The 112870-nt window shown below is 60.4% G+C and carries 113 protein-coding genes and 3 tRNA genes (2 of these 116 only partly in view); 45 read left to right on the top strand and 71 right to left on the bottom strand.

Going from position 1 to position 112870, the window contains the following annotated elements:
• Window positions 1-988: the 5' portion of an ADP-ribosylglycohydrolase family protein gene (locus V7714_RS06255; RefSeq protein WP_335708956.1), read on the bottom strand. It extends 71 nt beyond the left edge of the window; the window shows 988 of its 1059 coding nt (coding positions 1-988); it begins with the start codon at window positions 986-988; its stop codon lies beyond the left edge, outside the window.
• 154 nt (window positions 989-1142) lie between these two features.
• On the opposite strand from V7714_RS06255, the gene V7714_RS06260 reads away from it, so the two are divergent.
• From V7714_RS06260 to V7714_RS06270, 3 genes are all read left to right on the top strand, one after another.
• Window positions 1143-4424 (top strand): S41 family peptidase, encoded by a 3282-nt coding sequence (locus V7714_RS06260; protein ID WP_335708957.1) that lies wholly within the window; start codon window positions 1143-1145, stop codon window positions 4422-4424.
• 99 nt (window positions 4425-4523) lie between these two features.
• Window positions 4524-5108 carry a DNA-3-methyladenine glycosylase I gene (locus tag V7714_RS06265; protein ID WP_335708958.1) on the top strand — a complete coding sequence of 195 codons (585 nt, stop codon included), beginning with the start codon at window positions 4524-4526 and terminating at the stop codon, window positions 5106-5108.
• Window positions 5105-5782 (top strand): alpha/beta hydrolase, encoded by a 678-nt coding sequence (locus tag V7714_RS06270; RefSeq protein ID WP_335708959.1) that lies wholly within the window; start codon window positions 5105-5107, stop codon window positions 5780-5782. Before V7714_RS06265 ends, V7714_RS06270 begins: the two co-directional genes overlap by 4 nt.
• Here the strand turns inward: V7714_RS06270 and V7714_RS06275 are convergent.
• The 15 genes from V7714_RS06275 to rpoE form a co-directional block, all read right to left on the bottom strand.
• Window positions 5779-6783 carry a 2-dehydropantoate 2-reductase gene (locus tag V7714_RS06275; protein ID WP_335708960.1) on the bottom strand — a complete coding sequence of 335 codons (1005 nt, stop codon included), beginning with the start codon at window positions 6781-6783 and terminating at the stop codon, window positions 5779-5781. The two genes, V7714_RS06270 and V7714_RS06275, sit on opposite strands and share 4 nt — an antisense overlap.
• Window positions 6784-6951: 168 nt before the next feature.
• Window positions 6952-8673 (bottom strand): hypothetical protein, encoded by a 1722-nt coding sequence (locus V7714_RS06280; RefSeq protein WP_335708961.1) that lies wholly within the window; start codon window positions 8671-8673, stop codon window positions 6952-6954.
• Complete coding sequence (locus V7714_RS06285; protein ID WP_335708962.1) at window positions 8673-9035, bottom strand: STAS/SEC14 domain-containing protein; 363 nt, start codon at window positions 9033-9035, stop codon at window positions 8673-8675. The genes V7714_RS06280 and V7714_RS06285 overlap by 1 nt, the downstream gene beginning before the upstream one ends.
• A gap of 103 nt (window positions 9036-9138) precedes the next feature.
• Window positions 9139-9519: a holo-ACP synthase gene (gene acpS, locus V7714_RS06290; RefSeq protein ID WP_290331768.1), complete on the bottom strand. Its 381-nt coding sequence runs from the start codon at window positions 9517-9519 to the stop codon at window positions 9139-9141.
• Window positions 9519-10253 (bottom strand): DNA repair protein RecO, encoded by a 735-nt coding sequence (gene recO, locus V7714_RS06295; RefSeq protein ID WP_335708963.1) that lies wholly within the window; start codon window positions 10251-10253, stop codon window positions 9519-9521. Before recO ends, acpS begins: the two co-directional genes overlap by 1 nt.
• A gap of 21 nt (window positions 10254-10274) precedes the next feature.
• On the bottom strand, window positions 10275-11168 hold the full coding sequence (gene era / locus V7714_RS06300) for a GTPase Era (RefSeq protein WP_290331770.1): 894 nt from the start codon (window positions 11166-11168) through the stop codon (window positions 10275-10277).
• Window positions 11165-11860: a ribonuclease III gene (gene rnc, locus V7714_RS06305; RefSeq protein WP_308447060.1), complete on the bottom strand. Its 696-nt coding sequence runs from the start codon at window positions 11858-11860 to the stop codon at window positions 11165-11167. The genes era and rnc overlap by 4 nt, the downstream gene beginning before the upstream one ends.
• Window positions 11857-12225 (bottom strand): DUF4845 domain-containing protein, encoded by a 369-nt coding sequence (locus V7714_RS06310; protein WP_335708964.1) that lies wholly within the window; start codon window positions 12223-12225, stop codon window positions 11857-11859. Before V7714_RS06310 ends, rnc begins: the two co-directional genes overlap by 4 nt.
• Window positions 12226-12434: 209 nt before the next feature.
• On the bottom strand, window positions 12435-13409 hold the full coding sequence (gene lepB, locus V7714_RS06315) for a signal peptidase I (RefSeq protein WP_335708965.1): 975 nt from the start codon (window positions 13407-13409) through the stop codon (window positions 12435-12437).
• Between the two features lie 124 nt (window positions 13410-13533).
• Window positions 13534-15327, bottom strand: a complete 1794-nt coding sequence (lepA, locus tag V7714_RS06320) for a translation elongation factor 4 (protein ID WP_290331773.1) — start codon at window positions 15325-15327, stop codon at window positions 13534-13536.
• A 131-nt stretch (window positions 15328-15458) separates the two neighbouring features.
• Window positions 15459-15719: a glutaredoxin family protein gene (locus tag V7714_RS06325; protein ID WP_335708966.1), complete on the bottom strand. Its 261-nt coding sequence runs from the start codon at window positions 15717-15719 to the stop codon at window positions 15459-15461.
• The gene (locus V7714_RS06330) at window positions 15712-17208 is read right to left on the bottom strand and encodes a DegQ family serine endoprotease (RefSeq protein ID WP_335708967.1); all 1497 of its coding nucleotides are present in this window, start codon (window positions 17206-17208) and stop codon (window positions 15712-15714) included. The genes V7714_RS06325 and V7714_RS06330 overlap by 8 nt, the downstream gene beginning before the upstream one ends.
• A gap of 195 nt (window positions 17209-17403) precedes the next feature.
• Window positions 17404-18381, bottom strand: a complete 978-nt coding sequence (locus V7714_RS06335) for a MucB/RseB C-terminal domain-containing protein (RefSeq protein WP_335708968.1) — start codon at window positions 18379-18381, stop codon at window positions 17404-17406.
• A gap of 91 nt (window positions 18382-18472) precedes the next feature.
• On the bottom strand, window positions 18473-18994 hold the full coding sequence (locus V7714_RS06340) for a sigma-E factor negative regulatory protein (protein WP_335708969.1): 522 nt from the start codon (window positions 18992-18994) through the stop codon (window positions 18473-18475).
• 28 nt (window positions 18995-19022) lie between these two features.
• Window positions 19023-19628, bottom strand: coding sequence for an RNA polymerase sigma factor RpoE (rpoE, locus tag V7714_RS06345; RefSeq protein ID WP_284197649.1), 606 nt, complete (start codon window positions 19626-19628; stop codon window positions 19023-19025).
• A gap of 355 nt (window positions 19629-19983) precedes the next feature.
• On the opposite strand from rpoE, the gene nadB reads away from it, so the two are divergent.
• Complete coding sequence (gene nadB, locus V7714_RS06350) at window positions 19984-21558, top strand: L-aspartate oxidase (protein ID WP_335708970.1); 1575 nt, start codon at window positions 19984-19986, stop codon at window positions 21556-21558.
• Between the two features lie 122 nt (window positions 21559-21680).
• On the opposite strand, the gene V7714_RS06355 is transcribed toward nadB, so the two are convergent.
• The 3 genes from V7714_RS06355 to V7714_RS06365 form a co-directional block, all read right to left on the bottom strand.
• Window positions 21681-22094, bottom strand: a complete 414-nt coding sequence (locus V7714_RS06355) for a protein YgfX (protein ID WP_335708971.1) — start codon at window positions 22092-22094, stop codon at window positions 21681-21683.
• 64 nt (window positions 22095-22158) lie between these two features.
• Entirely contained in the window at window positions 22159-22848 is a 690-nt protein-coding gene (locus V7714_RS06360; protein ID WP_335708972.1) for an SIMPL domain-containing protein, read from the bottom strand.
• A gap of 88 nt (window positions 22849-22936) precedes the next feature.
• Entirely contained in the window at window positions 22937-23299 is a 363-nt protein-coding gene (locus V7714_RS06365; RefSeq protein WP_335708973.1) for a hypothetical protein, read from the bottom strand.
• Window positions 23300-23454: 155 nt separating this feature from the next.
• On the opposite strand from V7714_RS06365, the gene V7714_RS06370 reads away from it, so the two are divergent.
• Window positions 23455-23799 (top strand): hypothetical protein, encoded by a 345-nt coding sequence (locus V7714_RS06370; protein WP_284197540.1) that lies wholly within the window; start codon window positions 23455-23457, stop codon window positions 23797-23799.
• 15 nt (window positions 23800-23814) lie between these two features.
• Here the strand turns inward: V7714_RS06370 and V7714_RS06375 are convergent, their stop codons facing one another.
• Both V7714_RS06375 and rnr read right to left on the bottom strand, forming a co-directional pair.
• Window positions 23815-26433, bottom strand: coding sequence for an ATP-binding protein (locus V7714_RS06375; RefSeq protein ID WP_335708974.1), 2619 nt, complete (start codon window positions 26431-26433; stop codon window positions 23815-23817).
• Window positions 26434-26442: 9 nt separating this feature from the next.
• Entirely contained in the window at window positions 26443-29358 is a 2916-nt protein-coding gene (gene rnr, locus V7714_RS06380; RefSeq protein ID WP_335708975.1) for a ribonuclease R, read from the bottom strand.
• A 75-nt stretch (window positions 29359-29433) separates the two neighbouring features.
• Here rnr and V7714_RS06385 point away from each other — a divergent pair.
• Together V7714_RS06385 and V7714_RS06390 are read left to right on the top strand one after the other, a co-directional pair.
• Window positions 29434-29520 (top strand) — tRNA-Leu (locus V7714_RS06385).
• Between the two features lie 243 nt (window positions 29521-29763).
• A tRNA-Leu gene (locus V7714_RS06390) sits at window positions 29764-29850 on the top strand.
• A gap of 144 nt (window positions 29851-29994) precedes the next feature.
• On the opposite strand, the gene V7714_RS06395 is transcribed toward V7714_RS06390, so the two are convergent.
• The 17 genes from V7714_RS06395 to ndk all read right to left on the bottom strand — a co-directional run bounded on the left by V7714_RS06395 (window position 29995) and on the right by ndk (window position 47008).
• The gene (locus V7714_RS06395) at window positions 29995-30753 is read right to left on the bottom strand and encodes a pyridoxine 5'-phosphate synthase (RefSeq protein WP_335708976.1); all 759 of its coding nucleotides are present in this window, start codon (window positions 30751-30753) and stop codon (window positions 29995-29997) included.
• A gap of 126 nt (window positions 30754-30879) precedes the next feature.
• Window positions 30880-32175: an adenylosuccinate synthase gene (locus tag V7714_RS06400; protein WP_335708977.1), complete on the bottom strand. Its 1296-nt coding sequence runs from the start codon at window positions 32173-32175 to the stop codon at window positions 30880-30882.
• 81 nt (window positions 32176-32256) lie between these two features.
• Window positions 32257-33408, bottom strand: a complete 1152-nt coding sequence (locus V7714_RS06405; RefSeq protein WP_335708978.1) for an ATP phosphoribosyltransferase regulatory subunit — start codon at window positions 33406-33408, stop codon at window positions 32257-32259.
• A 262-nt stretch (window positions 33409-33670) separates the two neighbouring features.
• The gene (gene hflC, locus V7714_RS06410; RefSeq protein ID WP_284197546.1) at window positions 33671-34540 is read right to left on the bottom strand and encodes a protease modulator HflC; all 870 of its coding nucleotides are present in this window, start codon (window positions 34538-34540) and stop codon (window positions 33671-33673) included.
• 1 nt (window position 34541) lies between these two features.
• A complete protein-coding gene (hflK, locus tag V7714_RS06415) occupies window positions 34542-35750 on the bottom strand; it encodes an FtsH protease activity modulator HflK (RefSeq protein WP_335708979.1) in 1209 nt (402 codons plus the stop codon).
• A 99-nt stretch (window positions 35751-35849) separates the two neighbouring features.
• Window positions 35850-36974 carry a GTPase HflX gene (gene hflX / locus V7714_RS06420; protein ID WP_335708980.1) on the bottom strand — a complete coding sequence of 375 codons (1125 nt, stop codon included), beginning with the start codon at window positions 36972-36974 and terminating at the stop codon, window positions 35850-35852.
• Between the two features lie 250 nt (window positions 36975-37224).
• Entirely contained in the window at window positions 37225-37479 is a 255-nt protein-coding gene (hfq, locus tag V7714_RS06425; RefSeq protein ID WP_284197549.1) for an RNA chaperone Hfq, read from the bottom strand.
• 119 nt (window positions 37480-37598) lie between these two features.
• Window positions 37599-39011 carry a ribosome biogenesis GTPase Der gene (gene der, locus V7714_RS06430; RefSeq protein WP_335708981.1) on the bottom strand — a complete coding sequence of 471 codons (1413 nt, stop codon included), beginning with the start codon at window positions 39009-39011 and terminating at the stop codon, window positions 37599-37601.
• A 12-nt stretch (window positions 39012-39023) separates the two neighbouring features.
• Entirely contained in the window at window positions 39024-40172 is a 1149-nt protein-coding gene (bamB, locus tag V7714_RS06435) for an outer membrane protein assembly factor BamB (RefSeq protein WP_335708982.1), read from the bottom strand.
• The gene (locus V7714_RS06440; RefSeq protein WP_335708983.1) at window positions 40172-40804 is read right to left on the bottom strand and encodes a YfgM family protein; all 633 of its coding nucleotides are present in this window, start codon (window positions 40802-40804) and stop codon (window positions 40172-40174) included. The genes bamB and V7714_RS06440 overlap by 1 nt, the downstream gene beginning before the upstream one ends.
• Before the next feature lie 21 nt (window positions 40805-40825).
• Complete coding sequence (locus V7714_RS06445) at window positions 40826-41071, bottom strand: hypothetical protein (protein ID WP_335708984.1); 246 nt, start codon at window positions 41069-41071, stop codon at window positions 40826-40828.
• A complete protein-coding gene (hisS, locus tag V7714_RS06450; protein WP_335708985.1) occupies window positions 41071-42327 on the bottom strand; it encodes a histidine--tRNA ligase in 1257 nt (418 codons plus the stop codon). Before hisS ends, V7714_RS06445 begins: the two co-directional genes overlap by 1 nt.
• A 4-nt stretch (window positions 42328-42331) precedes the next feature.
• On the bottom strand, window positions 42332-43633 hold the full coding sequence (ispG, locus tag V7714_RS06455; RefSeq protein WP_335708986.1) for a flavodoxin-dependent (E)-4-hydroxy-3-methylbut-2-enyl-diphosphate synthase: 1302 nt from the start codon (window positions 43631-43633) through the stop codon (window positions 42332-42334).
• A 9-nt stretch (window positions 43634-43642) separates the two neighbouring features.
• Window positions 43643-44626, bottom strand: coding sequence for a RodZ domain-containing protein (locus tag V7714_RS06460; RefSeq protein ID WP_335708987.1), 984 nt, complete (start codon window positions 44624-44626; stop codon window positions 43643-43645).
• Between the two features lie 76 nt (window positions 44627-44702).
• On the bottom strand, window positions 44703-45452 hold the full coding sequence (gene pilW / locus V7714_RS06465) for a type IV pilus biogenesis/stability protein PilW (RefSeq protein WP_335708988.1): 750 nt from the start codon (window positions 45450-45452) through the stop codon (window positions 44703-44705).
• Between the two features lie 3 nt (window positions 45453-45455).
• Complete coding sequence (gene rlmN, locus V7714_RS06470) at window positions 45456-46568, bottom strand: 23S rRNA (adenine(2503)-C(2))-methyltransferase RlmN (RefSeq protein ID WP_335708989.1); 1113 nt, start codon at window positions 46566-46568, stop codon at window positions 45456-45458.
• Window positions 46569-46582: 14 nt separating this feature from the next.
• A complete protein-coding gene (gene ndk, locus V7714_RS06475; RefSeq protein WP_284197557.1) occupies window positions 46583-47008 on the bottom strand; it encodes a nucleoside-diphosphate kinase in 426 nt (141 codons plus the stop codon).
• Window positions 47009-47301: 293 nt separating this feature from the next.
• Here ndk and V7714_RS06480 point away from each other — a divergent pair, with 293 nt between their 5' ends.
• Window positions 47302-48258 (top strand): SPOR domain-containing protein, encoded by a 957-nt coding sequence (locus V7714_RS06480; protein ID WP_335708990.1) that lies wholly within the window; start codon window positions 47302-47304, stop codon window positions 48256-48258.
• Between the two features lie 46 nt (window positions 48259-48304).
• Here the strand turns inward: V7714_RS06480 and tilS are convergent, their stop codons facing one another.
• The 3 genes from tilS to fliW form a co-directional block, all read right to left on the bottom strand.
• Window positions 48305-49678 (bottom strand): tRNA lysidine(34) synthetase TilS, encoded by a 1374-nt coding sequence (gene tilS, locus V7714_RS06485; protein WP_335708991.1) that lies wholly within the window; start codon window positions 49676-49678, stop codon window positions 48305-48307.
• The gene (locus V7714_RS06490) at window positions 49647-50615 is read right to left on the bottom strand and encodes an acetyl-CoA carboxylase carboxyltransferase subunit alpha (protein WP_335708992.1); all 969 of its coding nucleotides are present in this window, start codon (window positions 50613-50615) and stop codon (window positions 49647-49649) included. Before V7714_RS06490 ends, tilS begins: the two co-directional genes overlap by 32 nt.
• A gap of 192 nt (window positions 50616-50807) precedes the next feature.
• Window positions 50808-51236, bottom strand: a complete 429-nt coding sequence (gene fliW / locus V7714_RS06495) for a flagellar assembly protein FliW (protein WP_284197561.1) — start codon at window positions 51234-51236, stop codon at window positions 50808-50810.
• Between the two features lie 168 nt (window positions 51237-51404).
• Here fliW and flgM point away from each other — a divergent pair, with 168 nt between their 5' ends.
• The 4 genes from flgM (at window position 51405) to V7714_RS06515 (ending at window position 53746) form a co-directional block, all read left to right on the top strand.
• Window positions 51405-51710, top strand: coding sequence for a flagellar biosynthesis anti-sigma factor FlgM (flgM, locus tag V7714_RS06500; RefSeq protein ID WP_290331796.1), 306 nt, complete (start codon window positions 51405-51407; stop codon window positions 51708-51710).
• Window positions 51711-51802: 92 nt separating this feature from the next.
• Window positions 51803-52285, top strand: coding sequence for a flagella synthesis protein FlgN (locus tag V7714_RS06505; RefSeq protein ID WP_284197563.1), 483 nt, complete (start codon window positions 51803-51805; stop codon window positions 52283-52285).
• Window positions 52286-52442: 157 nt separating this feature from the next.
• Entirely contained in the window at window positions 52443-52763 is a 321-nt protein-coding gene (gene sugE, locus V7714_RS06510) for a quaternary ammonium compound efflux SMR transporter SugE (RefSeq protein ID WP_335708993.1), read from the top strand.
• A gap of 239 nt (window positions 52764-53002) precedes the next feature.
• The gene (locus V7714_RS06515; RefSeq protein ID WP_335708994.1) at window positions 53003-53746 is read left to right on the top strand and encodes a substrate-binding periplasmic protein; all 744 of its coding nucleotides are present in this window, start codon (window positions 53003-53005) and stop codon (window positions 53744-53746) included.
• A 242-nt stretch (window positions 53747-53988) separates the two neighbouring features.
• Here the strand turns inward: V7714_RS06515 and V7714_RS06520 are convergent, their stop codons facing one another.
• On the bottom strand, window positions 53989-55086 hold the full coding sequence (locus V7714_RS06520; protein WP_335708995.1) for an extracellular solute-binding protein: 1098 nt from the start codon (window positions 55084-55086) through the stop codon (window positions 53989-53991).
• A gap of 277 nt (window positions 55087-55363) precedes the next feature.
• On the opposite strand from V7714_RS06520, the gene V7714_RS06525 reads away from it, so the two are divergent.
• From V7714_RS06525 to V7714_RS06535, 3 genes are all read left to right on the top strand, one after another.
• On the top strand, window positions 55364-56158 hold the full coding sequence (locus tag V7714_RS06525) for a thymidylate synthase (protein ID WP_335708996.1): 795 nt from the start codon (window positions 55364-55366) through the stop codon (window positions 56156-56158).
• Window positions 56159-56244: 86 nt separating this feature from the next.
• On the top strand, window positions 56245-56724 hold the full coding sequence (locus tag V7714_RS06530; RefSeq protein ID WP_335708997.1) for a dihydrofolate reductase: 480 nt from the start codon (window positions 56245-56247) through the stop codon (window positions 56722-56724).
• A gap of 130 nt (window positions 56725-56854) precedes the next feature.
• Window positions 56855-58120, top strand: a complete 1266-nt coding sequence (locus tag V7714_RS06535) for a diguanylate cyclase domain-containing protein (protein ID WP_335708998.1) — start codon at window positions 56855-56857, stop codon at window positions 58118-58120.
• 46 nt (window positions 58121-58166) lie between these two features.
• Here the strand turns inward: V7714_RS06535 and V7714_RS06540 are convergent, their stop codons facing one another.
• Complete coding sequence (locus V7714_RS06540) at window positions 58167-58703, bottom strand: dihydrofolate reductase family protein (RefSeq protein ID WP_335708999.1); 537 nt, start codon at window positions 58701-58703, stop codon at window positions 58167-58169.
• A 187-nt stretch (window positions 58704-58890) separates the two neighbouring features.
• Here V7714_RS06540 and V7714_RS06545 point away from each other — a divergent pair, with 187 nt between their 5' ends.
• The 5 genes from V7714_RS06545 (at window position 58891) to V7714_RS06565 (ending at window position 61676) form a co-directional block, all read left to right on the top strand.
• Complete coding sequence (locus V7714_RS06545; RefSeq protein ID WP_335709000.1) at window positions 58891-59805, top strand: polysaccharide deacetylase family protein; 915 nt, start codon at window positions 58891-58893, stop codon at window positions 59803-59805.
• Between the two features lie 186 nt (window positions 59806-59991).
• A complete protein-coding gene (locus V7714_RS06550) occupies window positions 59992-60423 on the top strand; it encodes a hypothetical protein (RefSeq protein WP_335709001.1) in 432 nt (143 codons plus the stop codon).
• Window positions 60424-60560: 137 nt separating this feature from the next.
• A tRNA-Ile gene (locus V7714_RS06555) sits at window positions 60561-60637 on the top strand.
• Window positions 60638-61038: 401 nt separating this feature from the next.
• Window positions 61039-61281, top strand: coding sequence for an AbrB/MazE/SpoVT family DNA-binding domain-containing protein (locus V7714_RS06560; RefSeq protein ID WP_335709002.1), 243 nt, complete (start codon window positions 61039-61041; stop codon window positions 61279-61281).
• Window positions 61278-61676: a PIN domain-containing protein gene (locus V7714_RS06565; protein WP_335709003.1), complete on the top strand. Its 399-nt coding sequence runs from the start codon at window positions 61278-61280 to the stop codon at window positions 61674-61676. The genes V7714_RS06560 and V7714_RS06565 overlap by 4 nt, the downstream gene beginning before the upstream one ends.
• A 182-nt stretch (window positions 61677-61858) precedes the next feature.
• Here the strand turns inward: V7714_RS06565 and V7714_RS06570 are convergent, their stop codons facing one another.
• Window positions 61859-62425, bottom strand: a complete 567-nt coding sequence (locus V7714_RS06570; protein ID WP_335709004.1) for a GNAT family N-acetyltransferase — start codon at window positions 62423-62425, stop codon at window positions 61859-61861.
• Window positions 62426-62637: 212 nt separating this feature from the next.
• On the opposite strand from V7714_RS06570, the gene V7714_RS06575 reads away from it, so the two are divergent.
• A complete protein-coding gene (locus V7714_RS06575; protein WP_335709005.1) occupies window positions 62638-62982 on the top strand; it encodes a zinc ribbon domain-containing protein YjdM in 345 nt (114 codons plus the stop codon).
• 94 nt (window positions 62983-63076) lie between these two features.
• Here the strand turns inward: V7714_RS06575 and V7714_RS06580 are convergent, their stop codons facing one another.
• Genes V7714_RS06580 through V7714_RS06590 form a run of 3 tightly spaced genes read right to left on the bottom strand, consistent with a single transcriptional unit; the run spans window position 63077 to window position 66732 of the window.
• Window positions 63077-64699: a GMC family oxidoreductase gene (locus tag V7714_RS06580; RefSeq protein WP_335709006.1), complete on the bottom strand. Its 1623-nt coding sequence runs from the start codon at window positions 64697-64699 to the stop codon at window positions 63077-63079.
• Complete coding sequence (locus V7714_RS06585) at window positions 64692-65246, bottom strand: hypothetical protein (protein ID WP_335709007.1); 555 nt, start codon at window positions 65244-65246, stop codon at window positions 64692-64694. The genes V7714_RS06580 and V7714_RS06585 overlap by 8 nt, the downstream gene beginning before the upstream one ends.
• Before the next feature lie 58 nt (window positions 65247-65304).
• Window positions 65305-66732, bottom strand: coding sequence for a coniferyl aldehyde dehydrogenase (locus V7714_RS06590; protein ID WP_335709008.1), 1428 nt, complete (start codon window positions 66730-66732; stop codon window positions 65305-65307).
• Window positions 66733-67149: 417 nt separating this feature from the next.
• Between V7714_RS06590 and V7714_RS06595 the strand changes: the two genes are divergently transcribed.
• The gene (locus V7714_RS06595) at window positions 67150-68379 is read left to right on the top strand and encodes a hypothetical protein (protein ID WP_335709009.1); all 1230 of its coding nucleotides are present in this window, start codon (window positions 67150-67152) and stop codon (window positions 68377-68379) included.
• Here V7714_RS06595 and V7714_RS06600 read toward each other — a convergent pair.
• A complete protein-coding gene (locus V7714_RS06600) occupies window positions 68365-70260 on the bottom strand; it encodes a sensor histidine kinase (protein ID WP_335709010.1) in 1896 nt (631 codons plus the stop codon). The genes V7714_RS06595 and V7714_RS06600 overlap by 15 nt on opposite strands.
• A 55-nt stretch (window positions 70261-70315) precedes the next feature.
• On the opposite strand from V7714_RS06600, the gene V7714_RS06605 reads away from it, so the two are divergent.
• Window positions 70316-70915, top strand: coding sequence for a response regulator transcription factor (locus V7714_RS06605; RefSeq protein ID WP_335709011.1), 600 nt, complete (start codon window positions 70316-70318; stop codon window positions 70913-70915).
• A 76-nt stretch (window positions 70916-70991) separates the two neighbouring features.
• A complete protein-coding gene (locus V7714_RS06610; protein ID WP_335709012.1) occupies window positions 70992-72173 on the top strand; it encodes a vWA domain-containing protein in 1182 nt (393 codons plus the stop codon).
• An 8-nt stretch (window positions 72174-72181) separates the two neighbouring features.
• Here the strand turns inward: V7714_RS06610 and V7714_RS06615 are convergent, their stop codons facing one another.
• On the bottom strand, window positions 72182-72973 hold the full coding sequence (locus V7714_RS06615; protein WP_335709013.1) for an AraC family transcriptional regulator: 792 nt from the start codon (window positions 72971-72973) through the stop codon (window positions 72182-72184).
• A 392-nt stretch (window positions 72974-73365) separates the two neighbouring features.
• Between V7714_RS06615 and hemP the strand changes: the two genes are divergently transcribed.
• From hemP to V7714_RS06675, 12 genes are all read left to right on the top strand, one after another.
• On the top strand, window positions 73366-73533 hold the full coding sequence (gene hemP, locus V7714_RS06620) for a hemin uptake protein HemP (protein ID WP_284197587.1): 168 nt from the start codon (window positions 73366-73368) through the stop codon (window positions 73531-73533).
• A gap of 160 nt (window positions 73534-73693) precedes the next feature.
• Window positions 73694-75910 (top strand): TonB-dependent hemoglobin/transferrin/lactoferrin family receptor, encoded by a 2217-nt coding sequence (locus V7714_RS06625; protein ID WP_335709014.1) that lies wholly within the window; start codon window positions 73694-73696, stop codon window positions 75908-75910.
• 119 nt (window positions 75911-76029) lie between these two features.
• Window positions 76030-77055, top strand: a complete 1026-nt coding sequence (locus V7714_RS06630) for a hemin-degrading factor (RefSeq protein WP_335709015.1) — start codon at window positions 76030-76032, stop codon at window positions 77053-77055.
• On the top strand, window positions 77045-77848 hold the full coding sequence (locus tag V7714_RS06635) for a heme/hemin ABC transporter substrate-binding protein (RefSeq protein WP_335709016.1): 804 nt from the start codon (window positions 77045-77047) through the stop codon (window positions 77846-77848). The genes V7714_RS06630 and V7714_RS06635 overlap by 11 nt, the downstream gene beginning before the upstream one ends.
• A 7-nt stretch (window positions 77849-77855) precedes the next feature.
• On the top strand, window positions 77856-78221 hold the full coding sequence (locus V7714_RS06640) for a hypothetical protein (protein WP_335709017.1): 366 nt from the start codon (window positions 77856-77858) through the stop codon (window positions 78219-78221).
• Between the two features lie 2 nt (window positions 78222-78223).
• On the top strand, window positions 78224-79225 hold the full coding sequence (locus V7714_RS06645; protein WP_335709018.1) for a FecCD family ABC transporter permease: 1002 nt from the start codon (window positions 78224-78226) through the stop codon (window positions 79223-79225).
• Window positions 79222-80037 (top strand): ABC transporter ATP-binding protein, encoded by an 816-nt coding sequence (locus V7714_RS06650; RefSeq protein WP_335709019.1) that lies wholly within the window; start codon window positions 79222-79224, stop codon window positions 80035-80037. The genes V7714_RS06645 and V7714_RS06650 overlap by 4 nt, the downstream gene beginning before the upstream one ends.
• A 212-nt stretch (window positions 80038-80249) precedes the next feature.
• Complete coding sequence (locus V7714_RS06655; protein WP_335709020.1) at window positions 80250-80912, top strand: VC0807 family protein; 663 nt, start codon at window positions 80250-80252, stop codon at window positions 80910-80912.
• A 51-nt stretch (window positions 80913-80963) separates the two neighbouring features.
• Entirely contained in the window at window positions 80964-81266 is a 303-nt protein-coding gene (locus V7714_RS06660) for a YciI family protein (RefSeq protein ID WP_335709021.1), read from the top strand.
• Window positions 81263-81532 (top strand): BolA family protein, encoded by a 270-nt coding sequence (locus V7714_RS06665; RefSeq protein ID WP_284197596.1) that lies wholly within the window; start codon window positions 81263-81265, stop codon window positions 81530-81532. Before V7714_RS06660 ends, V7714_RS06665 begins: the two co-directional genes overlap by 4 nt.
• An 87-nt stretch (window positions 81533-81619) precedes the next feature.
• Window positions 81620-82405, top strand: coding sequence for a peptidylprolyl isomerase (locus V7714_RS06670; RefSeq protein WP_335709022.1), 786 nt, complete (start codon window positions 81620-81622; stop codon window positions 82403-82405).
• 73 nt (window positions 82406-82478) lie between these two features.
• Window positions 82479-82817: a P-II family nitrogen regulator gene (locus tag V7714_RS06675; RefSeq protein ID WP_284197598.1), complete on the top strand. Its 339-nt coding sequence runs from the start codon at window positions 82479-82481 to the stop codon at window positions 82815-82817.
• Window positions 82818-82920: 103 nt separating this feature from the next.
• On the opposite strand, the gene V7714_RS06680 is transcribed toward V7714_RS06675, so the two are convergent.
• From V7714_RS06680 to V7714_RS06775, 20 genes are all read right to left on the bottom strand, one after another.
• Window positions 82921-83517: a hypothetical protein gene (locus tag V7714_RS06680; protein ID WP_335709023.1), complete on the bottom strand. Its 597-nt coding sequence runs from the start codon at window positions 83515-83517 to the stop codon at window positions 82921-82923.
• A 331-nt stretch (window positions 83518-83848) separates the two neighbouring features.
• Window positions 83849-84637 carry a flagellar biosynthetic protein FliR gene (gene fliR, locus V7714_RS06685; RefSeq protein WP_335709024.1) on the bottom strand — a complete coding sequence of 263 codons (789 nt, stop codon included), beginning with the start codon at window positions 84635-84637 and terminating at the stop codon, window positions 83849-83851.
• 90 nt (window positions 84638-84727) lie between these two features.
• On the bottom strand, window positions 84728-84997 hold the full coding sequence (gene fliQ, locus V7714_RS06690) for a flagellar biosynthesis protein FliQ (RefSeq protein ID WP_284197601.1): 270 nt from the start codon (window positions 84995-84997) through the stop codon (window positions 84728-84730).
• Between the two features lie 64 nt (window positions 84998-85061).
• Window positions 85062-85799, bottom strand: a complete 738-nt coding sequence (fliP, locus tag V7714_RS06695) for a flagellar type III secretion system pore protein FliP (RefSeq protein ID WP_335709025.1) — start codon at window positions 85797-85799, stop codon at window positions 85062-85064.
• The gene (gene fliO / locus V7714_RS06700; protein ID WP_335709026.1) at window positions 85796-86254 is read right to left on the bottom strand and encodes a flagellar biosynthetic protein FliO; all 459 of its coding nucleotides are present in this window, start codon (window positions 86252-86254) and stop codon (window positions 85796-85798) included. The genes fliP and fliO overlap by 4 nt, the downstream gene beginning before the upstream one ends.
• A 9-nt stretch (window positions 86255-86263) precedes the next feature.
• Window positions 86264-86707 (bottom strand): flagellar motor switch protein FliN, encoded by a 444-nt coding sequence (fliN, locus tag V7714_RS06705; RefSeq protein ID WP_290331831.1) that lies wholly within the window; start codon window positions 86705-86707, stop codon window positions 86264-86266.
• Window positions 86700-87716, bottom strand: a complete 1017-nt coding sequence (gene fliM, locus V7714_RS06710; protein ID WP_284197605.1) for a flagellar motor switch protein FliM — start codon at window positions 87714-87716, stop codon at window positions 86700-86702. The genes fliN and fliM overlap by 8 nt, the downstream gene beginning before the upstream one ends.
• Window positions 87717-87746: 30 nt before the next feature.
• On the bottom strand, window positions 87747-88322 hold the full coding sequence (locus tag V7714_RS06715; RefSeq protein WP_335709027.1) for a flagellar basal body-associated FliL family protein: 576 nt from the start codon (window positions 88320-88322) through the stop codon (window positions 87747-87749).
• A gap of 187 nt (window positions 88323-88509) precedes the next feature.
• On the bottom strand, window positions 88510-89754 hold the full coding sequence (locus V7714_RS06720) for a flagellar hook-length control protein FliK (protein ID WP_335709028.1): 1245 nt from the start codon (window positions 89752-89754) through the stop codon (window positions 88510-88512).
• A 77-nt stretch (window positions 89755-89831) separates the two neighbouring features.
• Window positions 89832-90284, bottom strand: a complete 453-nt coding sequence (gene fliJ, locus V7714_RS06725; RefSeq protein WP_284197608.1) for a flagellar export protein FliJ — start codon at window positions 90282-90284, stop codon at window positions 89832-89834.
• A 60-nt stretch (window positions 90285-90344) separates the two neighbouring features.
• On the bottom strand, window positions 90345-91781 hold the full coding sequence (fliI, locus tag V7714_RS06730; RefSeq protein WP_335709029.1) for a flagellar protein export ATPase FliI: 1437 nt from the start codon (window positions 91779-91781) through the stop codon (window positions 90345-90347).
• Window positions 91771-92586 (bottom strand): flagellar assembly protein FliH, encoded by an 816-nt coding sequence (locus V7714_RS06735; protein WP_335709030.1) that lies wholly within the window; start codon window positions 92584-92586, stop codon window positions 91771-91773. The genes fliI and V7714_RS06735 overlap by 11 nt, the downstream gene beginning before the upstream one ends.
• Before the next feature lie 157 nt (window positions 92587-92743).
• A complete protein-coding gene (gene fliG / locus V7714_RS06740; protein WP_284197611.1) occupies window positions 92744-93745 on the bottom strand; it encodes a flagellar motor switch protein FliG in 1002 nt (333 codons plus the stop codon).
• 106 nt (window positions 93746-93851) lie between these two features.
• The gene (fliF, locus tag V7714_RS06745; protein ID WP_335709031.1) at window positions 93852-95576 is read right to left on the bottom strand and encodes a flagellar basal-body MS-ring/collar protein FliF; all 1725 of its coding nucleotides are present in this window, start codon (window positions 95574-95576) and stop codon (window positions 93852-93854) included.
• 13 nt (window positions 95577-95589) lie between these two features.
• Window positions 95590-95913 carry a flagellar hook-basal body complex protein FliE gene (gene fliE / locus V7714_RS06750; RefSeq protein ID WP_284197613.1) on the bottom strand — a complete coding sequence of 108 codons (324 nt, stop codon included), beginning with the start codon at window positions 95911-95913 and terminating at the stop codon, window positions 95590-95592.
• A gap of 80 nt (window positions 95914-95993) precedes the next feature.
• A complete protein-coding gene (locus V7714_RS06755) occupies window positions 95994-97361 on the bottom strand; it encodes a sigma-54-dependent transcriptional regulator (protein ID WP_335709032.1) in 1368 nt (455 codons plus the stop codon).
• Window positions 97362-97399: 38 nt separating this feature from the next.
• On the bottom strand, window positions 97400-98116 hold the full coding sequence (locus V7714_RS06760; RefSeq protein WP_335709033.1) for a chemotaxis protein CheB: 717 nt from the start codon (window positions 98114-98116) through the stop codon (window positions 97400-97402).
• A complete protein-coding gene (locus V7714_RS06765) occupies window positions 98113-99801 on the bottom strand; it encodes an ATP-binding SpoIIE family protein phosphatase (RefSeq protein WP_335709034.1) in 1689 nt (562 codons plus the stop codon). The genes V7714_RS06760 and V7714_RS06765 overlap by 4 nt, the downstream gene beginning before the upstream one ends.
• A 19-nt stretch (window positions 99802-99820) precedes the next feature.
• A complete protein-coding gene (locus V7714_RS06770) occupies window positions 99821-100126 on the bottom strand; it encodes an STAS domain-containing protein (RefSeq protein ID WP_284197616.1) in 306 nt (101 codons plus the stop codon).
• 74 nt (window positions 100127-100200) lie between these two features.
• Complete coding sequence (locus tag V7714_RS06775) at window positions 100201-101382, bottom strand: sensor histidine kinase (RefSeq protein ID WP_290331842.1); 1182 nt, start codon at window positions 101380-101382, stop codon at window positions 100201-100203.
• Between the two features lie 267 nt (window positions 101383-101649).
• Between V7714_RS06775 and V7714_RS06780 the strand changes: the two genes are divergently transcribed.
• From V7714_RS06780 to V7714_RS06805, 6 genes are all read left to right on the top strand, one after another.
• Window positions 101650-102609, top strand: a complete 960-nt coding sequence (locus V7714_RS06780; RefSeq protein WP_290331843.1) for a chemotaxis protein — start codon at window positions 101650-101652, stop codon at window positions 102607-102609.
• 32 nt (window positions 102610-102641) lie between these two features.
• Window positions 102642-103577 carry a chemotaxis protein gene (locus tag V7714_RS06785; protein ID WP_284197619.1) on the top strand — a complete coding sequence of 312 codons (936 nt, stop codon included), beginning with the start codon at window positions 102642-102644 and terminating at the stop codon, window positions 103575-103577.
• 57 nt (window positions 103578-103634) lie between these two features.
• Window positions 103635-104024 (top strand): chemotaxis response regulator CheY, encoded by a 390-nt coding sequence (gene cheY / locus V7714_RS06790; protein WP_284197620.1) that lies wholly within the window; start codon window positions 103635-103637, stop codon window positions 104022-104024.
• A gap of 14 nt (window positions 104025-104038) precedes the next feature.
• On the top strand, window positions 104039-104839 hold the full coding sequence (gene cheZ, locus V7714_RS06795; protein ID WP_335709035.1) for a protein phosphatase CheZ: 801 nt from the start codon (window positions 104039-104041) through the stop codon (window positions 104837-104839).
• Window positions 104840-104865: 26 nt separating this feature from the next.
• Complete coding sequence (locus V7714_RS06800) at window positions 104866-106821, top strand: chemotaxis protein CheA (RefSeq protein ID WP_335709036.1); 1956 nt, start codon at window positions 104866-104868, stop codon at window positions 106819-106821.
• 88 nt (window positions 106822-106909) lie between these two features.
• On the top strand, window positions 106910-108127 hold the full coding sequence (locus V7714_RS06805; RefSeq protein WP_284197623.1) for an EAL and HDOD domain-containing protein: 1218 nt from the start codon (window positions 106910-106912) through the stop codon (window positions 108125-108127).
• A gap of 106 nt (window positions 108128-108233) precedes the next feature.
• Here the strand turns inward: V7714_RS06805 and dut are convergent, their stop codons facing one another.
• Together dut and coaBC are read right to left on the bottom strand one after the other, a co-directional pair.
• A complete protein-coding gene (dut, locus tag V7714_RS06810; protein WP_290331846.1) occupies window positions 108234-108686 on the bottom strand; it encodes a dUTP diphosphatase in 453 nt (150 codons plus the stop codon).
• Window positions 108683-109876 carry a bifunctional phosphopantothenoylcysteine decarboxylase/phosphopantothenate--cysteine ligase CoaBC gene (coaBC, locus tag V7714_RS06815; protein ID WP_335709037.1) on the bottom strand — a complete coding sequence of 398 codons (1194 nt, stop codon included), beginning with the start codon at window positions 109874-109876 and terminating at the stop codon, window positions 108683-108685. Before coaBC ends, dut begins: the two co-directional genes overlap by 4 nt.
• Window positions 109877-109962: 86 nt before the next feature.
• Between coaBC and radC the strand changes: the two genes are divergently transcribed.
• The 3 genes from radC to V7714_RS06830 all read left to right on the top strand — a co-directional run.
• Window positions 109963-110637, top strand: coding sequence for a RadC family protein (radC, locus tag V7714_RS06820; RefSeq protein ID WP_284197626.1), 675 nt, complete (start codon window positions 109963-109965; stop codon window positions 110635-110637).
• 100 nt (window positions 110638-110737) lie between these two features.
• Window positions 110738-111751 carry a hypothetical protein gene (locus V7714_RS06825; RefSeq protein WP_335709038.1) on the top strand — a complete coding sequence of 338 codons (1014 nt, stop codon included), beginning with the start codon at window positions 110738-110740 and terminating at the stop codon, window positions 111749-111751.
• Window positions 111752-111937: 186 nt separating this feature from the next.
• Window positions 111938-112870, top strand: the 5' portion of a protein-coding gene (locus tag V7714_RS06830; RefSeq protein WP_335709039.1) for a branched-chain amino acid ABC transporter substrate-binding protein. Its footprint extends 306 nt past the window's final position; only the first 933 of its 1239 coding nucleotides appear in the window; its start codon is at window positions 111938-111940; its stop codon lies beyond the right edge, outside the window.

The raw sequence follows: 112870 nt of genomic DNA on the forward strand, positions 1-112870 counted from the left end.
GTGCCAAGGGCCAACAAGGGTAGAGGCTGCCTTCATGGCCACCGCGCGCCAGCGCAATCGCCAATCGGGACAGGCGCTGCTGGTTCCAGGGCCAATCGCGCAAAGCGGCACAGCGCGCAGGCGGCAGGCCCTGCACGCCCACACCGGCACCGACCAGTCCACCGACCAGCGCAGCGGTGCTGTCTACATCACCGCCACTACGGATAATGTCTTCCAGCGCCGCATCCAGATCCTGCGGGTGCGAGAGCCAGGCATGCAGTGCGGCCGCCACGGTGTGAACCACATATCCGAGTACACCCCGTTGCCAGCCCTGCGCGGCACAGAAAGCCTGGGTGCGCTCACCCTTGGCGACACTTTCGAACATGGCGCGCATCAGCATCCTGAAATCCGCCATGCCTTCGCCATCCTGCTCCAGCACGGGTGCCAGCAGATGCGCCAGTTGCAGCGGGTCGCTACTGCCCTGGCTGGCCTGGGCTGCGGCCAGCGCAATGCAATGCGCCCCCGCTTCAGCACGGATATCGGTATGGGTCAGGCGGGTGCTGCGGGCGAGATGCTCGGCCAGCGTGTGGGGTTGCCGCGCCAGATAGACGCCGAGTATGGCAGCGCGCATGGCCGGCCCATTGCCGGCGGAGTGAACACCGTTACTGCCCGGCGGTATGCCCAGCCAGAGTTTCCACAAAGCGCGTCCGGTTGCCCAGCCGACCCCTGCGGGCAGCGCGGCTATCCAGAGGCGCAGCCGCCATGCCAACACCCGTTCAAACCGGTCTACATCTCCCCGGCTCCTGAGCAAGGCCTGGGCCGTCAGTGCCGCATGCTCGGTATCGTCCGATACCAGTGCCAGCCCAGGAAAAACCCGAAAGCGCAGCGGCCCTGGGCTCAGCCTGGCCAGGCGGCGCGGACTCAAACCCTCATAGGCCAGGCCCAAGGCATCACCTATCGCACCACCCAGCAGGCAGCCGGCCAGGGCTTGTTCACGGCGCTGTTGCATGGCAACACCCTCTGCGAGCGGATTATATTCAGCATAGCTGCCACCATTCATCCCGCCAAACAACAAACCGTCGCAGGTCTTGGTCATGGGGCGTACAGGCCGTGTACCATGCGCCGCGTTGTCACCAGATATCGATAAAAAAGGGAGAGCAGCAATGCAGTTGTCGCGTATCTCGCTGGCGCTAGCCGGCTTGCTGGCCACCGTGCCGGCCCTGGCGGCCAGCAATGGCTATTTCCGGTTTCCTGCCCTGCAGGCCAATACCGTGGTGTTCACCGCCGAGGGTGACCTGTGGGCCAGCAATGTCAGCGGTGGCAATGCCCGCCGCCTGACCAGCCACGCTGCCGAAGAAACCCGGCCAGCCCTCTCCCCCGATGGCAAGTGGGTCGCCTTCTCAGCCAACTACGAGGGCGCCACCGAGGTCTACCTGATGCCGCTGGCCGGTGGCCAGCCCAGGCGTCTGAGTTTCGAGAACACCCGCGCCACCACCTTGGGCTGGACCGCACAGGGCGAAGTGCTCTACACCGCCCAACACAGCAGCGGCCCCTCGTCGCTGCGCGTCGTGACCCTGGTCAACCCCAATACCGGCGACAAGCGGGTACTACCCTTGGCCGATGCCAATGACGCCGTGCTCGATGAAAAGGGCGAGTATGTCTACTTCGTCCGCTTTGGCCTGGTCAGCAGCAATGACAATGCCCGCCACTATCGCGGTGGCGCACTGTCGCAGCTGTGGCGCTTCAACCTGAAAAACGGCAAGGAAGCCGAGCGCATCGGCCCCGCCAATCGCAACCTGCGCCGCCCCATGTGGTGGAACGGCCGGCTGGTGCTGATCAGCGACAGCGATGGCCGCGACAATCTCTGGAGCATGAAGCCCGATGGCACCGAGTTGCAGCAGTTGACTCGCCATGCCGAATTCGACATCCGCAGCGCCAGCCTGGACAGCGGCCGCGTGGTCTACCAGCTGGGTGCCGACTTGCGCCTGCTGGATATCGCCAGCCGCCGCGATGAAGCCCTGGACATCAATCTGGTCTCCGATTTCGACCAGATGCGGCCGCGCTGGCTGGACAAGCCCCTGCGCTATGCCAGCAGCACGATACTGTCACCCGATGGCGAGCGTGTAGCCGTGACCGCCCGTGGCCGCACAACCTTGGCCAGTACGGGCCTGCTGCGCCGCATCGATATACAGCAACCTGCCGGTGCGCGCCTGCGCGAAGCCACCCTCAGCCCCGATGGCCGCTGGGTCTACGCCATTGCCGACAGCACCGGTGAACATGAGATCTGGCGCTTCCTTGCCGACGGCAGCGACGGCGGCAGTGCCTTGACCAGCGATGGCAATACCCAGCGCTTTGGCATCTATCCCTCACCCGATGGCAAATGGCTGCTGCACAACGATAAGCAGGGCCGCCTCTGGCTGCTGGACCTGGCGACCCGAAAAAACGAACTCATCGATGATGCCAGCCGCGATGGTGTCGATGAGCATAGTGACATCAGCTGGGCACCGGATAGCCGCAGCATAGCCCTGGTGCGTGGCACCAATGCGCGGCAAATGAACCAGATAGGCCTGTACAGCCTGGAGAGCCGCCGTATGCACTGGCTCAGCAGCGACAAGTACAACAGCCAGGCCCCTGTTTTCAGCCCCGATGGCCGCTGGCTGTGGTTCCTGTCGGACAGAAATTTCCAGGCCACCAATCGCGGCCCCTGGGGCGACCGCAATACCGGCGCCTATTTTGATCGCCGCACCAAGGTTTACGCCCTGGCCCTGCAAGCCGGCAACCGCTTCCCCTTCCAGCCCAAGGATGAATTGCAGAACGCCAAGCCCGGCGGTGACGACAAGCCTGCCGACAAAGCCGCCAGCAAGCCCGCCGAAGGTAAGGAAACCAAGTCTAGCCAGCCCGCCATACAGTACGAAGGCCTGGCCGATCGCCTGTATGAGGTGCCTGTTGCACCGGCCAACTACCGTGACCTGGCCGTGGACGGCAAGCGGCTCTACCTGCTGGAGGCCGAGGGCAGCCGTAACGATCTGAAGACGCTGGCCATAGACAACACCGGCCCCAAGCCAGAAGTGTTCGCAGCCGACATCCATAGCTTCGCCCTGTCGCAAGATGGCAAGAAGCTCTGGTATCGCAAGGGCAATAACGACAATCCCGAAATGTTCATCGTCGATGCCGGCCCCAAGGCGCCGGGCGATTTGAGCAAATCTGGCGTACGCCTGGGCGATTGGAGCTTGCGCATAGACCCGCGCGAAGAATGGCGCCAGATGTATCACGACGCCTGGCGCATGCATCGCGACTCGCTCTACGACCGCCAGATGCGTGGCGTAGATTGGGTTGCCAGTCGCAAGAAGTTCGCCCCGCTGGTCGAGCGCGTCACGGACCGCAGCGAACTCGATGACGTGCTGGCCCAACTAATCGGCGAAGTAGGCTCGCTGCACTCGCAAGTCGGCGGTGGTGATATGCGTCGTGCCAGCGATGGCGCCAACGCCGCCGGCCTGGGCGCCGTGCTGGAGCGCGTGGCCAATGGCTGGGAGGTCGCCCGTATCTACCGTACCGAGGCCGAACTACCCAGCGAGCGCTCTCCCCTGCAGGCGCCAGGCGTGGATGTACGCGAGGGCGATATCATCGTCGCAGTCAACGGCAGGAACAGCGCCGAGACGCGAGACTTCTCCGACCTGCTGCGCAACCAGGCCGGCCAGCAGGTGCTGCTGGAAGTCCGTCGCGGCAATGCAGCAGTGCGCCGCGTGATCGTCACCCCGGTCGATGCCAGGCAGCAGGCGGCACTGCGCTACAACGACTGGGAACAAACCCGCAAGGAGACGGTGGAGAAGGCCAGCAATGGCAAGCTGGGCTACCTGCACCTGCGCGCCATGGGTGCCGGCGATATGGCCAGCTTTGTGCGCGAATTCTATGCGCAGTACGAGCGTGATGGCCTGATCATCGACGTCCGCCGTAACAATGGCGGCAATATCGATAGCTGGGTCATAGAAAAACTGCTGCGCCGGGTCTGGGCCTTCTGGGCACCGCCGGGCGTTACGCCTTATGGCAATATGCAGCAGGCCTTCCGTGGCCACCTGGTGGTGCTGACCGATGCCCTGACCTACTCCGATGGCGAAACCTTTGCAGCCGGCGTACAGGCTCTCAAGCTGGGACCGCTGATTGGTACGCGTACCAGCGGTGCCGGTGTCTGGCTATCCGATCGCAACACCCTGGCCGATGAGGGCATCGCCCGGGTGGCCGAGAATGCGCAGTTCGGCGTAGACGGTAGCTGGCTGGTTGAAGGCGTGGGGGTACAGCCCGATATCGAGGTCGATAATCCACCGCACGCCACCTTCAAGGGTGAGGACAAGCAGTTGGAGACCGCCATCAACTACCTCAGGCAGAAACTGGCCAGCGAGCCGATCAAGCCGCTGAAAGCCGGCGCCATCCCGCCACTCAAGCCCTGACCACGGTATCTGGCACCTTAACCGCCACCCCGCCCCATTCCCTGGGACGGGGTGGCGTTTTATCATGCGCCTCCTCCCTCACCGATTGCCAAGACCATCATGACCGAACCCTGTCGCTGTGGCTGGGCCAACCCCAAGAATCCCCGCTATCTCGCCTACCACGACGAGGAATGGGGCGTACCCTGCCACGACGAGCGTACGCTGTTCGAGATGCTGAACCTGGAAGGCGCACAGGCGGGGCTATCGTGGGAGACCATACTGAACAAGCGGGACCACTACCGCGCCGCCTTCGATGGCTGGGATGCCAGCAGGATAGCCGTGTACGATGACGCCAAAGTCGCTGAACTGCTGGCGAATCCGGGCATCGTGCGCAACCGCCTCAAAGTGGCTGCCGCCATCAGCAACGCCCGAGCCTGGCTGCAGCTGCAAGCCGCCGGGTCCAGCCTCGATAGCCTGCTGTGGGCCTATGTCGATGGCCAACCCCTGCAAAACAGTTTCGACAGCTACCAACATGCCCCAGCGCATACGCCTTTGTCAGACCAGATATCCAAGGATCTATCCAAGCGCGGTTTCAAGTTTGTCGGCTCCACCATCATCTACGCCTATATGCAGGCCATAGGCATGGTCAACGACCATGCCACCACCTGCTTTCGCCATCACATCGTCAAAGGACTTGCCCGATGAGCCAACTGCTCGACGCCATAGAAATCGAAACCCGACCCCATCCCCAATGGGCCGTCATCTGGATGCACGGCCTGGGTGCAGACGGCAACGATTTTGTCTCCATCGTGCCCGAACTGGGGCTGGACGAGGCTGCTGTGCGGTTTGTGTTTCCCCACGCACCCATGATTCCGGTGACCTGCAACAACGGCTACGTCATGCGGGCCTGGTATGACATCCTGGAACTCGATTCGATCAGCCGCCGGGTAGATGAAGCGGGCATACGCCAGAACCGTAGCGCCATCCAGGCCCTGATCGAGCGCGAGAACCAGCGCGGCATCCCCAGCGAGCGCATCATCCTGGCCGGCTTCTCGCAAGGTGGCGCCATGGCCTATAGCGTCGGCCTTACCCACCCCGACAAACTGGCCGGCATCATTGCGCTTTCCACCTACATCCCCTCCCAATCCTTGCTGGACAGCGAAAGCAGCCCTGCCAATCAGGCCACGCCGGTATTTGCAGCCCATGGCATACAGGACCCTATCGTGCCTTATGCTCTGGGAGAAGCGGCCGCCAAACAGGTCGGTACTGGCGGTCACCCCACCGAATGGCACAGCTATCGCATGCCACACTCAGTCTGCATGGAAGAAATCGTGGCGATTGGGCTGTGGCTGAAAACCAGGATGGCAGCCACCAGCTAGACCAAGGTGCTTGGAGACAGGCGAGGCGAGCCCTCGCCCGCCTGCTCGGCCACATGAATAGCCGCCATCACCCGCTCGCACCGGGGCGCACTGGCACCCTGGCTGGCCGCCAGCGCGACCACGGCACCTTGCAGATACACCACCTCGGTTAACCGGCCCTGTTGCAGGTCTTCCCACATGGAAGAACGCGCCAACGGGTCTATGGTCAGCATGGATGCCGCTACACGGCGGAACAAGGGCGTAGGCAAGCGTAGTAAATGGGGGATAAGCCAGGCCGGAACCCGGCTGACCTTGGCCGGCCGTATCCCCGCCCGTTTCATCGCATGCAGGGCTTCATCCATCATGCCAGCCAGCAGGCACCGCCAGGCGCGCGCCTGTAGCTGCTCCAGCAAGGGCACCCCCGCCAGGGCATTAAGCGCGTTATTCAAGTTAAGCAGGAGCTTGCCCCACTGCACCGCAGCCATATCCGCATAAGCCCGGCATGCCAAGCCCTCGCAAGCCAATAGGTCGGCCAGACCCGGCACTGTGTCCGCAATCGCCAGCTCGCCTTCACTACCCCGGTGAAAACGCCCCTCGCCCTGCTGCAACACATTGAATGGCACCATGCCTGCCAGCACCTGCTGGTCCGGCAAGGCCTGCGCCAGCAGCTCCGCATTGCCTACACCATTCTGCAGGCTGACCACTACAGTCCCAGACCGGGCGTGCCGGGCAATCTCCGCTGCAATCACCGGGCTGGCCGCGCTTTTCACGGTCACCAGCACGATATCCGCCTCGGCCAGGACGGCGGGGTCGCTTGACAGCCGTAAGGCAGCCGCAGCCAGTTGTCGGCTACGCCCCTGGTAGTCTGTCACCCTCAGGCCATGCTCCTGCAACTGTGCGGCCATGCCGGGGCGCAGCAGAAAGGTCACCTTACGGCCTCGCAGCGCCAGGCAGGCACCCACATAGCAGCCCACACTGCCGGCACCTGCAATCACGATATGGGGAGCAACAGGCAAAGACATAGTGCGAGACTCCAAGCTAGTAATACCGCGAACAAAGCACTTTGCCCGGTTTGGTGGGCAGCGCTTGCTCCAGATGGCCGGATTGTGGACCAGCCTGGCAAGCCAGCGCTTGAACGATACCGCCACGCATGAAAAAACCGACCCGCAGGTCGGTTTCAGGCTGGCTACTTAAGCGTCTCGCCGCATCAGTTCTATCATGGCCCAGATCCAGTCCGGACCCTTTTCCAGGGTCTCACCTATGCGCACCACAAATATCTTGTCGCGTGCAGTCACCTGGTACAAGCGGCCGGGCGCGTAATCGGCCGAATGGATCAGCAGGGTATTGGCACGTTTACCCTCGCCCAGATAGGGAATGTAGAGACCGCTCTTGGGCAGGGTCAAGCCCACCGTATCTATTCCCTCCACCGCAGACATGCTGACCGCCCGCTCCGGTTCCAGCGACTTCATGCTGGAGGCTACCGGTGTAGAACTCAATATCTGCACGCCGGCATAGAGCTGCTCACCATTGATACGGTTGAGCCGCCTGATGACGGCTATCATCCAGCTGTCCTGCTCATGGTTACGCAAGGCCAGCAATACCCCCAAGCGCACCCAATCATGCCCTTCCAGCGGCAGCACTGCCCCAAAGCCACCCGCCGACTGGTTCTCCACTATCCACTCATCGTGGTCTATGGTCTTGGCCTTGTTCACATAAGCGTGGTTGCGGGCTTGTGCCATGGCCAGCTTCTGCTTGGTACGATCCGTCACATAGCCATAGAGCTTCATATCCATGACTTCGTCGTTGTCCGGCGCAGTGCGGGCGCTGGAGCGCAGCATGGCGCGCTCGTCGTCAAAGCGGATGGCGGTAAAGATATTGGAAAGGCCCGACGTGACCTGCACCAGCTTGCTGACCTTGGTACGCTCGCTGCGACCCAGTTGCTGGTTACGTTCACGCGACCAGAGTATCTCCAGCTGCCGCAGGAAGTCGAGACAGGCCGGCATGCGCGCATCATCGCCCAGGCCCAGGCGCGCAGGCGTGTCGCCGGCTTCCAGCTGGCTGATGACCTTGGCCATCTCGGCCAGCAATTCGCCCACGCCCCAAAACCGCAGCATCTCGCCTTCTATGGCTTCATGTATCTTGGCCGGGCCACTGGGCTCGCCCAGATTGACGCAGAACTGATGCACACCCTCGCGGTACTTGCGCTCCACCTGCACCTGCCGCGACCATAGCATCAGCCAACGGTCTGCCCAATCGTACTGGCGCAGATTGAAATTGCCGTTGTTGAGCGTCGCCAGCATCTGTATGCGTATGAACTCGTCAGTACAGGATGTCGTCTGGCTCTCCTGCTCGGAATAGAGCCGGAAGGAATGGCTGTCCACCCCACTGAGTTCCGCCAGCCTATACAGTTGGTTGGCTGCTGCCCACAGGGTGGCGGGTGGGCTCTGAAAGCGGAAGTAGTGCCACTTCACCTGTATACCCACATAGTGCAAGGCACGCGCCAGCATCAGGCCGCTGGCTTGCAGAAAGCCGGCCTCCTCTTCAGGGCTGGGCTCTTCCAATCGCACAAAGGGGTGGTAGGCTGCCAGCATCGCACGGGCAAACCCCACAACCTCATTCCACAGCTTTTCCTCTACAGCCTTGCCCGCACGGGGATTCTGGATGTACTGCTGTTTTACCTGGTCAAAGGTGGGCTGAATTTTCTCGTCTATCACGAACAACGATTGCAGGGTATTGAGTGAGATACCCTCGCGCCCCTCGATCCGCCCTATCATTTCCCGCACAGCCAGCAACTGACCAGCGATATCCTGCTGGCGGATCTCCTTCATCCAGTTCGTTGCGGTACGCGGATCTCCCAAGGGATCCGACTCCCGCTTGACCATACCGCTAAGGGATTCAAATAAGCGACGCATCAGCCAGGTACCGGCGTATTTTCCAGCAGCCAGGCCTCGGCCTGCCGCCCGTTTTCAAACACCTGTACTTCGCTCTCTACAAACAGACGCGCAAGCCAGGTGGCCCAGGTAGTCCATTGATCGGTAGTGACGATGGCAATACACCCAAAGTCTGTCGCATGCTCGCGGGTAAAGCGTATTTCCTCCCACACTACATCCAGGGTGTAGCCCAGCATTTCCGTCAGGTCGAGCAGCAGGTTGGGTTTGCCGTGAAACTGCAGCTCATACAGCACGTTTTCTTCAAATTCGCGATAATCCGCCAGGGTGAATTCCCCGGCTACCGTAGCCAGCACGCAGTGAGCTTTGTGTTCAATGGCGATCATCCCGGTTTCCTTGATAGGTGTCCGTACAGTTAGACCGCACTGCCGTGGTGGCAATGCATGCCCCAATGGTAACCCCATTATGACTTTGTTATAGCCATCGGGTTCAGCTAACTTCCAGTACCACGAAGGCCACCACCGACCCGCGCTCGTCGCTGAGGGACAAATGGGCGCGACCTATGCCCCGCTGTTGCAGCAGGCCAGCAATCGCCTCATCGAAACCCAGCCCCGGCCGCCCTGCCGCATCATGGGTAATCCAGATACCAGCCAGGGTAACCGGCGGCCGTATGCCCGTGCCCAAAGCCTTGGCAAAGGCTTCCTTGGCCGCCCAGCGCTTGGCCAGGAAACGGGCCTTGTCCGTCGCCAGCGCCAGCTCCTGCTGTTCCGGCAGCGACAATAGACGATCGGCAAAGCGCTGCCTATGCCTGTCGTAGGCCACGCCTATGCGGGCGATGTCGATAAGGTCGGTGCCTATGCCGTAAATCATCAGAGTTTGTGCAGGTCGCGCAGTATCTTGCGGGTATGTAGCGGCGCCTCACCCAGCAACTCCGCCAGCAGCACCCGCATCAAATGCTTGGCCTGCTGCGCAGCCTGGGGCTCGTTGTAATCGCCACTGGCCATGGCCGCAAGGCTGCGGCCAGACAGCGGCACCCCCAAGCCCGAGGGCAAATTGAAGGCCGGCACGATGCCTCGCCCTGCCATAAAGCGATACTCCCCATCCTTGCTGATGGACTGGCCCGCAGCATCCTTGTCCAGCGCAAAGCCGTAGCCCATTTCAGTCAGCAAGGTCAGCTCAAAGCGGCGTAGTATGGGCTCGACCTCCTGCGGGCATTGCGCCAGGGCACGCACAGCCCGGCCATAGGCATCAAACAAGCCAGGATGGGCATCTTCACGTGGCAGCAGCTTGAGCAGCAATTCATTGAGGTAGAAACCGCAGATCAGCGGCAAGCCCGCCAGCTGCGGCACCCCGCCTTGCCATTCCGCAGCATGCAGGGTTTTCAGGTCGCCCGTGCCAAACCACGATGCCTCCAGCGGCTGAAACGCCAGCAGACTGCCGCGCAAGCCCGAGGTCGGCCTGCGCGCGCCGCGCGCCACCAGCGCAACCCGCCCCTGCTGCCTGCTCAATACCTCAATGATCAGGCTGGTTTCCTTGTAGGGATAGCTGTGCAGCAGCCAGCAAGGGGCTGCCTCCACACGCTGCTTGCTGCGGGCAAAACTCATCGTGCCGCCATCCGAGCAGGCTTACTCGTAACCGAACTGGCGCACCAGGCGGGTATCGTCGGCCCACCCACTCTTCACTTTAACGAAGACTTCCAGATAGACCTTGCAGTCGAACATCTTCTCCATGTCCGTCCGGGCCTGGGTGGAGATTTCCTTGAGTTTCTCACCCCCGGCGCCAATCACGATGGCCTTTTGCGCATCGCGATCCACCAGGATGGCCGCATGGATGCGGCACAGATTGCCCTCTTCCTGGTACTGCTCAATCTCCACCGTGGTGGAGTAAGGCAGTTCATCACCCACCAGGCGGAAGATCTTCTCGCGTATCAGTTCAGATGCCAGGAAGCGCTGACTCCTATCCGTCACCTGGTCTTCTTCATACATGGGCGCGCCTTCAGGCAGCAGCGGCTTGATCGCATCAATCAGGACGTCCACCTTCATGATCTTCTTGGCCGAGATCGGCACAATCGCATGGAAGGCAAACTGGCTGGACATGCGCTGGATAAACGGCAACAACTGCCCTTTGTCCTTGAGCAGGTCGGCCTTGTTGAGCACCAGGATGACGGGGCGATGCTTGGGTAGCAACTTCATCACCTCGATATCACGCGCATCGAACTTGCTGGCCTCGATCACGAACAGCACCACATCCACGTCAGACAAGGTGGTGGTGACGCCACGATTCATGGCGTCGTTCAGGGCGCTTTTGTACTTGGTCTGGAAACCTGGGGTGTCCACAAACACAAACTGGGCATCGGCATCAGTACGTATGCCGGTGATACGGTGGCGGGTAGTCTGCGCCTTGCGCGAGACGATGCTGATCTTCTGACCTATCAGCCGGTTCAGCAGGGTGGACTTGCCAACGTTGGGACGGCCAACGATGGCGATAAAGCCGGTATGGAACGGTGTTGCTTCGGTCATGACTTATGCGCTTTCCTGACATTAGGCAGGGTGGATAGCGCGCGGGTTGCGGCCTCCTGCTCGGCGGCCCGACGGCTGGCGCCTTCGCCGTTGCTGGCGAGATCGAGATCGGCAATACGGCATTCCACAACGAAATGCTGATCATGCGCCTCGCCGCGCTGGCTGACTATACGATATTGCGGCAAGGCCATACGGCGGGCTTGCAACCACTCCTGCAACTTGGTCTTGCTATCCTTGCCATGCGTTTCCGGATCAATCGCCGCAATCTTGGGGCCAATCAAGGCAGTAATCGTCTCTCGTGCAGCTTCGAAGCCTGCATCCAGGCAGACTGCGGCAAAGATGGCTTCCAAGGTATCGGCCAGGATAGACGGACGCTGGTAACCCCCGCTACGCGCCTCGCCGTCACCGAGGCGCAGGTATTCGGACAGCAGCAGATCCTGCGCCAACTCCGCCAAGGTTTCCTTTTTGACCATGCTGGCACGCAGCCGGGATAACTCCCCTTCGCTACGCTCTGGAAATGCATCAAACAGCAGCCTGGCCACGACAGCATTGAGTATGCTGTCGCCAAGAAACTCCAGCCGCTCGTTGTGCGGCACCCCATAGCTGCGATGGGTCAGGGCTTGCTGCAGCAGACGGGCATCGGCAAAACGATGGGTCAGCGCCAGCTCAAGCCGGGTGAAATCAGCACTCACTCGCCGCCACCGCTACCGCCACGCTCTTCGACACTGTAGTCCAACACTAGGCTGGCATTGCCCATCAAGGGAATAACGCGCTGATAGTTGACAGATATGGTCGTACCGCTCTGATCCTGAACAATGTCCAAGTCCTCTGACGTAAGGGATTGAATATTCTCAATCGTAGCCCGCCGCTCGAAGGCTTCACGTATTTCGCCAAGGGGCGCTCCAGCCTTCTCTTTGGCAATACCTTTCAGGGCAGACTTAACGCCAAAGTACTCCGTGTAGGCGGGCACCAACTTCAGACCCAGAATCAAGCCACCCCCCAGGATAATGCCCCATGCCATCAGGTTGATCAGGCTCAAGCCCTTTTGTTTACGCATGCTTTCATTCTCCGATATACGCAAATCGCGCTAGTCTGGCGCCATTCTAGAGCCTGCCATGAACTATTTCACCATTGCTGTGGCATAAAGTTCGCACTCGACAAGATGCAAATCGCTTGCCAGGTTGATCATGGCAAGCGATGTCTTGATCCAGCGGGCGCTGCGCACTGTCATGCCCGGTGGCCAACAGTGCGCGTCAGCTCACGATATTATTGGATACGGGTGCCAATCCGGCTGAACTGGCCGAAATTCATCCAGACCATAAAGGCACGACCTGCCAGATGGTCATCCGGCACAAAGCCCCAGTAACGACCATCATTGCTATCGTCACGATTGTCGCCCAGCATCATGTATTGCCCCTGGGGTACCGTGCAGCTGAAGCCCGTCTCGTCATGCTGGCATTGCTGCTCGCGCATGGGGAAATCATGCAGGTTCATAGGGTTCAGGGTACGCTCACCAGGTGTGTTCAGGGTCTCATACTTGTGCTGGTTCAGACGTTCAGCCATGCGTACGGCCTGCACCTCATCCCGGCCGGCATCCTTGTATTCATAATTCCCCACCGGCACGCTATCCACACGCACACCGTTGATGGTCAACTGCTTGTTGCGGTACTCTACCTTGTCGCCAGGCACACCGATGACACGCTTGATGTAATTGATCTTGGTATCCTCAGGGAAACGGAACACCACGACGTCGCCACGCTCAGGCTTGCCCACCGGAATCACCGGCACGTTCAGGAAGGGCACGCGTATACCATATGCCGACTTGTTGATCAGGATGAAATCCCCCACGATCAAGCCAGGACGCATGGAGCTGGAGGGTATCTGCATAGGCTCGATCACAAAGGTCTTACCTAGGCCTATGGCCGCCAGCACCAGCGCATTGGAGAAACCGAAAGCGGCCCAGTCGGGCAAGGCCTTTTCATTGCCCTTGGCCTTGTAGCCCATCAGCTTGGCAATCAGCGCCATCACCGCTGCCACCAGCATCACGACAAAGAACAGGTCGCTGGGGTTGGCAAACATGGACAGCACGCCCCAACTGCCGACCAGTATGAAGAAATACCCCCACAGCGCACTTTCGGCCATCTGCTCGGCATCAAACACCGGCTGGGCAGCTCGGCGAGACCACCAGATCAGGGCGGGGCCGGCAAGCAAGGCAACAAAGGCAAGATAGGTCCAGTTCATGCGGGCTTTCTTGGCGTGTTAGGGGTTGTATGGGCCTGACAATAGCGCTTGCAAGCACTTGCCACACCCAGATTGAGACAGCGCACCGATCAGGCAGTACCAACTGCCTGATCAGGGCATCGTGTTACTTGTCACTGACCTGCAGAATCGCCAGGAAGGCCTCTTGCGGGATTTCCACATTACCTACCTGCTTCATCCGCTTCTTACCGGCCTTCTGCTTCTCCAGCAGCTTCTTCTTGCGGCTGATATCACCGCCATAGCACTTGGCCAACACATCCTTGCGCATGGCCTTGACGGTTTCGCGGGCAATGATGTGGGCGCCGATAGCCGCCTGTATGGCAATGTCGAACATCTGCCGCGGTATCAGCTCGCGCATCTTGCTGACCAGTTCGCGGCCACGGTAAACGCTGGTAGCGCGGTGCACAATCAGACTTAACGCATCGACCTTCTCACCGTTGACCAGCACATCCAGCTTGACCAGATCGTCTGATCGGAATTCCTTGAAGTCATAGTCCAGCGAGGCGTAACCACGCGACACCGACTTGAGCTTGTCAAAGAAGTCCATCACCACCTCGGCCATGGGCAGCTCATAGGTCAGCATCACCTGACGGCCAAGGTACTGCATATTGCGCTGGGCACCACGCTTCTGATTACACAGCGTCATCACCGCGCCCACATAATCCTGCGGCACCAGAATGGTCGAGGTAATGATGGGCTCGCGTATCTCTTCAATCTTGCCCAGCTCAGGCAAGCGCGATGGATTCTCGATCTCTATCAGCTCGCCATCCTTTAGCAGCACCTGATACACCACGGTCGGGGCCGTGGTAATCAGGTCCATGTCGAACTCGCGCTCCAGCCGCTCCTGCACGATCTCCAGGTGCAACAAGCCCAGGAAGCCACAACGGAAGCCAAAGCCCAGCGCCTGCGACACTTCCGGCTCAAAATGCAGCGAAGCGTCGTTCAGCTTCAGTTTTTCCAGGCTGTCACGCAGCGAATCGTAGTCATGCGATTCCACCGGATAGAGGCCGGCGAACACCTGCGACTTCACTTCCTTGAAACCAGGCAAGGCTTCGGTCGCCGCCGGCTTGACCAAGGTAATGGTATCGCCCACCTTGGCAGACGCCAGCTCCTTGATACCCGCGATAATAAAACCGACCTCACCCGCCTTGAGCGAATCGCGCTGCACTGACTTGGGCGTAAACACACCAACCTGCTCGCACAGATGCTGCGCCTTGGTCGACATGAACAGCAGCTTGTCCTTGGGCTTGATCTCCCCGTCGACCACCCGCACCAGCATCACGACGCCGACGTAGTTGTCAAACCAGGAGTCGATGATCAATGCCTTGACCGGCCCCTCCGGGTTGCCCTTGGGGGCAGGCACCTTGGCAACCACGGCCTCGAGTATGTCTTCGATACCAATGCCATTCTTGGCGCTGGCGCGAACCGCATCCGTCGCCTCGATACCGACGATGTCCTCGATCTCATCGATTACCCGCTCGGGCTCGGCCGCAGGCAGGTCGATCTTGTTCAGCACAGCCACCACCTCGACACCCTGCTCGATAGCGGTGTAGCAGTTGGCCACCGTCTGTGCTTCCACGCCCTGCGAAGCATCAACCACCAGCAAGGCCCCTTCACAGGCGGCCAGCGAACGGCTGACTTCATAGCTGAAGTCAACGTGGCCCGGGGTATCGATCAGGTTCAGGTTGTAGACCTGCCCATCACGCGCCTTGTAGTGCAAGGCGGCAGTCTGGGCCTTGATGGTGATGCCGCGTTCCTTCTCGATATCCATGGAATCGAGCACCTGCTCACTCATCTCCCGCAGCTCCAGGCCGCCGCAGAATTGGATAAAGCGGTCAGCCAGGGTGGATTTACCGTGGTCGATATGGGCGATGATGGAGAAATTGCGAATATGGTTCATAAACTTCTGGGCGACACGACCGGAAAACTGCATGAAAAATGGGCACGTTGCGACGTGCCCACGTTGATTTTTCGCGATTTTACCGGATTCAGCGTAGCTTGGGTGGATAGTGACACACGCGACTGTTGCCGTCAGGCAGCCCGCAGGCGCCCCAGGTAGGCATCCAGCTTGTAGCGATCGAGGTGATAGAAGCAAATCACCTCGTCGCCATTGCCCGCCAGCACCGGCACCATATCGTTGTACTTGGCCTCAGCGGCGTCATCGTCGTCGATATCGAACCAGATCACATCCAACTGCAGATCCGGCGCCAGCAAACGCAACTCCTCGCGCATCTGCTGGCACAGGCTGCAATACTCCCGGCCGTACAGCGTCAGCAGCGCCCGCTCAATCATCGCCCTTGTCGCCCTTTTCCGGCATCTTCAAGGTCACAAACAGCGCAGCCTCACCACGGCGCAAGCGCAGCGGTATGCTGCCACCCGGCTTCACCGCTGTCAGGGCATTGTCCAGCTGGCTCAGCGAGGCCAGCTCGTCGCCGCCTATGCCTACGATATAGTCACCAGGCTGTATGCCAGCACGACCGGCCGAACCACGCACCTCAACCACCTGCATGGCGAACTTCACACCCAACTGCTTGAGCGCGCGGGCATCCACCTCGCGTATGGTCAAGCCGGACTTGCTGACACCTGCCTCGGTCTTGGGTTCAGACTTGCGCTCGCGCTGGGCCGAACGGCCATCCGCCGGCGTTTCCAGCTCAGCCACAGAGATCGTGACGGTCTTGCCCGCCTTATCACGCCAGATTTCCATTGGCACGCTGGTGCCCGGCTTGGTTCCACCCACGATACGCGGCAGGTCAGATGATTCCTCCACCGCCACGCCGTTGAACTTGAGGATAACGTCACCCGCCTTCAGTCCAGCCTTGGCCGCAGGGGAATCCGACTCCACATTGGTGACCAGGGCACCCTGCTTGGCCTTGAGGCCAAAGCTTTCGGCCAGTTCATCGCTCATGCCCTGTATGCCGACACCTATGCGCCCACGGGTAACCTTGCCCTGACGCTTGAGTTGCTCGGATATCTGCACAGCCGTATCGATGGGGATGGCAAAAGACAGCCCCATATAGCCACCCGAGCGGCTGAATATCTGGGAATTGATCCCCACCACCTCACCGCGCACATTGAACAGCGGGCCACCCGAATTACCTGGATTCACCGCCGCATCGGTCTGGATGAAGGGCACGAAGTTCTCATCCGGCAGATTGCGCCCCTTGGCACTGACTATGCCAGCAGTCACGCTGTTATCAAGACCAAAAGGCGAGCCAATGGCAATGACCCATTCACCGACACGCAGCTTTTCGCTGGAGCCCAAATCCACCGTCGGCAAACCCGTGGCTTCAATCTTGAGCAAGGCCACATCGGTACGGGCATCCGAACCCACCACCTTGGCCTTGAATTCTCGCCGGTCTATCAGCTTGACGGTAATTTCATCCGCATCCGCCACCACATGGGCATTGGTCAGCACATAACCATCGGCTTCAATGATAAAACCGGAGCCAAACGACTGGGCGCGCTCCTCCCGTGGCTGTGGAGATTGCCGTGGCACCGGAAAGCCAAAGCGCCTGAAGAATTCCAGGGTTTCGTTATCCATACCCTGGGCCGTGTTGCGATTGGCCCGCACAATCTGGGTAGTGCTGATATTCACCACGGCACGGCCCTCGCGCTCAACCAAGGCGCTGAAATCAGGCAATCCTGCCACCAGTGGGGCCGCCGTTGCTGCCACCGTAGGCGCTACGGCAACCGGCTTGGCGGCGGGTTGAGCAGTGGCTGCTTCAGTGCAGGCAGTAAGACCGCAAGTGAACAACAAGGCGGTCAACAGGCTGTGTTTCATACTGATCTATCCTTTTTCTCGTTGACTGACTAGAAGGTATGGACAAGGTGATTGCTGCCCAGCGGAATTTCAAGACACCCGCTGACACAAGCAAACCTATGACGTGAGCTAGGAGCCCGGCCTTGCCGGCCAAGTTCCCGATTGCTGTCGGCTTGCGACAAGCCCCCTGAAAACCGCGACGAACTGCATCATGGCTCAGCGGACGGAAAAGGACTGGGTAAAAAGCTGCACTGTGCGCAATGGCACTTCACCCAGTGCGGTGACACGCCAGCCGTCGGCTTGGCGCGAATAGAAATTCACGGTCTTGTTGCTGCGCGATAAAGGCAAGGCAACAGGATTGCTGCTGGCTGGCTCGACAAAGACCGATACTGTCGCCATGCCATCGCTATAGAGGAAATGCTGTACAGGGTCGGCCTTGCCCGGCAACTTGCTGAGGGCCTCCTTGACCAGACGGAAACCACTGGGCAAATTCGCCATCACGAACTGCGAAGGCCCTCCCAGCGGGGCGGGCAAGGCCTTGGGCAAAGGCTGGGGCTCCAGCGGCAGTGCCTTGCTGGCCAGCACCGACTTCAGCGCCCGCTTGTCTATGGCCCCACCAATATCCAGCTGGGTAAAAACAAAATGCTCCAGCAAATCGCCACGCTCAGGCCCAAACATGGTGCTCTTGAGCAGCAAGCCCGTATTGGTTTCCAGGCATAGCTGATGTGGATTGCGCAACTTGTCCTTGGGCTCCAGCAGGACGGACTGGCATTCATACCCCGCCACCCGCTCCACACCCAGACGCTTGAAGCTGTAATTATTCAGCACATCCAATATCTGATCCGGTATGACGCCGGGAAAGAACTTGTTCGCCGCACGCCTATCGAGCATGAAGGGACGGACATTGGGGAGATAGCAGGTAATCTGGTCGTTATTGCGGACAAATTCACGCGGGATACCATCCAGCGACTCACGCCGTTCCTGCTCACCGCCTGCATCGTAGGCATGTACCAGACGGAAGGTCTCCATCACATCGGTATGGTGATAGAGATAAACGCCGCTGTAATTGAGTATTCGCGCCGACACCGCCATTCTTTTGAGCAAGCCGGCGGATTCGGAAGAAGTAAGCAATTCTGCAGCTTGTACCGACGAGGCGAGCAGCAACAGGCTGCACAAGCCCATACGCAGTTTCATGGCAGGCTTAGCGTCACGCAAGATATTAAGGGTATCCGTTGGGATTAGGCGGCGCGCCCGGCGCGCCGCTTGTATGGCTTAGCAATGCGGGTCAATGATGACCCACAGCCCGTTCCGCCTCTGCACCCGTCAAGATAACGGGCTTGTGGCTGAAGCCGGGATTGCCCGACATGGCCTGGTGAGCAAACAGATAGGGATTAACCTCCTCCACTACCTGCGGCGCGACCTTGATCGGCTGATTGGCCGCCAGCAACTCATTACCCGCTGGCGTACCCGGCACGGTCAAGCCACGTGCGCTGCTGACATACCACGCGGTTGCACTGACCAGTACCACCGAAGCTGCCATCGACAGTGCAACCCATCGCTTGTGTGGAACAGCCACACGCCGCCGCATGGCATTGGGCGCCAATATCGCAGGCTCCTGCTCCAGTCGCGTCGAAAAATTTGCCATGAAGTCGCCCGACAATACCGAACGCTGATTCATCGCATCACCAATCAGGTGATAATCCCGCCAAGCGTCGGCGCCCTCTTCCTGCGAGATAGAGGCCATCAGCGCATCAAGCTCGTGGTCATCCCACTCGCCGTCTACCATGGCCGAAAGTTTTTCCTGCATTTTCTGCACCCGTCTACCCTGTAGGTTGTTACCAACGCCGGTCTTTGCCGACTGATTCAATCATGGGCCGCAGCTTGGTTGCAATCGCTTCGCGAGCCCGGAAGATGCGAGAACGCACCGTGCCGATAGGGCAATTCATTACAGCTGCAATATCTTCGTAGGACAAGCCCTCCATTTCGCGCAAGGTAATCGCAGTGCGCAATTCCTCAGGCAGGGCTTCTACCGCTTGGTTCACCGTCGCCACGATCTGACGGTTCATCATTTCGGTTTCGGGGGTATTCATATCCGGCAACTGCGATGCCGTATCCAGGGTATCGCCGTCCTCATCCTCATACTCGGTAGAGAGCACAGGGCGACGTCCCAGCGATGCCAGGTAATTCTTGGCCGTATTGATGGCGATGCGGTACAGCCAGGTATAAAAGGCACTTTCACCACGGAACGCGGGCAAAGCACGGTAAGCCTTGATGAAGGCTTCCTGGGTAACATCTTCAATCTCGGCCTGGTCGCGGATCATGCGGCTGAGTAGCCGGCCGATCTTGCGATGGTACTTGTTGACAAGCAGCTCGAAGGCTTTCTTGTCACCGCGCTGAACGCGCAGTACCAGTTCATGGTCGATATCCCGCTCACTCGACATGGTACGTGTTTTCTCCTGGCTGACGGCGGCCGCCTGCGGCTGCACCGTCTCAACTGGGAGAACATGCGAGCTTTCCCGTGCTTTTTCAAGCTTGGGCGTGACCTTGCGTTCAGTGTTGGACGTAATGCCCAGACTGTCCAGCAAGTTTGCGGGCTGTAGTGTAATGGTATCCATCTTGAGTGGGCCTTTCCGCTCTCCTCCCTCGCGGGCACCTAGCAGTGACACAAGGCGTCATAGAAAAGTTCCGACAATTTTCGCCAGAATGGCAAAGACCGCGCAAATGCCATGGTTTTGTCGCCGCCAGCAGGGAGCAACGCTTTGGTATAGTGGCGGTTAACTCCTCTGAAGCCTGACCATGCAAGAATATGATGTACTGATACTGGGCAGTGGCCTGGCCGGCATGACCCTGGCCCTGCAATTGGCCGATACCCACAAGATCGCCATGGTAACCAAGCGCAGCCTGACCGATGGCGCCAGCCAATGGGCTCAAGGTGGTATCGCCGCCGTACTCGATGAGACCGACAGCATAGACGAACATGTGGATGACACACTGGTCGCAGGAGCAGGCCTGTGCGACGAGGCCGCCACCCGTTTCATCCTGGAACATGCCCGCAGTGCCATAGAGTGGCTGATCGAGCTAGGCGTTCCCTTTACACCAGACGCGGCCCACGAAACCGGCTTTCACCTTACCCGTGAGGGCGGGCACTCGCATCGCCGCATCATCCATGCCGCAGATGCCACCGGCGCCGCCGTGATCGCCACCCTGGCCGACAAGGTCAGGCAGCACCCCAACATTACCCTGCTGGAGCAGCATATCGGCCTGGACCTGATTACCGGCAAGAAGCTGGGGCGGGAAGCGGCGGGTTGCCTGGGCGCATATGTATTCGACAAGCAAGCCGACCGTGTCGTTACCTTGCAGGCCAAGCACACCGTGCTGGCCACAGGCGGCGCCGGCAAGGTCTACCTCTATACCACCAACCCGGATACGGCCACTGGCGACGGCATTGCCATGGGCTGGCGGGCAGGCTGCCGGGTGGCCAATATGGAATTCATCCAGTTCCATCCCACCTGCCTATACCACCCCCACGCCATGAGCTTCCTTATTTCCGAGGCGGTACGCGGCGAAGGTGGCTTGCTCAAACTGCCTGATGGCAGCCGCTTCATGCCTGCCCACGATGAACGCCACGAACTGGCGCCGCGCGACATCACCGCCCGGGCCATCGACTTCGAAATGAAGAAATATGGCCTGGATTGCGTCTATCTGGATATCAGCCACCAGCCACCGGAGTTCGTGAAGGAGCACTTCCCCACCATCTACCAGCGCTGCCTGGAGTTGGGCATAGACATCACCAAGCAACCCATACCCGTGGTGCCGGCAGCCCACTATACCTGTGGCGGCCTGGTAACCGATCTGGCTGGGCGCACCGATGTAGCCCACCTGTATGCCATCGGTGAAACCGCCTGCACCGGCCTGCATGGCGCCAATCGCCTGGCCAGCAACTCCCTGCTGGAGGCACTGGTACTGGGGCGTGAAGCTGCCGAGCATATCGCCGCAGCAGAACCCGCCCCACAACTGGCCGTCCCGGCCTGGGATGAAAGCCAGGTCAGCGATGCCGATGAGGAAGTGGTGATCGCGCACAACTGGGACGAGTTGCGGCGCTTTATGTGGGACTACGTGGGCATAGTACGGACTGACAAACGACTGGAACGTGCCGCCCACCGCATCGCCTTGCTCAAGCGCGAGATCGACGAGTTCTACCGCCACTTCAGGGTCAGCAACGACCTGATAGAGCTGCGCAATCTGGTCGACACCGCCGACCTGATAGTCCGTTCCGCCCAAGTGCGGCACGAGAGCCGTGGCCTGCATTACAGCAGAGACTATCCCGCAACCTTGCCGCAGGCCGTCCCCACCATCCTGCCAGGGCGCTGACCGGGCGCGCCGGGTTACCTATTCAACGGCCTCCGGCGCTGCAGCGCAAATGCTATCTCGCTGCGAGCGGGACGTGGATATGCCAAGCACGCAACAACGCCAGAAGGCTATAGTCAGTGGCGCTAAGCCCCCCAACGCAGCCACGCCCGCAAACGGCGTAGTGCGTGGGCATCACTGCTATCAGGCCAAAGCACCACCCGCAGCATTCGGCCATCTGCCTGCCTAAAGGGTAAGACCAGCAAGAAGGCGTGGGCGTGTGCCCCTGGCAGCAGCGTAGCCTCTACCTCGGCCCCATTGCTGCGCAAGCTCCAACTGCCATCGGCCAGCAAGCGCATGCCTACAAGTTGCAACTGCCGCCCACGGCGATACCACCCCGCGCCAGACAACAACACCGTCAAAGTTGCCAGCAACTGCCACGGCCATGCCATGGCAGCCAGCCAGGGCATGGGCAAGGCCAGCAGATGCAACAGCAGCAGCGCCCGTGGCGCCAAGCGCGATGGCTGCAGTACCAGTTGTAGCGGTGGATTGGTTTTCATGCGGTCTATGCGACAAGGGAGCAGCCCATGCTGCTCCCTCGCCTTGTTTGCGGTTGGCGCAGACTTACTGAACTTCCACGCTACCGGACACGCCTACCACCACCTCGCTATCGCCGCCTTCCATGGGCGGCGGTGCCACATCGGCGACGGCCATGGTACGCATGGCGCCGGCCTTGTACATGGGCTGGGGATAGGAGCTGCTGGTATTCAGGTTGAGGTTGACCAGCTTGTAGCTCTTGCCACCCACGCTCTTCTTCACCACTTCGGCGCGGCTGCGGAATGCCTGGATGGCCTCATCCATCAATTCGGTCTCCACCCGCTCACGCGTCACCGGCGCCACCGTAAACTGGATACCACCCAGTTGCATATTGGCCTGCAGCTTGCCCACCAATTCACCTATGGCCTTGAAATCGGTCGACTCCAGCCTGATCTCGGCACGGCCACGCCAGCCATCCAGCCTGTTCTTGCTGCTGTAGATGGGATAGACACTGTTGCCATTGGCGGCGGCTTTTACGCTGGGGTACGCCTTGGCTGTCTTGAGCGCCTCGGCAGCCGAACGATTGAGCTTGTCGGACAGCGCGCCTGCGTTGGCGTCGTTGTACTCCACATACAGGCTCGCACTGGCCAGATCATTGGTCACAGCACGGCGTGCCTCAGCCTGCAGGCTGACTAGGTTGTACTGTGGCACCATCTCAGCGGCAAACACACTGCCGGTCAACAGGGCCAGGGTAACGATACGGGCTAACTTGTTCATGCTTTTCCTCTCTCGGGTAGGGCTGTCCGGTCATGCGTAACCAGACATCACGGCCAGTCTCGCATTGCTGGCCTGAATTCCGCCTGAATCAATGCAGGCCGTGGTCGGCAGTAGGGCTGTTGTGGATATCCTCATCCACGCTGTCCATCAACACGGTGTGTATCTCTACCTCGAACCAGTCCCAGAACACCTTCAGGTTGCGGCTCTTGGGCCACAGCTTGCTGTCCTGCGCCCAAGACGCCAGTTCCATCTCGAACACCTTGTCCGCCATATCATCGATATAGGCGATGCCATCTTCCTGCTCATTGACCTCCGGTATCATCAATACCGTGCAATCACTGCGTATATCGTCGAGGCTGAGCGTAACTTCGTTTTCGGGCAGGCCGTTGAGCCAGTCCAGAAAGGGCTTCTTGGGCTTGATGACAGCGATCGATCGATCAACAAAGTACATGTGGGGTTTCTCCAGGAAAGACACTAAGCGGCCGGCATGATTCCTTCCGTCTGCGCGAAATTCGCCATGTCCAGCCCCAAGCAGCATAGCATGGCTGGAAACCCCACCTCAGCATCGCTTAGAATCAATCGATAGACTCACGACAAGGGCATGGCATGTTTGATCAACGCACCTCGGGTAGACGACTGGTACGCTGGAAAGCCGCCGTCATTCCCCTCAACCAGCCCGACCGCATCATACAAAGCCATGCCACAGAAGTGGCACAGAAAGGGATATCCCTGTTCTGTACCGAGCAGTTGTTCCCCCATATCACCTACCGTGTCATCCTGCAGATACCGGATGCCATGCATATCAGCGTGTCCTACGTTGAAGTGGAAGGCAAACCCATCTACTCCTCGCTGGTGGGCTCCATGGGCGAATTCCGTACCGGCCTCAAGCTGACTGATGTCAGCAACGAGTACCGCACCAAGCTGGATCAGTTGCTGCGCGGCATGGGCTAGTACCCTGGGTAGCGGTCAGGCCGCCACCCATTCCGCCATTCTTACCAGACACGCCTCCCCGGCAGTCAGCAGGCGTACATACGCGGCGGTATCCGCCCCGCCCTGCTTGGCGGCCTGCTCCAACGCCTGCGCCGCCGCCACCCCTTCGCTGGACGCCAACGCACCAAAGCTGCCCTTGAGGGTATGCGCCAGTTTGGCTACAGCCGGCAGGTCACCTGCCTCCCAAGCCACTTGCAAGGCCATTCTGCGGGACGGCCACTCTGCGCTGAACAAGCCCGTCAACTCACGCACCAGGCCGGCATTGCCACCACAGGTCTCCAGCGCCGCCTGGGGGTCGAAAACGGCATCAGGCACCCTGGCTGGCACCGCCTGCTCCGCTGGCAACAGCACCGGCTCACGGCTTTCCGGCCTGATCTGCGCCAGTACCTGGCGCAGCTTGCCCACCGATATCGGCTTGGTCAGAAAATCATCCATGCCGGCTGCCAGGCAACGTTCCCTGTCCTCCGGCATGGCATTGGCCGTCATGGCAACTATGGGTAGATGCCCCTCATCCTCCAACGCCCGGATGGCGCGCGTGGCAGCCAACCCATCCATCTCGGGCATCTGCATATCCATCAGGATCAGATCGAAGGGCTGGCTCATGAACTGGTCCAAGGCCTCGCCACCATGGTGGGCTACCGTCACCTGGTGACCATCCTGCTCCAGCAAGGCACAGGCCAGTTGCTGGTTCATGGCGTTATCCTCGGCCAGCAGGATGCGCAAGGGCGTCGCAGCAGGCAAGGGTGCTGCAACGACCTCCGGTTCCGGCGCATCGCCCAGTCGCAAGGGCAGGCAGAAACTGAACTCGCTACCCTGCCCAGGCACACTTTGCACCTGCAGCTCCCCACCCATGGCCAGTATCAGCCTGCGCGATATGGTCAGCCCCAAGCCGCTACCACCGTAGCGCCGGGTAATGCTGTCATCCGCCTGAGAAAAGGCCTCAAAGATGCTGTCCAGTTTATCGGCCGCAATACCAATGCCGGTATCACTTACCGATATCCGCACCACGGCCGAATCTGCATTTATCTCGAGCGCCTCCAGATGCAGGCTTACCCTGCCCCGCTCAGTAAACTTGATGGCATTGCCCAGCAGGTTCACCAACACCTGGCGCAATCGTCCTTCATCCGCATCCACCCAGCGCGGCACGGTTACCCCCATGCTCATCGCCAGGCTCAAACCCTTCTGTTCGGCGGTAAAACGCAATAGCTCACTGGTGCGCGCGGCCAGGGCGCGCAAATCGAACACCCTCGCCTCAAGGCTGAGCTTGCCCGCCTCAATGCGCGAGAAATCCAGTATGTCGCCCACCAGCGCCACCAGGCCCTCGGACGAGAATCGCACTATCTCCAGGCGCTGCCGCTGGGTTTCGGTCACCTCCCCTGCCAGCAACATGCCTGTCATGCCGACGATGGCATTGAGTGGCGTGCGTATTTCATGGCTCATATTGGCCAGGAACTGGCTTTTGGCCCGGTTGGCCGCCTCAGCCTCCTCCTTGGCTTCCAGCATGCGGCGTTCGATCAGCTTGCGGAAGGACAGGTCATACCAGACCGCCAGCAGCAATTGCCGCTCGCCAACCGTCACCGGCGACACGGTAATTTCCACCAGCAACTCGCTGCCGTCCGAGCGAAGAAACTGCCACTCGTAGCGATGCCAACCCAGCTTGAGCGCCCGCTCGGCATAATCGACCGCCAACTGGCGCGAATCACCGCCATCAGGCTGCCTAGGGGGGTAGAACCGGGCTGGGTCGGTATCGATGAACTGCTTGCGGCTGGCTAGCCGCAGGGCCTGGGATGCCGCCCGGTTGCAGTCCACCACCCGACCACTCTTGGGGTCGTACAGCGCCATGGGATTGGCAGACTGTTCAAACAACACCCGAAACTTCTGCTCTGACTGCATCCGTTCCGATACATCCTGGGCCGTCAGCAGCATGGCCATGCCGCCGTCCACTGGGTCCAGCACACGATGCAGGCTATAGGCATACCAACGCGGCTTGGGCCGGGCGCTGAACTGCCGCTCGCCCTGGTCCACACCGTACGCTACCGCGGCCTGCCAGATGCGCTCTGCCTCCCCCCGGCTGGGCAACAGGCTGAAGAAGCCCCCCTCATCGGTCAGCGCCAATTGAGAGAAGGCGCGCAATGCCGCCGGGTTCTGCATCAGCACCCGCCCCCGCATGTCAAACATCACCACGGCCAGCGAAAAATGCAGCACCGCCTCCACGCCGCGCAAAGCCGCCGGATCAATGACATTCGGCCCACTGCGCTGCGCCTGGAAACACAGCCCCTCACCGCCCTCCGGCAGGATGACGGCCACCGCCGTCAGCGCAACCTGGGTGGGCTGGCCGCGCGGATAGAGCGTCCAGTTGGCCTGCCCCATACCCTTGCTGGCAACGGCCTGCTGCAGGGCGTGCAGACGGGTCTCCGCCGCCGCCGACAGGTCGGACAGATCGCGCGACAGCAGCTCGGCCTGGCTATCCGCCAGCCACAAGCTTTCCGCAGCCGCGTTGGCCCAGCGTATGCGCTGCCGTGCCAGGTCATAGACCCAGACCGGCACCGGCAGCCACTCATATTGCTTCAAGCTGTCCCACGCTAGCGGCTGCATGCAGCGTCCTCAGCTTTTCGGCTTGCTGCGGGTCTTGCTCACAAGCGGTGCGCTGGCCGCCGCTTTGGCCCTGGTGGCAGGCGTGGCCTTGGCGCTAGACTTGGGTTTAGCCGCAACGGCCGCCTTGCCAGGTTTTGCAGCGGCCTTGGCCTCGCCAGCTGGCTTGCCGGCAGACTTGCCAGCGGGCTTTCCAGCGGGCTTGTCCACCACCTTAGCGGTAGGCGCGCCCCCCTCCGAGGCCTTGGCCGCCGGCTTACGCGGGCGTTTAGCCGGCGCTGGCGGCGTTTCCGGCAAAGTTTGGCCGGGCTTGGGCAGGAACAAGGCGGCTACCTGGGCAGGCCGCTTCGGCATGGGGGCAGGTGCCTGAACCGACACCGTCTTGGCCTTGCGCCCCTTTGCCGGCACGGGTGCCGCTGGCGGTGTCTTTTCAACCGCTGTCGGAGCAGGCTTGGCCTGGACAGCCTTTTTTCTGGCCGGCTTAGCCGGGTTCGCGACGATAGGTGGCTGGGCAACCTCCGCCCCCGCCTTGCGTTTCGCCGGCTTTGCTACCGGTTTGACCTCCACCGCCGGCGATGCTGCTGGCTTGCGAGCCCGCTTGGCTGGCTTGGCTTCCTCGGTTTTCACCTCGGCCACCGATGCGGCCGGAGCCGGTCCAGCCTTAAGGCGAGGATGGCGCTTGCCGGCCTCAGCCTGCGCAGGCTGCTGTTCCGGACGTTGCTCGATCAGCACGAAGTCTATCTTGCTGGTCTCCAGGTCTACCCGCGCCACCTTGATGGTGATCCTGTCCGTCAAGCCATAAGTCTTGCCGCTACGCTCCCCGCGCAGGGTATGGCTGGCTTCGTTGTACTGGAAGTAATCCGTACCCAGTTCCGAAATATGCAGCAGACCCTCGACAAACAGGCCGTCCAGGGTCACAAACAAACCAAAGCTGGTGACGGCCGACACCACACCCTCAAATACCTCACCAATGCGATCCAGCATGTAGTAGCACTTGAGCCAGCTCTGCACATCGCGGGTCGCCTCATCAGCGCGCCGTTCGGTCTGCGAGCAGTGCGCCCCTATCTCCTCCCATTTGCCCGGCTTGTAGGCCGTCCCACACAACACAGCCTTGATGGAACGATGCACCAGCAAATCAGGATAGCGCCGTATCGGCGAGGTAAAGTGGGTATAGGCCTCATAAGCCAGGCCAAAATGCCCCGCCCGTTCTGGGCTGTAGACTGCCTGCTGCATGGAGCGCAACAGCATGGTCTGCAACAGGCCCGCATCCGGCCGCTCCTTGACCTGCGCCATCAGGCCGGCATAGTCCTTGGCGTGAGGTTCATCCCCCCCGCCCAGGCTAAGGCCGCGCTCGTTGAGGAAGCGCCGCAGATTCTCCAGCTTGCGCTCAGTCGGCCCCTCGTGGATGCGATACAAGGCGGTATGGTCATGGCTGCCCAGGAAGTCAGCCGCGCAGACATTGGCCGCCAGCATGCATTCCTCGATCAGGCGGTGCGCATCGTTGCGGGTCACCGGCACGATACGATCTATCTTGCCCGCCTCGTTGAATACCATCTGGGTCTCGAGCGTATCGAAATCGATGGCACCGCGCTTGCCCCTGGCCTTGAGCAGGACATGGAACAGGTCATACAAGGTTTGCAGATCAGCCACCAGTCCCTTGCGCTTCTTGGCCGCCGGACCTTTGGGATCCTGCAAAATCTCCCATACCTCGTTGTAGGTATAGCGGGCCTTGGACAGCATCACGGCCGGGTAGAAACGGTACTGCCTGACCTCTCCCTTGGCATCGACCTGCATATCGCAAACCATGCAACAGCGCTCTACCGCAGGGTTAAGCGAGCAGATACCGTTGGACAGCGCTTCCGGCAGCATGGGTATGACACGGCGGGGGAAGTACACCGAATTGCCACGCTCGTAGCCTGTCTGGTCCAGCGCATCCTTGGGTCGTACATAGTGGCTGACGTCAGCGATCGCCACCACCAGCCGCCAACCCTTGCCACTGCGCTCGGCATACACGGCATCATCAAAATCACGCGCCGTCTCGCCATCTATGGTCACCAGCGGCATATCACGCAGATCCTCGCGTTTCAGCCCTTCCGGTGTCTTCCAGTCCTTTTTCCTGACTTCCTGCGGCGTCTTGCCAGCCTGCGCCTCAGCCTCAGCCGAGAAAACATGTGGCAGGTCGTGCTTGCGCAAGGCGATCTCGATCTCCATGCCAGGGTCAGCATAGTTGCCCAGGACTTCGACTATACGGCCTATGGCCTGGCCATACTTGCTGGGTTGCGTCAGCAGCTCTACCGACACCACCTGGCCTGGCTCCGCGTCCAGCCCGCCCTCGGGGCTCACCAGTATTTCCTGGGCAATACGCTTTTCTTCTGGACGGATGAAGCGCACGCCACGCTCGGCAAACAAGCGTCCCACCAAGCGGGTATTGACGTGCTCCAGCACCTCGACAATCTTGCCTTCCCGCCGGCCACGGCGATCCACGCCGATTTCGCGCACCATTACCCGATCGCGATGCAATACCTTATGCATCTCCTTGGGACCGATAAACAGGTCAGGACTGCCATCGTCGGGCACCACAAAACCAAAGCCATCAGCATGGCCATGCACCCGACCCTTGATCAGATCCAGCTTGTCGGCGATGCAGATGGCTCCCTTGCGGTTGATCATCACCTCGCCCTCGCGCACCATCGCATTGATGCGCCGGCTGAAGAAATCTGCCTCATAGGGCTGGATGGAAAACAGCGCCACCAGCTCCTCGGGGAACATAGGCGCCCCTTTTTCGGTCAGAATCTGCAGCAAGTAGGCGCGACTGGGCAATGGGTGCTCGTAGCGCTCAACCTCTTGTTTGTAAAAAGGATCCGCCAGCCTCAGCTTAAGCACGGCACGGGGGAGTTTGGCGGTTTTTTCAGTTTTCTTTGTTTTCATCGTTGACACAGGAAATTGTCTCTCTATAATGCGCATCTCTCTGGACGCGCTGCTGCAAACGCAGCGATGTTCAAAGCCCAGGTGGCGGAATTGGTAGACGCACTAGGTTCAGGTCCTAGCGGTGGCAACACCGTGGAAGTTCGAGTCTTCTCTTGGGCACCAACACTCAATAAAGCCGATGCGCAAGCGTCGGCTTTATTGTTTTCCGCATTTGCCTTGACTTCAAGGTTGATTTTCTGGGCACGCTGCCCAGCAGTCACACATCTCCCCGCAATCCCAGCTACAGCACGACCAGGGCGCGACCTCGGCCCAGCCACTTTTTGCAAAGATGGGGTTGACAGATTTTCTCTTACGGCTACAATGCCGACCTCTCGACGCATTACTGCAAACGCAGCGATGCTCGAAGCCCAGGTGGCGGAATTGGTAGACGCACTAGGTTCAGGTCCTAGCGGTGGCAACACCGTGGAAGTTCGAGTCTTCTCTTGGGCACCAATACTCAACAAAGCCGATGCGCAAGCGTCGGCTTTGTTGTTTTCAGCCCTAGCCTCGCACGCCATACCATCACACCATGGGCCCGCCAACACCGGACGGCCCCCATGCATCGATAGCGACAAGCCGACAGCCCTGGGCAAGCGTTCAGCTCCTGGCAGCCGCGATCACGGCCAGATAATTGCGCACGGTAGGCACCAATCCGTCGTACAAGGCCTCACCAATCAGCGCATGGCCAATGGAAACCTCGTCCACCTGCGGTATGGCGCGCAGGAAAGGCCCTAGATTGACCTGATTGAGGTCGTGCCCCGCATTCACCCCCAGACCCACCGCCTGCGCCCTGCCAGCGGCCTTGGCGCAGTCTTCCAGCGCCTGCTGCCAGTCACCCAGCGCAAAGGCCTCGGCAAACGGGCCTGTGTAGATTTCTATGCGGTCCGCACCCAGCTCTGCCACCCGCTCGATATCATCAGAATCAGCATCCATAAACAGGCTAACCCGGCAGCCCATGGCCTTGAGCTCCCGCACCAGGGGCCTGAGGCGTGCGCCATCGCGCTTCAGGTCAAAGCCATGGTCCGAGGTGATCTGCCCGTCACCATCCGGCACCAGCGTAGCCTGCGCTGGCCTGGTCTCGGCGCACAGGCTCAACAGCCCCGGGTAATCACCTCGGGCATCAGCGAAGGGATTCCCCTCAATATTGAACTCCGCCTGCCTACCTGCCAGCAATCCGCCCAGCGCACGGACATCCGCCGGCCGGATATGCCGCAAGTCCGGTCGGGGATGCACAGTAATGCCACCACACCCTGCCGCCAAGCAGGCCTCTGCTGCCTGCATCACGCTAGGCATGTCGCCACCGCGCGAATTACGCAGTACGGCAATCTTGTTGATGTTCACAGATAAAACAGTCATGCGTCCTACTCGATAATCAGTCGTGGAAAGCGGCCCGGCCCAACCCTGGCGGCCGGGACACCGGCCTTCAGGGTATCAGCACAGGTGCAGAAATGAAAACGCCCGGTAGAACCGGGCGTCTGTCACTTAGTGCGTGAACGGGTGCCGTTGCACGATGGTCTCTTCGCGGTCTGGGCCGGTAGAGATGATATCGATGGGCGCCCCCGTCACTTCCTCAATGCGCTTGAGGTAGTTACGGGCATTCAAGGGCAAGTCCTCATAGCGCTTCACACCGAAGGTGGATTCGCTCCAGCCAGGCAGCTCTTCATAGATAGGCGAGCAGCCCGACAGCTCTTCGGCACCAACCGGCAGAATGTCTACCACCTCGCCATTGATGCGATAGCCAGTACACAGCTTGATCACGTCTATGCCATCCATGACGTCCATCTTGGTAACACACAGGCCCGAGACGCCATTGATCTGGATGGAACGCTTGAGCGCAGCCGCATCAAACCAACCGCAACGGCGCGGGCGACCCGTCACCGAACCGAACTCATTGCCACGCTTGGCCAGGCCCTCACCTACTTCATCAAACAGCTCGGTGGGGAAAGGACCAGAACCGACGCGAGTGGTATAGGCCTTCACGATGCCCAGCACATACTGCAGCATCTGCGGCGCCACACCCGCACCAGGTGCTGCCGCACCGGCCGAGCAGTTGCTGGATGTCACATAGGGGTAGGTGCCGTGGTCGATATCCAGCAAGGTGCCCTGCGCACCCTCGAACAACAGCGGCTTGCCGGCCTTGTTCAGGTCATGCAGGGTGCGCGATACATCGCCCACCATGGGCTTGATACGCTCTGCCAGGCGCAAGGTATCTTCCAGCGTCTTCTGGAAGTCGACCTGCTCCACCTTGAAGTATTCCTTCAACAGGAAGTTGTAATAGGCCAGGTTCTCGCCTAGCTTGGCGGCAAGGCGGTCCGGGAAGAACAGGTCCTGGATACGGATGGCACGGCGCGCCACCTTGTCCTCATAGGCCGGGCCGATACCACGGCCGGTGGTGCCTATCTTCTTGTCGCCCTTGGCCGCTTCGCGCGCCTGATCCAGCGCAATATGGTAAGGCAGGATCAAGGGGCAAGCTTCCGAGATGGTCAGGCGGCTTTCCACATCCACGCCCGCAGCCTTCAGCTCGTCGATTTCCTTGAGCAGTGCCTCGGGCGAGATCACCACGCCATTGCCGATAAAGCAGGCCTTGCTAGCATGCATGATGCCCGAGGGAATCAGGCGCAGCACCGTCTTCTTGCCACCGATAACCAGCGTATGGCCCGCATTATGGCCACCCTGGAAACGCACCACGCCCTCGGCATGGTCCATCAGCCAATCGACGATCTTGCCCTTGCCTTCGTCACCCCACTGGGTGCCTATCACCACGACGTTACGGCTCATGGAATTTCCTTCATTACAGATTGCTTGGTCGCCGCGTTTCCGCGACGGGATAGAAACAGAATAGACTGTGCTGCGCGTAATTCAGAGTGGCTGCACCTGCCACTGGCCATTGCGCTCAATCAGTTCGCGGTCAGCGTGCAACTCCTCGACATCCACGATCTCACCCAGCCGCACCACCACGGTCTCACCGGCAGCGCGCAGGGCTCGAATGGCATCCGCCAGCCGGGCATCAAACACATCGGGCGCCAGGATGGCACTGCGTGCCGGTGTCGCCGGCAGACGCCAGGCCAACTCCTTCAGATCCAGACTGAAACCGGTTGCCGGACGGCGACGGCCAAACTGCTCGCCGACATGGTCATAGCGGCCACCACGGGCAATGGCATTGGGCCACCCCTCGGCGTAAGCCGCAAACACCAGTCCGGTGTGGTAGTAACCCGAGCGCAGCTCCGCCAGGTCAAAATTGGGAACAATGCCGCGCGCCGCCAGCGCGGCCGTCAGGCCACGCAAGGCAGCCAGCGCCGCTATCACCCCAGGCAGGCGTGGCAGGCTTTGCTCAGCCCGCTCCAGCACCGTCGCATCACCATACAAGCCAGGCAGCGCCACCAAACCAGCACTCAGGCTGGCATCCAGCCCGGCCACCAGGCCCATCAAGGTCGGCACATCCTTTTGTTGGATAGCATGGAACACCGCCTCGCGGGCCTCACCCACCAGGCCTGCGGCATCAGCCAAAGCCAGGAACAAACCGATATGGCCGATATCCAGGTGCACATGGTCTATGCCCGCCAGCTTGAGGCACTCACCCATCAGCTCGACGATTTCCACGTCGGCAGCAACGCCGGCATAGCCGTAAATCTCGGCACCCAACTGCAAGGGCTCACGCGCAGCCATGATCCCGTCTGGCTGGGTGTGTACGACCGGCCCGGCATAACATAGCCTAGCCACCCCTTGCCGGTTCAGAAGATGGGCATCAATGCGGGCCACCTGGGGGGTCATATCGGCACGCAGGCCCAGCTGCCTACCACTGAGCTGATCAGTCAGCTTGAAGGTTTTCAGGTCCAGCGCGGCATCCTGGCGGGTCAGCAGCGAATCGACGTATTCGATCAATGGCGCCTGTACCAGTTCGTAGCCAAAGCTGGCGATCAAGTCCAGCGAGCGGCGTCGCAATGTCTCCACGCGGCGCGCCTCGGGCGGCAACAGGTCAGCAATGTTCTCGGGCAGTATCCAGTTATGCATAAGGTCAGGCCGGGGCACCAGGCACCGCAGCAGTAATGATCCAGTCAACAACCAGCCCCGCCCGGCTATCGCACCCAGCTCAAGGCTGGCCGATGGGGCGGCGAAATATCGCACTCAAGCAAGGCTCAAGAACGGCAAGAGGCCCTCGGCGGGATGCTATCGATGCGGCCCTAGCAGGCTGGGCACCATGGCATCCTGGCACGAGGGCCAAGCAAAACAAGGCATTATCCCACAGGCGCGCCGCCAACAGCGCGCCCGTCTGTTACTTTGCGCGTGGATCCTTCATGTACTTGAAGAAAGCCGAGCTGGGGTCCAGCACCATCACGTCCGACTTTGACTTGAAGGTCTGCTTGTAGGCATCCAGGCTCTTGTAGAAAGCGTAGAACTCGGGATTCTGGCCATAAGCGGCACCATAGATGGCAGCCGCACGGCCATCGCCCTCACCCTTCAGTTGCTGCGCCTTGTTGTACGCATCGGCCAGAATGATTTCACGCTGGCGGTCGGCATCGGCACGTATCTTCTCCGCCTCGGCCGAGCCTTCCGAACGTAGCTGGTTGGCCACGGTCTTACGCTCAGAGATCATGCGGTCATACACCGCATTGCTGATATCGTTGGGAAAGTCCACGCGCTTGAGCCGCACGTCCACGATCTTCACGCCTATCTTGCCGGCATCGGCATTGGCAACCACGCCCACCGATTCCATCACCTCTTCGCGCTTGCCCGAAATCACGTCCTGCACCGTGCGCTTGCCAAACTCGGCCCGCAACACGTCATTGATGGTCTTGCGCAGACGGGCCGAGGCGGTACGCTCATTGCCGCCCACTGTCTTGTAATACTGCTCGACATTGACCACTTGCCACTTGACGTAGCTGTCCACCAGCACGTTCTTCTTTTCGATGGTGTTGAAGCGCTCAGGCGTCTCGGCATCCATGGTCAGGACGCGTCGATCAAAATACCGCACCGACTGCAGCAACGGCACCTTGAAGCGTATGCCAGGCTCATTGACCGTACGCACCACCTCACCCAGTTGGAACACCATGGCAGATTGGCGCTGATCCACGGTAAACACGCTCATGCTGAGCACCAGCAGTGCCAGCAACACCACGACTATGGCGGGAATTAAACGATTCATATCAACGACCCTCCCGCTCACCGCGACCTTGGCTATCCTGCCTAGGAGCGCGCACTACGCCAGTCTCCACCGGAACCGTGGCCTGTTCTGTCGCCGCACCGGCAGGACCACTCATCTGCATCAGCTTGTCCAGCGGCAGGTAAAGCAGGTTGCCGTTGCCGGACTTCTGATCCACCAGCACCTTGCTGCTGCTGCTCAATATCTGCTGCATGGTATCGAGATACATGCGATCACGGGTAACCTGGGGCGCCTTGGCATACTCGGCAGCCACCTGCGTGAAGCGAGAGGCATTACCTTCCGACTCCGCAATCACCCGGGCCTTGTAACCCTCGGCTTCCTGCAGCAAACGTGCAGCAAAGCCACGGGCCTTGGGTATCACGTCATTGGCGTAGGCCAGACCCTCGTTGGTCTGCTTGACCTTGTCCTGCCCAGCCTTCACGGCATCGGCAAACGCTGCCTGCACCTCTTCCGGCGGCTGCACATCATTGATGTTGACGCGGCTCACCCGGATACCGGTGCCATAGTCATCCAGCAGGTTCTGTATCATCCGCGTGGCATCGGCAGCCACCTGGCCACGACCTTCGTTCAACACGAAATCGACCTTGTTGCGGCCGACGATCTCCCGAATGGAGGTTTCAGCGGCCTGCTTGACCAGATCGTAACCATCGCCATCACGCGAGGCGTTGTTGAACACGAAGTCACGCGAGTTCTTGACGTCGTACTGCACTTCCAGCTGCATGTCGACGATGTTCTGGTCCTCGGTCAGCATCAGTGCCTCATCCGCCACCCGATTCTTGGTGCTGCCGGAAAAACCGACCTCCACCGAGCGGACCTCAGACAGCTTGACGATCTCATGCTGCTCTACCGGCCAGGGCATACGCCAGTGCAGACCGGGATCCGTGGTTTGCACATAGCGACCAAACCGCAGCACCACCGCTTCTTCCCGGGCATCCACCACGTAAAAGCCGCTGGCTATCCACAGCACGCCAACGATGCCGATGGCGACACCAATACCGCCGGCAACAGCGCGGCCATCCGACGGCGTCGGCTCGGACGGGCGGCCGGGCGTACCACCGAAGAACTGCTTCAGCTTATTGGTGAACTGCCGGATGATCTCATCCAGATCAGGCGGGCCATCCTTGCCTCGGCGGCCCCATTGCGGGTCTTGCGACATATCGTCTCTATTCCGTGGTTGTAATGACTTGTACACACACTTGTTACACAGCAACCCTCAGGCGGCACGTTGTTGCGGCTCGATTTCACTCGCCACCGGCCGAGCCCAGGCCAGCGCTGCTGGTCAAACCATGGCTCAAGCCTGAAGGCTTTCGTCCGGCACCGCAGCAACGACCGGCATGGCTTCGACCAGCGCCTGCCGCAACAAATCCAGACCTGCACCACTTTTTGCACTCATACGGACGGCGCGAATCCTACCATATTCATCCCGCTCGACCGCCGGCTCGCCACCTTTGAGGTCTATCTTGTTCCAGACCACAATCTGGGGAATCTCATCAGCATCGATTTCCTTGAGCACATAGTTCACCGCCTCGATCTGGGCTTCGCGCGTATCGCTGGCGCTATCAACCACATGCAGCAACAAATCGGCCCGCACGGTCTCCTCCAGCGTGGCTCGAAACGCCTCCACCAAGCCATGTGGCAGATCGCGGATAAAGCCCACGGTATCCGATACCACCACGGAGTGCTCCGGGTCGAGGAACAGCTTGCGGCTGGTGGTATCCAGCGTGGCGAACAACTGATCGGCCGCATACGCCTTGGCGTGAGTCAAGGCATTGAACAGCGTGGACTTACCGGCATTGGTATAACCAACCAGCGAGACCGAGAACTGCTTGCTGCGCTCGCGCGCGCGCCGCTGGGTATCACGCTGCCGCTGCAGATCCTTGAGCTTGTCGCGCAACCGCTTCATACGCTCGGTCAGCATGCGCTTGTCCATTTCCAGCTGGGTCTCACCGGGGCCGCCACGGGCGCCGATACCGCCACGCTGGCGTTCCAGGTGAGTCCAGCCCCGGACCAGCCGGGTGGACATATACTGCAGCTGCGCCAGCTCAACCTGCAGCTTGCCCTCGTTGGAGCGTGCACGCTGGCCAAAGATGTCGAGTATCAGCCTTACCCGGTCCGACACCCGGCATTCCAGGGCACGCTCCAGGTTACGTTCCTGCGCGCCACCCAAGGCGTGGTTGAACAGTACCGTGTGTGCCTCTGTGGCCAGCACGGCGGCGGCGATCTCTTCCACCTTGCCACTACCAGCAAACAGCTTGGGGTCGGGTCTTTGGCGCTTGCCCTGAATGATGGCCATAGCCTTGTAGCCATTGCCCTCAGCCAGCAACTTGAATTCTTCGATATTTTCCAGATAGTCTGGCTCACCGAAATCGAGACAGACTAGAACGGCCTTGTCGCCGCCCTGATGGCGTTCAAACACGCTTTATTTCCCTAACTGGGCGCCTTGTCAGGCCACCCTAACGGGGCGCCGGAGCTTGATCGGCACACGATGGTATCTGCTGGTAGGAGGCCGCCCCAAATGATATCCGCCCGCATCATCATGCAGATCGACATCGGGTGGCGCAAACCGCTCCCTGGCAGATAGCCGTGGCTCACAACCTAAGTTCCAGCCGGTATTCCTACAACAAAGGGGGCGCACATGGCGCCCCTTGCTCGACGCACCGCCCCTATCAGGCGTCTGCAGCCGGGGCACCTTCCGGCTTGTCATAGGGGATGCTGACCGGACGGGCAGGCACAACAGTGGAGATGGCATGCTTATAGACCATCTGGGTCACGGTGTTGCGCAGCAAAACCACGTACTGGTCAAACGACTCGATCTGGCCTTGCAGCTTGATACCGTTAACCAGGTATATGGATACAGGTACATGTTCCTTGCGCAGGATGTTCAGAAACGGGTCTTGTAGCATTTGCCCTTTTGCGCTCATTTTGTAGTTCTCCACTCTGTAATTTAAAAAACGACGAATATCCGTCCAGTAGTTCCTGCGCTTACGAAGATAGAATACCAGTAGTCACTTGTAGCAGCTTTTCTGTCAAGCACAAAGAATCAGCCTGCTTTTTTCGCGGGCTTCCTGGCTGTGGTCTTGACCGGCTTCTTCTCACCTCGCATGGCGCCCTTGCGATCCGGCTTGAACTCGCCCGGCTTGGCATCGTAAGGGTTGTCGCCCTTCTTGAACTGTACACGCAGGGGCGTGCCCTGCAATTTGAACATCTTCAGGAAGGAATGTTCCAGGTAACGCCAATAACTGTCCGGCACCCCTTCAAGGGCGGTACCGTGTATCACCACCACCGGCGGATTCATGCCACCCTGGTGGGCATATTTCATCTTGGGACGCACCAGGCCCACGCGGGGCGGCTGTTGCTTCTCCACCGCCAGTTGCAAGGCACGCGTCAAACGCGGCGTCGGCAGCTTGGCCATGGCAGCCTTGTATGCTGCGTTGATGCTGGCAAACAGGTCACCCACACCCTGCCCTTCCAGGGCAGAGATAAAGTGGAAGCGGGCAAAATCCAGAAAACCCAGCTTACGGGCGATATCCCGCTTGACCTGGTCACGCCGGTATTCGTCCAGGCCTTCCCATTTGTTCACGGCCACCACCATGGCCCGACCTGCCTCCAGGGCAAAGCCGGCGATATGGGCATCCTGCTCGGCCACATCCTGGCGGGCATCCAGTACCAGCACAACCACGTTGGCGTCTTCGATCGCCTGCATGGTCTTCACCACCGAGAATTTCTCGATCGCCTCGTTCACCTTGCCGCGCTTGCGCACACCTGCGGTGTCGATAATCGTGTAGGCCTGCTCGTTGCGTTCGAAGTCGATATGTATCGAGTCGCGCGTGGTGCCGGGCTGGTCAAACGCAATCACCCGCTCTTCACCCAGAATCGCGTTCACCAACGTGGATTTACCCACATTGGGACGGCCGATGATGGCGAACTTGGGGTGATCCTGAACCTGCTCCTCAGGCTCCACCTCAAAACCGGTCAGCACATCGTCGAGCAAACCACGCACGCCTTCGCCGTGGTTGGCCGAGATAGGCCAAGGCTCACCCAGGGCCAGCTCGAAGAACTCTGCCGTCACCACACTGGCCGACATACCCTCGGCCTTGTTCACGGCCAGGCGTACCGGCCGGTCCAGCTGGCGCAGGCGATTGGCAATCAACTTGTCTTGCGGGGTGAGGCCTACGCGGGCATCGACGATAAAAATGACGGCGTCGGCCTCATCGATGGCCTGCAGGGTCTGCCTGGCCATCTCATGCAATATGCCGTCATCCGCAACCGGCTCAAAGCCACCGGTATCCACACACAGATAAGGCTTGCCACCGATCTTGCCATGACCGTAATGGCGGTCGCGGGTCAGGCCCGGCATATCGGCGACCAGCGCGTCACGGCTCTTGGTCAGCCGATTGAACAGCGTGGATTTACCGACATTGGGACGGCCGACGAGGGCGATGGTGGGTTTCATTGTTTTCCTTGCTTACTTCACGGCCAGTGCGTGCAGGCCACCGCTCTCGGTCTGCACAATCAACTTGCCGCTGATTACCCGCGGTGCAACCAGCACGCGGCTCTTGTCCGTACTCATACGGGCGACAAAGCTACCATCCGCCTGCGATAGCAGATGGACATAACCCTCGAAATCACCCACGGCCACCTTGCCGTCTATCACGGCAGGGCCGCTGATACGACGGCCATACAGTGCCGCCTGCTTCCACAGGCTGCGGCCACCCGAGCGCTCGAACGCCTGGACGTTGCCGACTTCATCACTGACATAGACCTTGTCCGCATCCATGGCCAGGCCCACATAGCTGGAGATATCGCGGGACCACAACATGGAGCCGTTGCTCACGGCAAAACACGCCACCTTGCCCTGGAAAGCCACGGCACAGACCATGCCCTTGTCCACAACGGGTGCCGAGGTCACATCACTGATGCGCTCCAGCTCAGTAGCGCCCTTGGGCTGTGCAACCTGCGACTCCCACAGCACACGGCCATCGGCCAGCGAAAGCGAAGCCAGGCGGCCCGATGCCATGCCAATGTAGACCGCACCGTCCGCAATCGCGGCGGGCGCGTAGTTGCGCAAGACCAGCGAAGGCTGGCTGCGCACGAACTGCCAGCGCTGCTTGCCATCCTTGGCCTCCAGGCCTGTTACCCGGCCATCCACGGTACGCACCACCACCACGCCTTCGGCTATCACCGGCGGCGACACCATTTCGCTGCTGACCTTGGTCTGCCAGCGCAACTGGCCCGTGGCAGCTTCCCAGCCATAAACCTCGCCCTTCAGCGTGCCCGCCACGACCAGGCCCGAAGCCGCACCCACCCCACCTGCCAGCGGTTGGGCACTGCGAACTTCAAAGCGCTTGGCACCATCAGGCATGGCAAACCCAGCAATACCGTTCACTCCGGCCATGTACACAGCGTCGCCCGTCGCATCAGGCGCAAACCGGTACAGCTTGCCGTCAGAGTACGAAGTACGCCAAGCCGAATTCAGCTCTGCGCTGGCCTTGATATCGCTCAGCGGCGTGGGTTGCGGGCTGTTATCCGTACCGGCACAGGCGGCCAGCAGGGTAACGGCGCCCAGCACAGCAAACTTGCCTGTCAGGCCATGTGGCATGCGGTGCATGTTCATCAGGCCCCCAGTGCCGACAGCTTGGTTTCAACCAGCTCGCGATTGGGTGCTTCTTTTTCCAGCTTGGTCAAAGCGAACTGGTAGGCCGATTTGGCACCCGCTGCATCGCCCTTGAGCGCCAGCGCATCGCCGCGCGCTTCGGCAAACAGGCCAGCAAAACTATCTGCCTTGGCGGTGTCCACCATCTTGGCCGCAGCATCAAACTGTTTTTGATCCATCAGCACGGCAGCAAGGCGCAGGCGTGCCAGATCGATCACAGCGTCTTCCTTGGCATTGGCGGCCACCCACTCCAGCGCGGTCTTGGCTTCGTCCAGCTTATTGGCCTCGAATGCCGCCTTGGCAGCCTGCAGCATGGCACGTGCCGTCAGGGCGTGGCCACTGTGGGCCTTCACCATGGCATCGGCGGCTGCGCGCAGCTTGACAGGGTCTTTGGCCAATTCTGCCGCTTCCACCGCCATATAAGCCTGCGCCGCCGCAGTGCCCTGCGATTTCTGCCAGGCACGGTAGCCCATATTGCCAAAGTAGCCCACCAGGGCCGCTACCACCGCGATGATTACCGCGACGCCCCACTTCGCCCACCAGGCCTTCAGTTCGGCGATCTGTTCCTGTTCCTGCAAATCAAAAGCAGCCATCTGCGAGTTTCCGTTAGCGAGTTACTTGTTATGCCGTGCCGCTTGCAGGGCACGGATACGTTTGAAAATATCCACCATGAACCAGCTCATCAGCGCCAGGCCAATCAGCAGGCAAGCCCAGGCCAGCTCTTTCTGAGCCAGCACCGGGTGTATCTGAGCACCTTCGCCCTGCAAGCCGACGACGCCAAATGCAGCCAGCACCGAGCCGAACACATTCAGTACGAACAGCTTGAACGAGACCTTGAGCTTGGGCGCAGGTTCCATCATCAACCCTTGAGCGCAGCCAGCACATCGGCCTGCGCCACCGTGCGCTGCTCACCGCCGTCGCGCAATGGCTTGATCACCACCGTCGCGTCAGCCGCCTCATTGTCGCCGATGATCAGGGCAAAACGCGCGCCCGAACCATCCGCCTTCTTCATCTGCGACTTAAAGCTACCGCCGCCGGCATGCACCGTCACCGCCAGTCCAGCATTGCGCAGCTGCTCTGCCAGGCGCGGCGCAACCCGCCCCGCTGCCTCGCCGGCATTGACGAGGTACACATCGGGGCCATCCTGGGCGGTCACACCGTACTCCTGCATCAGCAGGAATACCCGTTCCATACCCATGCCAAAACCACAGGCTGGCGTCGGCTTGCCACCTAGCGTCTCCACCAGGCTGTCGTACCGGCCACCGCCCGCGATGGTACCCTGCGCGCCCAATTTGGTGGTTACCCACTCGAACACCGTGCGGTTGTAGTAATCCAGCCCCCGCACCAGGCGCGTGTTGAGGGTATAGGCTACGCCTGCCTCATCCAGCAGCCGGCACAGGCCCTGGTAATGCTGGCGGCTATCGTCGCCCAGCACATCAAACAGCTTGGGGGCGGCGTTGATCATGTCCTGCATGCGCGGGTTCTTGCTATCCAGTATGCGCAGCGGGTTGGCGTGCAGACGACGCTTGGCATCCTCATCCAGCAGGTCGGCATGCGCCTCAAAATAGGCGATCAAGGATTGCCTGTAGGCTGCCCGCTCAGCGGCATCGCCTATGGTATTGATCTGCAACTCCACATCGGCAATACCCAGCTCACGCCAAAGACGGGCCAGCATCACCATCTGCTCGGCATCAACATCGGGGCCGTCATAGCCAAAAGCCTCGGCGCCCACCTGGTGGAACTGCCGCTGGCGCCCCTTCTGCACGTTCTCATGGCGGAACATGGGGCCCATATACCACAGGCGCTGCGGGCCATTGTAGGTCAGACTGTGCTCAACGACGGCGCGTACGCAACCCGCCGTCCCCTCTGGGCGCAACGCCAGCTTGTCGCCGTTAAGCGCATCGGTCCAGGCATACATCTCCTTCTCGACTATATCGGTATGCTCGCCTACGCCGCGCACAAACAAGCCAGTAGGCTCGACTATGGGCAACCGGATATTGCGATAGCCATACTGCGCCAGCACGCGCCGGGCGGTATCTTCCAGCTTCTGCCACAGCGCCGTGTTGTCGGGCAGGATGTCGTAGAAGCCCTTGATGCTTTGAAACTTGTCAGCCATCGGATTACAGCACTTTCACGGGAATAATCTTGGGTGCCGCCGCAGGTGCCACCGCAGGTGCGGCCGCCTGGCTGCGGCGCAGCTTGCCGCCTTCGGCATAGTGTTCGCGGACATAGCCATCGACGATAGCCTGAAAGGCCTCGGCAATACCGTCGCCCTTGAGGGTCACGGTCTTGACGCCATCAACGAACACCGGCGCCACTGGCACCTCGCCCGTACCAGGCAGGCTGATGCCGATATTGGCCAGCTTGGATTCGCCCGGGCCATTGACCACACAGCCCATCACCGCCACGTTGAGGGTTTCCACCCCCGGGAATTCGGCACGCCATACCGGCATTTGCTCGCGCAGGTAGCGCTGTATGTTCTGCGCCAGTTCCTGGAAGAAGGTCGAGGTGGTCCGGCCGCAGCCGGGGCAGGCCGTCACCAGCGGGGTGAACGAGCGTATCCCCATGGTCTGCAGTATTTCCTGCGCCACGACAACTTCCTTGGTCCGCGATTCACCCGGCTCCGGCGTCAGCGAAACCCGTATGGTGTCGCCTATGCCCTCCTGCAACAGCACCGACAACGCCGCAGTGGAAGCGACTATGCCCTTGGAGCCCATGCCGGCCTCGGTCAGGCCCAGGTGCAGCGGATAGTCGCAACGGGCGCCCAGGTCACGGTAGACCTTGATCAGATCCTGTACCGCGCTGACCTTGCAGGAGATGATGATGCGATCCGCCGGCAGCCCCAGCTCCTCAGCCTGCGCAGCACTCTCCAGCGCCGACTGTATCAAGGCTTCGCGCATCAGGGCATCAGCGCTGAGCGGCTGCGCCAGCTTGGCGTTCTCGTCCATCATGCGCGCCATCTTGGCCTGATCCAGGCTGCCCCAGTTCACGCCTATGCGTACCGGCTTGCCATACTCGATGGCGGCTTCAATCATGGCGCCAAATTGCTCATCCCGCTTGCTGCCCTTGCCGACATTGCCGGGATTGATACGGTATTTGGCCAGTGCCCGCGCACACTCGGGATACTGGGCCAGCAATTTATGGCCATTGAAATGGAAATCCCCCACCAGCGGCACATTGCAGCCCATATCATCAAGCCGGCGACGTATCTCGCCTACCTGGGCTGCCGCCTCGGGTGAGTTGACGGTAATGCGCACCACTTCCGAGCCCGCCTGCCATAGCTCGAATACCTGCTGAGCGGTACCCGCCGCATCGGCAGTATCGGTATTGGTCATGGATTGGACGACGACAGGCACATCGCCACCGACCGGCACATGGCCGACCATGACACGGCGGGTGGCGCGACGGGGAAGCAGACTCATGGCTTGGCTTTAGTTGAGTTCCAGATTGGCAACGTCGACCCGGATATACGGCGTCAGGTCGGTAGGCTTGCCTTTGTAGAAGAGCTGGGTCTGATGACCATTACCTATACGGATACGATAAGGCGGCTTGCCAGCAACGCTACGCGATTGTCCAGCAGGCACCAGCTCGTTGACCAGGCGCTTGCCGGTGGCGTCAGTAATCTGCACCCAGCTTTCCTGCCGGGCAACCACACGCACATCACCTGTTGATGGCTCAGGCACAGCCGCAGGCACGGCTACAGGTGCAGGCTGCGGCACTGGCGCAGGCAACGTAGGCGAGGCCGGCGCAGGCGTCGCCCCCACCGCCAGGGCGGGGTTCGCACCCGGCGCAGCCGGTGGATTCCCCGGCAGGTTGGCCGGAGGCGGCACGACCTGCACTTCACCGGCAGGCTGCGCAGCAGGCACGGCCGTATCCACGGGCGCGCTGGCCTGCGGCACAACAACTACGGGCTCCAGTGGCGGCATGTCGACACTGGGGGTATTGACGGTCAGCTGGGGCTCAAAGCGGGTGCTCTTGTCATAGAGCCAGTAAGCCCCTGCAATCAGACCCACTATGCCCAGGCCTGCCACAATGGCCAGGCCAAACGACAGGCCGGCACGACCGCCATCGGGCCGCAGCACTGGCAACACCTCATCGCGCAGGCGTGGCAATGCCGCCTGGCTGGGCTCCTTGGGCAGGTGGTTATCCAGGTAATGCACCAGCGGCTGGGGTTCTATCTCCAGCAAGCGAGCATAGTTGCGGACAAAACCGCGCACAAAGGTATTGCCCGGTAGTGCCTGATAGTCGTCAGACTCCAGCGCCTCGATCTGGCGCCGGGACAGCTTGAGCTTGGCCGACACATCATTGACCGACAAACCGGCCTGTTCGCGGTGCAACGCCAATATGGCGCCAGGCGAGGAAGGTGGGCTTGCGGGGGACTGCAGCAAATCAGATTGGGTAGTATCTTGGCTCATCTCGGGCATCATGCCGGGTGGCTCGCTTCAGGGGTTGCACTGCATGACAAGGGCGTGGTCGTGGGGCAGGAAGGGCTCAATCGTAGCGGCCTGCCGCCAGGCTGCGGGCTTCCTCGCTATTGGGGAAGCGGGTCTTCAGTTCCTTGGCAAAGCCGTTTTCAGCCTCGCCACCAGGGTTGAGCTTGTGCTCGATACGCACGTTCAGCCACAGCGCTTCGGCCACCGGCGTACCCACGCGCGCCTGCCTGGCCAGCAGTGTACGGGCAGCGTCGATGTCGCCATTGCGATAGGCTACCTGTGCCAGTCCCAACAGCGTCTGGGCATTGTCCGGCTGCGCCCGGTCAGACTGGCGCAAGAAGTCTTCGGCATACTTCAGGTCGCCTGCCTTCAGTGCGCACAAGCCGGCCATCTGCATGGATTTCTGCGGATTGGCATACAAGGGGCTGCGGATGGCGTTGCTAAAATAACGCAGCGAATCCGCGTACTTTTCGCGCTTGTTACAGAGGAACCAACCGTAATTGTGATTGATGTCGGGGTTACCCGAAGCCAGGCTCAGGGCACGCTGGAAGCTCTTGTCTGCGGTATCGTATTCACGCAGGTCGGAGTAGACCAGCCCCTCCACATTGTGTGCCAGCGCGTAATCGGCTTTCGCCCTCAGTGCGCTTTTCACTTCTTCCAGCGCCACACCATATTGACCGCGGGCATAGTAGGCAGCAGCCAGTTCGGTCCGCAACCGGGCTACCTCGTCGCGATTTACCTGCTCGTCAGCCTGCACTGCGGGGATGGTCCACGCGAACAGCAAAGCAGCAATCACGGCTTTTTTCATGCCTTACTCCCTGGTCAATTGAATGATGTTGGTGGTCTTGCCCTCTGCGGCCAGCCGCAGAGTGCGCTTGGTCTTGTCTTTTACCTGGCCTGCCAACTGGCCGCAGGCGGCATCGATATCATCGCCGCGCGTCTTGCGCACTGTCACGATGTAGCCCGCCTGTATCAGATGATCCCGGAAGCGGCGTATCGCATCCGGCTTGGAGCGATCGTACCCGGAATTCGGGAAGGGATTGAACGGTATCAGGTTGAACTTGCATGGCACATCCTTGACCAGTGCCACCAGTTGCCTGGCATGCTCCATGGTGTCATTCACACCATCGAGCATGACGTATTCGAAAGTGATGAAGTCCCGCGGCGCCTTTTCCAGATAACGCTGGCAGGCCGCCATCAGTTCCTTCAGCGGATACTTCTTGTTGATGGGCACGATTTCATCGCGCAAGGCGTCATTGGGCGCATGCAGCGACACCGCCAGTGCCACCGGGCAAGCCTCACGCAGCCTATCCATCTGCGGCACCAGGCCTGAGGTAGACAGGGTCACGCGGCGACGGCTGAGACCATAGGCATGGTCATCCAGCATTAAGCGCATGGCCGCGACGACATTGTCGAAATTGGCCAGCGGCTCGCCCATGCCCATCATCACCACATTGGAGACGATGCGATCCCCCTTGGGGTCGCGGCCCAGCGCCTTGTTGGCCCACCAAAGCTGGCCAATGATCTCGGCCGTGCTGAGATTGCGATTGAAGCCCTGCCGGCCGGTGGAGCAGAAAGTACACTCCAGCGCGCAGCCAACCTGGCTGGAAACACACAGGGTTCCGCGGTCATCCTCGGGGATGAACACCGCCTCGACACCGTTACCGGTACCGACGTCCAGCAGCCACTTGCGTGTGCCGTCCTCGCTGGCCTGTTCCAGCATCAGGCTGGGAGGGGTGATCACCGCCTCCGCAGCCAGTTTTTCCCGCGTGATCTTGGCGATGTCCGTCATTGCCGCGAAATCGGACACACCAAAATGGTGTATCCAGCGCATCAACTGCTTGGCGCGAAACGGCTTCTCGCCACGCTCCTCAAGGAAGGTGGCAAAACGCTGAGCATCAAAATCGAGCAGGTTGACGGTCATGGCCAGATCAGGTCTTAGCGACCGTAGACTTCAGAAGCAGCGAAGAAGTAGGCGATTTCAATCGCGGCGTTCTCAGCGCTGTCCGAGCCGTGCACGGCGTTGGCATCGATGGAATCAGCGAAGTCAGCACGGATGGTGCCCTTCTCTGCCTTCTTCGGGTCGGTAGCGCCCATCAGGTCGCGGTTCTTGGCGATAGCGCCTTCGCCTTCCAGGGCCTGGATGATCACCGGGCCGGAAACCATGAAGTCAACCAGATCCTTGAAGAAAGGACGTTCCTTGTGCACGGCGTAGAAGCCTTCGGCTTCAGCGCGCGACAGGTGCTTCATCTTGGCGGCGATAACCTTCAGGCCGGCGCCTTCGAAACGGGTGTAGATCTGACCGATCACGTTCTTGGCAACGGCATCGGGCTTGATGATGGACAGGGTGCGTTCAACAGCCATGTTTTCTAACTCCAGAAAATCACAAAAAGACAAAGTGGGAAGGAAAAAGTTTAAGTCGCAAGCTGGGTTCGCAAGGCGGGCACGCAGCTTGTCGACGTTAAAAATGACCGAATATTCTAACAGCTTTGCTGCAAAGACGGGTTTACAGTTGCTGACTAACCGCAAAACCCCGGCCCAGCCTGCCAAAATCATGGCTGTCGCAGCGATTCCAGCGGCATACCGCGCTGGAATTTGGTACAAATCAAGGCATACCAAGATTGCACAGGGAGTGCCGCATTGCGGCGGATACACAAGTGAGCGCAATACGCCCCAGCCCCAACCGGCAGCCCAGCCCCCCGTCGCAGGACGAAATCGACGAACAAGCCGAGATCCGGCAACGCCTGATGCAGCGCCTGGCCATCGCCATCTGCCTCATCATCGGCGTCGCCATTGCCATCACCCTGCTGAATCGACTGGAAACACCCCCCAACATCGAAGTGGATGGCCCCAGCATCAATCCGCTACAGGCGGAACCCGGCATGCCGCCAGCCAACGCCGAACCCACCCCCACCCCCACACCAGCCCCAGCCCCAGCCGAGGTTGCCCCAGCACCCGTCAGCGAACCGCCTGCCACACCGGCGCCAACAGAGGCTACGCCAGAGATGCCGCCCGCCAATGCCCCCCAGACCCCCTCTCCCAATGCGCCCAACGCCGCCGCACCAATCAGCGCCAGCACACCCGCCGGCAGCTTGGCCAGCAAACCACAGACACCTCCACCCGACGCACAGCCCGATGCAGACATGGTAGCCAGCAGGCCTGCGAGCAAACCCGCCACACAGCCGCAGGCCACACCCGCCGCCATCGCGACCGCCCCTGCCACCACCAGCAGCAAGCCGGCCACAAGCCACAGCAAGCCCAGCGCGCCCACGCCGCCGCCTGTATCCGTCGCCCCCACCGCCAAACCTGCGCCCGTTGTACTGGCTCCTGCACCACGCACCCCTGCCCCACCCACCCCAGAGCAGACCATCGTCGCCCTGGCAGCCGGCGTCATGCCCACTGGCAGCCGTGGCTTTACCGTACAGGCCGGGGTATTCCAGAGCGGCGAGAATGCCGACAAGCTGCTATCTCGGCTTAGCGCAGCAGGCATACCCGCCAGGCTGGAGACCCGCATACAGGTCGGCCCCTTCAAGAACAAGGATGAGGCCGAACTGATGATGCGCCGGCTGCGTGAACTGGGTGTGACGCCCATACTGCAGGCCCCCACCCCCTAAGAGCCTGCTGCCCAATAAAAAACCGCTGCACCAAGCAGCGGTTTTTTTATTTATCGCCAAGCAGATCAGGCCAATCCAGCGGCCGCCAATCCGGCCAGGCACCTTCACCTTCACTCTGGCAATCGGCAGCTACCGCAATACCCGCCACCGCCACCAGCTTGTCACCCTGCCACAACATGGGCCAGCGCCGCCGCAACCAGGGCGGCACACCCGCCTCCTGCAACAGCAGCTTTACTGGCCGATTGGGGCCGCCACGCCGTGGCCGTACCATCTCTCCGCCCTGCCTGGGCCGCACCTCCAGACCCACGCAACTGGCCTCGCTCAGCCCACGCACCGCCCGCGACCAATGCAGCTCACCACACCAATCCGGCAGCAGCACCAGGCCCTCAGCTGGCACGGCGCGAGGAGTCAATACTTCCACCCAACGCGCCACACATATCTCCGCGCGGTAGCGATGCACCTCCAGGCCCGCCAGGCGCAAGCAGGGATTGGCATCCTCCTTGGCCGTCAGCATTTGCTCCAGCACCAGCAACAATTGCCGCTCATCCGGCCGCAAACCGTGGCGCGCCAGAAACCAGCGCAGCAGATTGCGCTGCCGCGGCCCACTCAAGGCCAGCAAGCGCCCCACCGGCAAACGATCGGCCACACCGCCAGCATCCTCTTCTGCCAGCGCATCCAACAGGCTGGCCGCCTCGGCAAAATGCCGCGCCGCCCGCGCCATGGCAGCCGGCGCACTTGGAAAACGTCCAAGCAATACCGGCATCACCTCCCGCCGCAGATAGTTGCGATCGTAATCACTGACCGCATTGCTCTCGTCCTCCACCCAGGCCAAGCCCAAGGTGCGCGCATAGGTCAGGAGCGCACTACGCGGCTCGTCCAGCAGAGGCCGCCAGATACGCCCGGTCACACCCAGGGGCCGCATGGCCGGCATACCCGCCGCCCCATGCACACCCGCCCCTCGCGCCAAACGGTACAGCACCGTCTCTGCCTGATCATCGCGATGGTGCGCCAGCAGCACCATGTCCACACCAAGGCCCGCATAGGCCGCATAACGGGCAGCACGCGCACGCGCCTCCAAGCCGTCACCGACAGCCTGGTTCAGATCAACACGGATATGGGAAAAATCGACTGCCAGCGCAGCACAGCGCTGATCACAATGCCGCAACCAGGCGTCGGCATTGGGGCTGATGCCATGGTGCACATGGAGCGCCTGCAGGGCCAGCGGTGCCGGCAGGCGCGCATCATCACGCAAGCGCGCCAGCAGGTGCAGCAGCACCGCAGAATCTAGTCCGCCCGAATAACCGAGCGCCAGACGCATGCCCTCAGGCCGCTTCGCCGCCGGCAGCGACAGATAACGCTGCAGCAGACGCTCGTAGAGCGCCTCCGCCTCAGCCTGCGGCGACTTCCTTGAATTTGCCATAGCTCATCAGCCGCTCGAAACGGTTCTCCAGCAACTTGTCTACCGGCTTGTCCTGCAGCGATTTCAAGGCATCCTGCAGCGCCTTGCGCAAGGTCAGCATCATGGCCTGCGGGTCGCGATGCGCACCACCCAGCGGCTCTGCCACCACCTTGTCGATCAAGCCCAATGTCTTGAGCCGGTTGGCGGTAATACCCAGCGTCTCGGCCGCCTCACTGGCTTTCTCGGCACTCTTCCACAGAATGGACGCACAGCCTTCGGGCGAGATCACCGAGTAAGTAGCGTATTGCAGCATCTGCACCACATCACCCACGGCAATGGCCAGCGCACCGCCCGAGCCCCCCTCGCCAATCACCGTGACGATCACCGGCACGCGCAGCTTGCTCATTTCGAACAGATTGCGGCCTATGGCCTCGGACTGCCCGCGCTCCTCGGCGCCGATGCCCGGATAGGCACCCGGGGTGTCGACAAAGGTAATCACCGGCAGGCCAAACTTCTCGGCCATGCGCATCAAGCGCAGGGCCTTGCGATACCCCTCAGGCCGGGGCATACCGAAGTTGCGCAGTATCTTTTCCTTGGTGTCGCGGCCCTTCTGCTGGCCAATCACCATCACCGACTGACCATTCAGCCGTGCCAGGCCGCCAACAATGGCGGCATCGTCCGCATAGGCACGATCACCATGCAGCTCTTCAAAATCGGTAAAGATTTCGCGGAGGTAATCCAGCGTATAGGGGCGCTGCGGATGGCGGGACACCTGAGAAATCTGCCAGGGCGAGAGCTTGGCGTAGATATTCTTGGTGAGCTCCTGGCTCTTCTTCTGCAGATGGTCAATCTCAACCGAGATGTCCACCGCAGAATCATCCTGCACAAAGCGCAGCTCTTCGATCTTGCTTTCGAGTTCGGCGATAGGCTGTTCGAAATCGAGGAAAGTGGTTTTCATGCCTGGGGTCTGTTCACGTCGCGCTGGGCGAGCATGCTCCGCTAGGGCCGACTAAGTTCGGCGAAATCGCGCCATTATGGCGAAACGCGGCAACCCCGCAAGATTGACATGCAACGGATTCGAGCAACCATCCGGCAAACACCATCACCCACAACGGTTGCGAACGTCCGCGAAAACACCGAAAAACCCGACCTACTCGTTAGTAAACACGATCTCAGCGCGTACGCCACTCTTCTGCACAGCCAGCCTGGAGGCCACATTGAGCACGATGGGCGACTGCGTATTCGCTTTTATTTCACCCACCTCACCGTCACGGCTCAGCGTCAGGAGCAACACCAACTCATCGGCCGGCGCCGATTTGCCTGCATGTTGTATCAGCGTCCGCTCCTCGTCCGTCAGCGTCAGCTGGTAGTGAAACCCCAGCAGGCTGGCATCCATCACGCTGAACACCACCTCAGCATCATCCAGGCACTGCAGCCACATCACCTTGGGCTCTGGCACGTCCTCATGCAGCAACTTGAAGCGTTTACAGCCCTCAAAGCCAGGTAGGCCCTGTGGAAAGGTGATCAAGGTGTCCTCATCGATTTCGATGGCACCGAAGCGCGGGGTAATTATTTGCATTCGTCGGCTCCCAAGCCTTCAGATTGCTAGGAATCTAGCCGAAATAACACTTAGCCGCCATGTTATGAAAAATTTGTTCATAATCCCGCTAAAGTTTCTCAAAGACCTGCCGATAAGCGCATTAACCACAGACAGGACTTGGCCAAAGTAGCCAACGAGAGGAATACCATGAAGATCGACAACTCGGGCAAGCCGCTAGGCTCCGTGCTATCGCGCTCAGAAGCGCGTACCAGCACCAAGGCCGAGAGTGGAGAAAGCGCCGGCGCCGAGCCTGGCCGCGATAGCGTTGAGATCAACGCCTTCAGCGCACGCCTGGCATCGCTGGAGTCCAACCTTGCCACCCAGCCCGTCATTGACGAGAGCAAGGTGGCCGAGATACGCCAGGCCATTGCCGAGGGCCGTTTCACCGTGCACGCCGATGCCATTGCCGACAAGCTGATGGCCAGCGTCAAGGAACTGCTGGGCAAGAACTGACGCAGGCAGCACAACACGGCATACTAGCTAGCGCCAGCCAACGGGCAACCGGTGGCTGGCGCTAATGCTTTTAACGGCCACGGAAACCGCCCATGTCCACATCGCCCCTGTTGAGTGCCATGCAAGCCGAGTTGAGCGAGCTGCAGCAGTTTGTCGCCTTGCTTGAACGCGAACAGCACGCACTCATACACAACACCCTGGCCGACCTCGAAGATATCGCCAAGCAAAAGGCCGGTCACGCCCAAGCACTGGAAGGCCAGGCCAAGGAACGCAAGCGCCTGTTCCAGGTCAACGGCGTCGAGCTCTCACCCGATCCGCCCCACCCGCTGGTGCGTGCAGCCTACCTGCCAGCCGAGCACCTGCCCCATCTGGCCGAATGCTGGTTGCAGCTGATACAAGCCGCCCGCCACGCCAGTGCGCTCAATCAGACCAATGGCAAGCTGATTGATACCCGCCAGCAGCAGAACCAGCAGTTGATGGCCCTGCTGCAAAGCAGCCAGGATTCCACCCTGTCTTACGATGCCTATGGCCAGCCCCGGCTGTCCCGGCCTGGCGGCTCGCTGGGCAAGGCCTGACGCCACTGCTCATAATATAATTCCATTCGTTTTCATGCACTTGCGATAATATTCGCACTCGCCAACATGGCATCCGCGCTTCATCGCAGCCCCAGGGACGACCCTGGCGGCCTCTAGCCAACTGGGGACGGCCCCTTATCCATACGGAGCCGCCATCATGGCCTGGATACTCCTTATCATCGCCGGCTTGCTGGAAATCGGCTGGGCCATAAGCCTCAAATACACCGAAGGCTTTACCCGTCTTTGGCCCAGCGTGGCCACCCTGGGCGCCATGGTCGCCAGCATTGCCCTGCTGGGACTTGCCGTCCGTACACTCCCCCTGGGTACGGCCTACGCAGTCTGGACTGGCATCGGGGCCGTCGGCACCGTCTTGCTGGGCATCGTACTGTTTGGCGAAGCAGCCACCATCGCTAGACTGGTCTGTGTCGCCATGATCGTGGCCGGCATAGTCGGCCTCAAACTCTTCAGCCCCGCCTAAGAGCCGCTGACAAAACCCAGCGTAGCGGTTCTGGCTAGGCGTGCATGCGCAGGCGCGAGCAGCAGACAGTACGTGGGTACGGCAAGCTCGCACAACAACGCTTGAAGGGTTTTGTTCGTGGCGCTAAGCGGCACCCGAACCTACATCGGCCGGGACCATCACCCGCGCATCCAGCGTTTTATATTCTTGTCTGTGCAGCGGCTATGCTGAAAAGCGCTCCCGGTAAAACGAGACCTTTCATGCCAGACTTCCGCCTAGTCCTGTTCGCCCTGCTGCCGCTCCCGCTATACGCGGCAGAACCGTTGCTGGTAGTGCGTGGCGAGGGCAACTACCCGCCTTATGAGATGGTGGTGGATGGCAAGCTCACCGGAGCCCATATCGAGCTGATCGAAGCCGCCGCACACATAGCGGGTTATCAGCTCACCATACAGAGCGTTGCCTGGGCGCGGGCGCTGGAAATGACCAAGCGCGGGCTGGCCTCCGCTGTCAGCTTTGCTTCCAGAACACCCGAGCGTGAGAGCTGGCTGCTGTTCGACGAGGGTAATGTGCTCTCCACCCTGCGCTTCGGTTTTTTCAGCCTGAAACAGCCGAACAGCCCGACCTGGAACGGCTCGTTCACATCGCTGCATTCATACAAGATCGGTGTAGCCAGGGCCTATGCCTATCCCACCGAGTTCAGCAGCCAGCCTGGCCTGCAGAAGTACGAGCAGGACGGCGGCTACGAGGCGCTGCTGCGGACATTGCACAACAAGCGTGTCGACCTGATCGTAGGCGGTGTGCTGGAAATCAATACCAGCGCCAAGCAGCTAGGTTACGCCGACTCCATCCAGCTGTTGAGCCCTACCTTTGGTGCAACCGCCTCTTACCTGGCCTTCGGCCGGCAAAGCAGTAATTCCCGGCATGCCGAGCGCATGGCCGCGGCCTTCAGCAAACTCAAGCTCGATGGCAGCTACCAGCGCATCCTGACCAAATACGGCTTGTAAGGGTCTGTTTTGGGCTCAAGTCCATGGTGTGGCGTGATGGCTTGAACAGGCGCCAGAAAGGCATGTCGCTGAACGTCAGCACTGCCCAAACCTACAGGCGCTCCCTGGTTCCCCTTACTCTCGCCGCCGCTCGCCATTATTTTCAATGCGCTTCTGTTTGCTGCGACTGAAGCACACAACGGCTAACAACAATACGGCCGGGTTTCCCCGGCCGCTTCAGTGCTACCCAGTTTGCAATGGCCTTACTTGGCAGTCTTGAACTGGTTGAAGGCCTTGGTCAGCGCCATGGTGGTGGGCTGATCCAGCGAGGCCGCAGCCTGCAGGGTCTTCAGCGAAGCATCAGGCAGATAGATCTTGGCATCGCTGGTCAGCTTCTTGTTCACCAACGCCGTGGCCTTGGTGTTGGGGTTGGCGTAGTTCACGGTATTCGAGATACCTGCCACCACCTTGGGATCCAGCATATTGTTGATCCACTTGTAGGCGTTATCCACGTTCTTGCTGTCCTTAGGGATAGCCATCACGTCCACCCACAGCACGGTGCCCTTGGCCGGCACCACGTATTCGATAGGCTGCGGCTTCTTGGCCTCGATGGCGCGATCCTTGGCAATGTAGACATCGCCGTTGAAGCCCATGGCCACGCAAACGTCGCCATTGGCCAGCAGGTCGATGGGCGAGTCATTGAACACGCGCACATCCTTGCGCACCGCCTTCAGGGTAGTCAGCGCCGTCGCCAGGTTGGCCTTGGAGAAATCATTGGCGTTCTTGCCATTGAAGATATTGACCATGCCGAACAGGTACTTGGGCTGGCTCACGAACGAGATACCGCAGCTCTTGAGCTTGCTGGTGTACTTGGGATCGAACACCAGTTGCCACATATCGGCCGGCATAGGTTCGGCACCCAGGGCCTTCTTCACCTTCTCAGCGTTGATGCCGAAGGCGATGGTGCCCCACATATAGGGCACGACAAACTTGTTGCCCGGGTCAACCGACTCCACCTTCTTCAGGAATTCCGGGTTCAGGTTGCCCAGGTTAGGCAGCTTGCTCTTGTCCAGCGGCAGGTAGACACCAGCCTGGATCTGCTTGGCTGCGAAGTCAGCAGAAGGGTAGACCACATCATAGCCCGACTTGCCGGTCAGCAGCTTGGCCTGCAGGGTCTCGTTGCTGTCGTACATGTCGTACTTCACCTTCACGCCGGCCGCCTTCTCGAAGTTGGCAACCGTGTCTTCGGCGATATAGTCGTTCCAGTTGTACACGTTCACCGTGCCGGCAGCCTGGGCGGCAATGGCGGTAGCGGCAAAGGCAGCGCCGATCAGGGTCGGCTTGAGGCGGAATTGGGCCATGAGTTTCAGTACTCCAGGGGAGGAATGGTTCAAAACGATCACGAACAGGATCACGCAACGGCGGCACACCCGCCACCCCAGCAAAGCTTGCCACAGCGGGGTTTATCGGCGCGTATTAGACCATGCACAACCGATGCTAAGCCAATAATTTTCGGTGTTTCCACCCCATGCTGCGGCCCCCGCCACAAGCCGGCCAAGCCGACTGCCGCCCGGCACCCGGGCAGCGCAAACCGACGATGACTTGGTAAGATGTCGGCCTTGTTTTCAGGAAGCCCCCATGCGCACGTATCTCAACCTGCTCCAGCACGTACTCGACCACGGCACCGTCAAGACCGACCGCACCGGTACCGGCACCCAGTCCGTCTTTGGCCACCAGATGCGTTTCGACCTCAGCCAGGGCTTCCCGCTGGTCACCACCAAGAAGGTCCACCTCAAGTCCATCATTCACGAACTGCTGTGGTTCCTGAAGGGCGATGCCAATATCGCCTACCTCAAGGAAAACGGCGTCTCCATCTGGGATGAATGGGCCGATGAACACGGCAACCTGGGCCCGGTGTATGGCGTGCAATGGCGCAGCTGGCCCACGGCAGATGGCGGCCATATCGACCAGATAAGCCAGTTGATACAGCAGATCAAGACCACTCCCGATTCCCGCCGACTGATCGTCTCGGCCTGGAATGTGGGCGAAATCCATAACATGGCTTTACCACCCTGCCATGCCTTCTTCCAGTTCTATGTCGCCGACGGCAAGCTCAGTTGCCAACTGTATCAGCGCTCGGCCGATCTATTCCTGGGCGTACCATTCAATATCGCCTCCTATGCCTTGCTGGTACTCATGGTGGCGCAGGTCTGCGGGCTGGAGCCAGGCGACTTTATCTGGACCGGCGGTGATTGCCATATCTATGCCAACCATATGGAACAGGTAAAGTTGCAGCTGAGCCGCGAACCACTGCCCTTGCCGCGCATGAAGCTCAACCCCGAGGTCACCGACCTGTTCGCCTTCAAGTATGAGGACTTCACCCTGGAGGGTTACGAATCCCATGCTGCCATCAAGGCGCCGGTGGCGGTTTAATCCCCCCGACAAAGCACCAGACCCTGACTGCGGCAACCTGCTGGTTGCCGCTTGGTTTTACTACCATCCGACCAGACGGCCACTCCATGCTCTCGCTTATCGCCGCCCTCGCACAAAACCGCACCGTAGGCATCAACAACACACTGCCCTGGCATCTGCCCGACGACCTCAAGTACTTCAAGGCCACCACCAGCGGCCACCCCATCATCATGGGCCGCAAGACTTACGATTCCATCGGCCGGCCGCTGCCCAATCGCCACAACATCGTGGTAACGCGCGATCCGATCTGGCGTGCTGATGGGGTAACGGTGGTACATAGCATGGAGGACGCCATGAAAGCGGCAGGCGAGGCGAACGAAGTATTCCTGATCGGTGGCGCCACCCTGTATGCCCTAGCCCTGCCCTATGCTGACCGCCTGTACCTGACGGAAATTGAAGCCGAGATCGAGGGCGATGCCTTTTTCCCGGAATGGCCGCGCAACAAGTTCACAGAAATCTCTCGCGAGCCTAAACAAGGGCCGGATTTTGCCTATAGTTTCGTGGTCTACCAGCGCAACGCAACCTGAGCGCCAGCGCCCCGCCAGGGGTACGCCCGCCACGGTCTGCTTGCCTTTACCGGCGCCAGGCTAGTTTCAGGCACACCTCCCAATCGTGGTGTCACTGCAAACACTCCCAGCGCCGGCCATAGCGGAACCGATGACCAGCGACACGCCCTCCCTGCTTGCCGATATGGCCCGCTACTCGCCCCAGCCCATGCTTGCGGTGGAGGCTGACAGCGGCAATATCGTGGAACTCAATCAACTGGCCCGCGACACCCTGGGCCTGGGTAGCGATACGCCTGCCCTGCGTGACCTGTTCGACAATCCCAGCCTGGCCCGTCAGTTCCTGCTGATTGCCCGCAACAACGGCTTTATCCGGCAGTTCGAGGCCCGCATGCGGTTGTCGGGCGGGCAGCGTGTCTGGATGCTATTGGCCGCCAGGCTGATGGAACTGGCTGGCCGCAACGTCCTGATCGTCAGCCTCACCGACATCCACGAACGCCGGCTGGTGGAAGAAGCCCTGCGCGAAAGCGAAACCCGCCATCGGCGGGTGCTGGAGACCGCCAACGAAGGCTACGCACTGTTCGACGCCCGCACCGGCGAGCTGCTGGACGTCAACCCTGCCCTGTGCGAGCTGCTGCTCTACCCACGTGACGAACTACTGCGCATGCAGCCCGAGGACGTGGTGACCGAAGACAGCATGATCACCCTGCAGTCACAACGCGAGCGCTGGAGCGGCTCACCCAACCGCAAGATAGAGCTGGGCATGCGCCGTGCCAGCGGCGAGCGCATCACGGTAGAAGTGAGCCTCGCCGCCATTTCTGACCAGGATGGCCGGGTAACGTCAGTCTTTGCCATGATCAGTGACATCACCGCCCGCAAGCTCAGCGAAGAGCGGGTGCTCTACCTGGCCTTTTACGACACCCTCACCGCCCTGCCCAACCGCTTCCTGTTTACCGAGCATGTGGAACAAGCCCTGCGCCAGCGCGCCCGCAACAAGCGGCAGTTGGCCCTGATGTTTATTGACCTGGACGATTTCAAGCAGGTCAACGACACCCTGGGCCATGATGCCGGCGATGAAATGCTCAAGATCGTGGCCAAACGACTGCTCAGTTGCGTGCGCAATACCGATACCGTCTCACGCCAGGGTGGTGACGAATTCATGGTACTGCTGGCCAATCTGGTGGATGCCCACGACGCCGTCACGGTGGCAGAGAAAATGCTGGCCGCCCTGGCCGAACCCATAGAACTGGAAGGCGGCAACCGCCTGATCAAGGCCAGCATAGGCATAGCCCTCTGCCCGGAGCATGGCGAAACCCTGGCCAAACTGAGGCGCCACGCCGACATTGCCATGTACCAGGCCAAATTCGGCGGCAAGCACCGCTACGCCATTTACGACGCCGAATCCGCGTCGGCAAACTAGCCGAGGTGGGAAACTCGATCCACGAACCAAGGCATTGCCCGCAGCACTAGCCGATATGGGCGGGCGACTTCCGCGCCCTTTCGTAGCTCACCTGCACCAGGCCGGTATCAAAGGTCTGCACCGAGGTCAGCGTCAAGCGCCGGCTCGATTCCGTGCTGGGGAACAAAGGAATGCCCCCACCCAGTATCAACGGGTGGATGGAGACAATGAACTCATCGATCAGATCCCGCTCCAGGCAGGTCTTGATCAAGGCCGCACCGCCCACCAGCCACAGCTTGCCACCCGCCTCCAGCCTGAGCCTGGCCACGTAGTCGCCCACCGGCTCGCTCACCGCCTCCACGCCCTCGCCCATCCACGACAAAGGTCTGCTGGAAAACACCCAGGCACGCTTGCCTGGGTAGGGATAGTCGCCCACGCTCAATGCCTGATCGTAGGTACGCCTGCCCAGCAGTATTCCATCTACCGAATCATAGAAAGCCTGGTAGCCATAGTCCTGGTCGGTAAATAGCCAATCCACCCCGCCATCGGGGCGGGCAATATAGCCGTCCAGGCTAGAGGCAATGAACAACACGAGCTTGCGCATGGCAGCGTCCTGTTTTGTCGAAATCTGTATTGATTCTAGTTGTGGCCGCCGCCGCGAGTACGGACAATACGGCCCGCGCCGAATAACAACGACAGGGTGCGCCCAGCAATCGTAGTCCAAGGCCAACACAGCCGGGAATACCAGTTTGCTAGAGCGCACCCGCATAGCAACAGGGAGTTACGCAGCCATGCTGCTCGCGCTAAAGATAGAGGTAGACAGCCTTGCCGCCGCCCGGGACATCACCCCCCGGCTGGTAACGCTATTGCAGAGCTTGGACGCCAATGCCAGTTTCTTCTTCAACCTGGGGCCAGACCGCAGTGGCCAGGCAGACGGCCCACTGTTCCAGGTAGGCGAAACCCGCAAGCAGATACGCCGTAACCGCGCCCTGGGCGGCCCTCGCGGCGCCAGCAGGCTCTATGGCCGCTGGCTGCCCGCTCCGCAACTGCACAAGGCCGTGGCAAGCGCCATACAGGCCATACAACAGGCCGGCTATGAAACCGGCCTGCGCGGCTGGGACAGGGTCAACTGGATCAAGCGCATCGCCACGGCCGACGAAGCCTGGGTGCGCAATGAACTGACCGCCGCCTTGCACGCCTACGAGAACCTGCTTGGCCAGCCCGCCCAAGCCATCGCCCTGCCTGGCTGGCGCACCAGCCGCCATGCCTTGCGGCAGCAGCAGCAGTTGGGCCTGCACTACGGCAGCGACTGCCGTGGCAGCAGTCCCTTTTTGCCGGTAGTGGATGGCGAGCCGATCAGGGTGCCCCAGTTACCCACCACCCTGCCCACCCTGGCCGAGCTGACAGGCGCCAACGAAATGGACGACCTGTCGACAGTAGACCAGTTGCTGGCGCTAACGGCGAGCCCGACACCGGCAGGCCATGTGTTCACCCTCAATGCCGATGCCGATGGCGGCAAACGTTTGCCGCTGTTGGAGCGCCTGCTTGCCGCCTGGCGCGAACAAGGCCAGCAATTTGCCTCGCTGGCGCAGTTGCACGCCACGCTGGACATCAACAAACTGCCCTGGCACAGCCTGGAACAACGTAGCTGGCCTGGCTATAGCGGCATGCTGGCCGTGCAGGGGCCGGCTTTCCCACGCGGCTAGGGCTTGCGCCAACGAGGGCGGAGCATGGACGCACAGGAGAGCCTGCCGGTTCAGCCGGCCCTGGCACCATCCAAGCCCATCACCAGCAACGCATGCCTTGTGTCCATAACCGCCCCATACCCCATAAGGGTAGCTGGCATCGCACTTGCTTAGTCTCCGATACGCCTCAACGCCGGAGCAGCCAGCATGACTACCGCCCTCGCCTACCACGAGCCCCTCGCCCAACTTCTCATCCACGCTCCCCAGCAACCACAGCGCCGCCTGCCCGGCCCCCTGCCGCTGGGCTTCCCCGAGGTGTTCCGCAGGCGACTCTTGCAACTGGCCAGCGACCCCAGCATCTCCGACGCGGTCTTCCAGCGCCTCTACTTCGACCTTATCCTCTGCCCCCAACTGCATGCCAGCCTGCGCCGCATGCACCCCCAGGGCGTAGGCGCCAGCGATCAGCCGGCCAGCGCAACCATCTTCCTGGAACCCGATTTCTCCTGGCAGCGCCACATAGACGACCGCTTGAGCCAACGCTGGCGCGAATGCCTGCTGCGTCATAGCGACGGCACCGGGCTGGACGAATCGCTGGCGCTGCTGTCGAGCTTCCGGGTACTAGCCGAGCACCTGTACTGATAAGGCATGCCGCCCCGGTAGCGCATACACACTCCCACACTCACGAAAGTTTGTGTTAATCTGCGCGCCCGTCTCGCAACGAGGGCGCCCAGGCCATAGGCCAACAGCAGCTCACGTCGCCCAGACACCCGGTTTCCGGGCCTGTAGCTCAGTTGGTTAGAGCAGAGGACTCATAATCCTTTGGTCCACGGTTCAAGTCCGTGCGGGCCCACCAAAAAAACAGGGAGTTAGCGATGCTAACTCCCTGTTTGACTTTCAACTGTCAACCCTTTCAACTGTCAACCAGTCGTCAACCGCAATAGCGGGTTCAATACGCTGGCCTCGTTCAGATGCTCTGGCACAAGGTGCGCATCGTCAGGATGCGCTGAAGCGCGAGGAAGTTGCCGCCGTTCATCATCAAATGACTCGCCAACGTGTGGCGCAACACATGGGTCAATTGCCCAGCGGTTAGTTCGATCTCAGATTGCTCAACACCTTCGCGGAACGCTGAATAGCCTAATGCGAAAAGCCGCTTCGCCGGCTGCCCCGTGCAGACCAATGCGGCGTTTTGCAGTTGCGGGCCGCTCGAAGAACTCCTTACTTTGTGGTTAAATGTAAGGAACCAAGGAGCTCACCATGGCAACTGCTACATTAACCACCAAAGGCCAGGTCACCATTCCCGCTGCAGTTCGGGGTGCGCTGGGCCTGCATGCTGGCGACCGGGTCGATTTCGTCGAGCTGGAAAAGGGGCAATTCGCCATCGTTGCTGCCACCAAGTCGGTGGGCGACCTCAAGGGCTTGCTCAACAAGCCAACAAAGCCCGTATCAATTGAAGACATGAACGAAGCTATCGCACTCAAGGGCGCAGGCTTGGCATGATCGGTATCGACACCAACGTACTTGTTCGCCACATTGCGCAAGACGATCCGGTGCAATCACTGCAAGCCTCCTCGTTCTTCCAGACTTTGACACCAGCAGCGCCTGGCTTCATCAGCCTAATCGTGCTGGTAGAAGCCGTTTGGGTAATGCAACGCTCATACAAGGCTGATCGGGCGCAACTGGCCGAAATTCTCGATACCTTACTGCGTACGAAAGAGCTGGTCGTTCAGCATGCTGATGTCGCTTGGAGGGCCTTGTATCGCTACTCGAACAGCAAAGCTGACTTTGCGGACTGTCTGATCGAATGCCTGGCCAACGATGCCGGCTGCAAGAAGACGGTGACCTTCGACGTCGGCGCGAAGAATCATGCGGGAATGATCTTGCTCGGCGCTTAGTTGCATGTAGCTTTGCACTTATCGGGCTAAGCCATCTTAGTGCCAACGCCGCTGGCGGACAATGGCAATCAAGGCGCTTCAAAGACTCAAGTCCGTGCGAACCCACCAGCAATATACAAAGGCCTGTGTCTTGCGACACAGGCCTTTGTCATGCCTACCGCTCCCTATCTGCAAACACTGCATCAAGCTGCCGCAGCAGAGCACGCCTCCCCGACCGCAAGCCTGCTATCCGGCGCATGGCATTCAAAATGCAGCAAGTCATGCCAGACGCCATTCAGCAGCATGCTGCGACGCGCCCGCCCGAACTCGGTAAAACCGTTGCGCTCCAGCACCTTGATGGAGCCCTGGTTATCCGGCCGCACAATCGCCTCTATGCGGTACAGGCCCAGCCGTTGGAAGGCCTCCTCCAGCACCAGCGCAACCGCCTGCGAGGCATAGCCCCTGCCGCCACAGTCCTGCCCTATCCGATAGCCTAGCGAGGCCTTGTTGTAATAGGGGCGCGCCACACCCGTAAGGTTGACCCGCCCAACCAGGGTGTCCCCTGCACGGATCAGGTACTGATAGGCGCGATCCTGGCTACGTTCCTGTATTGCAGTCGCGATGGCCTGGCGAACCTGCTCAAGGTCATAGTAAGCCGGGTCGCGTGCATTGATCCAGCCTTCAAAATAGGCACGGTTGGTCAGCTCGAAGTCCAACAGCGATTCGGCATCGGCCAATGTGGGTGGGGATAGGTGCAAGGCGGTGGTCATGGGGGGTGTCCATCTCGAAAGAACAACTTTGTCAGGCTAAGGGTTGGCCACCTCAATGGCGATGCAGGCGGTAAGCATGGCGCTGGGCAGCTTGCTTCTCCTGCTACGCAAGATACTCGGCAAAGCGGTGAGTGGGTAACGCAGTGTCTCGCTCTACCTACCCATCGGTTATAATGATGCGCTTGCATATCACCTTCTGTGAAAGTCCACCCATGTCCAAGCTACCCGCCTGTCCACTCTGTACCCTGGAAAATACCTACCCGGATGGCGACAACTATGTCTGTGCCGATTGCGGTCATGAATGGGCCCAGCAGGCGGCAGCCCAGGCAGACGATGGGGATGGCGCAGTCATCAGAGACGCCAATGGCAATGTGCTGCAGGATGGCGATGCGGTGGTGCTGATCAAGGACCTGAAGGTCAAGGGCTCCTCCATCACCCTCAAGCAAGGTAGCAAGGTCAAGAGCATCCGCCTGGTCAGCGGGGGCGATCACGAGGTGGATTGCCGCATGGATGCAGGCAACTTCATGCTCAAGGCCTGCTTCCTCAAGAAGGCCTGAGCCTGACCACCCTACGGCAAAGCCCGGCCCCGCACTGCGGGCCGGGCTTTGTCCAGAGTGGTGCCCTCTACATGGGCATCGCGCTATAGCGCAGTCAAACCGGCCAGACAATATCCTTGCCCGTCAGCGTCTTGGCCAGGCTGCTGGCATTGCGCGCCGCCAGGCCGTAGATGGAGAGCTGCGGGTTGGCGCCGATGGAGGTCGGGAACACCGAGCCATCCATCACATAGAGGTTGTCCAGGTTAAAGAAGCGGCCGTAGCCGTCCACCACACCTTGCTCCGCCTTGCTGGCCATGGCTGCCCCACCCATGACATGGGCCGATACCACCTTGGCGCGCAACACCTCAAGCGGCAGCGACTGGATGGCCGCCTTGGCCTCGGCCCAGCTGGAGTACCCGCCGCCCGGCACATCCTCGTGTATGGGCATGACGCGGGTTGCGCCAGCGGCGAACTGCAGTTCGGCCATGGTCAGGTAAGCGTGCCGCATGCCACGCCAGACGTAGTCGCTGATGGGGTAATCCAGCAACGGCGTGCCATCTGCCTTCAGGCTCACGCTACCGCCACGGCTGTCTTCGTGGAAGCCATCACGCATCAATGCCAGCACCACCTGCAGCCGGTCGAAATGCTGCATCAGCTGGCGGTGCTTTTCACCAAAGCCACTCATGGTGATGGCGGTGAGCACCGGGTGCAGCGGCGGCACCTCCAGCTTGTAGCCCATGGGGCCATCGGGCGAGAAGGCGTCGATGAAGTGGTCGGAATAGATGCTTTGCGGCGCGCCCTGCCAGCCTTCTACCTTGAAGGGCATCAAGGCGCCCGAGACATTGACCGGATGCAGAAAGGTACGCTTACCAATAAGACCATGCGGGTCGGACAGGTCCGAGCGCAGCATCAGCGCTGGCGTATTGATGGCACCGCCGGCCAGCAGCACCGTCTTGGCCTTGATGGTGACCTTGATGCCAACCGGTTCCAGGCCGCTATGGTTCATCGCCATGCCTTCCACGCCTACCGCCTTGCCTCCCTCCTGCAGTACCCGCTCGGCCCGCAGGTGGGTCAGCAGCGTGGCGCCACGGTCCAGCGCAGTCGGCACGGTGGTAATCAGCATGCTCTGCTTGGCGTTGGCTGGACAGCCCATACCGCAATAGCCCAGGTTGAGGCAAGCCTTCACGTTGCGGCGTATCTTGGACCAATGGATGCCAGCGCGGTCGGCTCCGCTCATCAGCACCTGGTTATTGACGTTGGGTTCCACATTCCAGTCGATCACGCTCAGCCGCTTCTCGGCTTTGCCAAACCAGCTGGCCATGTTCTCCACCGTCATGTCGTCGAGGCCATAATGATCGCGCCAGAACGCCAGGGTGGTGGGCGGCGTACGGAAGCTCGACGTCCAGTTCACCGTGGTAGAGCCCCCCACGGTACGTCCTTGCAAGATGGTGATGCCCTTGTCCTTGGTCTGCCTCCCGGCGGACTCCTGGTACAACGTGGGATAGGCTTCGGCTTCCTTCAGGTTGAAGTGCTTGGAGGCATAGCGCAGCTCGCCCTCTTCCAGCATCACCACCTTCAGCCCAGCCAGGCTCAATATCTCGGCCGCCACCCCGCCGCCCGCCCCGGTGCCGACGATCACCACGTCGGCCTCCAGCGTCTGGTCGCGCATAAAGGTGGCCGCGTCGCGTACATCCCACTTACCGGATGCCAATCCCTCGGCAATAACGTCTTTAGGCATTCCAGTAACCTTCCATGAATTTCGGGGGGCCGTCGTAACCTATGCCCACCCAGGCCTGCGGGTTGCCATACCACGCAGCAAAAACGATCTGATGCAAGGCCTGGTAGCCACTGCGCAACAGCAGGAACGACGAATAGCGCCAACGGTTGAGGAAATGAGCAATATCCTCGTCGCTGGCGGTCTCCCACGATGCCCCTACACCCACCACCCAGCGGCGAGTCACACGGCTGTTCAGCAAGGCCAGCAGCTCCTTGACCTCAGCCTGTACACCCATCGGCAAGCCTGCGATGGCGGTATCGCAGCCCAGCACCGCCTGGTAGAGCGCGGTCTCGTATTCGGCCTCATCGCGCGGCAAGGCACCCTTGAGCATGACCCGTGCAATCGCGGCCAGCGCCGTACGGCTTTCGGCATCCAGCACCTTGAACCTGGCCTGCGCCGGTACGGCATAGAGGCTGTCCGGCGTGATCGGCCCGTAAGCCAACCGGGCAAGGCCCAGCAAGGCTGCACCGGCGACGCCGGTTTTCAGCAATTGGCGGCGGCTAAGCATGTTTCCCTCTTCTTGTTCTAGCCATGGCCAGGCAGCGCCCGGCCCAGGCACGATTCCATCAACGCAGCATGAACTTCAACAGGCGTTCCACTCTGGGCCCATAGGGCGGGCGCAAGAGCCAGGCACCGTTGAAACGGCTCTGCGCAAATATCGGCTTCATCTTGGAGAAGGTCTCGAATCCTTCGTGGCCATGGTAGTGGCCCATGCCAGAGGGGCCGACACCGCCAAACGGCAGATCGTCCTGGCCCACGTGCATCACGGTTTCGTTGACACCCACCCCGCCCGAGATGGTATTGCTGATCACCCGGCTGATACGCTGGTTGTCGTAATCGAAGTAATACAGCGCCAGCGGCCGGGGATGCGTGTTGACGTAGTCTATGGCCTCGTCCAGCGTCTTGTAGGTCAGCACCGGCAGGATGGGGCCAAATATCTCGTCCTGCAGCAGCGTCATCTGCTCGGTCGTATCGAAAACCAGGGTAGGCGCCAGCTTACCGGTAGCCGGGTCCACCTCGGCCAGCGGCACCACGCGTGCGCCCTTCTCGACGGCGTCTTTCAGGTAGCCCTGCAGGCGGTTCAGGTGGCGGCCGTTTACCACGGCGGTGTAGTCGGGATTGGCGCCGGCATCGGGATACCACTTGCTCACCGCATCGCGTGCCGCAGCCAGGAACGCCTCCTGCTTGCCCTCGGGCAGCAGCACATAGTCCGGCGCCACGCAGGTCTGGCCAGCATTCAGGCACTTGCCATACATCACGCGCTCGGCAGCAGTCTGGATGGGGAACGACTCATGCACGATGGTCGGCGATTTGCCACCCAGCTCCAGCGTGACCGGCGTCAGGTTGTCGGCAGCCGCCCGCATCACATGCTTGCCCACGCTGGTCGATCCGGTAAACAGCATATGGTCCCAGGCATAGCCCGAGAACACCTGCGCCACCTCGGCACCACCATTGATGACGGCCACCTCGTTCTCGTCGAAGTACTGGCCTATCAATCGGCGGAAAGCTTCGCCCAGGCGAGGTGTGAATTCCGATATCTTGACCACGGCACGGTTACCGGCAGCCAATGCTGCGGTCAGTGGGCCTACGGCCAGGAACAAGGGGTAGTTCCACGGTACGATGATGCCCACCACACCCAATGGCTGGGGCACCACCCGGTTGCTGGCCGGCTTGAACCAAACCGATACGCCACGGCGCCGGGGCTTCATCCAGCGGCCTAGCTTGGCCAAGGCATGATCCACGCCCCCCAGGCTGGGGAATATCTCCAGCAGGCGGGTCTCGTGGGCAGAGCGATGACCGAAATCAGCCGAGATGGCAGCGGTGATTTCGTCGCCGTGCGCCTGCAGCACATGGCGCAGCCGATTCAGGCGATCCCGCCGCAGCGCTTCTGGCGGATAAGGCATGGCGGCATAGGCCTCGCGCTGGGCTTGGTAGGCCTGGCGCAGGTGGGCCAACTCGGCCTGGGTTTCATGGGGTTCGAATTGAGCTTGCATATTGTTGTCTCCTCATCGGAGGCCCAGAGAAATACGGAGCCCCCACTTCAGCGCTTTGCCCGGCAATACCGGACGCTAATCCTCTGCATCAAATCCGCGCTGTATCGCTGATACGCCAGCCCTCGTCCAGCAAGCGCGCCGATGGTCGGCAGCGCTACCGTCTATGCCGGTCAGCAGACCAAGCGCCGTTGCCACGCTCGGCAGCAATTTTAGAGCAAACGCTTGATCAGCCGTTCTCCCTTCATCAGCAGGCGGGCGAAAAGCCGACAATAGGCACTGCAGCCCGCGCCAGTGCTCACCAATGCCGTATCGCTACTGCAACAGCCTCGCCCGCTAGCCGGGCAGATTACGCAATTTTGCGTATTCAAGCCGCGCAACCCGCTCCCTATAGTGTGTCCCATACCGCAGGCGCCATGGGTGCCGCGCAATCAACGCAATCAACGCAATCAAGAGGACGAAATCATGCTGAGCGATATCTGGCGCGTCATGGTGGCTTTGTGCGATTACCGCGCCTGGTGGCGCAAACTCACCGGCCGTCCCCTGGTCGACGTGGTGTTCATCACCAATCTACGTGACGAAGCCGAGCGTGAACGGTTCTTCGGCCACCGTGTGCCCGTACTCGGCCACGCCGACGGCCCGCGCATCTACCAGAACGGGGTAGCGGGGCGCGTGCGCGGCATCTACAGCACGGCAGCCGAGATGTTGACCAAGGAGGGCCGCCGCCTGGCACGGGCGCAATTTATCTCCGCCTGTGAGTGGGCAGAACACAATGGTGCCAAGGTGGTCTTGCTGGCGGCCTCCACCAAACGCCTGTTTGGCCGGGATGGCGCCATCCTGAAAGAGCGCTTCCCCAATCTGCTGTTTACCATCGGCGACAACGGCACCGCCCAGATGCTGTGGGTGGATGTGGAGCGGGCATTACGCAATGCCAAACTGGATCAGCGCAATGCCCGTATTCTGCTGATAGACCCTTACGGCCCCGAAGGCGCCTGCTTGGCCCGACGCCTGCTGCAAGCCGGTTACCGCGTGGTGGCCTGGAGCAGCAACGAAACAGCGCTGGCCGATATACAGGCCGATACCGGCATGGAAATCACCTCACGCTTGGAAGATGCCGGCCAGGTAGACGCCGTGGTCACCTGCACCCACAGCGCCGCAGCCAGATTGGGTGTCTATGGTGTTACCCGCCTGCGCCACAGTCACCGCAAGTTACTGGTCATCGATGCGGCTGAGCCCGCCAGCCTGGATATCGATGCCTACGCCATCTGCCTTGATGAAGTTGTGCGCCAGGATGCCGGCAAGGCCTACTCCTGCCAATTGCACTATGTCCTGGGCGGCTGGTCCCGGCGCCTGCTGATGTTGAGCCGTGGCGTGGTGTTCGGCGGCTACGCCGAAGCCCTGTCCCTGTATCAAGCCATCCATCAGCTGGGGCAACACGAGCTAGCACAGATGGATTGGTTCGAGGTGGATTGCCCCCGCCTCAACCAGATAGGCACCGTGCTCACCTATGCCGGTTTCGAACCACCAGCACCAGCTTGCTTCGGCAAGCGTGTGGAGGATTTTGACCTGGCCTACGCCAACCGGCCCATGACCGCCTTCACACCCATGAGCGGCAATACGCTGCCCATGATGGCATCAGTACGGGACTAGCACCCCGAATACGCTACCCCGACCGCGCACCGACCGTATGGTCAGCTGGTATCCCGACTGCTCACACAGGGCCTGCACGATATGCAGGCCCAGGCCGTGCCCCTGGCGTTCGGCCGCCAAGGTACCGGTCTGCTCAAACGGCGCCAGCAATTGCTTCTGCAAGCTGGTATCAAAACCCGGCCCGGTATCGAGCACCTGTATCTCCAGCCCCAGGGGGCGGCGGCGTACCCCAAGCAAGATCTCGCCCCGCTCGGTATAGCGCACAGCATTGCCGACCAGATTATCCAGTATACGTGTCAGCACCAGGCCAGAACCCGCAATGGTGGCACTGCTGGGGAAGTAACGCAGGTACAGTCCCTTGCGCTCGGCCGCATGCTGGTGGCGGGTATGCGCCTGCACCAGCAGGTCTTCCAGGCTCAATCCTTGCTGCCTGCTGGCGAAACCCGCCTTGGCCTCTGCCATCAACGACTGCAGCAGCGACTCGGTGTAGTCGAGCGCCTTGTCGATATGCTGGGTAGCTGCTTCATTACCCGCCTGTACTCGCAATGCAGCCAAAGCAAAGCGGATCGATGACAGCGGTTGCGAAAGATCATGCCCCGCCGCTGCCAGCTGCAACTGCTGTTGCTGGGCAGCCTGTAGCGCCTGGTGCTTGTCGGCCTCGGCACGGGCCAGTTGCTCTGCCTCCTCCAGCCGGTGCCGCAGGGCGGCCTCGTGCCGTTGGCTCAGGCTATGCAACTGCTGCCCCAGCGCCAGGGCAAACAGCACAGCCTCCAGCAAATAGCCCAATTTGGGGTAAACAAACACGTGCACCCCCGGCAAACCCCAAACCCCAGATACGCCAAGGCTGAACAGGACATTCATGAACACCGCCAGGCTGATGGCACCTGCCAGAAAATGCCCCGCCGCCGGTAGTTGCCTGCGCCATACCAGCACACCCACCCATACCGGTAAGGGCATGAACAGCAGCGAGACCAGCAACAGGGGCCAAGCCAGATCCGCCCCCAGGAAGGCGGCCAACCCCAGGAGCAGCAGGACCGCATAGGCCTGATAGCCACGGTACAGTGTGGGGAAACTCAGGTTCAGCTTGAACAGGCTGGTGGTGAACAGGATATGCGTGAGATGTACCGCCACCACCAGCACGGCAGGTGCGTACTGATTCCATTGCCCAGCCCCAGGCCAGAACAACGCAAAGTTGTAACCCTCGATCTGCAGCAGGAACAACACCACAAACAGCAGCATCAGGGCGTAGTAGCGATACGCCTCCCGCCGCAAGGCTCGGTACTGCAGCAGGGCAAACCCCAGCAATGCCAGCAGCACACCCACCAGCACACCATTGAAAAGATTGCCCAAACCAAGAGCCTGGGCGAACTCGGCTGGATCCTGCAATACCAGTTGCAAGGGGGTATCGCCGTGGATGCGATAATGCAGATACAGCGTTGCCGTTTCACCGGCCGCTAGGCTGATCGGTACAGCCAGCATACGCGAGGGCACGCTGCGCTCAGTAAAGCGACTGTCGGGTCGCAAGCTGACCAGTTGCGACGTCTGCCCTCGGCAGATCTGGTATGCCTCCAGCCGCTGGATGTCAGGCACACCCAGGTTCAGCAGCCACCTGCCGGGCTGGCTGCTGTTATTGTGCAGTGCCAGTCGAAGCCAGCGTCCACCTGAGCTGAGATCGGGCCTGCGCTCGATCAGCGGGCGAAACCGCGCTCCGGGCGACATGGCTTGCGCCAGCGTCGCCGCCGGTACCTCGCCCACGTAGAATACAGTCTGCTGCCGCAATTGCTCGGCTGTGGGCAATGGGTGCAAGGGCAAGGGTGTGGCAGCCTGCGCCACCTGGCAACATATCAACAACAACAGGCAGCAATAGAGGAATCGGGACATGAAGCATCACGTTAGCGGGAACAAGGCCAACCCAGGCCGGCAAGGAGACTGAGCAATGCGGCTTATTCTAGCGGACGACCATGTCATTTTCCGCGATGGCCTCAAGCTCCTGCTGTCACAGACTGCCGATTTTCAGGTGGTGGCCGAAGCTGGCGAGGCCAGCGTGCTCAAGGATCTGGTAAGGCAGCATCAGCCCGACCTACTGGTGATGGACTATCACATGCCCGGCAATGATGCGGGTGCAGTCCTGGCCTATCTGAAACAGCGCTACCCCGCGCTCAGGATAGTCATGCTGACAGCCGCCCAATCGGGCACCTTATTCAAGCAACTGGTGGACGCTGGTGCCGATGGCGTACTGCTGAAGGAAGGCTGCGCCGAGGAACTGCTCACCGCGCTGCGCCGCATCGCCCGGGGCGAGCAGGTGCTGGCCGCCTTGGTGCGCGAGAAAATGCAGGCCGCCGATGTCCAGCTGACGGCACGCGAGTTCCAGGTATTGGAGATGCTATGCAGCGGCCACTCCAGCACCCGTATCGCCGAACGCTTCTCGCTATCGTCCCGCACGGTCGACAAGCACCGCGAGAACATCATGCGCAAATTGGAGGTCAACAGCACCACCCAGTTGCTCAACAAAGTGACGGAACTGAAATTGCTCTGACCGCCAGGTCAGTAAAGATGGCGCTCCAGCCCCATAGGCGCGAAAATACCGCGCTATAACCCCGCTTTAAACCATCATGCTGATCGATTTCTTCTACCAACTACGCGACGCCAAGCTACCTGTCTCGGTCAAGGAATTCCTGACCTTGCTCGAGGCGCTGGACGCCCGCGTAGTCAACGGCAGTCTGGACGATTTCTACTTTGTCTCCCGCGCCATCCTGATCAAGGACGAGAAGTATTTCGACCGCTATGACCAGGTATTCGGTCGTTATTTCCAGGGGGTGGAAACCCTGCTGGAAAAGCTGGAAACCGATATACCGGAAGACTGGCTCACCAAATTGCTGGAGAAACAGCTGAGCGAGGAGGAAAAGAACCAGCTCAAAGGCATGGGTTGGGACAAGCTGATGGAAACCCTGAAGCAGCGCCTGGCCGAGCAGAAAGAGCGCCATCAAGGCGGCAACAAGTGGATAGGCACCAGCGGCACCAGCCCCTTCGGCGCCTATGGCTACAACCCGGAAGGCATACGCATAGGCCAGGATGGCTCACGCCATCGACGCGCAGTCAAGGTATGGGATGAGCGGGAATTCAAGGATTTCGACGACAGCCAGGAATTGGGCACCCGCAACTTCAAGGTGGCCCTGCGTCGCCTGCGCCAGTTCGCCCGCGATGCCGAGGCCAATATACTGGACATAGACGCCACCGTACGCGCCACCTCCGACAACGCCGGCTGGCTCAAACTGCAGTTCCGTCACGAGCGGCACAATGCCGTCAAGGTACTACTGTTTCTGGATGTAGGCGGCTCCATGGATGACCACATTCAGGTATGCGAAACGCTCTTCTCGGCCGCCCGCGCCGAATTCAAGCACCTGGAGCAGGTTTACTTCCACAACTTCATCTACGAATCCGTCTGGCGCGACAACAAGCGGCGCCACAGCGAGCACCAAGCCACCTTCGATCTGCTGCACACCTATCCCGCTGATTACAAACTGATCTTCGTGGGCGATGCCACCATGAGCCCCTACGAGATCGAGTACCCAGGCGGCTCGGTAGAGCATATGAACGAAGAACCAGGCCGGGTCTGGCTGCAACGCCTGCTGGATCGCTACCCTGCTGCCGTCTGGCTCAATCCGGTAGACGAGCGCTACTGGGAGTTCACCGAGAGCGTACGCATGACCCAAAAGCTGATGGGGGGGCGCATGTACCCGCTCACCCCCGCAGGGCTGGAGACCGCCATGCGCAAGCTGCAGTCCGGCAGCTAAGCGTCTGTTCAAAAACCTTTCGCCGCAGTACCGCTATCTGCCTCCCGCCGCCACTGCCCAGGCGGCATCCCAAAGCGCTGGCTGAATCGCCGGGTAAATGCAGGCTGGTCGCCATAACCCAAGCGCTGGCCGATCTCCGCCAACGGCAGGCCCTGCCGGGCCAGCAGGCCAACCGCCGCATCCAGCTTCAGTCGGGTATGGTATTGGTGCGGCGTAGCGCCAAACGCTTCGCAGAACAGGTCATGAAAGCGCCGCATGCCCCAGCCGAAATGGGCCGCCAGTTCAGCCATGGCTATCGGATGCGCCAATCGCCTACGCAGATAGGCATCGATCTGCGCTACCGGAAAGCCACAGCCCTCACCGGCATCCCCGCCCAGGCTCTGCGCTACCGCACCAGCCAGGCCAACCGCCAGTTGCCAGTCGTACTGACGCTGCCGTAGTGCGGGGCCATACGGTAGCTGCGGCAGTTTGTCCAGCCAGCCCCGCAAAGCCGGCGTAATGGCAAAAGCGCGGGGCCGCCTAAATAGCGCAGCAGGCACAGCCACCGAGGCCACGGGCATATCCACCACCAGCTGGCAGTTATCGCCCTGGCCGGCAAACTCATGCTGGCAATCCGCAGGCACGATCACCCCATGCAGCACGCTGGCCTGAAACTGCCGTCCGTGCATTTCCAGGGTAGCGCTGCCACGCAGGCCCAGCAGCAACTGGCAGTAATCATGCCTATGCCCATCCGCCTCCTGGGCATAAACACGCCGCTCCACCAGCGGGTCGATTGCATTGGTGTTGACCAGAGCCTGCACGGCTTTATTCCTTACGGTGACACAGTATTCCGCCCGGTACCGCCATAGCGCTAGCCTTTGGATTAGGCCAGCAAGACGACTACAACAAACCGCTACCGTCAGCCCCCTCTCCAAGCGACTTTTTCCAGGCGAACTCAGCACCACAGTCTAGCCCGCACAAGCACCAGCAGTCTTGTCGATTCATGCAATGGGTGCAGCCTCATCGGCTACAGTCAGACCAAGTTTGCTGACTGCCTGGCCTCCCCCTGTTCACCAACGCCACCAAGACCAGAACAGCCTCATCGGACACCTTGCACCTGACCAGCCAAACGGAGGAACTGGGATTTCTGGTAGCGCAGGACTGATCATATTCCGCTTGCAATTGTTAAATGATAACCATTATCATTCAATGCATGAACTCAAGCACCCTGACCCTAGGCAAGACCGCCAGCCAGACGCCCAGGCTACGCCTTGAACTGCGTAGCCTGATGCAAGGGCGGCAAGAGATAGAAATCAGCCATCAAGGCGAGGTCTATCGCCTGCGGCTGACCCGCAACGGCAAATTGATACTGACCAAGTAGGCACCAAAGTACAAGCTTGCATGCCCCCGGCGCAACGTGCCAAGCCGGACCGAATACGCTTCACCCTCTCCATGACGATGTAGCCAGCCCGCCAGCTTACGCTGGCCAGCCAGCCAATTTCCCGCTCCCGCCGCTTGATGGCGGCGGGGCGATTTTTTGGATGCTGAACCTGATGACTGGCAAGACCCTCACACGCCTGACACCCCTTGCAGCCTTGCTGGCCGCCCTGCCGCTGATACCCGCGCTGGCCGACAACGCTGCAGATATTGCCGCTGCCGCAACCTTGCCAGCTGTTTCCGTCACCGCAACACGGCTCGCCAAGGACGCCGAAAGCGTCGCCCCCAACACCGCCGTCCTGTCCACCCAGGGAGATGGCGCCGGTACTGCCCGTAACCTGCAAACCCTGCTGGGCGACGAGCCTGGCGTCGATGTCAGCCGTGATCCGGTCCGGCGCGGGTTGGGCTCGGTCGCCATACGCGGCCTGGATGGCAACCGCGTATTGCTGCAGATCGATGGCATCTCACTACCATCACTTTATGCAGGTGGCGGTGGTGCCGCCATCTCCGGCCGCGATATGGTAGAGCTCGACACCCTGAGCGCCGCCGAGGTCGTTAAGGGCCCGTATTCCGGCCTGTATGGCGCCGATGCCATTGCCGGCGTGTTGGCCTATCGCAGCCTGACAATGAAAGACCTGCTACAGGCTGGCGATACCGTGGGCGGCCGGCTGCGTGCAGGGTTTTATGGTGCAGACAGCAGCAACAAGCTGGGTGCTGCGGCAGGCTTGCGCAGCGGGCAATTCAACGCGCTGTTCAGCTATACCCGCCGGGAGGGTGAGAATACCGAAAGCATGGGCACCGATGGCAGTGCCTCCGACAGGCGCACTATCGCCAATCCGCTGGATTGGGACAGCCAGGCCTTGCTGACCAAGCTAGCGTGGTCACCCGCAGCCGGTCAAAGCCTGAGCCTGACCCACGATATCTTCCGGCGTGACCAAGCTGGCGACTTTCTCAGCAATCGCAGCGCCGCTTTGCTGTCCCAGACAGCCAGCGATAAATCGCGCCGCGACCGTACCAGCCTCGCCTATGACTATCGCCGCGATGGCAGTGGCTTGGTAGGCGCCCACCTCCAGCTCTACGCCCAATCGGCCGAGAGCCGCGAAGATGGCCTGGAGCAGTTGCCAGGCAATATCAGGCGCACCAACCAGTCCGGCTTCGAGCAGGAAGGCTGGGGTCTGAATGCCCAGCTTACCCACAGGCTGGATCAAGGCAGCCTGCTGCACAGCGTGGTATGGGGTGCCGAGTACAACACCGCCGAGACCAGCCGGCCACGCTACCGCCTGCAAACCAATGCCAACGGTACCAGCACCACGATTGTGGGGGGCGAGCAGTTTCCACAGAAAACCTTCCCCGACAACACCAGCAAGCGTGTAGGCCTGTTTGCGCAGGACGAGATCACCTTTGCCAGCGGCATGACCCTGACGCCCTCGCTGCGCTACGACCATTACACCCTTACCCCCAAGCCCGACGCCTTGTTCGCCGCCGCCAATCCGCGCGGCCTGAGCGTGGCCGAGTACAAAGACAGCGCCCTGTCACCTCGTCTGACACTGAGCCTGCCACTGGCAACCGGTTGGACCGGCTTCGCCCAGTTGGGTACCGGCTTTCGTACCCCCAATTTCGACGATGCCATGCTGGTATTCAGCAATGCCGCACATGGCTACGAGGTACTCCCCAACCCTGCCCTGAAGTCCGAGAAAAGCCGCAGCCTGGAACTGGGTAGCCGCTATCGCTCCAGCCAGCTGGAGCTGGCTGCAACCTACTTCCATAGCCGCTACAGCGACTTCATCGAGAACGTGCTGGTGTCACCACGCGACACCAATGGCAACGGCATCAACATGGAGTACCAGGCACGCAATGTCACCAAGATGCGCATCCAGGGGGTGGAATTGAAAGCCTTGTGGCGCATGACAAATGCTTGGCATTTGCGCGGTGCGCTGGCCTACGCCCGTGGCGACAAAACCAGCGAAGCCAAACCTTATGACGGGGTGGAGCCCTTGAACGGCCAGTTGGCGCTCAACTACCAAGGTGGCCGCTGGCAAACCGCACTGACACTGCGCGGTGCAGAGAGCAAGGACAGGCTCAGCAACAACACCCTGTTCGCCGCACCCGGCTATGGCGTGCTAGACCTGAGCGCCAGCATGGAACTGGGGCCGGACGCCACCCTCAGTGCTGGGTTGTACAACCTGACCGACAAAAAGTACTGGCTCTGGAGTGATGTCAAAGGCCTGGTCGTCAGTGGCCGAGGCAGTGTGGCGGCGGTATTGGACCGCTACACCCAGCCCGGCCGCAACGGCGCCATCAGTTTCGAGTACCGCTTCTAAGGTTTTTACTGTGTACCACGGCCAGGCCCGCCTCAGCGGCCACGCAGCGGGGCGCACCGTCCGGGAAGCCGGTGCGCCCCAAAGCGTCTTTCCATCGTCAGCAATACCGGAGGCTAACCATGAATGCATCCACCCTGTGGCAGAACTATCTGCACCTGAAAGCCAGTGAACCCAAGCTGCGCGCCCGAGATGCAGCCAGCCGGCTAGGAGTAACCGAGGCCGAACTGGTCGCAGCCGATCCGCTGTCCATCACCCTGTTCCCCAAGTGGGCCGATATCCTGGGCGAACTGGAAAGCCTGGGCATAGTCATGACGCTGACCCGCAACGAGGCGGCGGTACACGAAAAAACCGGCATCTATGCCAACGTCAGCATTCAAGGCGAAGTTGGCCTAGCACTCAATCCAGAGATCGATCTGCGCTTCTTTCTGCAAAGCTGGCGCTACGGCTTTGCCCTGCGTGGCGAGCGCCCCTCGCTACAGTTTTTTGATCGCCATGGCGATGCCGTGCATAAGGTATTCCTGACCTCGGAATCCAGCCAGGCAGCCTATGACGAGCTGGTATCCCGCTATGCCAGTTGCCACGCCACGGTCGAGCCCGATCGCCGGCATGAGCCCACCGCAGAACAACCCGATACTGCCGTGGATACTACGGCCTTCCGCCAGGGTTGGCTCAATCTGGCCGACACCCATGAATTCTTTCCACTGATGCGGCGTTTCAACCTGACCCGCCCCCAAGCATTGCGCCTGGCACCGGTCGGCTATGTACGGGCTGTGTCGCTGGAGTCCGTCTCACTGCTGCTGCATGCCGCCGCCGAGCAAGACCTGCCCATCATGGTTTTTGCCGGCAACCAGGGTTGTCTGCAGATACACACCGGGCCGGTAAAGAAAGTGGTCGCCATGGGCCCCTGGCTCAATGTGCTGGACCCAGGTTTCAACCTGCACCTGCGCATGGATCTGTTCGACACGGCCTTCGTAGTGCGCAAGCCTACACGTGACGGCGAAGTCACCTCGCTGGAATGCTATGACAGCGATGGGCAATTGATTGTGCAGTACTTTGGCGAACGCAAGCCAGGGCGCCCCGAACTACCCGGTTGGGCCAAGCTGGTGCACGGCCTGCCAGACCGTGAGGCACGCCATGTTCACTAAGCGGACCCTGACACGCAGCCTGCTGCTAGGCAGCCTGCTACTGGGCAGCACCGCCCAGGCGGCAGAGCGGTTGGTCATACTGACCAGCGATATCGCCGAAATCGTCGTGGCCCTGGGCCATGCGCCGGACGTGGTGGGGCGCGACCGCTCCTCCCGCCAAGCTGCCCTGGCCCACGCCACCGACATCGGCCTGTCACGCGGGCTGGCCATAGAGCCGGTAGCCCGGCTCAAGCCCAGCCTGGTGCTGGGTAGCCCTATGGCCATGCCCGATGGCATCTGGCAGCAACTGAGTGGCCTGGGTATCAAGGCCGTCAAGCTCGGCACGCGCGAAGATGGTAGTGACTACGCTAACACCATACGGCGGGTGGGCGACCTGATCGGTGCGGACGCTGCAGCCAGCAAGCTGGCCAGCGATTGGCAGCATGCCATGCGGCCAGCACCTTCTATCGGCCGTCGCGTGTTGATCACCTATGAGGGCAAGACGGTTGCCGGCAGCGACACCCCTGCCGATGCCCTGATTCGGGCCGCTGGCGGCATCAATGCTGCGGCCGGCGTCAGTGGCTACAAGCCGCTGGATCCGGAAGCCATCGCCAAACTGGCACCAGAGCTGATCCTGGTGGCAGACCATAACCGTGCGGTTTATGGCGGGCTGGAGAGCTTCAAGCGGCGACCCGACATCGCAGCGACACCTGCGGGCCGGCACGGCCGCGTCTATGAAGTGCCGGTACAGGATTTCTTTGTGGTCAACCTCAGCAGTCCTGCCGCCGTGCAGAAACTGCGCACCCTGCTTTAGGCTCCCCATGCTCGATGCACTGGAACTCAAACCCTTCGTGCCCTCCAGAGATTTCGACCTCAGCTGCCGGTTCTATCGCGATCTTGGTTTTGAGGAGCGGCTGGTTGGCGATGAACTCGCCGAGTTCAGCCTGGGTGCGCAGGCCTTCCTGCTGCAGGACTTCTATCGCAAGGACTGGGCACAGAACTGTGTGCTGCATCTATTGGTGAGCGACGCACATGCCTGGTGGCACCATATCAAGCAACTGGAGCTGTTTGACCGCTACCCCGGTACACGTGGGACACCGCCAGAAGACAAGCCCTGGCACATGTGCCAGTTCTCGCTGGTCGATCCTTGTGGTGTCCTGTGGCACATCGCCCACCCAACGCGCTGACTATGCCCACCACCCGCGCCTATTGGTTACGCCGACCCAGCCATCCGGCCCGCTTACCCGCCGCTGGCAGGCTGCCCTACCTGGCTTGGCCCACGCTGGCGGCATGCCTGCTGCTCTTTGCCGTCGGCTATGCCGGCGACAGCTGGGCTTGGCCAGACTTCAGCGATCCGCTGGTCAGCGGCCTGCGCTTGCCACGCATCGCCGCAGCCCTGATCGTGGGCGCCGCCATGGCCGCCAGCGGTGCCGCGCTGCAGGCGCTATTCCGTAACCCCCTGGCCGACCCTGGCCTCATCGGCACTGCCAGCGGGGCTGCCCTGGCCGCCGTTGCCGTCATGGCGCTGCACCTGACCATCCCACTACCTATTGCCGCCTTTGGCGGCGCCCTGCTGGCTACCTGGTTGTTGCTGTTGCTGGTCAAGCTGGTCGGCGGCGGCAATATCAGCCTGCTGCTGATGGGCCTGATGCTGGGTAGCTTTGCCGCGGCGGCCACCAGCCTGCTGCTGTTCCTGTCCGATGACCTGGCCCTGCGTAGTGCGCTGAGCTGGCTGTCAGGCCAGTTGGGCACGACTGTTGGCGCACCGCTGCTCTGGGCCAGCCCCGTGGCGCTGGCAGGCATCGCCCTGCTGCTGGTTTTGGGGCGGGATCTGGATTGCTTGCTGCTGGGCGATGAAGAAGCCACCAGCCTGGGTGTCAACGTGGAGCGGGTACGCCTGCTGACCGCCATCGGTGCCGCCCTGGCCGCCGGGGCGGCGGTCTCCATCGCTGGCATCATCGGTTTCATCGGCATGATGATCCCCAATGCCTGCGCGCTCTGGCTGGGTGGCGGGCGGCGCCAGCTGATTTTGGTCTCAGCCCTCAGTGGCGCCTGCTTCCTGCTGCTGATGGATACCCTGGCGCGGGGTATCGCCTACCCCATCAACTTGCCGGTTGGCCTGCTCATCGGCTTTATCGGACCTGTGTGTTTCGTCTGGCTGCTCCGTCGCCGAACCGGGAGTCACGCATGAACGCCCCCCTGCCTGCGCAGTTCCGTCCCGCCGCCTTTGCCGATGGCCTGCTGCAGTTCAGCCAGCTAGGCTATCGCCAGGGCAACCATCACTTGCTACGAGATATAGCCGGGCATATTCCGGCCGGCAGTTTCACCGTCCTGCTCGGCCCCAACGGCGCCGGCAAGAGTACCCTGCTGCGGCTGCTGGCGGGCCTGCTACCACCCAGCCAGGGCGATGTGCGATTGGCCGGCCTGCCCTTGCACAAGATGGATCCCCCAAGCCGTGCGCGCCAACTTGGCTGGTTGGGGCAGTTTCCCGCCCATGACCTGCCGCTGACCATAGAACAATATGTGCTGCTTGGCCGCCGCCCTGCCTTGGGCAGCTTCGGCAGACCCAGCCCTGACGACCTGGGGCGGGTGGGTGCAGCTTTGGCAGCATATGACATCAGCCACCTAGCACAACGTCGCTGGGGTGGCCTGTCTGGTGGCGAACGGCAACGTGCCGGCCTGGCCCGGCTGCAGGCACAAGACGCCCCGATCTGGTTACTGGACGAACCAACCAACCACCTGGATCTCAAGCACCAGGCGCAGTTGTTCCGCCGCCTGCGCAGCGAAGCTACCCACGGACGCACGGTGATCGCCGTGCTGCATGATATTGCCCAGGCGGCCCGTTGGGCAGATCAGGTACTGCTACTGGGCGGCGGCCGCCTGCTGGCCCAGGGTCGGCCAAGCGAGGCACTATGCCCCAGTAATCTTCGCCTGGCCTACGACTGCCCCTTGCAACTGTGGCAGAGCGCCAACGGCCATTGGCATGCCTCGGTAGAGGGCTGATTCCCGCCAAGCAGAGGATAGCAGCGCCGGACTCGCCACTACATCGGCCCCATCCGACCACTTATCCCAACGGTATGTGCAAGTCAGATCAAAGCGCTTATAGTTGCAGCTTTATCCTGTCCAGCCGCCCCGTCGGAGATGCAAACTTGGCCCACTCGCCGATAGATTCGGTCCCCCCTACCGCAGCACCTGCACCAAACAAACCCAGCCTGATGGGCAACCTGTTGATGAACATCATCATTCCAACCGTCATCATGACGCAGTTGAATGACGAGAATCGCCTGGGTCCTGTCTGGAGCATGCTGGTCGCCCTGATGTTTCCATTGGGTTACGGCATCCGTGAATACCTGACCAGCCGCAAGACCAACTTCATTTCCATCCTGGGCCTGATCTCCATCATGCTCACCGGTGGCATGGCCTTGCTCAAGTTGCCGCCCGAATACATCGCCATCAAGGAGGCCGCCATCCCCACCCTGCTGGGCTTGTTGACGGTCATTTCCATCAAGACGCCTTACCCGCTGGTACGTACCTTCCTCTATAACGAACAGGTTCTACAGGTAGACAAGATTGCGGCGGCCCTCAAGCAATACGGCAACGAGCGCCGCTTCGATCAGGTACTGACCAACAGCTCTTGGCTGATCGCCTCGTCCTTCCTGCTATCAGGCGTGCTCAACTATGTACTGGCCAAATGGATAGTCGTCAGCCAGCCCGGCACCCCGGCCTTCACCGCAGAACTGGGCCGCATGACCCTGTTGAGCTACCCCGTCATCGTACTGCCCAGCACCCTTGTGCTGGCAGCCACGCTGTATTACCTGATCAGCAATATCGAGAAGCTGACCCATATGGCCATGGCCGATATCATGCAGGCCACTTGAAACGGGGTGTCGCAACCCCATCTACGGCAAATTGAACCCAGAGGACGCACCATGTTCTATGCCATTACCGGCCGGGATGTCGCTGACTCACTGGCGCTACGGCTAGCCAACCGGCCTGCGCATCTGGCACGCCTCAACCAGCTGCAGGCGGAAGGCCGCTTGCTGCTGGCCGGGCCTTTCCCTGCCATTGACTCCCCCGACCCTGGCCCAGCGGGCTTTAGTGGCAGCCTGATCGTAGCGGAGTTCGCCGATCTTGCCGCCGCCCAGGCCTGGGCAGATGCCGATCCCTACCTGGTGGCCGGTGTTTATGAAAACGTGGATGTACGACCTTTCAAAAGGGTGCTACCTGCATGAACATTCCAGACCAAATCCGTGAGAAACTCGCGGTTTTGAATCCGCAGCTGCTGGATTTGCGTGATGACAGCGCAAAACATGCAGGTCATGCTGGCGCAGCATCGGGTGGCGGGCACTATCGCCTGCAGATTGTGTCCGAGCGCTTTGTCGGCCTGACATCGGTGGCACGCCACCGTTTGGTTTACGAAACACTGGGTGAGATGATGCGGCGCGAGATCCATGCGCTCGCCATCGAAGCCCGGACCCCGGGCGAAGCCGCGAGCTGAACCTTACCCGGTTCTGCAGGTGCATCAGCACCCGCGAACCTTGAATCTGCAACTTACCCCCTCAAAGAGCCAAGAAGGACGTATTCGATGCAAACCAAGATTTTCGCCCCCGCACTGATCGCCGCGCTGCTGGCCGGTGCCACCATCGCTGCTGACAAGCCGGTGGCCGTGGTCAATGGCGTCGCCATCCCGCAGAGCCAGATGGACTACATCCTCAAGGAAGTCGCCACTCGCGGCATGAAGGACAGCCCAGAGCTGCGCGCCAAGATCCGTGAAGATCTGATCACCAAGGAAGTGATTGCCCAGGAGGCCAACAAACAAGGCCTGGCCAAGAACCCTGATGTGCTCTTCGAAATCGGCATGGCATCGCAAAACGTTCTGTTGAAGGCCTACGTCCAGAACTATCAAAAGAACAACGTTATCTCGGAAGCCACCCTGAAGGCGCGTTACGACGAAGAGAAGGCCAAGATGGCCAGCCAGAAGGAATACAACGTTCGTCACATCCTGGTGAAGACCGAGAAGGAAGCCAACGACGTTATCGCCGCGCTGAAGAAGGGCAAGAAGTTCGAAGATCTGGCCAAGGAAAAGTCGCAAGACCCAGGCAGCAAGGACAAGGGCGGCCTGTATGAGCGCGTGCAGCCTGGTGCCATGGTGAAGGAATTCGACGAAGCCATGCAGAAGCTGGCCAAGGGTCAGATCACCCAAACCCCGGTCAAGACCCAGTTTGGCTACCATGTCATGAAGCTGGACGACGTTCGTGCAGCCCAAGGCCCATCCTTCGACGAAGTGAAGGGCGCCATCCAGCAGCAACTGCAAGGCCAGGCACTGGACAAGCTGATCGCTGATCTGCGCGCCAAGGCCAAGGTCGAGTAATCCTCGTCCAGCCAGTTACACCAAAGGGCCTTCCGGGGCCCTTTGTCGTTCTTATCAGGAGGAAAACATGGACATGAAGAAGATCGAAGCCGTCATCAAGCCATTCAAGCTCGATGAAGTGCGAGAAGCCCTGGCCGAAGTCGGTGTGACTGGTCTTACTGTCACCGAGGTCAAAGGCTTTGGCCGCCAAAAAGGTCATACCGAACTGTATCGAGGTGCCGAATATGTGGTCGATTTCCTGCCCAAGGTAAAGATCGAAGTGGTCATCACCAGCGACAAGGTCGAATCCGCCATCGATGCCATTGTCAAAGCTGCCCGCACCGGCAAGATAGGCGACGGCAAGATCTTCGTCAGCCCTGTGGAGCAGGTTGTGCGCATACGCACCGGCGAGACCGGTGCCGACGCAGTGTAGTGAATGGATAACAGGCCCGCACTAGCGGGCCTGAACCTACCCTGTTACGCCCATGCCTTGTGCAATCTGGACAGGCTAATAGGCGACCGAAACCTATCTAGGCTCAATGCCGGCCATCGTCCCAAGAGCAAAGCCGGGTTGTAGTCGCATAAGCCCACGATCCCACCTGGCCATTGGCGGTCAATCTGACCCTGAATGTTGCCGTGCCTCGTCCGGACCGGAATTCAAACTGCGTTCCTGAGGGTACAAATTGCCCTGTGCTGAATGGATCCAATTCAATCTCAGCCGTCGCGGGCGACGGGGATGCACCAGAAGCATCACTCCAGACTATCCAGCCATTGTGCAGCTTGGAGTGGCATTCACGATCCTGTACGGAGACTGTCGCGAAAGGCTGCTTAGGCACCATGGTGCAGGTTTCACCATTAGGCCGGCGCTCCACATGGGAAAAAGGAACCTGTGCGTGGCAGAATTGGCTTCTATCCGGGCTATAAAGCGTCACCCACGCGCTCATGGTTTTTTCTTGATAGCCGAACAGGGTGCCATTAGTGGGGAAGCTACCGTACATGCATGATACCGTGCCCGCATACCAGAAAACATCCAGCGTGCTCGGTGCGCACTTTTTGACATAGTCGTCACCAGGTGCCGCCATTGCGCTGCAGCCTAGCAAAGCCATGGCCACCGCTCCCAAAAACTTATTCATTGAATCTCTCCTTCATATTTCCGTTTGGCTATTTGTTGTAAGTACCATCAGCCCATCACAAGGTCGGCCATGGCGCCACGGATTCTATTACCAACAATAACAAGGAGAAAGAATTGCATGCCGACACTTTGGATCGTTGTAGTTTCCCAACGCATATAATACATCTGCACTTAAATACCCAGTACGAATAAAATCCTTTATGGGTATTTAAATGATTACGGAATAAAACCCAATCGGGGTATTATTCATACCCCTGACGATTGATTATGCTTATTGATGAATTATCAGGCAGGTATCTCAAGCAGATTGAAATGGCAAAGCCAGCCCAGCACTAGCCGCCGCCAAACACCTTGGCCAATCGGTAAGCCAGCCGCGTCGCCTCTTCCATCAACCTGTGTATATGCGGTGGAAACTGCGGCAGCGAGAAGTACAACGCCGCAACGCCTATTCCCAAAGTCAGCGGAAAACCCACTGCAAACACATTGAACTGCGGTGCAGCACGCGACATGACGCCGATGGAGAGATTGGTGATCAATAGCGCCGCCAGCACCGGTAACGACAACAACAGGCCCAACGTAAAAATCTGGCCACCGGCGTCAACCAGCAGCTTTAGTCCCGCCAGCTTCATGGGCTGGTCCGAGATAGGCAGTAACACGAAGCTACGGGCAATGGTTTCTATCACCAGCAAGTGGCCATTCATGGCCAGGAACACCAGGATGGTCAGCAGGCTGGCGAACTGCGCCACCACCACGGTATTGGTGCCGTGCTGCGGATCATAGAAACTGGCAAAACCCAAGCCCATCTGCAAGCCCGCAAGGTGGCCGGCCATTTCGATGGACGAGAACACCAGCCGCATGGTGAAGCCTATGGCCAGTCCAATCAGCAGTTGCTGGGCTATCACCAGTATCCCCAAGGCCGATACCGGCTCAATAGCTGGCATGGGTGGCAAGGAGGGCGCAATCAGAATGGCCAGCATCATGGACAAACCCACCCGTACCCGCACCGGTATGCTGCGGCTGGAGTAGAACGGGTCCATGGCAAAAATGGCCAAGATGCGGAAGAAAGGCCATAGCAACATCCCCAGCCATGCCTGTATCTGTGCATCGGTCAGGGTGATCATAGCGGCCGCCTGCTACCTTGGCGCGACCAGCAGCCAGATTGCATATCAGGCCGCCGTGGCGGCTTAGGCGTGGAACGCAACACGGCGAGACTACCCGATCATGGTGGGGATGGCCTGATACAGCCGTATGGTGTAGTCCATCAGGATGGACAGCATCCAAGGCCCTGCCAGCACCGCTACCATAAAGGTGATCAACAGCTTGGGAATGAACGATAGCGTGGCTTCGTTGATCTGGGTGGCAGCCTGGAACACGCTGATGATCAGGCCTACCACCAGCCCGGCCAGCAGCATGGGGCCGCCTATCAGTATCATGACCTCGAAGGCACGCTGGATGATAGTAATGACCATTTCCGGTGACATGACGATGCCTCCTCGGTTTGTTTGATCTCAGTATGAGCTGGAGAGTGCCAGAACCCGTAGCAAGCTAGGTATAGAAGCTTTGCACCAGGGAGCCTATCAGCAGTGTCCAGCCATCCACCAGCACAAACAGGATGATCTTGAACGGCAGGGAAATGGTCACCGGACTCACCATCATCATACCCATGGCCATCAGCACGCTGGCCACCACCATGTCGATGATCAGAAAGGGGATGAATACCAGGAAGGCGATCTGGAAGGCCGTCTTCAGCTCACTGGTCACAAAGGCGGGGACCAGCACCTTCAGGCTGACATCCTCCGGCCCTTGGGGTTTGGCACTTTGAGACAGCTCGATAAACAGCGCCAAATCCTTCTGCCTGGTCTGCTTGATCATGAACTGCTTGAGCGGCACGCTAGCGCGCTCCACCGCCGTATTGAAATCAATCTGCTGCTGCGAGAACGGCTGGTACGCCTCCACCCAAATCTTGTCGAGCACCGGCGACATCACGAACACCGTGAGAAATAGCGACAAACCGACGATCACCTGGTTGGGGGGCGCCTGCATGGTGCCCAGTGCCTGCCGCAGCATGGACAGCACGATGACGATGCGGGTAAACGCCGTCATCATCAACAGGATGGCCGGCAGGAAGGTCAAGCTGGTCAGGAACAGCAGGGTCTGCAGGGTCAGCGTATAGCTCTGCCCTGCCCCGCTGGGCTGGCTGGTCAGCAGGGGCAGACCGGGGTCGGCTGCTACGGCGGGTAGCGCTAGGGCAATCAGGCCAAGCAGGTAGATGCGTGGCCTCATTGCGCTCCCTCTCCCGCCCGGCGGGCCTTGATCACACCGGCCAACTTCTCGGCAAAAGGCATCGGAGCCGCCACCTGTGGCAGATCATCGGGCCTGGGCAGGGTATGCAGGGTTGACACCTTGTTCGGTGTGACCCCAAGCACCAGCCAGGTATCGCGCAGCTCCACCACCACCACGCGTTCCTTGGCACCAACCATGACACCGCCGACCACGCGCAATTGGGCCTGCCCGCCGAAATGGCCGGGGGTCATCCGCCGCATCAGCCAGGCGGAGCCAAAAATGGCCGCAATCACCAGCAGCAGCGAAAAGAACACCTGTACCAGGCTAAGCAGGGACGGGCCAGCCGGGCTGCTCAATACCGGCACGGCGGCAGCAGCCTTGGCCGGCTCCGCACCCAGCACACAAACAGAAACCGCCGCAGAAAGTGCGGCGGCCGATAGAGCGATCAGGCGCATGGGCAGGGTTTACTTGTGCAGGCGGCGGATACGTTCCGCCGGCGTAATGATATCGGTCAGGCGGATACCGAACTTGTCGTTCACCACCACCACTTCGCCCTGGGCGATCAGCGTGCCATTCACCAGCACATCCATGGGCTCGCCTGCCAATCCGTCCAGTTCCACAACCGAACCCTGTGCCAGTTGCAGCAGGCTGCGGATGGCAATCTTGGTACGCCCCAACTCCACTGTCATGGCCACCGGGATGTCCATGATCATCTCGATGCCGGAGGGACCGGTAGGCTTGTCCGGTTGCTGGTCAAAACTCTTGAAAATATCTGCCGGCGACGCGGTCGGCATGGCTACGGCGGGCGTAGAGACGGCTGCCTCCATGGCAGCGGCTTCGGCGGTCTGCTGTTCTGCCAATGCGGCAGCCCAGTCATCCAGCCCCTGTTCGTCCATTTCGTTACTCATTGTTCAACTCCTCAGGCTGCTCCTCATCGAGCATCAGGTTCTCCGCCGAGGTGAGTATCTTCTCCACCTTGAGGGCATACTGCCCGTGCAGCGTACCATAGTGCCCTTCCAGCAGTGGCACCCCGTCCACCTCGGCAATGATGGTTTCCGGTATATCAATACCAATCACATCGCCCGCCTTGAGGTCCAGGATATCTCCCAGCGTAATCTTGGCGCTGCCCAGGTTGCAGATCAGTTGCACTTCAGAATTCTGCACTTCGCGCGATAGTAGCTTGACCCAACGGTTGTCCGACTCCATGCGGTCTGCCTGCATGGAGCTGTACAACATGTCGCGCAAGGGCTCGATCATCGAATACGGGAAGCAGACATGAAAATCGCCGCCGCCCGAACCGAGTTCGATCTTGAAGGTAAAGGCCACCACCACCTCGGTAGGGGTGGCGATATTGGCGAACTGGGTATTCATTTCCGAGCGCACATAGGTGAACTCGGTCTTGAATACCGGCTCCCAGGACTTGCGGTACTCGTCCATCACCACTTCCAGCAAGCGCTGGATGATGCGCTGCTCGGTGGGGGTGAAATCCCGTCCCTCCACCCGAACATGGTAACGGCCATCCGAACCGAACATATTGTCCACCACCAGAAACACCAGGTCCGGATCAAAGATGAACAGGCCGGTGCCGCGCAGCGGCTTCATATGGATCAGGTTGAGGTTGGTAGGCACCACCAGATTGCGGATGAATTCGCTGTACTTCTGCACGCGCACCGGCCCGACCGAGATTTCGGCCGAACGACGCATGAAATTGAACAGGCCTATGCGCAGGTTACGGGCAAAGCGCTCGTTGATCACTTCCAGGGTCGGCATCCGACCGCGAACGATACGTTCCTGACGGCCAATGTCGTAGGCGCGTATGGCCGAGGAATCCAGCCCCTCGTCCGCGTCTTCGTCTTCACCCGTCACCCCACGTAAGAGGGCGTCTACCTCTTCCTGGGAAAGTATGTCGTCGGCCATGATACGGACCCCATTACCGCTTGCGTTGCCTTACTGGATGATAAAGGTCTTGAATTCAACGCTCATCACGCCGTCCTCGTCGTCCTTTGCCCCCAGCACCTTGTTGACGGTCTGCTTGATCTCGTCCATCAACTTCACCTTGGATTCCAAGGTCGTAATATCTTCCTGCTTCTTCGAGCTCAGCAGCAGGTTGACCTGGCTGCTGATACGCGGCATATAGCTTTTCACCAAATCCGCCTGCTTCTCGTCCAGCACCTGAGCGTGTATCTCGGTCTGCAGTACCACACCGTTCGCCAGGTTCACCGTAAAGGTATCCAGCTTGGTAAAGACCGGTGGCGCATCGCTCTCCGCCTTCTTCTTTTCCTTCTTCTTGTTGCTCTTGCCCTCGGCCTCACCCGTGTCGGCCGATTGCTCGGTAGCGGCTACCGGTTCACCAAAACTCTGGTTGGCCGAGATCGTCAGGAACAACCAGGTCGCAAATGCCCCACCCACCACGATCACCAGTATCAACAAGGCAATCACGACATAAAGAATGACGTTTTTCTTACCCTTGGGCGCGCTGTCCCCAGCGTCTGCCTGCGGCGCAGGTTTCTTGGCTTCTGCCATAAGAATTATCCTTTAGGAGTGCGTATTGTTCTAAACAAAGCGGGTGCATACATATTGCTCACCTAGTCTGTTTATAAAGCAAACCCGCCACAGGAACAAGCATTGGCGCGGGTTACACGCAATCACGGACAATTCCCCTACACGCCCCTACGCTACGCCGGCCGGCGCCCCGACCGGCACGCGCATATCAAACAAACAGATTCACATTGCCAGGCAGACCTGGCGGCAGCTTCACCCGCCAGGTATTCGCGGGTGCCTGCACCTCTTCGGTCTGGGCAGAGAAGCTACGGCCAGCGTGGCGGCCACTCCTGTCATCCTGTCCCTGACCACCCTGCCCGGCCTGCGATTCCACATGGGCTTGATTCAACTGGATGCCACTCTCCGCCAGCATCTCGCTTAGCCTGGGCATGGAGGCCTGCAAGGCCTCGCGCACCGGTGCCTGGGCCGCGAAGAAAGTCAGGGTGGCCTGGTCCTGATTCAGCGTCAGCTTGACCTCCATCGGTCCCAGGTGGGGCGGGTTCAGATGCATCTCCACCTCCTGCTGCTGATTGCTCACCATCATGACGACCTTGTTACCTACGGCGCGATCCCAGCCCTCGCTGCCCACAGGCTGGTGGATGGCATAGGCGGAGCCACGTGTCGATTCTGTCGTATGGCTACGTGGCAACTCCATCCGTATGGCCGCCGTGCCGGATTGCTGGCGCAGGGTCGCCGCATCGGTCGATGCCAGCTTCTGATCCAGCGCAACCTGAAAGCCGCTCGCCACCTGATCCAGTAACATTGCTTCCGCATCAGCCTGCGGCAAGTCCTGCCGCAGGCCGGCAAGTTTGTCCGTAGCCTCACCCAGCAGTTGCTGGGAAAAACTCTTGTCCGATTTATCTTTCACGGCTTCACGGCCATCGAGCAAGGCTTGGGCAAGGCCTGCATGCTGCAATAGCGGGTCACCCTTTACCTCGGCCTCAGCCTGCAAGGCAGCCAGGCCACAGTCCACGTAAACCTGCAATTGCGCCACCATGCCGGCAGCTGCAGCTTGCTCTGCACTCCCTTCGGCCCCCTTGTCCTGATCTGGCGCCTCCGACCGCTCCTTACCCGCTTCACGGGTCGCCGGCTGTTCGCTCGCAGGTGTCGTCTGCTCGGGTGTTTCTGCCATCTTGCTCGGCTCGGCCGCCTTTTCCGGCTGCTTGGCGGGTTCCGCGGGCTTGGCCACGGCCACCGGTTTGACCGCCTCCAGAGGCTTGGCCTGGTGCTGTACAGGCTTGCTTACCTGGGCGTCGCGCGCCAGTTGCTCATTCTGGCGGCTCTGCATCTGCCGGTTGAGCGATTGCTCAAACAGGTTGTTGCCCACCGATTCCTCGGCCCGCAACTTACCCGGCACCGTCACGGAGGCAGCAAGCTGGGCAATGATATTGTTGGTCTGGCTGGCGGTAGGCATGGTGCAGTCCTTGTCCTGAGTCTCTCCCCTGTCGGGGTCAGTACACTCTCAGCAAAAACAATGCCACCCACCCGAAATCAATGCCCCGATGCATCGCGCCGACGCTGTAGTATCGAAGCCCATTCATCGGTCAGTTTCTGATCCTGCTTGGCTTCACGCTGCGTCTCACGACTCTGGTGCCGGTCCTGCAGGGTCTCATACGCCTTGACCTCGCGCTCGCAGGCCTGCCAGGCCTGCTTGCGGGCCTCCAGTTGCGCCTCGCAACGCGCTTCTTCAGCCAGCTGTTGCTCAACCGCAGTATCCAGTTTGGCCAGGAACAACTGAAAATCGTTCCATTGATGAATACGCATGCCTCGCGATGCCGTATCCGTCAGGCGCGTGCGGTACTCCTCACGATACTGCTCAATCTGTGCCCGCCGCGCACGCGCCTGCTCCAGCCGCTGCAGTGCCGCGCTGATGGCGCGCGCCGCATCTTCGCGTTTGTCGATGGCGAGTTCCAACAGGAATGCAAACTGAAAAGCCTTGGCCACGACAGCAACCCGGAGTTAGCACCACCACCCAAGGCAGCGGTTTGTTGGTGGTACATAAGTTTATTCGCCAAACAGGGCCGCCAATCGCATCCTGGCCCCGGCATAGCCCTCACGCTCGAAAATACCCTGCTGCAGAAATGCCTCCATGGCCGGCATCCTGGCTATCGCCTCGTCCAGCAAGGGATCAGACCCTCGCACATAGGCACCCACATTGATCAGGTCGCGGCTACGCTGATAGCGCGAATACAGCTGCTTGAAGCGCCTGACCAGATTGTATTCCTCTGGCTCGATGATGTCGGTCATCACACGGCTGATGGATTGCTCCATATCGATAGCCGGATAATGGCCTGCATCGGCCAGTTGCCGACTCAGCACGATATGGCCGTCCAGGATGGCGCGGGCACTGTCGGCGATGGGATCCTGCTGATCGTCACCCTCGCTCAGCACAGTATAGAAGGCGGTGATGGATCCCCCACCCTCCTGCCCATTGCCCGCCCGCTCAACCAGCGCAGGCAGCTTGGCAAAGACCGAAGGAGGATAGCCCTTGGTGGCCGGCGGCTCACCGACGGCCAGGGCAATCTCGCGCTGCGCCATGGCGTAGCGCGTCAATGAATCCATGATCAGCAGCACATTGGCGCCCTGATCGCGGAAATACTCGGCAATCGCTGTAGCGTAAGCTGCACCATGCAGGCGCAGCAAAGGTGGGGTATCGGCGGGGGCTGCCACTACTACCGAGCGGCGTAGGCCTTCCTCGCCGAGGATATTCTCGATGAAGTCCTTTACCTCGCGGCCTCGCTCGCCTATCAGACCCACCACCACCACATCAGCCGTGGTGTAGCGGGCCATCATGCCCAGCAGCACACTCTTACCCACGCCCGAACCGGCAAACAGGCCCAGGCGCTGACCCCGGCCCACTGTGAGCATGGCATTGATGGCGCGCACCCCGACATCCAGCACATCATGCACCGGCACACGATCCAGGGGATTGAAGGGGCGGGAGAACAGCGGCACATGGGCTTCAACCTGCAGATGCCCCAGCTTGTCCAAGGGCCTGCCCAAGCCATCCAGCACGCGCCCCAGTAGATGCGGACCAACAGCCGCCTGGCGCCCCCGGTCTTCCAGCCTGCGCCGTGGTGCATGGGTCAGGTTGAAATAGGGCACCCGATTGGCCAGGTCTTCATAAGCCACCACCCAGGCGCCCGGCTCCAGGCCATAGACTTCCGCCACAGGCATCAGAAACAGCTTGTCGCCGTTAAACCCCACCACTTCGGCTTCTATGCTGTGACCAGCCGGCAGAATGATGTGACAGCTTGCGCCCACAGGCAGCTTGATGCCCACCGCCTCCAGCACCAGCCCGGCCACCCGGGTCAATCGCCCTTTGGGCAGCCAGGGCTTGGTCGCCGCCACGGTATCGCAACATTGCTCGGCATAGCGCTGCCAGCGCGCCAGCACGGGTGGTGCCGATGCGGCAGGCGCAACGTCATCCTCAGTGCTCATCGTCAGCTACCCAGGGGTCGCTGCGCCCCAAGCCCTCAACAATCCGCCGCCACCGGCCAGATAGCGACAAGTCCAGCTCGACACTGGCATTGCTGATGCGGCAACCACCCCGCTCCATTTCGGCAACCGGCTCCAGCCGCCATTGCAGGGTAGCCAGCTCTCCTGCCAGCAAGGTCTGTAGCAATGCCAGGTCATCCGGGTGCAGTTCCAGCTTCAACGGTCCTTGCAGCTCCGGCAGGCTGTTGATGGCCTCGCGTACGACGGCCAACAGCGACTCGGGCGATTGGCTCAGCTGCTGCCGCACCATCTGGCGCGCAGCGGCAAGGGCAATATCCAGTATGGGCTGGGCCAGCGCGTCCTCGTAGTCCGCCACGGCCGTCGCCAGTTGCGATACCAGCAGCTTGAACTGCAGCACTTCCGCCTCAGCCTCCTGCCGCCCCACCTGCAAGCCTGCTGCATACCCGGCGGCATGGCCCGCTTCGCGCCCGGCCACCTCACCCTCGGCAAACCCTGCCTGCCTGCCCTGAGCGTGACCATCGGCATAGGCTTCCTGATGTGCCGCCAGCTTGAGCTGGTCCAGCTCCACTTCAGCAATCATGGGAACCATGCTGATCTCGGCCTCGGCCACCACCGTGCTTTCCTCCACGGCCTGCTCAGCCACGGGCTCCTGCTCTGCCGGTACTACCTCAGGCACATACACATGCGGCCTTTGTACCGACGTGCCGCTGAGCTGGGTCATATGCCAGGGTTCCAGCGGGGGTACATCCTCGCGCCTTATGATTTTCTTCTCACCCCAGGCCTTCATTGCATCACCTCAGCGCCCATACTTGTTAAGAGCCACCAACAAAACCCTTCTGGCGTTGTTGTGCGAGCTTGCCGTACCCACGTACAGACTGCCGCACGCGCCTGGCCACAACCGCCATGCCGGCCGGGTTAGCAGCGCTAAAACCGCTCGCGCGGCATTACTCGACAAACCCTTCGCCACCACCCTTGGCAATCGCAATCTGGCCTTCATCAGCCAGGCGGCGCACCACCTTGAGTATCTCGCGCTGCTCGGCCTCGACCTCGGACACCTTGACCGCACCCTTGGCCTCGAAATCGTCGCGCAGCATCTCGGCCGCACGCTGCGACATATTCTTGAATATCTTGGTACGCAGTATCTCGCTGGTACCCTTCATGGCGGTAATCAGGGAGTCGGACGATATTTCGCGCAACAGCAACTGTATGCCGCGATCGTCGATATCGATCAGGTTCTCGAAGGTGAACATCTTGTCCTGGATACGCTGCGCCAGTTCTGGATCGTATTCCCGTATGGCATTGATGGCCGAAGCTTCGACCACCCCCCCCATGAAGTTGAGGATCTCGGCTGCCATGCCCTCGCCGCCCATGGCCGACTTCTTGACGCGATCCGCACCAGACAGCAGCTGGGTAAGCACATCATTGAGTTCACGCAAGGCGGTAGGCTGCACCCCTTCCAGGGTAGCGATACGCAGCAGCACATCGTTGCGCAGGCGCTCAACAAACTGGTTCAGCACCTCGGACACCTGGTCCGGCTCCAGATGCACCAGGATGGTGGCAATGATCTGAGGGTGCTCGTTCTTGATCAATTCGGCCACCGCGACCGAATCCATCCACTTCAGCGACTCGATACCGGTATTGTCCCCCCCCTGCAGGATGCGATCCAGCAGGTTGGCCGCCTTGTCCGACCCCAACGCCTTGGTCAGCACCGAGCGGATGTACTCGTCAGCCGCACCGAAGTTGGCGCGATTCATGGTGGAGCCCAGGAAATCGCCCACCACCTCTTCCACCTGTTCGCGGGTAACGTTATCCATGCTGGCCATGGCCAGGCCTATCTTCTGCACCTCTTTAGGACCCAGGTACTTGAAGACTTCTACAGCAGCCTCCTCACCCAGGCTCATCAACAGGATGGCACTGCGGCGGATGGCTTCATCATTAGCGGCCATGCTGGCTCCAGAAAACGGTGCGATAGGCACCCTGATTCACATCGACGCCTGCAAGGCCCGGCGGCCGGCGACACCCACCAGCCCAGCCGAACCAACAGACCAAGACTTAACCGGTTTTTTGATCAGAAGGATCGGCAGTGAGCCATTCGCGGATGATGGTAGCCACCATGCGCGGGTCTTCCTTGGCCATTTCCTTGGCGCGCTGCAGCAGCTCGCTGAAAGCCGCCAACTGCGCACCCGCCTCGGCTTCGGCCACCACCTCGGCCTCCACCTCAGACTGCGCCAATTCCTCTGCCGTCAGGGCCACGCCACCTTCCTCGCCCCCCATGGCACCCTTGTCCTGGCGTGGGCGTATCACATCGCGCAGGATGGGGCGCACCACGCCAAACAGGAGATAAGCCACCACCAGGGCAATCAGGATGACCTTGAGGATATCGGCAGTATTGGCAATCAGGTATTCGGTCAGTTTCTCGAAGAAGGACTTGCCCGCCACATCCAGTATGCGGTCTGCAAAGGCAGCATTGACCACCTTCACTGAATCGCCCCGATCCCGGTTGTAGCCTATGGCTTCCTGTACTAGGTTGGTCACCTGGTTGATCTCGGGCTGGGTCAGCGGTTGCGACTTCACGCCGCCATCCTTCTGCTGCACCCGCTTGAAGTTCACCACCACAGCGGCATTGACCCGCTTGAGCACGCCCACCTGCTGGCGTACATGGGCAACGGTCTTGTCCACCTCGTAGTTGCGCGTCATCTCCTTATGCGAGGTGGAGGACGGCGCATTGTTGACAGTCACGCCCGGTGGATTGGGCAAGGTAATGGGCGCACTGGCGGCACCGGGTGGCTGGTTCGACAAGGCACCCGGCACGCCGGAAGGCTGGCTGGCATTGGCACCCGCCCCTTCGCTGGACTGCTCGCTGCGTATGGCCGAGGCATTGGGTGGTGAATTGGGCTTGAACGTCTCCGACGCCTGCTCCACTTCAGAGAAGTCCATCTGAACCGTCACTTCGGCCTTGACGTTATCCTTGCCGACGATAGGTTCCAGTATTTTCTGGATACGCTCGGACAGCAGCGACTCCTGCTGCGCCACCAAAGCCATCTGCCGCTGGTTGAGCGAACCATTGCCACCATTGAGCAGGTCGGGCATGTTGGACAGCAGGCTGCCATCCTGATCCACCACCGTGACATTCTTGATAGGCAGATCAGGTACGCTGCTGGACACCAGATGGATAATGCCGGCAATCTGCGCCCCATCCAGCGCACGGCCCGGATGCAGGGTCAGCAATACCGAAGCGGTGGGTTTCTGCTGTTCACGTAGAAATACGGTCTGCTTGGGCATGGCCAGATGGATGCGGGCGGAAGCCACAGCCGAGAGCGACTCAATAGACCGCGCCAACTCACCTTCAACCGCACGCTGGTAATTGACCTGTTCACCGAACTGGCTGATGCCGAATTTCTGGTTATCCAGCAACTCGAAACCCACGGTGCCGCCCTTGGGCAAACCCTGTGACGCCAGTTGCAGCCGGGCCGCATGCACCATTTCGGCCGGCACCGAGATCACGCCGCCGGGTTCAAGCTTGTAGGGGATATTCTGCTGTTGCAGTATCTGGACGATCTGGCCGCCATCCTTATCGGAAATATTGGCGAACAGTATCTTGTAGCCGGGGTCGCGCGCCCACAGCACACCAATGACCAGCGCCGCCACCACGGCTGCGATGACGGCTATCGTGAGTATCTTGCGCGTATTGGGGAGTTGATTGAACTGCTGGATGAGGTTGGGACGCTCACCCTGCTGCAGATCTCGATTGTCGACGGCTACGACCGCGTCATCCATATATCAGGCGATATCACACCTGCATGTTCATAACTTCCTGGTATGCGGACACCAGCTTGTTACGAACCTGCACCATAGTCTGGAAAGACAGGCTCGCCTTCTGCAGCGAGACCATCACGTCTTGCAGGTTGGCGTTGGGGTCGCCCATTTCGAACGCCTGCTGCTTGGCCTGCGAATCGAGTTGCATCTGATTGACCTGGTCCAGCGACGACTTCAGCACAGACGCGAAATCACCACCTTCCGGCAAGGCCTCTGCAGCGGACGAAGACTGCCCGGCCGCCTTGGCGGACATGGCCTTTAACTCGCCCAGCAGGTTGTCTATCCCTTGCACGCTCATGATGCACCTCGAAACTGCGTGAAATTGTATGTGTCTCGCTTGAACAATAGCAAGCAATCCGCAGGCCAACAGGCCTTTTATTACTCTTCCTGCCAACCTTCTTCGCGATACTGCTGCAATTTGTAGCGCAGCGTACGTTCACTCATGCCCAGCTTTTCTGCCGCCAGCTTGCGCACACCCCCGGCCTGCTTGAGTGTATCGACTATGTGCTGCCGCTCCAGCGAACGCATGTCGGTCACTACAGGCGCAGCAGGCGGCAAATCCGGCTGCGGCATATTTGCCACCGGCGCGGCAATTCTTGCCGCCACCGGCAATACTTGCCGGCGCAATTGCGGCAAAAACAGGTGTTCAGGTTCTATATCGTCACCGGGAGCCAAAATTAAAGCCCGCTGCATGACATTCTCCAACTCCCGGATATTGCCATCCCAGCTATGTGACGTCAGGGCAGCCGCAGCGGCGGCACTGATTGCCGGCACCCGCCGCTTACCCGAGGCTGCATGCCTAGATAGCATGGCCCGTGCCAGGGGCACGATATCGTCCGGGCGCTCGCGCAATGCCGGCAATGCCAGCGGAAAAACATTGAGCCGGTAGTACAAGTCCTCGCGGAAGCGGGCAGCAGCCACCTCGGCAGGCATATCGCGGTTGGATGTCGAGAGTACGCGGATATCAATGGCGATCGGTTTCTTGCCCCCTACCCGCTCCACTTCCCGCTCTTGCAGCACGCGCAACAGCTTGGCCTGTAGTTCCAGTGGCATTTCCGAGATTTCATCGAGCAACAGCGTACCGCCATCCGCCTGCTCGAACTTGCCGATATGTTGGTTGGCCGCGCCGGTAAACGCCCCTTTTTCGTGGCCAAACAGGGTGGACTCCAGCAGCTGCTCGGGTATGGCGGCACAATTGATCGCCACAAACGGGCCGTCCGCACGGGACGAGTGGCGATGTATATAGCGCGCCAGCACTTCCTTACCGGTACCGCTCTCCCCGGTAATCATCACCGCCGCCTCCGACATGGCCACCCGCTGGGCCATATCCAGCAAGTGCAACATGCCCGGATCTTCGGCAATCACCGCATCGTCGTCCACCGCCGGCAGCATGTACTTGGCCACCGTCGCCAGCAGGTCATCCGGCTCGAATGGCTTGGGCAGGTAGTGCGCCGCGCCGGCATGGAGTGCCGCCACCGCCTTCTCGATCACACCATAGGCCGTCATCAGCACCACCGGTATATGGGGATAGGCCAGCTTTACCTGCTTGAGCAGCGTCTCACCATCCATGGGCTGCATCTGGACATCCGACAACACCATGCCGACCTTGCGTTCAGCCAGCACCAACAATCCGGCTTCGCCATCCTCGGCACTCAGCACTTGATAACCCGCCAGCTCCAGCGTATCGGTCAGCGCCTCGCGCAGGTCGTTGTCATCCTCGACGATCAGTATGGGCAGTGCGGGCATGGCTCTGTTTCTGCGTGTAAAGGGTTATGCGGCCGAGCTTACACGGCACCCGGCGCTTTGGGGAGCGCTGTGCGCAGGCACGCCTGCAGGCGGCCAGGCAATTCGTCCAGTGGCACCACCTCGTCCACCCCCCCCAGGGCGATGGCTTCCTTGGGCATGCCGAATACCACACAGCTGGCTTCGTCCTGGGCGAAATTGTAGGCACCGGCCCGCTTCATCTCCAGCATGCCCTGGGCACCATCACGCCCCATGCCCGTCAGTATCACGCCCAAGGCATAGCGCCCAGCATGGTTGGCGGCGGAGCGGAACAGCACATCGACCGATGGCCGATGCCGGTTGACGGGATGTGCCTTGGACAACTCACAGACATAGTGCCCGCCGGATAAGCCCAACATCAGGTGAGAATGCCCCGGCGCAATATAGACATGACCGGGCAAGACGACTTCGCCTTGCTCAGCCTCCTTGACGTGCAGGGCACACAGGCTGTCCAGCCGCGCCGCAAACGGCGCGGTAAACATCTCGGGCATATGCTGTGCCACCAGCACAGCAGGCATGTTCTCGGGCAAAGGCTGCAGAAAATGCTTGAGGGCCTCGGTGCCGCCGGTAGAGGCGCCGACGATCACTACGCGCTCAGCAGGGCCGCGTACCGGCTTATCGAACAAGGGCAGCACCACATCGGCACTGTGGCTAGGGGGTATTTCCAGGCCACCTTGGGCCTGCTCGGTAGAGCGCTTGCCGTGATCGTGTGCGCTCATAAGGCTTGTCGCGTCAGGTAGCAGGCCTCAACCGTATTGCCGTTGCCGAAGAAACGCAGCGAGGCGCACAGCGCATTCACCAGTGCAATGCCACGCCCACTGGGCCGCAAGGTATCCGGCGCCTCCTGCCAACTCCAATCAAAGCCCGCCCCGCTATCCGCCACGCGTATCCTCAACATGGTTCGGCCGCCCAGATCGTAGCCGGCCAGCTCTATCTCTACCCGGCCTTCGCGCAACGCGACCAGACGACGCGCACGCTCCGCCAGGTAGACCTCCATGCCGTCAGTACCCTCCTTGATGGCGGACGACAATTCCAGCAGGCCATGATCCACCGCGTTGACAAACAACTCGGTGAGAATCAGGAAGATATCCGCATGTGCCTGGGTCAGCGGTTTGACCTGGCTGATAAAGCCCATGATCAACGGCACGGTATGCAGCGTCTTGAGTTCCTCGGCACCGAGCGACAACACATAACGCCAGCGAGCCTCGCCGGCAATCTGCGGCAACTCGCCCACCTCCACATGCTCGGGCAGCGGCAGCACAGCATCCGGATCCAGATCGACTATGGCCAGCGATACATCGTCATGGCAGCTGGCGCCACCAAGGAAGTCGGACAGCATGTCGACCGTCCGCGTCAGCGCCTCAGCCGCAGGGCGGCCGCCGCAGGCTAACCCCAGCCGGATCACGCCAAAGGCCTCACCGACTTCATTGCGCGCCTCCAGCAGGCCATCAGAGCAGAGCACCAGATTGGCCCGGCGATTGAACTGGTAGCGTTCGGTTTCCAACTCCAGCGCATCAATGGGCAGGATACCCAGCGGCAGATGACGGGAAGGCCAGCGCTTCAGCACGCCTCCCCGGTCGTCATACAGCTGCAACTCAGGGATGCCGCCATTCCATACTTCGATGGTGCGCTTGACGAAATCAACCGCCACGAAGGCCACTGCCACGAATCGGCCCACCGGCAGGACCTGTCGCACCTTGCGGTGCATTTCCATCAGGATATCGGTCAGCGCAAACCCGCGCTCGGTCATGGCATAGAAGGGCTGGGTCAGTGGCAGCACATTCAGCGCCGCCGTCAGCCCATGCCCTATGCCGTCAGCCAGCATCAGATGCAATACCTGACCAGGCGTACGTGCAGCCGCCACCAGATCGCCCGAAAGGCTCTCGGCTGGCGCAATCCAGCTATGCAATTGCGGGTCGGACAAGCGTTCGCGATTGACCAGCTGCTCCATCAAATGCCGGGCAACCCGTTTTTCCTCTTCCGCACGGTCGAAATAGCCTGCCAGTTTCTCGGCTTGCTCACGTACCTTGCGATTCAGCTCAACGGTCCGCTCTATGGCCTTGATCTTGGCTTCCAGAATACGGAAATTAACAGGCTTGAGCAGGTAATCGTCGGCGCCGATCTCCATGGCATCGGCCAGCTTGGTCACTTCTTCCACCGCCGTAATCAGCACGATGGGCACCCAGCGTGCCGACATGCGCTGCTTGATCTGGCGCCCAGCCTCAGGGCCATCAAGCCGTGGCATCAGCATGTCCATCAACACCATGTCGGGTTGCTCGGCCATGCATTGCTCGACCGCCTCGATGCCATCGTTGGCCAGGATCAATTGATGACCCAGCGACTCAACAAAGCGACCGATCAGCAGCCGGACAACTTCAGCGTCATCTGCCAGCAGGACTTTCATGGCTAGGCGGGCTCAACCTTTAGCGGATGGTGAAAATCTTGCCGAAGCAAGCGATCTCCAGTACCTGGCGCACGGTATCCCGACAATTGACCAGGGCCAGCGTCTTACCTGCCGCAGCTGCCTTCTCCTTCAGCAGCAGCAGCATGCCCAGGGCAGAACTATCGAGGTAGTCAACCTGCTGGAAATCCACCAGCACCTCATTTACCCCGGCAGCGCCCAGCACTTCATCGCAGGCTTGTCGAAAATCGCGGTGGGCGCTGAAGTCAAATTGACCTGAGAGCAGCAAGCGGCCGGTTTGGCCGTCAATTTCAACGATGGCAGTCATGATGATTTCGTTTTTCCTAATTAATCAGGACGAATTGAATAATAGATGGACTATGTCGTTATCACGATAGGGAGCTAATGCGCGACTGGCAACAGAATCGTGAATCGTGCACCCTCGCCCGGCGCCGAAACCACATCGATCTCCCCACCCAGTGCGGTCACCAGATTGCGCACGATCGCCAGACCCAGGCCTGTGCCTTCCTTGCGGGTGGTGAAGAAAGGCTCAAACAAGCGTTCGCGCACTGCCTCGGCCATGCCACACCCCTGATCCGCCACCTCCAGGCGCCACGCCACGCCCTGCTGCTGCAAGGCCAGCGCAATTTCCTGGCCCGGCCCGGTGGCTTGCAGCGCGTTCTCCAGCAGGTTGATCAAGGCCCCGGTCAGTTCCTTGCGGTTGGCCCTGACCCAAGCAGGCCCTGCTGGCAGGCTAAGCTGCCACACACGATCCTGCCCAGCATCCTGGGGCTGCACAGTCTGTATGGCCTCCTCTGCCACAGCCACTAAATCTACCTGCTCAAACTCCGCCTGCTGTCCACGTACAAACAGCAGCATATTTTGTATCAGCGTTTCGAGGTAGCGTAGTCGAGCCAGCGATTTCTCGCCAAACTTGATCCGATCCGCCTCCCCCAGCTGAGGTCGCGCCAGGTTGGCTGTATACAACAATGCCGTCGCCAAGGGCGTGCGCAACTGATGTGCCAGCCCTGCCGCCATCTCACCCATGGAGGCCAGGCGCTTATGCTGTTCCAGTTGCCGGCGCAGGCGCCAGCTTTCGCTGACATCATGCACCAGCAAGATACGCTCGCCGCCTGGCAACTGGCTGGTCACGATGCTGAGGCGCTTCTCCACGCCGTCGGGCAGCAGCAACTGCCACTCATTGACTACCGATGTCGCCACCAGCTCGGGCTCGATGGCTTCATGCCAGTCCAGCCCAATCAAAGCCGCGCCAAATATGGCAGAGGCGGCCGGATTGGCCGTCAGCACCTGGTTATCCCCATCCAGCTCCACCACCCCACCAGGCAAGGCCGCCAGCAGCGTCTCCAGCCGGCTCGACAAGGCGGCTTTCTCCTCGAACTGTTGGCGCAAGGCACCGTTGGCCACAGCCAACTCCTGGGTCAGCGAACCCACCTGCTGCTCCAGCTCCTGATAGGACTCGACCAACTGGCGGGATGCCTCGTTGAACAGGCTGAATGCCTGCTCCAGTTCAGCACGGTCTATCTTGTCGCCGCCCGCAGTGGCATCGACTGGTTTTGCTTCCAATGTGAGCGTCCTTGTTGAGCGTATTGTTTTGGATTATAAAAATTTCGACAAAGTCGTGCTGAAAACCGCACTCAGCTTGCAATCTGGGCCATGGAGGGCGATAAATAAAACGAAGCTGCCCCTCAGGATTGCGCCAGTACAAGGAAGTGCATGCGCAATTCAGGGTAAGGTAGAATATTCGAAGTGACTGATGTTTGCCGGTATCCCATGCCACTGCGCATGCTTGCAACGTCACAGCCTCCCCAACATTACCGCGGAGCCGCAACCGTGTCCGACTTGCTCAAGAAAATCGACGCGCGCACCAAACTCGCCGGCACCAACAAGCTAGAAATCCTGCTGTTCACGCTGGGTATGGATACACGTTCGGGCCGGCGTGAAAACTTCGGCATCAATGTATTCAAGGTGCGCGAAGTGATGCGCACTCCCGAAATCACCCAGGCACCCGAGATGCCTCCTGCGGTGGAGGGCATGGTCAGCCTGCGCGGCAACCTGATACCCGTTATTGATCTTGCCAGCTACGTGGGCGTCAAGACCGACAGCAAACCCGACATCATGATCGTGTCTGAGTACAACGGTCACACCCAGGGCTTTCTGGTCGAAGCCGTGGACACCATCCTGCGGCTGGACTGGTCGCAGATGCGGGTGCCGCCTGAAATGCTCAACAACAATCTGCGCGGCCTGGTGACCGCCGTTACCGAGCTCGATAGCGGCAAGCTGGTAATGATGCTGGACGTGGAGAAAGTCCTAGCCGAAACCAATCAACTGGACGATTCCGCCGAATTCAAGACTATCCGGCCGGTCAGCGACCTGGTTGGCAAGACGGTGTTCTATGCCGATGATTCGGCCATTGCCCGCAAGCAGATACAACGCACCCTGGATGCGCTCGAACTCAACTATGTTGAAGCCATCAATGGCAAACGGGCCTGGGACGAGCTGCAACGCATTGCGGCGCAGGCAGAAGTGCTGGGCAAGCCGGTCAGGGATTTCGTGCATATGATACTGACCGATGTGGAAATGCCTGAGATGGATGGCTACATGCTGACCAAGACGGTCAAGGGAGATCCCCGCTTTGCCGGCATACCCATCCTGATGCATTCTTCCCTGTCGGGGATGTCGAACCAGAAGCTGGGGCAGTCGGTTGGCGTTGATGCCTATGTCGCCAAGTTCGAGCCGCACAAGTTGACGGAAGCGATCACCACCATGTTGCGTAACGCCGCCCAGCACTGAGCCACAGATAGATCTGCGTACAAGGGAAAGCCATGTCCAACGCAAACTCCACCCTGCTCGACAGCGTCGATGCCCGCACCAAGCTGGCGGGCTCGAACAAGATGGAAATCCTGTTGTTCTCGCTGGGTACCCGCGAGACCTTCGGGATCAACGTCTTCAAGGTCAGGGAAGTCTCGCAGACCCCCAAGATCACCAAGACACCGAATATGCCGGTAGGCGTGGAAGGTGTGATTTCACTACGTGGCAATATTATCCCGGTCATATCCTTGGCCAAATTCGTCTGCCCCAATGATCCGGACGCGCAGAACGAAGAAACCATGATCGTCACCGAGTTCTCCAAGCACACCCAGGGCTTTCTGGTGCGCTCGGTGGACCGCATCATCCGGGTGGACTGGAACAAGGTGCGCGCACCGGAAACCATGCTGGCCGGCAACCAGGCGCTGATCACCGCAATTACCGAACTCGACGATGGCAAGCTGGTATCGATACTGGACGTCGAACAGATACTGGCCAGTGTCATCGGTGAAACCTTTGTGCCGGATATTCCCTCGGTCAGCGTGGACCAGGAAAAATTCATGTTCTTTGTGGACGACTCGGTGGTTGCCCGCAAAGAGATCGTCAGCGTGCTCGACAAGATCAGCGTCAAGTACCAGCAAGCCAACAATGGCGCCGAGGCCTGGGACAAGTTGCAGAACATTGCCACCCGTTACCAGCACGACAGCCAACCCCTGAGCCACCATCTCAAGCTGATTCTGGTCGATGCCGAAATGCCGGAGATGGACGGCTATGTGCTGACCAAGCACATCAAATCCGATACCCGTTTCCAGGGTATTCCGGTCGTCATGCATTCCTCGCTGTCATCCAATGCCAACCGGGCCATGGGCAGCAGCGTGGGCGTTGACGCCTACGTCGCCAAATTCGATCCTTTCGTATTGGCGGAAACCATTTCTCCTTTCCTGCAAAGCTGAACTACACCGTAACGCGGTTAACCGCACGCCCGTACGCGGGGTCTCTCGGAGCAAGACATGACGGACAAGAACATTCGATTTCTGGTGGTTGACGACTTTTCCACGATGCGCCGCATCGTTCGTAACCTGCTCAAGGAGCTGGGCTTCAGCAACGTCGAAGAGGCCGAAGATGGCCAGGTCGCGCTGCACAAGCTCAAGTCCACCACTTTCGATTTCGTCGTTTCCGACTGGAACATGCCGAACATGACGGGTATCGAACTGTTGAAGGCTGTGCGTGCCGATCCAACACTCAAGCACCTGCCCTTTTTGATGATCACCGCCGAGGCGAAGAAGGAGAACATCGTCGAGGCGGCGCAGGCAGGCGCCAGTGGCTATATCGTCAAGCCGTTCACGGCAGCTACGCTTGACGAAAAACTCGGCAAGATCTTCCAGACCCTCAACAAATAAGACGGGAGTCCAACGTGAGCGATAAAGCCATCAACAGCGGTGACTCCGACGAACTGCAAGCCTTGTTCGATAGCATCGTCAATGCCAATCAACCCGATGAGGCCCCTGCTCCGGCAGCCGCCGCGCCTGCGCCCGAACCCGTTGCCGAGACACCGTCCCCAGCAGCCCCCATGGCCGCCATGAACATGGACGACCCGGCCCGCTCGATGTTTGCCAGCATCGGCCAGCTGACCCGCAAGGTGCACGACGCCCTGCGCGAGATGGGCTACGACAAGTCGCTGGAAAAGGCCGCTGCCGCCATCCCCGATGCGCGTGACCGTCTGTCCTATGTTGCCACCCTGACCGAACAAGCCGCCAACCGCACCCTGAATGCCGTTGATGTGGCCCAGCCGCTGCAGGACAAGATCGAGGCCGACTCCGAAGCCCTGGCCAGCGAGTGGGACAAGCTGTACGCCAATCAATTGTCGGTCGAGGAATTCAAGCAACTGGCGGCGCGCACCCGCGAACACCTGAAGACATCTGCCGCCAATGCCCGCGCCACCAACTCGCAGTTGCTCGAGATCATGATGGCGCAGGATTTCCAGGATTTGACCGGCCAGGTCATCAAGAAGATCGTGGAAATGGCCAAGGAGATGGAAGGCAGCCTGTTCGAGTTCCTGGTGCAGTTCTCGCCGGCCGGTACGGGCAAACCCCTGCCCATAGGCGAAGTCGATGCCAGCCTGGAGAACGGCCCGGTCTACAATGCAGATGGCCGTACCGATGTTGTTACCAACCAGGAACAGGTGGATGACCTGCTTGCCAGCCTGGGCTTCTGATCTGGTCTAGCCAAAAGGATGATGCCATGAGTGATTTTTCGGGCATGGAAGACCTGCTGCAGGATTTCCTCACGGAAGCCTCCGAGCTGCTTTCCGACGTGGACAACAAGCTGGTCGAGCTGGAGAAGCGGCCCGATGACAAGAACCTCCTGAACGTCATCTTCCGGGGCTTTCATACCATCAAGGGCGGTGCGGGCTTCCTGAATGTCGACGCTCTGGTCAACTTGTGCCATCGCACCGAGAACCTGTTCGACAAACTCCGTAACGGCGAACTCAAGCTGACGCCCGAGCTGATGGATGCCATTCTTGCTGCCACCGGTGTGGTGCGCGATATGTTCGGCTCGCTGTCGCAATCACGGCCACCAGCACCAGCGGATGCCGCCTTGCTGACCCAGCTGGACGACGCGCTGGAAGGCCGACTGCCCAGTGCAGCCGCCCCCGCCCCGGCACCCGCTCCAGCTGCTCCACCGGCAGCAGCACCTGTTGCAGCCCCTGCCAGCCAGGGCAACGAGCCCGATTGGGTGATGCTGCATGCAGCCATCACCGGCACCCCCATGCCCGCAGCCAAACCGGCCAGTGCGCCGGTTCCCGCCGCACCGGCCGCAGCACCGGCACCCGTGGTATCGGCCGCATCGCTGCCAGCTGCCCCCGTATCCGTCCCCGCCGTCACCACGCCTGCCGCACCGGCCATGGGGCTCAAGCCTGCGGCGCCCGCGCCGGCATCCAAGCCGCAACCCGCCGCCCAGCAACTGGCTGCTCAGGAAACCACCATCCGGATCGATACCAACCGGTTGGATCAGGTACTCAACCTGTCGGGCGAAATCGGCCTGACCAAGAACCGCCTGACCACCCTGCGTACCGACATACTCAACGGCAAGACCGACACCACTACCCTGAAGGCACTGGATGAGGCCATAGGCCAGCTGGATCTTCTGGTCAGCGACCTGCAGAACGCGGTCATGAAGACCCGCATGCAGCCCATAGGCCGGCTGTTCCAGAAATACCCCCGCCTGGCGCGTGACCTGGCCCGGCAACTGGGCAAGGATGTGGAGCTGGTCATCAGTGGCGAGGAAACCGAACTCGACAAGACCATGCTGGAGGATCTCAACGATCCCCTGGTTCACTTGGTACGCAATGCCGTGGACCACGGCGTCGAAACCATAGAAGAGCGCATTGCCGCTGGCAAGCCGCCCAAGAGCATCGTGCAGCTGTCGGCCACCCAGGTGGGTGACCATATCCTGATCGAGATCGTCGATGACGGTAAGGGCATGCGTGCCGACTTCCTACGCCGCAAGGCCGTGGAGAAAGGCCTGATCGACCTGGAAACCGCCAATAGCCTAGATGACAAGCAGGCGCTGCAACTGGTCTTCATGCCAGGCTTCTCCACCAAGGATCAGATCTCCAGCGTATCGGGCCGTGGCGTGGGCATGGATGTGGTCAAGACCAATATCCAGAAGCTCAATGGCCGCATCGATATCCACTCCGTGGTGGGAGAAGGCACCCGCTTCGCCATCTCCCTGCCGCTTACCCTGGCCATACTGCCTGTACTGGTGGTCAAGGTCTGCGACCAGCCCTTTGGCGTACCCCTGGCCATGGTGCGAGAAATCATCCCCATCCGCTCCGAGCAGGTTCAGGAGGTCTCCGGCCGCGCCACCATCGTGGTGCGCGATGAGATCCTCTCGGTACGTTCGCTGGCACGGCTGCTTGGCTGGCAGGAAACCCAAACGCCGCAGTTCGGTGTATTGATGCAATCCGGCGAGAATAGCTTCATCCTGGCCATAGACAGCTTCATCGGTCGCGATGACGTGGTAATTAAACCGCTGCAGAACATACGCCCACGTGGTGTTGCCGGTGCTACCTTGTCCGGCGATGGTTCAGTCGTACTGGTACTTGATATGGAAGACCTGCTTGAAGACAACCAGTCTGATCAGTCTGCCATCAAGACGTCGCAATTCCTGGAAATGCTGTCGAACAAGGCCTGAAGCCAAATTGCCAAGGGGGTCGGCGGTCTGCATAATGAAGGCCGCCGTATAGAATCCATCCGACTGCTTCCGCCTACCGCGAGTCACTATGCAGAACAACGCCTTTATCGGCCGTCAGCCCATACTTAACCGCCAGCAGCAGATCATAGGTTATGAGTTGCTGTTTCGACTGGATCAGTCCTCCCTGACGGCGGACTTCTCCAGCGACATGCAGGCCGGCACCAATATTCTGGTCAACACCCTGTCCAATATGGGCGCGGATTGGCTGGTAGGTAGCAAGCTGGCCTTCGTCAACGTCGCCACCTCCATGCTGGAGAGCAACTTCCTCGAGTTGCTGCATCCGCAGCGTGTGGTGCTGGAGATCGTCGAGTCGGTCAATGCCACCCCCGAGTTGCTGGCACGCGCCAAGGAACTACGCGCCCAGGGCTTCGGTATTGCGCTGGACGACTTTACCTATACCCCGCAGACGGCCCCCTTCCTCGAGTTTGCCAACTATGTGAAGCTCGATATCCAGCAACTGGGCCTGGAGAACGTAAAGAGCCTGTCCAAGGAGCTGCGCAAGTTCCCTGTGCTGCAGGTGGCGGAAAAGGTCGAGACCAAGGACGAGTTCAAGTTCTGCCTGGATGTGGGCATGGACTGCTTCCAGGGTTATTACTTCGCCCACCCCGAGACGCTCTCGGCCAAGGTGATCAACCCGGCCTACGCCAATATCCTTACCCTGCTCAACATGCTGCGCAACAACGCCGAGATCACCGAGATCGAGAATGCGTTGAAGCGTGATGTGGCCCTGTCGTTCAAGCTGCTGCGCTATATCAATTCGGCGGGTTTTGGCCTCTCCTGCGAGATCCACTCCTTCCGCCACGCCGTCACCATACTGGGCTACCAAAAGCTATATCGCTGGCTCACCCTGTTGCTGGTTACCGCCAGCTCCGACGCCGGCACCCCGCCAGCACTGATGAAAACCGCCGTCACCCGTGGCAGGCTGGTCGAGTTGCTGGGCAGCCACATGCTGGACGGAACCGATCGCGATAATCTGTTCATTGTTGGCGTGTTCTCGCTGCTGGACGTGATGCTGGACATGCCCATGGAGAAGATCCTCGAAACCTTGCTGCTGCCGGATGCCGTCTCTGACGCACTGCTTAGCCGCACCGGTATCTATGGTCCCTTCCTGGAGCTGGCCGAAGCCTGCGAAGACCCTGAGATGGCCGATGTGCCGCGTTTGTGTGAGCACTTGCAGCTGACCCCGGAAATGCTCAACAAGGCCCATGTTTCGGCCTTGGCTTGGGTAGAAGAACTGGGTGTCTAAGCACCCGCCAAGCGGCAAAAGCAAGATCGCAGCAAAAAGCCACCATGCAGGTGGCTTTTTGTTTTTCTGTACTACCGCAGTACAGGCTAGGCCTGCTACTGCACGGTTAGTGCTTGCCGGTACTACCGAAGCCGCCCTCACCCCGATCGCTGGCGGGGAACTCGTCCACGATATTGAAACCGACCTGCACAACCGGCACCACGACCAGTTGGGCAATACGCTCCATGGGCTGGATCACAAAAGGCTCGTTGCCACGATTCCAGACCGAAACAAAGATCTGTCCCTGGTAATCTGAATCGATCAGCCCCACCAGGTTACCCAACACGATGCCATGCTTATGCCCCAGGCCAGAACGCGGCAATATCATGGCGGCGAGGTGGTGATCGGCCAGGTGGATGGCCATTCCGGTAGGTACCAGCTTGGTGGCACCCGGCTGCAAATCCAATGGCGCTTCCAGGCAGGCACGCAGGTCTAGCCCGGCTGAGCCACCGGTGGCATAAGCCGGTGGGTGCTCTTTCAGGCGGTCATCCAGCAAACGTACGTCGATCTGTTTTTTCATGGCTTATGGTACTCATGGTAAAGCTTGGCAGTGTGTTGCACGATGGCACGGGCAATCTCCTGCTTGGGGGCACGCGGCAGCTTGTGCTGGCCGTGGTCGTCAAGCAGAAAGACTTCATTGTCGTCAGCCCCTATGGCTGACTGCACCTGGTTGGCCACCAGCAAAGGCAGTTTCTTGCGTCGGCGTTTCTGTTCGCCATACTCCAGCAGGTTTTCACTCTCAGCGGCGAATCCCACACAGAATGGTGGATCAGCCAAACCAGCCACATTGGCCAGGATATCGGGATTGGGTGCCAGCTCCAGGGTCAGGATATGGGCATCCTTCTTGATCTTCTGCTCGGATGGATTCAGCACATAGTAGTCGGCCACCGCCGCCACACTGATAAAGATATCAGTCTTGCTGACTGCCGCATTGACGGCAGCCAGCATGTCCTTGCTGCTTTCCACGTCCAAGCGCCGTGCACCCACCGGGGTTTTCAGCGATGTGGGGCCGGCAACCAGCGTCACTTCGGCACCGGCCTCCAAGGCCGCTCGGGCAATGGCAAAACCCATCTTGCCTGAGCTGGAATTGGTAATGCCTCGCACCGCATCGATACGCTCAAAGGTCGGCCCAGCAGTAATCAGTACCTTCTTGCCCTTCAGGTATTTGGGCTGGAAAGCAGCCTCAACCAACTCAAACAGGGCTTCTGGCTCCAGCATGCGGCCAAAACCCGTTTCACCGCAGGCCTGGTCACCCTCATCCGGCCCCAACACCAGCACGCCATCTTGCCGTAGCTGCTGCACATTGCGTTGGTTGGGTGGGTTCTCCCACATCTGCCGGTTCATGGCAGGCGCCACCAACAGGGGGCAATCCCGGGCAGTGCACAGGGTAGACAGCAAATCATCGGCCGCGCCATGGGCCAGCTTGAACATAAAGTCGGCTGAAGCAGGCGCCACCAGTATCAGATCTGCCTCTCGACCCAGATCGATATGGGCCATATGGTTATCGACCCGGCTATCCCACAGATCGGTAAACACGGGCCGGCCTGACAAGGCCTGAAAAGTGGCCGGCGCCACAAAGCGGGTGGCCGCCTCGGTCATCACCACCTGGACATCATGCCCAGCCTTGACAAACAGCCGTGTCAGCTCCGCCGCCTTATAGGCAGCCACACCACCGGTCACACCCAGCAAAACACGCTTGGGGCGGTTCATGCTTGCTGCTCTCGCATCAGAATTCCTTTACAAATAAGCCTGCTCAGCCCGAAAGTGTAAAGCATCCCTCTCGCCCACCCAAACCCATGCCGATAACCGACTGGCCCACCGACGAACGCCCCCGCGAAAAACTGCTGCAACATGGCGCCAGCAGCCTGTCCGATGCCGAGCTGCTGGCCATCTTCCTGCGGGTAGGCATACCAGGCAAGAATGCGGTGGACCTGGCGCGCGAGCTGCTGCAGCACTTTGGTTCGCTCACCGAACTGTTTGACGCCAGCCTGACCGAGCTCTGCCGCATCCCCGGCATGGGCGCTGCCAAGTACAGCCAGTTGCAAGCCATACTGGAAATGAGTCGCCGCGCCCTGGGAGAGCAACTGAGCCGCCCCCAGGCCTTCAGCCAACCTGCAGCGGTGCGCGACTACCTGCGCCTGTGGCTGGGCGGAGAAGACCGCGAATGCTTCGGCGCACTTTTTCTGGATACCCAGCATGGCCTGATCAGCGCCGAGGTGTTGTTTCGCGGCACGCTGGACCAGGCCAGCGTCCACCCACGCGAGATCGCGCGGCGCGCACTGCAATTGAATGCCGGTGCATTGATCATTGCCCACAACCATCCCTCGGGCGTCAGCCAGCCCAGCGAAGCCGATCTGCACCTGACACGCACCGTCAAGCAGGCCTTGTCACTGCTTGATATACGGCTGCTCGATCATTTCGTGGTAACCCGGCACGGCAGCCATTCGCTGGCGGAACACGGCCAGATGTAAGAGCCTGTTCGCCAGGATATCCTTGCGTATCATCAAGTTATCCTGTGCCTTGCCGATATCCTGGCATAAAGCCGTTGACAGGCGGCCAGGAGAAAACAAGATGAAAATCGAGCAATCGCAGGTCCAGCTTGCTGGCCAGCGCGAGGCTGCGCGCCGGCAAACCGTAGAGACGCGCATCAACACCAGCTTCCGCCCTGCCCCACCGCCCCCACAGGAAAGCGTTGCCCTCTCCAGCCAGGGTGTCACTACCCAGGCGGCCGACACGGGCTACAACCTACGCTTGGCACTGGAGAGCAACCCACTCTGGCCGCTGGTGCGCCAGTTGGTCAAACACCTCACCGGCCGCGACCTGGAAACCGAGAATGTTGTGCCTGCGCAACGCAACATCGGCGCAACGACCAGTGGCGAGGCCAGCGCCATACCCGCCGGCCCAGCGCAGGCCGAGTGGCGTATCGACTATCACTACCGGGAAGTGCTGGAAGAAAGCGAATACACCCGCTTTACCGCTGGCGGCCGCGTCACCACGGCAGACGGCCAGGAGATTGCCTTCAGTGCCGCACTGGACCTCAGCCGCTACTACCGCGAAGAGCGCGAGTTCAGCCTCACCGCCGCATCGCCCGGCATGAAGAAAGACCCACTGGTCATCAACTATGCCGCCGCCACCGCCAGCCTGGGCAACGATAAAGTCGCCTTTGATCTGGATGCTGACGGCCAGCTCGATACCATGTCCTTTCTGGGCCAGGGCAGTGGTTTTCTGGCACTGGATGCCAACCAGGATGGCACCATCAACGATGGTAGCGAGCTGTTTGGCGCACTGAGCGGCAATGGTTTCGCTGATCTGGCCCAGCACGATCAGGATGGCAATGGCTGGATAGACGAAAATGATGGCGTCTGGGCGCAACTCAAGCTATGGACACGGGATGCCGACGGTGTAACCCACCTGACCGATCTCAAGAGCCTGGGTATCGGCGCGCTCTACCTGGACAACGCACAAACCGATTTTTCCCTGACAGATCAACAGAATATAGAACATGGACAGATACGGCGCTCTGGCATCTATCTGTCCGAGACCGGCAAGGTCGGGACCATGCAGCAACTAGACCTGGTGGTATGAGTTAGGGATTACCCGCAAAGCCTTGGTACAAGCCAAATTCGCGGTTTTACGACAGGGCTTATCCCACGTTGACAAGCGCAAAAGTTGGAGCGCAATATTCCGCACGCATTTTGGCTCGTTGTCGGATTGCGCATACAGTGCAGTTCCTAATTTCGGAATACCGCGTTTGTCAAAAGGGGAACATTCATGACCTTGGCTCGTTACAGCCTGATCGCCACCGCCGTACTGGCACTCGCCGCTTGCGGCAAACAAGAAGAAGCGCCGGCACCTGATGCAGCTGGTGCACCCGCCGCTGCCGCACCCGCCGGCGACGAAGTGATCAAGATCGGTCACGCAGCACCGCTGACCGGTAACATCGCCCACCTGGGCAAGGACAATGAAAACGGTGTCCGCCTCGCCATCGAAGAACTGAACGCCGAAGGCGTTGAGATCGGCGGCAAGAAGGTCAAGTTCGAGATGATCTCGGAAGATGACCAGGCTGACCCCAAGACCGCTACCACCGTGGCCCAGCGTTTTGTGGATGCCAAGGTTGCCGGCGTGATCGGTCACCTGAACTCGGGCACCACCATCCCGTCCTCCAAGCTGTATTCCGATGCCGGCATCCCGCAGATTTCGCCATCTGCCACCAACCCGCAATACACGCTGCAAGGCTTCAAGACTGCCTACCGCGTGATCGCCAACGACGTCGCCCAAGGCGGCGCGCTGGGTGAGTTTGCTGCCACCAACCTGAAGGCCAAGAAGGTCGCCATCATTGACGACCGTACCGCCTACGGCCAAGGTCTGGCAGACGAATTCGAGAAGGCCGCCAAGGCCAAGGGCGTGGAAGTGGTGGGTCGTGAGTTCACCACCAACCAGGCCACCGATTTCATGGCCATTCTGACCACCATCAAGGGCAAGAAGCCTGACGTGATCTTCTACGGCGGCATGGACGCCCAGGCAGGCCCGCTGACCCAGCAGCTGAAGAAGCTGGGCATTGCCGCCAAGGTGATGGGTGGCGACGGCTTCCAGACCGGCGAATACATCAAGCTGGCTGGCGACAACGCCGAAGGTCAGTTTGCTTCGCAGCCTGGCATGCCCAAGGACAAGATGCCTGGCTTCGCCGACTTCGATAAGAAGTAC

Origin of the sequence: Chitinimonas sp. JJ19 (assembly GCF_036961565.1) — a bacterium.
Classification (GTDB): Bacteria; Pseudomonadota; Gammaproteobacteria; order Burkholderiales; family Chitinimonadaceae; genus Chitinimonas.

What these genes read in the sequence shown, in the direction of transcription:
- V7714_RS06715 (WP_335709027.1), bottom strand. Translation starts at nt 88,322, where the DNA reads ATGGCAGAAGCCAAGAAACCTGCGCCGCAGGCAGACGCTGGGGACAGC.
- sugE (WP_335708993.1), top strand. Translation starts at nt 52,443, where the DNA reads ATGGCCTGGATACTCCTTATCATCGCCGGCTTGCTGGAAATCGGCTGG.
- V7714_RS06635 (WP_335709016.1), top strand. Translation starts at nt 77,045, where the DNA reads ATGTTCACTAAGCGGACCCTGACACGCAGCCTGCTGCTAGGCAGCCTG.
- dut (WP_290331846.1), bottom strand. Translation starts at nt 108,686, where the DNA reads ATGAAAAAACAGATCGACGTACGTTTGCTGGATGACCGCCTGAAAGAG.
- coaBC (WP_335709037.1), bottom strand. Translation starts at nt 109,876, where the DNA reads ATGAACCGCCCCAAGCGTGTTTTGCTGGGTGTGACCGGTGGTGTGGCT.
- V7714_RS06825 (WP_335709038.1), top strand. Translation starts at nt 110,738, where the DNA reads ATGAAAATCGAGCAATCGCAGGTCCAGCTTGCTGGCCAGCGCGAGGCT.
- hisS (WP_335708985.1), bottom strand. Translation starts at nt 42,327, where the DNA reads ATGGCTGACAAGTTTCAAAGCATCAAGGGCTTCTACGACATCCTGCCC.
- V7714_RS06805 (WP_284197623.1), top strand. Translation starts at nt 106,910, where the DNA reads ATGCAGAACAACGCCTTTATCGGCCGTCAGCCCATACTTAACCGCCAG.
- V7714_RS06570 (WP_335709004.1), bottom strand. Translation starts at nt 62,425, where the DNA reads ATGACCACCGCCTTGCACCTATCCCCACCCACATTGGCCGATGCCGAA.
- V7714_RS06680 (WP_335709023.1), bottom strand. Translation starts at nt 83,517, where the DNA reads ATGAATAAGTTTTTGGGAGCGGTGGCCATGGCTTTGCTAGGCTGCAGC.
- V7714_RS06375 (WP_335708974.1), bottom strand. Translation starts at nt 26,433, where the DNA reads ATGCAGCCGCTAGCGTGGGACAGCTTGAAGCAATATGAGTGGCTGCCG.
- V7714_RS06605 (WP_335709011.1), top strand. Translation starts at nt 70,316, where the DNA reads ATGCGGCTTATTCTAGCGGACGACCATGTCATTTTCCGCGATGGCCTC.
- pilW (WP_335708988.1), bottom strand. Translation starts at nt 45,452, where the DNA reads ATGAAAAAAGCCGTGATTGCTGCTTTGCTGTTCGCGTGGACCATCCCC.
- V7714_RS06440 (WP_335708983.1), bottom strand. Translation starts at nt 40,804, where the DNA reads ATGGCTGCTTTTGATTTGCAGGAACAGGAACAGATCGCCGAACTGAAG.
- hfq (WP_284197549.1), bottom strand. Translation starts at nt 37,479, where the DNA reads ATGAGCGCAAAAGGGCAAATGCTACAAGACCCGTTTCTGAACATCCTG.
- lepB (WP_335708965.1), bottom strand. Translation starts at nt 13,409, where the DNA reads ATGAACTGGACCTATCTTGCCTTTGTTGCCTTGCTTGCCGGCCCCGCC.
- V7714_RS06665 (WP_284197596.1), top strand. Translation starts at nt 81,263, where the DNA reads ATGAACATTCCAGACCAAATCCGTGAGAAACTCGCGGTTTTGAATCCG.
- V7714_RS06785 (WP_284197619.1), top strand. Translation starts at nt 102,642, where the DNA reads ATGTCCAACGCAAACTCCACCCTGCTCGACAGCGTCGATGCCCGCACC.
- fliI (WP_335709029.1), bottom strand. Translation starts at nt 91,781, where the DNA reads ATGAGCACTGAGGATGACGTTGCGCCTGCCGCATCGGCACCACCCGTG.
- V7714_RS06590 (WP_335709008.1), bottom strand. Translation starts at nt 66,732, where the DNA reads ATGCAAGCTCAATTCGAACCCCATGAAACCCAGGCCGAGTTGGCCCAC.
- V7714_RS06530 (WP_335708997.1), top strand. Translation starts at nt 56,245, where the DNA reads ATGCTCTCGCTTATCGCCGCCCTCGCACAAAACCGCACCGTAGGCATC.
- V7714_RS06565 (WP_335709003.1), top strand. Translation starts at nt 61,278, where the DNA reads ATGATCGGTATCGACACCAACGTACTTGTTCGCCACATTGCGCAAGAC.
- fliE (WP_284197613.1), bottom strand. Translation starts at nt 95,913, where the DNA reads ATGAGCGTGCAAGGGATAGACAACCTGCTGGGCGAGTTAAAGGCCATG.
- radC (WP_284197626.1), top strand. Translation starts at nt 109,963, where the DNA reads ATGCCGATAACCGACTGGCCCACCGACGAACGCCCCCGCGAAAAACTG.
- nadB (WP_335708970.1), top strand. Translation starts at nt 19,984, where the DNA reads ATGCAAGAATATGATGTACTGATACTGGGCAGTGGCCTGGCCGGCATG.
- hflC (WP_284197546.1), bottom strand. Translation starts at nt 34,540, where the DNA reads ATGAATCGTTTAATTCCCGCCATAGTCGTGGTGTTGCTGGCACTGCTG.
- ispG (WP_335708986.1), bottom strand. Translation starts at nt 43,633, where the DNA reads ATGAGTCTGCTTCCCCGTCGCGCCACCCGCCGTGTCATGGTCGGCCAT.
- V7714_RS06575 (WP_335709005.1), top strand. Translation starts at nt 62,638, where the DNA reads ATGTCCAAGCTACCCGCCTGTCCACTCTGTACCCTGGAAAATACCTAC.
- recO (WP_335708963.1), bottom strand. Translation starts at nt 10,253, where the DNA reads ATGAGTTTTGCCCGCAGCAAGCAGCGTGTGGAGGCAGCCCCTTGCTGG.
- rpoE (WP_284197649.1), bottom strand. Translation starts at nt 19,628, where the DNA reads ATGTCGAGTGAGCGGGATATCGACCATGAACTGGTACTGCGCGTTCAG.
- fliQ (WP_284197601.1), bottom strand. Translation starts at nt 84,997, where the DNA reads ATGTCACCGGAAATGGTCATTACTATCATCCAGCGTGCCTTCGAGGTC.
- fliR (WP_335709024.1), bottom strand. Translation starts at nt 84,637, where the DNA reads ATGATCACCCTGACCGATGCACAGATACAGGCATGGCTGGGGATGTTG.
- flgM (WP_290331796.1), top strand. Translation starts at nt 51,405, where the DNA reads ATGAAGATCGACAACTCGGGCAAGCCGCTAGGCTCCGTGCTATCGCGC.
- bamB (WP_335708982.1), bottom strand. Translation starts at nt 40,172, where the DNA reads ATGAACATGCACCGCATGCCACATGGCCTGACAGGCAAGTTTGCTGTG.
- der (WP_335708981.1), bottom strand. Translation starts at nt 39,011, where the DNA reads ATGAAACCCACCATCGCCCTCGTCGGCCGTCCCAATGTCGGTAAATCC.
- V7714_RS06270 (WP_335708959.1), top strand. Translation starts at nt 5,105, where the DNA reads ATGAGCCAACTGCTCGACGCCATAGAAATCGAAACCCGACCCCATCCC.
- V7714_RS06550 (WP_335709001.1), top strand. Translation starts at nt 59,992, where the DNA reads ATGACTACCGCCCTCGCCTACCACGAGCCCCTCGCCCAACTTCTCATC.
- V7714_RS06280 (WP_335708961.1), bottom strand. Translation starts at nt 8,673, where the DNA reads ATGCGTCGCTTATTTGAATCCCTTAGCGGTATGGTCAAGCGGGAGTCG.
- tilS (WP_335708991.1), bottom strand. Translation starts at nt 49,678, where the DNA reads ATGGCAAATTCAAGGAAGTCGCCGCAGGCTGAGGCGGAGGCGCTCTAC.
- V7714_RS06505 (WP_284197563.1), top strand. Translation starts at nt 51,803, where the DNA reads ATGTCCACATCGCCCCTGTTGAGTGCCATGCAAGCCGAGTTGAGCGAG.
- fliP (WP_335709025.1), bottom strand. Translation starts at nt 85,799, where the DNA reads ATGAGGCCACGCATCTACCTGCTTGGCCTGATTGCCCTAGCGCTACCC.
- V7714_RS06800 (WP_335709036.1), top strand. Translation starts at nt 104,866, where the DNA reads ATGAGTGATTTTTCGGGCATGGAAGACCTGCTGCAGGATTTCCTCACG.
- V7714_RS06325 (WP_335708966.1), bottom strand. Translation starts at nt 15,719, where the DNA reads ATGATTGAGCGGGCGCTGCTGACGCTGTACGGCCGGGAGTATTGCAGC.
- V7714_RS06610 (WP_335709012.1), top strand. Translation starts at nt 70,992, where the DNA reads ATGCTGATCGATTTCTTCTACCAACTACGCGACGCCAAGCTACCTGTC.
- V7714_RS06335 (WP_335708968.1), bottom strand. Translation starts at nt 18,381, where the DNA reads ATGAAACTGCGTATGGGCTTGTGCAGCCTGTTGCTGCTCGCCTCGTCG.
- V7714_RS06360 (WP_335708972.1), bottom strand. Translation starts at nt 22,848, where the DNA reads ATGAACAAGTTAGCCCGTATCGTTACCCTGGCCCTGTTGACCGGCAGT.
- V7714_RS06660 (WP_335709021.1), top strand. Translation starts at nt 80,964, where the DNA reads ATGTTCTATGCCATTACCGGCCGGGATGTCGCTGACTCACTGGCGCTA.
- V7714_RS06275 (WP_335708960.1), bottom strand. Translation starts at nt 6,783, where the DNA reads ATGTCTTTGCCTGTTGCTCCCCATATCGTGATTGCAGGTGCCGGCAGT.
- V7714_RS06340 (WP_335708969.1), bottom strand. Translation starts at nt 18,994, where the DNA reads ATGCAGGAAAAACTTTCGGCCATGGTAGACGGCGAGTGGGATGACCAC.
- rlmN (WP_335708989.1), bottom strand. Translation starts at nt 46,568, where the DNA reads ATGACCGTCAACCTGCTCGATTTTGATGCTCAGCGTTTTGCCACCTTC.
- V7714_RS06520 (WP_335708995.1), bottom strand. Translation starts at nt 55,086, where the DNA reads ATGGCCCAATTCCGCCTCAAGCCGACCCTGATCGGCGCTGCCTTTGCC.
- fliO (WP_335709026.1), bottom strand. Translation starts at nt 86,254, where the DNA reads ATGCGCCTGATCGCTCTATCGGCCGCCGCACTTTCTGCGGCGGTTTCT.
- V7714_RS06285 (WP_335708962.1), bottom strand. Translation starts at nt 9,035, where the DNA reads ATGATCGCCATTGAACACAAAGCTCACTGCGTGCTGGCTACGGTAGCC.
- V7714_RS06770 (WP_284197616.1), bottom strand. Translation starts at nt 100,126, where the DNA reads ATGACTGCCATCGTTGAAATTGACGGCCAAACCGGCCGCTTGCTGCTC.
- lepA (WP_290331773.1), bottom strand. Translation starts at nt 15,327, where the DNA reads ATGAACCATATTCGCAATTTCTCCATCATCGCCCATATCGACCACGGT.
- V7714_RS06645 (WP_335709018.1), top strand. Translation starts at nt 78,224, where the DNA reads ATGCCCACCACCCGCGCCTATTGGTTACGCCGACCCAGCCATCCGGCC.
- V7714_RS06640 (WP_335709017.1), top strand. Translation starts at nt 77,856, where the DNA reads ATGCTCGATGCACTGGAACTCAAACCCTTCGTGCCCTCCAGAGATTTC.
- V7714_RS06445 (WP_335708984.1), bottom strand. Translation starts at nt 41,071, where the DNA reads ATGATGGAACCTGCGCCCAAGCTCAAGGTCTCGTTCAAGCTGTTCGTA.
- fliF (WP_335709031.1), bottom strand. Translation starts at nt 95,576, where the DNA reads ATGGATGACGCGGTCGTAGCCGTCGACAATCGAGATCTGCAGCAGGGT.
- V7714_RS06460 (WP_335708987.1), bottom strand. Translation starts at nt 44,626, where the DNA reads ATGAGCCAAGATACTACCCAATCTGATTTGCTGCAGTCCCCCGCAAGC.
- V7714_RS06365 (WP_335708973.1), bottom strand. Translation starts at nt 23,299, where the DNA reads ATGTACTTTGTTGATCGATCGATCGCTGTCATCAAGCCCAAGAAGCCC.
- V7714_RS06515 (WP_335708994.1), top strand. Translation starts at nt 53,003, where the DNA reads ATGCCAGACTTCCGCCTAGTCCTGTTCGCCCTGCTGCCGCTCCCGCTA.
- V7714_RS06400 (WP_335708977.1), bottom strand. Translation starts at nt 32,175, where the DNA reads ATGAGCCGTAACGTCGTGGTGATAGGCACCCAGTGGGGTGACGAAGGC.
- V7714_RS06310 (WP_335708964.1), bottom strand. Translation starts at nt 12,225, where the DNA reads ATGCGTAAACAAAAGGGCTTGAGCCTGATCAACCTGATGGCATGGGGC.
- acpS (WP_290331768.1), bottom strand. Translation starts at nt 9,519, where the DNA reads ATGATTTACGGCATAGGCACCGACCTTATCGACATCGCCCGCATAGGC.
- hemP (WP_284197587.1), top strand. Translation starts at nt 73,366, where the DNA reads ATGAACTCAAGCACCCTGACCCTAGGCAAGACCGCCAGCCAGACGCCC.
- V7714_RS06330 (WP_335708967.1), bottom strand. Translation starts at nt 17,208, where the DNA reads ATGAAACACAGCCTGTTGACCGCCTTGTTGTTCACTTGCGGTCTTACT.
- V7714_RS06655 (WP_335709020.1), top strand. Translation starts at nt 80,250, where the DNA reads ATGGGCAACCTGTTGATGAACATCATCATTCCAACCGTCATCATGACG.
- V7714_RS06355 (WP_335708971.1), bottom strand. Translation starts at nt 22,094, where the DNA reads ATGAAAACCAATCCACCGCTACAACTGGTACTGCAGCCATCGCGCTTG.
- V7714_RS06630 (WP_335709015.1), top strand. Translation starts at nt 76,030, where the DNA reads ATGAATGCATCCACCCTGTGGCAGAACTATCTGCACCTGAAAGCCAGT.
- ndk (WP_284197557.1), bottom strand. Translation starts at nt 47,008, where the DNA reads ATGGCTGTTGAACGCACCCTGTCCATCATCAAGCCCGATGCCGTTGCC.
- fliN (WP_290331831.1), bottom strand. Translation starts at nt 86,707, where the DNA reads ATGAGTAACGAAATGGACGAACAGGGGCTGGATGACTGGGCTGCCGCA.
- V7714_RS06580 (WP_335709006.1), bottom strand. Translation starts at nt 64,699, where the DNA reads ATGCCTAAAGACGTTATTGCCGAGGGATTGGCATCCGGTAAGTGGGAT.
- rnr (WP_335708975.1), bottom strand. Translation starts at nt 29,358, where the DNA reads ATGAAAACAAAGAAAACTGAAAAAACCGCCAAACTCCCCCGTGCCGTG.
- V7714_RS06540 (WP_335708999.1), bottom strand. Translation starts at nt 58,703, where the DNA reads ATGCGCAAGCTCGTGTTGTTCATTGCCTCTAGCCTGGACGGCTATATT.
- V7714_RS06765 (WP_335709034.1), bottom strand. Translation starts at nt 99,801, where the DNA reads ATGAAAGTCCTGCTGGCAGATGACGCTGAAGTTGTCCGGCTGCTGATC.
- V7714_RS06560 (WP_335709002.1), top strand. Translation starts at nt 61,039, where the DNA reads ATGGCAACTGCTACATTAACCACCAAAGGCCAGGTCACCATTCCCGCT.
- V7714_RS06650 (WP_335709019.1), top strand. Translation starts at nt 79,222, where the DNA reads ATGAACGCCCCCCTGCCTGCGCAGTTCCGTCCCGCCGCCTTTGCCGAT.
- V7714_RS06760 (WP_335709033.1), bottom strand. Translation starts at nt 98,116, where the DNA reads ATGAGCGCACACGATCACGGCAAGCGCTCTACCGAGCAGGCCCAAGGT.
- V7714_RS06545 (WP_335709000.1), top strand. Translation starts at nt 58,891, where the DNA reads ATGCTGCTCGCGCTAAAGATAGAGGTAGACAGCCTTGCCGCCGCCCGG.
- fliW (WP_284197561.1), bottom strand. Translation starts at nt 51,236, where the DNA reads ATGCAAATAATTACCCCGCGCTTCGGTGCCATCGAAATCGATGAGGAC.
- V7714_RS06755 (WP_335709032.1), bottom strand. Translation starts at nt 97,361, where the DNA reads ATGCCCGCACTGCCCATACTGATCGTCGAGGATGACAACGACCTGCGC.
- V7714_RS06720 (WP_335709028.1), bottom strand. Translation starts at nt 89,754, where the DNA reads ATGCCTACCGCCAGCCAGACCAACAATATCATTGCCCAGCTTGCTGCC.
- V7714_RS06585 (WP_335709007.1), bottom strand. Translation starts at nt 65,246, where the DNA reads ATGCTTAGCCGCCGCCAATTGCTGAAAACCGGCGTCGCCGGTGCAGCC.
- cheY (WP_284197620.1), top strand. Translation starts at nt 103,635, where the DNA reads ATGACGGACAAGAACATTCGATTTCTGGTGGTTGACGACTTTTCCACG.
- V7714_RS06490 (WP_335708992.1), bottom strand. Translation starts at nt 50,615, where the DNA reads ATGAAAACCACTTTCCTCGATTTCGAACAGCCTATCGCCGAACTCGAA.
- V7714_RS06525 (WP_335708996.1), top strand. Translation starts at nt 55,364, where the DNA reads ATGCGCACGTATCTCAACCTGCTCCAGCACGTACTCGACCACGGCACC.
- V7714_RS06675 (WP_284197598.1), top strand. Translation starts at nt 82,479, where the DNA reads ATGAAGAAGATCGAAGCCGTCATCAAGCCATTCAAGCTCGATGAAGTG.
- fliG (WP_284197611.1), bottom strand. Translation starts at nt 93,745, where the DNA reads ATGGCCGCTAATGATGAAGCCATCCGCCGCAGTGCCATCCTGTTGATG.
- V7714_RS06370 (WP_284197540.1), top strand. Translation starts at nt 23,455, where the DNA reads ATGTTTGATCAACGCACCTCGGGTAGACGACTGGTACGCTGGAAAGCC.
- V7714_RS06535 (WP_335708998.1), top strand. Translation starts at nt 56,855, where the DNA reads ATGACCAGCGACACGCCCTCCCTGCTTGCCGATATGGCCCGCTACTCG.
- fliM (WP_284197605.1), bottom strand. Translation starts at nt 87,716, where the DNA reads ATGGCCGACGACATACTTTCCCAGGAAGAGGTAGACGCCCTCTTACGT.
- V7714_RS06265 (WP_335708958.1), top strand. Translation starts at nt 4,524, where the DNA reads ATGACCGAACCCTGTCGCTGTGGCTGGGCCAACCCCAAGAATCCCCGC.
- V7714_RS06625 (WP_335709014.1), top strand. Translation starts at nt 73,694, where the DNA reads ATGCTGAACCTGATGACTGGCAAGACCCTCACACGCCTGACACCCCTT.
- V7714_RS06670 (WP_335709022.1), top strand. Translation starts at nt 81,620, where the DNA reads ATGCAAACCAAGATTTTCGCCCCCGCACTGATCGCCGCGCTGCTGGCC.
- V7714_RS06405 (WP_335708978.1), bottom strand. Translation starts at nt 33,408, where the DNA reads ATGCATAACTGGATACTGCCCGAGAACATTGCTGACCTGTTGCCGCCC.
- era (WP_290331770.1), bottom strand. Translation starts at nt 11,168, where the DNA reads ATGACCGAAGCAACACCGTTCCATACCGGCTTTATCGCCATCGTTGGC.
- V7714_RS06395 (WP_335708976.1), bottom strand. Translation starts at nt 30,753, where the DNA reads ATGACTGTTTTATCTGTGAACATCAACAAGATTGCCGTACTGCGTAAT.
- V7714_RS06260 (WP_335708957.1), top strand. Translation starts at nt 1,143, where the DNA reads ATGCAGTTGTCGCGTATCTCGCTGGCGCTAGCCGGCTTGCTGGCCACC.
- V7714_RS06600 (WP_335709010.1), bottom strand. Translation starts at nt 70,260, where the DNA reads ATGTCCCGATTCCTCTATTGCTGCCTGTTGTTGTTGATATGTTGCCAG.
- V7714_RS06735 (WP_335709030.1), bottom strand. Translation starts at nt 92,586, where the DNA reads ATGAAGGCCTGGGGTGAGAAGAAAATCATAAGGCGCGAGGATGTACCC.